Source organism: Bacillus pretiosus, assembly GCF_052947655.1.
Genome location: NZ_JBRFUV010000002.1, coordinates 57,672 through 173,014 on the forward strand (window position 1 = coordinate 57,672; position 115,343 = coordinate 173,014).

Annotated in this window: 86 protein-coding genes, 22 pseudogenes and 2 riboswitches (2 of these 110 cut by a window edge); of the genes and pseudogenes, 70 read left to right on the plus strand and 38 right to left on the minus strand. The window is 32.1% G+C overall.

The genetic code is table 11. The features are described from left to right. The 6 genes from ACU8YW_RS27520 to ACU8YW_RS27545 all read left to right on the plus strand — a co-directional run. Nucleotides 1-1,015, plus strand: the 3' portion of a protein-coding gene (locus tag ACU8YW_RS27520; RefSeq protein WP_426934555.1) for a lysine N(6)-hydroxylase/L-ornithine N(5)-oxygenase family protein. The gene continues 275 nt to the left of window position 1, outside the view; the window shows 1,015 of its 1,290 coding nt (coding positions 276-1,290); the start codon falls outside the window, past its left edge; it ends in the stop codon at nucleotides 1,013-1,015. A gap of 16 nt (nucleotides 1,016-1,031) precedes the next feature. After that, nucleotides 1,032-3,047: a class I tRNA ligase family protein gene (locus ACU8YW_RS27525; protein ID WP_097890061.1), complete on the plus strand. Its 2,016-nt coding sequence runs from the start codon at nucleotides 1,032-1,034 to the stop codon at nucleotides 3,045-3,047. A 67-nt stretch (nucleotides 3,048-3,114) separates the two neighbouring features. Beyond that, on the plus strand, nucleotides 3,115-4,023 hold the full coding sequence (locus ACU8YW_RS27530) for a branched-chain amino acid ABC transporter substrate-binding protein (protein ID WP_097890062.1): 909 nt from the start codon (nucleotides 3,115-3,117) through the stop codon (nucleotides 4,021-4,023). Between the two features lie 10 nt (nucleotides 4,024-4,033). Beyond that, nucleotides 4,034-5,062 carry an NAD(P)/FAD-dependent oxidoreductase gene (locus ACU8YW_RS27535; protein WP_446894145.1) on the plus strand — a complete coding sequence of 343 codons (1,029 nt, stop codon included), beginning with the start codon at nucleotides 4,034-4,036 and terminating at the stop codon, nucleotides 5,060-5,062. Nucleotides 5,063-5,076: 14 nt separating this feature from the next. Continuing rightward, nucleotides 5,077-5,532 carry a GNAT family N-acetyltransferase gene (locus tag ACU8YW_RS27540; RefSeq protein WP_426934554.1) on the plus strand — a complete coding sequence of 152 codons (456 nt, stop codon included), beginning with the start codon at nucleotides 5,077-5,079 and terminating at the stop codon, nucleotides 5,530-5,532. 144 nt (nucleotides 5,533-5,676) lie between these two features. Next, nucleotides 5,677-6,894 (plus strand): MFS transporter, encoded by a 1,218-nt coding sequence (locus ACU8YW_RS27545; RefSeq protein WP_097890065.1) that lies wholly within the window; start codon nucleotides 5,677-5,679, stop codon nucleotides 6,892-6,894. A gap of 418 nt (nucleotides 6,895-7,312) precedes the next feature. On the opposite strand, the gene ACU8YW_RS27550 is transcribed toward ACU8YW_RS27545, so the two are convergent. Together ACU8YW_RS27550 and ACU8YW_RS27555 are read right to left on the minus strand one after the other, a co-directional pair. Next, nucleotides 7,313-7,642: an Lrp/AsnC family transcriptional regulator gene (locus ACU8YW_RS27550; RefSeq protein WP_098230486.1), complete on the minus strand. Its 330-nt coding sequence runs from the start codon at nucleotides 7,640-7,642 to the stop codon at nucleotides 7,313-7,315. A gap of 2,449 nt (nucleotides 7,643-10,091) precedes the next feature. Beyond that, a pseudogene (locus ACU8YW_RS27555) lies at nucleotides 10,092-10,489 on the minus strand (hypothetical protein); the annotation flags it as partial. Here ACU8YW_RS27555 and ACU8YW_RS27560 point away from each other — a divergent pair. The 4 genes and pseudogenes from ACU8YW_RS27560 to ACU8YW_RS27575 form a co-directional block, all read left to right on the plus strand. Then, a pseudogene (locus ACU8YW_RS27560) lies at nucleotides 10,479-12,134 on the plus strand (pre-toxin TG domain-containing protein); the annotation flags it as partial. The pseudogenes ACU8YW_RS27555 and ACU8YW_RS27560 overlap by 11 nt on opposite strands. A 20-nt stretch (nucleotides 12,135-12,154) precedes the next feature. Continuing rightward, nucleotides 12,155-12,478: a hypothetical protein gene (locus ACU8YW_RS27565; RefSeq protein ID WP_088064965.1), complete on the plus strand. Its 324-nt coding sequence runs from the start codon at nucleotides 12,155-12,157 to the stop codon at nucleotides 12,476-12,478. A gap of 88 nt (nucleotides 12,479-12,566) precedes the next feature. Then, the gene (locus tag ACU8YW_RS27570; RefSeq protein ID WP_426934553.1) at nucleotides 12,567-12,788 is read left to right on the plus strand and encodes a ribonuclease domain-containing protein; all 222 of its coding nucleotides are present in this window, start codon (nucleotides 12,567-12,569) and stop codon (nucleotides 12,786-12,788) included. A gap of 20 nt (nucleotides 12,789-12,808) precedes the next feature. After that, nucleotides 12,809-13,084: a barstar family protein gene (locus tag ACU8YW_RS27575; RefSeq protein ID WP_426934552.1), complete on the plus strand. Its 276-nt coding sequence runs from the start codon at nucleotides 12,809-12,811 to the stop codon at nucleotides 13,082-13,084. Between the two features lie 197 nt (nucleotides 13,085-13,281). Here ACU8YW_RS27575 and ACU8YW_RS27580 read toward each other — a convergent pair. Continuing rightward, nucleotides 13,282-13,589: pseudogene (locus ACU8YW_RS27580) on the minus strand (hypothetical protein). Nucleotides 13,590-13,988: 399 nt separating this feature from the next. On the opposite strand from ACU8YW_RS27580, the pseudogene ACU8YW_RS27585 reads away from it, so the two are divergent. From ACU8YW_RS27585 to ACU8YW_RS27600, 4 genes and pseudogenes are all read left to right on the plus strand, one after another. Next, a pseudogene (locus ACU8YW_RS27585) lies at nucleotides 13,989-14,116 on the plus strand (Holliday junction resolvase RecU); the annotation flags it as partial. A gap of 355 nt (nucleotides 14,117-14,471) precedes the next feature. Next, nucleotides 14,472-14,906: a hypothetical protein gene (locus ACU8YW_RS27590; RefSeq protein WP_002004029.1), complete on the plus strand. Its 435-nt coding sequence runs from the start codon at nucleotides 14,472-14,474 to the stop codon at nucleotides 14,904-14,906. A 238-nt stretch (nucleotides 14,907-15,144) separates the two neighbouring features. Then, complete coding sequence (locus ACU8YW_RS27595) at nucleotides 15,145-15,924, plus strand: YrrS family protein (RefSeq protein ID WP_426934551.1); 780 nt, start codon at nucleotides 15,145-15,147, stop codon at nucleotides 15,922-15,924. A 144-nt stretch (nucleotides 15,925-16,068) separates the two neighbouring features. Continuing rightward, nucleotides 16,069-16,673: pseudogene (locus tag ACU8YW_RS27600) on the plus strand (transposase); the annotation flags it as partial. A gap of 457 nt (nucleotides 16,674-17,130) precedes the next feature. On the opposite strand, the gene ACU8YW_RS27605 reads toward ACU8YW_RS27600, so the two are convergent. Further along, nucleotides 17,131-17,988, minus strand: coding sequence for a glycine betaine ABC transporter substrate-binding protein (locus ACU8YW_RS27605; RefSeq protein ID WP_426934550.1), 858 nt, complete (start codon nucleotides 17,986-17,988; stop codon nucleotides 17,131-17,133). A 247-nt stretch (nucleotides 17,989-18,235) separates the two neighbouring features. On the opposite strand from ACU8YW_RS27605, the gene ACU8YW_RS27610 reads away from it, so the two are divergent. The 3 genes from ACU8YW_RS27610 to ACU8YW_RS27620 all read left to right on the plus strand — a co-directional run bounded on the left by ACU8YW_RS27610 (nucleotide 18,236) and on the right by ACU8YW_RS27620 (nucleotide 20,793). Next, the gene (locus ACU8YW_RS27610; protein ID WP_426934549.1) at nucleotides 18,236-19,441 is read left to right on the plus strand and encodes a quaternary amine ABC transporter ATP-binding protein; all 1,206 of its coding nucleotides are present in this window, start codon (nucleotides 18,236-18,238) and stop codon (nucleotides 19,439-19,441) included. Further along, nucleotides 19,434-20,264: an ABC transporter permease gene (locus tag ACU8YW_RS27615; RefSeq protein WP_103945648.1), complete on the plus strand. Its 831-nt coding sequence runs from the start codon at nucleotides 19,434-19,436 to the stop codon at nucleotides 20,262-20,264. The genes ACU8YW_RS27610 and ACU8YW_RS27615 overlap by 8 nt, the downstream gene beginning before the upstream one ends. Nucleotides 20,265-20,511: 247 nt before the next feature. Continuing rightward, complete coding sequence (locus ACU8YW_RS27620; RefSeq protein ID WP_426934548.1) at nucleotides 20,512-20,793, plus strand: ArsR/SmtB family transcription factor; 282 nt, start codon at nucleotides 20,512-20,514, stop codon at nucleotides 20,791-20,793. Nucleotides 20,794-21,184: 391 nt separating this feature from the next. Here ACU8YW_RS27620 and ACU8YW_RS27625 read toward each other — a convergent pair whose 3' ends face one another. Next, nucleotides 21,185-21,559, minus strand: coding sequence for a hypothetical protein (locus tag ACU8YW_RS27625; protein ID WP_426934547.1), 375 nt, complete (start codon nucleotides 21,557-21,559; stop codon nucleotides 21,185-21,187). Nucleotides 21,560-21,762: 203 nt separating this feature from the next. Here ACU8YW_RS27625 and ACU8YW_RS27630 point away from each other — a divergent pair. After that, nucleotides 21,763-22,320: pseudogene (locus ACU8YW_RS27630) on the plus strand (recombinase family protein); the annotation flags it as partial. 84 nt (nucleotides 22,321-22,404) lie between these two features. Next, nucleotides 22,405-23,285: pseudogene (locus ACU8YW_RS27635) on the plus strand (Rpn family recombination-promoting nuclease/putative transposase). Between the two features lie 487 nt (nucleotides 23,286-23,772). Here ACU8YW_RS27635 and ACU8YW_RS27640 read toward each other — a convergent pair. Then, nucleotides 23,773-23,976, minus strand: a complete 204-nt coding sequence (locus ACU8YW_RS27640) for a cold-shock protein (protein WP_044784723.1) — start codon at nucleotides 23,974-23,976, stop codon at nucleotides 23,773-23,775. A 352-nt stretch (nucleotides 23,977-24,328) separates the two neighbouring features. On the opposite strand from ACU8YW_RS27640, the pseudogene ACU8YW_RS27645 reads away from it, so the two are divergent. Next, nucleotides 24,329-24,688: pseudogene (locus ACU8YW_RS27645) on the plus strand (recombinase family protein); the annotation flags it as partial. A gap of 299 nt (nucleotides 24,689-24,987) precedes the next feature. Here the strand turns inward: ACU8YW_RS27645 and ACU8YW_RS27650 are convergent. Beyond that, nucleotides 24,988-25,287: a hypothetical protein gene (locus tag ACU8YW_RS27650; RefSeq protein ID WP_222655919.1), complete on the minus strand. Its 300-nt coding sequence runs from the start codon at nucleotides 25,285-25,287 to the stop codon at nucleotides 24,988-24,990. 476 nt (nucleotides 25,288-25,763) lie between these two features. Here ACU8YW_RS27650 and ACU8YW_RS27655 point away from each other — a divergent pair, with 476 nt between their 5' ends. The 5 genes from ACU8YW_RS27655 to ACU8YW_RS27675 all read left to right on the plus strand — a co-directional run bounded on the left by ACU8YW_RS27655 (nucleotide 25,764) and on the right by ACU8YW_RS27675 (nucleotide 29,005). Further along, complete coding sequence (locus tag ACU8YW_RS27655) at nucleotides 25,764-26,672, plus strand: acyl-ACP desaturase (protein ID WP_044784726.1); 909 nt, start codon at nucleotides 25,764-25,766, stop codon at nucleotides 26,670-26,672. A 217-nt stretch (nucleotides 26,673-26,889) separates the two neighbouring features. Further along, the gene (locus ACU8YW_RS27660) at nucleotides 26,890-27,351 is read left to right on the plus strand and encodes a CarD family transcriptional regulator (RefSeq protein ID WP_000486309.1); all 462 of its coding nucleotides are present in this window, start codon (nucleotides 26,890-26,892) and stop codon (nucleotides 27,349-27,351) included. A 555-nt stretch (nucleotides 27,352-27,906) separates the two neighbouring features. Beyond that, a complete protein-coding gene (locus ACU8YW_RS27665; RefSeq protein WP_000827566.1) occupies nucleotides 27,907-28,071 on the plus strand; it encodes a BC1881 family protein in 165 nt (54 codons plus the stop codon). A 272-nt stretch (nucleotides 28,072-28,343) separates the two neighbouring features. Further along, entirely contained in the window at nucleotides 28,344-28,577 is a 234-nt protein-coding gene (locus tag ACU8YW_RS27670) for a hypothetical protein (RefSeq protein ID WP_426934546.1), read from the plus strand. Nucleotides 28,578-28,771: 194 nt separating this feature from the next. Then, nucleotides 28,772-29,005 (plus strand): YuzF family protein, encoded by a 234-nt coding sequence (locus tag ACU8YW_RS27675; RefSeq protein WP_097816285.1) that lies wholly within the window; start codon nucleotides 28,772-28,774, stop codon nucleotides 29,003-29,005. 67 nt (nucleotides 29,006-29,072) lie between these two features. Here ACU8YW_RS27675 and ACU8YW_RS27680 read toward each other — a convergent pair whose 3' ends face one another. After that, nucleotides 29,073-29,348: a hypothetical protein gene (locus tag ACU8YW_RS27680; RefSeq protein WP_426934545.1), complete on the minus strand. Its 276-nt coding sequence runs from the start codon at nucleotides 29,346-29,348 to the stop codon at nucleotides 29,073-29,075. A 279-nt stretch (nucleotides 29,349-29,627) separates the two neighbouring features. Between ACU8YW_RS27680 and ACU8YW_RS27685 the strand changes: the two genes are divergently transcribed. From ACU8YW_RS27685 to ACU8YW_RS27700, 4 genes and pseudogenes are all read left to right on the plus strand, one after another. Next, nucleotides 29,628-29,744: a zinc-ribbon domain-containing protein gene (locus ACU8YW_RS27685; protein WP_239661424.1), complete on the plus strand. Its 117-nt coding sequence runs from the start codon at nucleotides 29,628-29,630 to the stop codon at nucleotides 29,742-29,744. 1,010 nt (nucleotides 29,745-30,754) lie between these two features. Beyond that, nucleotides 30,755-30,982, plus strand: a complete 228-nt coding sequence (locus ACU8YW_RS27690; RefSeq protein WP_223698861.1) for a methyltransferase — start codon at nucleotides 30,755-30,757, stop codon at nucleotides 30,980-30,982. A gap of 142 nt (nucleotides 30,983-31,124) precedes the next feature. Beyond that, nucleotides 31,125-31,261 (plus strand): annotated as a pseudogene (locus tag ACU8YW_RS27695) (IS4 family transposase); the annotation flags it as partial. Then, complete coding sequence (locus ACU8YW_RS27700; RefSeq protein ID WP_446894146.1) at nucleotides 31,261-31,998, plus strand: MFS transporter; 738 nt, start codon at nucleotides 31,261-31,263, stop codon at nucleotides 31,996-31,998. The pseudogene ACU8YW_RS27695 and the gene ACU8YW_RS27700, both read left to right, overlap by 1 nt. A gap of 451 nt (nucleotides 31,999-32,449) precedes the next feature. Here ACU8YW_RS27700 and ACU8YW_RS27705 read toward each other — a convergent pair whose 3' ends face one another. After that, entirely contained in the window at nucleotides 32,450-33,001 is a 552-nt protein-coding gene (locus ACU8YW_RS27705; RefSeq protein WP_426934544.1) for a dihydrofolate reductase family protein, read from the minus strand. Between the two features lie 214 nt (nucleotides 33,002-33,215). Further along, nucleotides 33,216-34,211: a helix-turn-helix domain-containing protein gene (locus ACU8YW_RS27710; protein WP_426934543.1), complete on the minus strand. Its 996-nt coding sequence runs from the start codon at nucleotides 34,209-34,211 to the stop codon at nucleotides 33,216-33,218. Nucleotides 34,212-34,614: 403 nt separating this feature from the next. Here ACU8YW_RS27710 and ACU8YW_RS27715 point away from each other — a divergent pair, with 403 nt between their 5' ends. From ACU8YW_RS27715 to ACU8YW_RS27730, 4 genes and pseudogenes are all read left to right on the plus strand, one after another. Then, nucleotides 34,615-35,787 carry a tyrosine-type recombinase/integrase gene (locus ACU8YW_RS27715; RefSeq protein ID WP_330939162.1) on the plus strand — a complete coding sequence of 391 codons (1,173 nt, stop codon included), beginning with the start codon at nucleotides 34,615-34,617 and terminating at the stop codon, nucleotides 35,785-35,787. Between the two features lie 177 nt (nucleotides 35,788-35,964). Further along, a complete protein-coding gene (locus tag ACU8YW_RS27720) occupies nucleotides 35,965-36,150 on the plus strand; it encodes a hypothetical protein (RefSeq protein WP_330939161.1) in 186 nt (61 codons plus the stop codon). Nucleotides 36,151-36,182: 32 nt separating this feature from the next. Then, a pseudogene (locus ACU8YW_RS27725) lies at nucleotides 36,183-36,363 on the plus strand (hypothetical protein); the annotation flags it as partial. Between the two features lie 341 nt (nucleotides 36,364-36,704). Further along, nucleotides 36,705-36,923, plus strand: a complete 219-nt coding sequence (locus ACU8YW_RS27730) for an alpha/beta-type small acid-soluble spore protein (RefSeq protein WP_098133712.1) — start codon at nucleotides 36,705-36,707, stop codon at nucleotides 36,921-36,923. Nucleotides 36,924-37,146: 223 nt separating this feature from the next. Here the strand turns inward: ACU8YW_RS27730 and ACU8YW_RS27735 are convergent, their stop codons facing one another. After that, nucleotides 37,147-37,464 carry a 2-acyl-glycerophospho-ethanolamine acyltransferase gene (locus ACU8YW_RS27735; RefSeq protein WP_088609976.1) on the minus strand — a complete coding sequence of 106 codons (318 nt, stop codon included), beginning with the start codon at nucleotides 37,462-37,464 and terminating at the stop codon, nucleotides 37,147-37,149. 119 nt (nucleotides 37,465-37,583) lie between these two features. Here ACU8YW_RS27735 and ACU8YW_RS27740 point away from each other — a divergent pair, with 119 nt between their 5' ends. Continuing rightward, nucleotides 37,584-37,763, plus strand: coding sequence for a hypothetical protein (locus ACU8YW_RS27740; RefSeq protein WP_088609977.1), 180 nt, complete (start codon nucleotides 37,584-37,586; stop codon nucleotides 37,761-37,763). A gap of 260 nt (nucleotides 37,764-38,023) precedes the next feature. After that, the gene (locus ACU8YW_RS27745; RefSeq protein WP_097890910.1) at nucleotides 38,024-38,785 is read left to right on the plus strand and encodes a hypothetical protein; all 762 of its coding nucleotides are present in this window, start codon (nucleotides 38,024-38,026) and stop codon (nucleotides 38,783-38,785) included. 182 nt (nucleotides 38,786-38,967) lie between these two features. On the opposite strand, the gene ACU8YW_RS27750 is transcribed toward ACU8YW_RS27745, so the two are convergent. Continuing rightward, on the minus strand, nucleotides 38,968-39,438 hold the full coding sequence (locus ACU8YW_RS27750; RefSeq protein ID WP_446894140.1) for a DUF5065 family protein: 471 nt from the start codon (nucleotides 39,436-39,438) through the stop codon (nucleotides 38,968-38,970). Between the two features lie 362 nt (nucleotides 39,439-39,800). Between ACU8YW_RS27750 and ACU8YW_RS27755 the strand changes: the two genes are divergently transcribed. The 4 genes and pseudogenes from ACU8YW_RS27755 to ACU8YW_RS27770 form a co-directional block, all read left to right on the plus strand. Then, nucleotides 39,801-40,499, plus strand: a complete 699-nt coding sequence (locus tag ACU8YW_RS27755) for a DUF1963 domain-containing protein (RefSeq protein WP_330939160.1) — start codon at nucleotides 39,801-39,803, stop codon at nucleotides 40,497-40,499. A gap of 558 nt (nucleotides 40,500-41,057) precedes the next feature. After that, the gene (locus tag ACU8YW_RS27760) at nucleotides 41,058-41,483 is read left to right on the plus strand and encodes a DUF4879 domain-containing protein (RefSeq protein WP_426934542.1); all 426 of its coding nucleotides are present in this window, start codon (nucleotides 41,058-41,060) and stop codon (nucleotides 41,481-41,483) included. 366 nt (nucleotides 41,484-41,849) lie between these two features. Continuing rightward, the gene (locus ACU8YW_RS27765; protein WP_446894141.1) at nucleotides 41,850-42,641 is read left to right on the plus strand and encodes an ADP-ribosyltransferase; all 792 of its coding nucleotides are present in this window, start codon (nucleotides 41,850-41,852) and stop codon (nucleotides 42,639-42,641) included. A 185-nt stretch (nucleotides 42,642-42,826) separates the two neighbouring features. Continuing rightward, nucleotides 42,827-42,994 (plus strand): annotated as a pseudogene (locus tag ACU8YW_RS27770) (zinc ribbon domain-containing protein); the annotation flags it as partial. A 204-nt stretch (nucleotides 42,995-43,198) separates the two neighbouring features. Here ACU8YW_RS27770 and ACU8YW_RS27775 read toward each other — a convergent pair. Further along, nucleotides 43,199-44,116 carry a CPBP family intramembrane glutamic endopeptidase gene (locus ACU8YW_RS27775; RefSeq protein WP_426934541.1) on the minus strand — a complete coding sequence of 306 codons (918 nt, stop codon included), beginning with the start codon at nucleotides 44,114-44,116 and terminating at the stop codon, nucleotides 43,199-43,201. A gap of 565 nt (nucleotides 44,117-44,681) precedes the next feature. On the opposite strand from ACU8YW_RS27775, the gene aimA reads away from it, so the two are divergent. Continuing rightward, nucleotides 44,682-46,268, plus strand: coding sequence for a glutamate/serine transporter AimA (aimA, locus tag ACU8YW_RS27780; protein WP_426934540.1), 1,587 nt, complete (start codon nucleotides 44,682-44,684; stop codon nucleotides 46,266-46,268). 281 nt (nucleotides 46,269-46,549) lie between these two features. Here aimA and ACU8YW_RS27785 read toward each other — a convergent pair whose 3' ends face one another. After that, nucleotides 46,550-47,623: a DUF5105 domain-containing protein gene (locus ACU8YW_RS27785; protein WP_330939158.1), complete on the minus strand. Its 1,074-nt coding sequence runs from the start codon at nucleotides 47,621-47,623 to the stop codon at nucleotides 46,550-46,552. 616 nt (nucleotides 47,624-48,239) lie between these two features. On the opposite strand from ACU8YW_RS27785, the gene ACU8YW_RS27790 reads away from it, so the two are divergent. Both ACU8YW_RS27790 and ACU8YW_RS27795 read left to right on the plus strand, forming a co-directional pair. Beyond that, nucleotides 48,240-48,641, plus strand: a complete 402-nt coding sequence (locus ACU8YW_RS27790; RefSeq protein ID WP_426934539.1) for a BlaI/MecI/CopY family transcriptional regulator — start codon at nucleotides 48,240-48,242, stop codon at nucleotides 48,639-48,641. Continuing rightward, nucleotides 48,641-50,563 (plus strand): M56 family metallopeptidase, encoded by a 1,923-nt coding sequence (locus tag ACU8YW_RS27795; RefSeq protein WP_426934538.1) that lies wholly within the window; start codon nucleotides 48,641-48,643, stop codon nucleotides 50,561-50,563. The genes ACU8YW_RS27790 and ACU8YW_RS27795 overlap by 1 nt, the downstream gene beginning before the upstream one ends. A 227-nt stretch (nucleotides 50,564-50,790) precedes the next feature. On the opposite strand, the gene ACU8YW_RS27800 is transcribed toward ACU8YW_RS27795, so the two are convergent. From ACU8YW_RS27800 to ACU8YW_RS27810, 3 genes are all read right to left on the minus strand, one after another. Further along, complete coding sequence (locus ACU8YW_RS27800; protein WP_098522022.1) at nucleotides 50,791-51,642, minus strand: DUF2935 domain-containing protein; 852 nt, start codon at nucleotides 51,640-51,642, stop codon at nucleotides 50,791-50,793. Between the two features lie 393 nt (nucleotides 51,643-52,035). Further along, nucleotides 52,036-53,613 (minus strand): FAD-dependent oxidoreductase, encoded by a 1,578-nt coding sequence (locus ACU8YW_RS27805; RefSeq protein ID WP_426934537.1) that lies wholly within the window; start codon nucleotides 53,611-53,613, stop codon nucleotides 52,036-52,038. 494 nt (nucleotides 53,614-54,107) lie between these two features. Beyond that, nucleotides 54,108-54,554: a GNAT family N-acetyltransferase gene (locus ACU8YW_RS27810; protein WP_426934536.1), complete on the minus strand. Its 447-nt coding sequence runs from the start codon at nucleotides 54,552-54,554 to the stop codon at nucleotides 54,108-54,110. Between the two features lie 208 nt (nucleotides 54,555-54,762). On the opposite strand from ACU8YW_RS27810, the pseudogene ACU8YW_RS27815 reads away from it, so the two are divergent. Further along, nucleotides 54,763-55,004, plus strand: a pseudogene (locus ACU8YW_RS27815) (ClbS/DfsB family four-helix bundle protein); the annotation flags it as partial. Between the two features lie 167 nt (nucleotides 55,005-55,171). On the opposite strand, the gene gad reads toward ACU8YW_RS27815, so the two are convergent. Beyond that, nucleotides 55,172-56,641: a glutamate decarboxylase gene (gene gad, locus ACU8YW_RS27820; protein ID WP_098647649.1), complete on the minus strand. Its 1,470-nt coding sequence runs from the start codon at nucleotides 56,639-56,641 to the stop codon at nucleotides 55,172-55,174. Nucleotides 56,642-58,163: 1,522 nt separating this feature from the next. On the opposite strand from gad, the gene ACU8YW_RS27825 reads away from it, so the two are divergent. Continuing rightward, a complete protein-coding gene (locus ACU8YW_RS27825; protein ID WP_088055876.1) occupies nucleotides 58,164-58,874 on the plus strand; it encodes a DUF421 domain-containing protein in 711 nt (236 codons plus the stop codon). A gap of 173 nt (nucleotides 58,875-59,047) precedes the next feature. Here the strand turns inward: ACU8YW_RS27825 and ACU8YW_RS27830 are convergent. Then, nucleotides 59,048-59,189 (minus strand): annotated as a pseudogene (locus tag ACU8YW_RS27830) (DUF1259 domain-containing protein); the annotation flags it as partial. Further along, nucleotides 59,177-59,587 (minus strand): annotated as a pseudogene (locus ACU8YW_RS27835) (polysaccharide deacetylase family protein); the annotation flags it as partial. The pseudogenes ACU8YW_RS27835 and ACU8YW_RS27830, both read right to left, overlap by 13 nt. A gap of 343 nt (nucleotides 59,588-59,930) precedes the next feature. On the opposite strand from ACU8YW_RS27835, the pseudogene ACU8YW_RS27840 reads away from it, so the two are divergent. Continuing rightward, nucleotides 59,931-60,396: pseudogene (locus ACU8YW_RS27840) on the plus strand (helix-turn-helix domain-containing protein); the annotation flags it as partial. A 186-nt stretch (nucleotides 60,397-60,582) separates the two neighbouring features. Here the strand turns inward: ACU8YW_RS27840 and ACU8YW_RS27845 are convergent. Further along, nucleotides 60,583-62,604, minus strand: coding sequence for a serine hydrolase domain-containing protein (locus tag ACU8YW_RS27845; RefSeq protein WP_426934535.1), 2,022 nt, complete (start codon nucleotides 62,602-62,604; stop codon nucleotides 60,583-60,585). A gap of 582 nt (nucleotides 62,605-63,186) precedes the next feature. On the opposite strand from ACU8YW_RS27845, the gene ACU8YW_RS27850 reads away from it, so the two are divergent. The 7 genes and pseudogenes from ACU8YW_RS27850 to ACU8YW_RS27880 all read left to right on the plus strand — a co-directional run bounded on the left by ACU8YW_RS27850 (nucleotide 63,187) and on the right by ACU8YW_RS27880 (nucleotide 71,736). Continuing rightward, nucleotides 63,187-64,347, plus strand: coding sequence for a serine hydrolase domain-containing protein (locus ACU8YW_RS27850; protein WP_426934534.1), 1,161 nt, complete (start codon nucleotides 63,187-63,189; stop codon nucleotides 64,345-64,347). A gap of 738 nt (nucleotides 64,348-65,085) precedes the next feature. Beyond that, a complete protein-coding gene (locus tag ACU8YW_RS27855; protein ID WP_426934533.1) occupies nucleotides 65,086-65,676 on the plus strand; it encodes a sensor domain-containing protein in 591 nt (196 codons plus the stop codon). A gap of 4 nt (nucleotides 65,677-65,680) precedes the next feature. After that, nucleotides 65,681-67,471 carry a helix-turn-helix transcriptional regulator gene (locus ACU8YW_RS27860; RefSeq protein ID WP_149212494.1) on the plus strand — a complete coding sequence of 597 codons (1,791 nt, stop codon included), beginning with the start codon at nucleotides 65,681-65,683 and terminating at the stop codon, nucleotides 67,469-67,471. Nucleotides 67,472-68,114: 643 nt separating this feature from the next. Beyond that, entirely contained in the window at nucleotides 68,115-69,152 is a 1,038-nt protein-coding gene (locus ACU8YW_RS27865) for a serine hydrolase domain-containing protein (RefSeq protein ID WP_098589006.1), read from the plus strand. 291 nt (nucleotides 69,153-69,443) lie between these two features. After that, nucleotides 69,444-69,578 (plus strand): annotated as a pseudogene (locus ACU8YW_RS27870) (RNA polymerase sigma factor SigX); the annotation flags it as partial. A 67-nt stretch (nucleotides 69,579-69,645) separates the two neighbouring features. Next, nucleotides 69,646-69,897 (plus strand): annotated as a pseudogene (locus ACU8YW_RS27875) (DUF1963 domain-containing protein); the annotation flags it as partial. 438 nt (nucleotides 69,898-70,335) lie between these two features. Further along, on the plus strand, nucleotides 70,336-71,736 hold the full coding sequence (locus ACU8YW_RS27880; RefSeq protein ID WP_426934532.1) for a zinc dependent phospholipase C family protein: 1,401 nt from the start codon (nucleotides 70,336-70,338) through the stop codon (nucleotides 71,734-71,736). Nucleotides 71,737-72,019: 283 nt separating this feature from the next. Here ACU8YW_RS27880 and ACU8YW_RS27885 read toward each other — a convergent pair whose 3' ends face one another. After that, nucleotides 72,020-72,340 carry a helix-turn-helix domain-containing protein gene (locus tag ACU8YW_RS27885; protein ID WP_088093278.1) on the minus strand — a complete coding sequence of 107 codons (321 nt, stop codon included), beginning with the start codon at nucleotides 72,338-72,340 and terminating at the stop codon, nucleotides 72,020-72,022. A 319-nt stretch (nucleotides 72,341-72,659) separates the two neighbouring features. On the opposite strand from ACU8YW_RS27885, the pseudogene ACU8YW_RS27890 reads away from it, so the two are divergent. Continuing rightward, nucleotides 72,660-72,884: pseudogene (locus tag ACU8YW_RS27890) on the plus strand (ISNCY family transposase); the annotation flags it as partial. Between the two features lie 316 nt (nucleotides 72,885-73,200). On the opposite strand, the gene ACU8YW_RS27895 reads toward ACU8YW_RS27890, so the two are convergent. Beyond that, the gene (locus tag ACU8YW_RS27895; RefSeq protein ID WP_426934531.1) at nucleotides 73,201-74,328 is read right to left on the minus strand and encodes an FtsW/RodA/SpoVE family cell cycle protein; all 1,128 of its coding nucleotides are present in this window, start codon (nucleotides 74,326-74,328) and stop codon (nucleotides 73,201-73,203) included. A gap of 188 nt (nucleotides 74,329-74,516) precedes the next feature. Continuing rightward, nucleotides 74,517-74,693: riboswitch (M-box (ykoK) riboswitch) on the minus strand. Between the two features lie 521 nt (nucleotides 74,694-75,214). Further along, nucleotides 75,215-75,382: riboswitch (M-box (ykoK) riboswitch) on the plus strand. Between the two features lie 276 nt (nucleotides 75,383-75,658). On the opposite strand from ACU8YW_RS27895, the gene mgtE reads away from it, so the two are divergent. The 4 genes and pseudogenes from mgtE to ACU8YW_RS27915 all read left to right on the plus strand — a co-directional run. Next, nucleotides 75,659-76,987 (plus strand): magnesium transporter, encoded by a 1,329-nt coding sequence (gene mgtE / locus ACU8YW_RS27900; protein WP_098149795.1) that lies wholly within the window; start codon nucleotides 75,659-75,661, stop codon nucleotides 76,985-76,987. Between the two features lie 160 nt (nucleotides 76,988-77,147). Continuing rightward, entirely contained in the window at nucleotides 77,148-78,245 is a 1,098-nt protein-coding gene (locus ACU8YW_RS27905) for a phosphodiester glycosidase family protein (RefSeq protein ID WP_426934530.1), read from the plus strand. A 599-nt stretch (nucleotides 78,246-78,844) separates the two neighbouring features. After that, the gene (locus ACU8YW_RS27910) at nucleotides 78,845-79,738 is read left to right on the plus strand and encodes a cation diffusion facilitator family transporter (RefSeq protein ID WP_426934529.1); all 894 of its coding nucleotides are present in this window, start codon (nucleotides 78,845-78,847) and stop codon (nucleotides 79,736-79,738) included. A gap of 471 nt (nucleotides 79,739-80,209) precedes the next feature. Next, nucleotides 80,210-80,440, plus strand: a pseudogene (locus ACU8YW_RS27915) (WD40/YVTN/BNR-like repeat-containing protein); the annotation flags it as partial. A 313-nt stretch (nucleotides 80,441-80,753) separates the two neighbouring features. On the opposite strand, the gene xerS reads toward ACU8YW_RS27915, so the two are convergent. The 6 genes from xerS to murQ all read right to left on the minus strand — a co-directional run bounded on the left by xerS (nucleotide 80,754) and on the right by murQ (nucleotide 88,839). Beyond that, nucleotides 80,754-81,827, minus strand: coding sequence for a tyrosine recombinase XerS (xerS, locus tag ACU8YW_RS27920; protein ID WP_097890956.1), 1,074 nt, complete (start codon nucleotides 81,825-81,827; stop codon nucleotides 80,754-80,756). A 1,286-nt stretch (nucleotides 81,828-83,113) separates the two neighbouring features. Continuing rightward, nucleotides 83,114-83,389 carry a DUF898 family protein gene (locus ACU8YW_RS27925; RefSeq protein WP_426934528.1) on the minus strand — a complete coding sequence of 92 codons (276 nt, stop codon included), beginning with the start codon at nucleotides 83,387-83,389 and terminating at the stop codon, nucleotides 83,114-83,116. An 877-nt stretch (nucleotides 83,390-84,266) separates the two neighbouring features. Beyond that, on the minus strand, nucleotides 84,267-85,292 hold the full coding sequence (locus tag ACU8YW_RS27930) for an alpha/beta hydrolase (RefSeq protein ID WP_426934527.1): 1,026 nt from the start codon (nucleotides 85,290-85,292) through the stop codon (nucleotides 84,267-84,269). A 58-nt stretch (nucleotides 85,293-85,350) separates the two neighbouring features. Beyond that, on the minus strand, nucleotides 85,351-86,202 hold the full coding sequence (locus ACU8YW_RS27935) for a MurR/RpiR family transcriptional regulator (RefSeq protein WP_426934526.1): 852 nt from the start codon (nucleotides 86,200-86,202) through the stop codon (nucleotides 85,351-85,353). A gap of 301 nt (nucleotides 86,203-86,503) precedes the next feature. Then, nucleotides 86,504-87,928, minus strand: coding sequence for a PTS transporter subunit EIIC (locus ACU8YW_RS27940; RefSeq protein WP_149212481.1), 1,425 nt, complete (start codon nucleotides 87,926-87,928; stop codon nucleotides 86,504-86,506). 23 nt (nucleotides 87,929-87,951) lie between these two features. Further along, on the minus strand, nucleotides 87,952-88,839 hold the full coding sequence (gene murQ / locus ACU8YW_RS27945; RefSeq protein WP_446894142.1) for an N-acetylmuramic acid 6-phosphate etherase: 888 nt from the start codon (nucleotides 88,837-88,839) through the stop codon (nucleotides 87,952-87,954). A 419-nt stretch (nucleotides 88,840-89,258) separates the two neighbouring features. On the opposite strand from murQ, the pseudogene ACU8YW_RS27950 reads away from it, so the two are divergent. Then, nucleotides 89,259-90,346: pseudogene (locus ACU8YW_RS27950) on the plus strand (spore germination protein); the annotation flags it as partial. Nucleotides 90,347-90,792: 446 nt separating this feature from the next. Here the strand turns inward: ACU8YW_RS27950 and ACU8YW_RS27955 are convergent. The 3 genes from ACU8YW_RS27955 to ACU8YW_RS27965 form a co-directional block, all read right to left on the minus strand. Then, complete coding sequence (locus ACU8YW_RS27955) at nucleotides 90,793-91,422, minus strand: Gly-Xaa-Xaa repeat protein (RefSeq protein ID WP_262720183.1); 630 nt, start codon at nucleotides 91,420-91,422, stop codon at nucleotides 90,793-90,795. 302 nt (nucleotides 91,423-91,724) lie between these two features. Next, nucleotides 91,725-92,066, minus strand: coding sequence for a GNAT family N-acetyltransferase (locus tag ACU8YW_RS27960; RefSeq protein WP_255450130.1), 342 nt, complete (start codon nucleotides 92,064-92,066; stop codon nucleotides 91,725-91,727). Between the two features lie 3 nt (nucleotides 92,067-92,069). After that, the gene (locus ACU8YW_RS27965) at nucleotides 92,070-92,225 is read right to left on the minus strand and encodes a hypothetical protein (RefSeq protein ID WP_257131296.1); all 156 of its coding nucleotides are present in this window, start codon (nucleotides 92,223-92,225) and stop codon (nucleotides 92,070-92,072) included. A gap of 238 nt (nucleotides 92,226-92,463) precedes the next feature. On the opposite strand from ACU8YW_RS27965, the pseudogene ACU8YW_RS27970 reads away from it, so the two are divergent. Continuing rightward, nucleotides 92,464-92,682 (plus strand): annotated as a pseudogene (locus ACU8YW_RS27970) (hypothetical protein); the annotation flags it as partial. A 521-nt stretch (nucleotides 92,683-93,203) separates the two neighbouring features. On the opposite strand, the gene ACU8YW_RS27975 reads toward ACU8YW_RS27970, so the two are convergent. Next, nucleotides 93,204-93,665 (minus strand): hypothetical protein, encoded by a 462-nt coding sequence (locus ACU8YW_RS27975; RefSeq protein WP_426934524.1) that lies wholly within the window; start codon nucleotides 93,663-93,665, stop codon nucleotides 93,204-93,206. Between the two features lie 630 nt (nucleotides 93,666-94,295). Between ACU8YW_RS27975 and ACU8YW_RS27980 the strand changes: the two genes are divergently transcribed. Continuing rightward, nucleotides 94,296-95,678, plus strand: a complete 1,383-nt coding sequence (locus tag ACU8YW_RS27980) for an alpha/beta hydrolase family protein (protein ID WP_262720181.1) — start codon at nucleotides 94,296-94,298, stop codon at nucleotides 95,676-95,678. A 322-nt stretch (nucleotides 95,679-96,000) separates the two neighbouring features. On the opposite strand, the gene ACU8YW_RS27985 is transcribed toward ACU8YW_RS27980, so the two are convergent. Then, nucleotides 96,001-97,431, minus strand: a complete 1,431-nt coding sequence (locus tag ACU8YW_RS27985) for an IS4 family transposase (protein WP_446894068.1) — start codon at nucleotides 97,429-97,431, stop codon at nucleotides 96,001-96,003. A 296-nt stretch (nucleotides 97,432-97,727) separates the two neighbouring features. On the opposite strand from ACU8YW_RS27985, the gene ACU8YW_RS27990 reads away from it, so the two are divergent. Further along, nucleotides 97,728-98,372, plus strand: coding sequence for a YczE/YyaS/YitT family protein (locus tag ACU8YW_RS27990; protein WP_098134616.1), 645 nt, complete (start codon nucleotides 97,728-97,730; stop codon nucleotides 98,370-98,372). Between the two features lie 163 nt (nucleotides 98,373-98,535). On the opposite strand, the gene ACU8YW_RS27995 is transcribed toward ACU8YW_RS27990, so the two are convergent. The 3 genes from ACU8YW_RS27995 to ACU8YW_RS28005 all read right to left on the minus strand — a co-directional run bounded on the left by ACU8YW_RS27995 (nucleotide 98,536) and on the right by ACU8YW_RS28005 (nucleotide 102,381). Beyond that, a complete protein-coding gene (locus tag ACU8YW_RS27995) occupies nucleotides 98,536-99,180 on the minus strand; it encodes an HXXEE domain-containing protein (RefSeq protein ID WP_426934523.1) in 645 nt (214 codons plus the stop codon). A gap of 8 nt (nucleotides 99,181-99,188) precedes the next feature. Further along, nucleotides 99,189-99,776, minus strand: a complete 588-nt coding sequence (locus ACU8YW_RS28000; RefSeq protein WP_426934522.1) for a TetR/AcrR family transcriptional regulator — start codon at nucleotides 99,774-99,776, stop codon at nucleotides 99,189-99,191. Nucleotides 99,777-100,398: 622 nt separating this feature from the next. After that, nucleotides 100,399-102,381, minus strand: coding sequence for a serine hydrolase domain-containing protein (locus ACU8YW_RS28005; protein ID WP_446894144.1), 1,983 nt, complete (start codon nucleotides 102,379-102,381; stop codon nucleotides 100,399-100,401). A gap of 274 nt (nucleotides 102,382-102,655) precedes the next feature. On the opposite strand from ACU8YW_RS28005, the pseudogene ACU8YW_RS28010 reads away from it, so the two are divergent. The 4 genes and pseudogenes from ACU8YW_RS28010 to ACU8YW_RS28025 form a co-directional block, all read left to right on the plus strand. Next, nucleotides 102,656-102,764 (plus strand): annotated as a pseudogene (locus tag ACU8YW_RS28010) (NTD biosynthesis operon regulator NtdR); the annotation flags it as partial. Nucleotides 102,765-102,868: 104 nt separating this feature from the next. Then, a complete protein-coding gene (locus ACU8YW_RS28015; RefSeq protein WP_426936111.1) occupies nucleotides 102,869-103,294 on the plus strand; it encodes a hypothetical protein in 426 nt (141 codons plus the stop codon). 689 nt (nucleotides 103,295-103,983) lie between these two features. Next, nucleotides 103,984-104,553, plus strand: coding sequence for a methyltransferase (locus tag ACU8YW_RS28020; protein ID WP_073515827.1), 570 nt, complete (start codon nucleotides 103,984-103,986; stop codon nucleotides 104,551-104,553). A gap of 409 nt (nucleotides 104,554-104,962) precedes the next feature. After that, nucleotides 104,963-106,372: a phosphatidylinositol-specific phospholipase C gene (locus tag ACU8YW_RS28025; protein WP_088063492.1), complete on the plus strand. Its 1,410-nt coding sequence runs from the start codon at nucleotides 104,963-104,965 to the stop codon at nucleotides 106,370-106,372. A 194-nt stretch (nucleotides 106,373-106,566) separates the two neighbouring features. Here the strand turns inward: ACU8YW_RS28025 and ACU8YW_RS28030 are convergent, their stop codons facing one another. Beyond that, nucleotides 106,567-107,943: a lytic polysaccharide monooxygenase gene (locus ACU8YW_RS28030; RefSeq protein ID WP_426934520.1), complete on the minus strand. Its 1,377-nt coding sequence runs from the start codon at nucleotides 107,941-107,943 to the stop codon at nucleotides 106,567-106,569. Between the two features lie 605 nt (nucleotides 107,944-108,548). Between ACU8YW_RS28030 and tnpA the strand changes: the two genes are divergently transcribed. The 5 genes from tnpA to ACU8YW_RS28055 all read left to right on the plus strand — a co-directional run. Then, entirely contained in the window at nucleotides 108,549-108,947 is a 399-nt protein-coding gene (tnpA, locus tag ACU8YW_RS28035; RefSeq protein ID WP_262720215.1) for an IS200/IS605 family transposase, read from the plus strand. Nucleotides 108,948-108,958: 11 nt separating this feature from the next. Next, a complete protein-coding gene (locus ACU8YW_RS28040) occupies nucleotides 108,959-110,071 on the plus strand; it encodes an RNA-guided endonuclease TnpB family protein (RefSeq protein ID WP_446894143.1) in 1,113 nt (370 codons plus the stop codon). A 1,159-nt stretch (nucleotides 110,072-111,230) separates the two neighbouring features. After that, nucleotides 111,231-112,274 (plus strand): Fic family protein, encoded by a 1,044-nt coding sequence (locus ACU8YW_RS28045; protein ID WP_426934649.1) that lies wholly within the window; start codon nucleotides 111,231-111,233, stop codon nucleotides 112,272-112,274. Nucleotides 112,275-113,123: 849 nt separating this feature from the next. Beyond that, nucleotides 113,124-114,632: a spore germination protein gene (locus tag ACU8YW_RS28050; protein ID WP_426934648.1), complete on the plus strand. Its 1,509-nt coding sequence runs from the start codon at nucleotides 113,124-113,126 to the stop codon at nucleotides 114,630-114,632. Continuing rightward, nucleotides 114,619-115,343, plus strand: partial view of a GerAB/ArcD/ProY family transporter gene (locus ACU8YW_RS28055; RefSeq protein WP_097891992.1) — the 5' portion only. It continues 379 nt past the right edge of the window; only the first 725 of its 1,104 coding nucleotides appear in the window; its start codon is at nucleotides 114,619-114,621; its stop codon lies off the right edge, out of view. The genes ACU8YW_RS28050 and ACU8YW_RS28055 overlap by 14 nt, the downstream gene beginning before the upstream one ends.

The window sequence follows — 115,343 nt, forward strand, 5'->3', positions numbered from 1 at the left end:
AGAGTTTTATCCGTCACGACTTGAATACAATGATTATATGTCTTGGGTTGCATCTCAATTAGAAGAACACGTTTATTATAGTCGAACAGTAATTTCAGTAGACCCTATTATATCTGAAAATTCTGTCGAATTATTAGAAGTTATTGTGCAAAATACAAAGACTAATCAATTAGAGAGCTATATTACTAAAAATATTGTTTTGGCTACAGGTGGAACACCAAGAACGCCAATAAACATTGAATTGAATAATAGTAGAGTATTTCATTCAAGTCAATTTAAAAACAAAATTAATAACTTTAAACAAAATGACGCTCATAAGTTTTTAGTTGTAGGTTCGGGACAAAGTTCAGCTGAATTATTTTTCCATCTAATCAATAATTATCCGAAATCAGATATTACGGCAACGATGAGACCTTTCTCATATAAAGCTGTAAATGAAAGTAAGCTTGTTAATCGTATATTTGACGCTAATATGATTGACTTTATTTATTCTTTACCAGAAAAAAATCGAGATGCTTTATTAAAACACCACAGTGATACTAATTATGCAGCTGCGGATGGAAGTTTAATAAGCCAAATTAATAAAGCTTTATATAACCAAAAATTTCATGGAGAAGATCGTTTTAGAATAAAGCCATTTTTAGAATTAACGGAGATAAAAACACTGTCTGATAAAGCGGTTGTTTATTACAAAGACATAGTTAAACATACAGAAGTTGTTATTGAAGCTGATGCTGTAATTCTTGCTACTGGGTACGAAAGTAAAAAGAACCATCCTTTATTAAAAAATCTTAACTCGTACATTTCAGATAATATTGAAGTTTCCCGAAATTATCGTTTAGAAACAACGGATAAATTTAAACCTGGTATTTATTTACAGGGTGTAAATGAAAGCACTCATGGACTGAGTGACACTTTATTATCTAATTTATCTATTCGATCAAATGAAATTTTAAAAACCGTACAAGAAAATAATTCATTAACAGAAGAAAAAACTAAAAACGTGGTTTCATAATATAGGGGGTCTAAAGATGCATATTGAAAAGATAAATCCACAGATTTTTACAAATGAATATGATATTATGTGTCAACGATTATTTCCGCATTCTAATAAATTATATGATTCACCATTTGGTGCAATGTGGGGAATCATAGAACCTGGAGAAATTTCTAAAATTCATGGACATCATGAAGTTGAAACTTTTATTATCTTTAAGGGTGAAGGAATAGTTAAAGTGGGTAAAAAAGAAGAACCTGTTACGCAAGGGGACGCCATCTTTATTCCACCATTTGAAGAACATAGTTTGAAAAATACATCAGATGAGAATTTGATATTCTTCACCATATGGTGGGAAAATGCTTTTAGTAAAAAAAATAGCAAGAAGTTAGATTCAGGTAAAAAGAAATATTTAATAACGGCCACACCACCAACACCTAATGGTGATTTACATGTAGGGCACCTATCTGGTCCATATACAGGAGCTGACATTTTAACTAGATATTTAAAACTTAAAGGAAATGAAGTCTTTTATATGAGTGGGGCGGATGATCATCAAAGCTATGTGCCGTTTAAGGCGGGACAATTAGAAAAATCTCCTAGAGAAACGGCAGATCATTTTGCTAATGAAATTGAAAAAACATTAAGACTAGCAGAAATTAATCCGGATATTTTTGTAAAACCTCATTTTTCAACATTCCACATTGAGTTTGTCAAAGAGTTTTTTGAAAAACTGTGGAATGAAGGTAAATTAGTAGAAAAAGAAGTCGACATTCTATTCTGTAAGCAATGCGATAAGCACCTTTATGAAGCTTATGTGAGAGGTAATTGTCCACATTGTGATGAATTATCAGATGGCAACGCTTGTGAAAAATGTGGTAGACCTAATTTGTGTATAGATTTATTAAACCCAACTTGTAAATGTTGTGGTAGCGAACCAGAGAAATCTAAAATTAAACAACTATTTTTCCCATTAAGTAATTATAAAACACAATTAAAACAGTACTACAAAGAATTAAAAATAGGGCCACATCTAACGGCATTATGTGAGAGAATGCTAGATGAAGATTTTCCTGATATTCCTATTTCACATGTATCTGATTGGGGAATTCCAGTTCCGGTAGAAGGATATGAAAATCAAACTATATATGTATGGTTTGAAATGGCACCTGGATATTTATCTGCGACAAACGAATTAATTCAGGATAAAAACCTTTCGTATACGTTAAGGGATTTTTGGAATAATCAAGATACGACTATCATTAATTTCTTTGGATATGATAATGGCTATTTCCATTCAGTGCTTTTCCCAGCTATTTGGCTAGCATATAGTGAAGATATAACTCTTCCTAAAACAATGATAACAAATGAATTTTATCAACTAGAGGGTCTTAAGTTTTCAACAAGTAGGGGACATGCTGTATGGGGCAAAGAATTATTAGAAAATGCTTCACATGATGTTGTAAGGTATTATTTATCTTATAGTAGACCGGAAACAGTTGAAACAAACTTCACTATGGAAGAATTTAATCATATTGTAGATACGAACTTAAACCAAGAATGGGAATCATGGTTACATGATTTAAAATGCAAGTTAGAAGCTGAGTCTCCAAATGGTGCTCCAGAATTAGAGACACTATCAGGTAACTATTTAATGTATTATCAACATGTAAATCGAATTATGAATGAAATTATGAATGCATATGAACCAAATACATTTTCACCGCAAAAGGTAGTTAGATTATTAAATGAATTAGTCAGAATTGCTAAAAAATTCTCGGCAGGAGAAGAATTTTTAACGGTATTAAAGAATAATCAACAAAGAAGAAATACTGCTATTGCACTAGAATTATATACTGCAAAAATTTTAGCATTATTTTCTAGCCCAATCATGCCTACATTTGGTAAAATGCTATGGGGGGATTTGGGATTTAATGTTGACATGCAGTTGGATGAGGAAGTAAGCTTTTTGCCTGCTGGACAGAAAGTGGATCTTCAAGAGAATTATTTTTCAAAAACAAACGACAGTTTTTATCTTCAGAATATTTGATAATATGAGGGGGGTAGTACTTACCTCCTCATATTTCCTAATAAAAAATATATAGGGAGCTCAAATTATGAAAGAGAAAATAAAAATTGGAGTAGTAGGCCCTTTTTCAGGTCCTAGGTCTGTATACGGACAAATGTTAATTGAGGGTGTAAATCGTGCGAAGCTAAATTATGCTGGTAACATCGAATGGGTTTATCAAGATGATAAAGGAGATCCAAATACCATCAAAGATATTTCTAAAAAAATGATTGAATCAGGGGTTGTTGCTGTAATTGGACACTTTAATAGTGCATGTGCTTTAAAAGCAATACCGTTTTATTCCAAGGCGAAAATTCCATTCTTAGTTCCTGCATCGACTAATTTAGACGTTACGCTTAATAACGAGGAATTAGTATTTAGGTTTTGTTCTAATGATTTGGTACAAGCTGAAACTGTTATTAATTTTTTGAAAACTAAAGATATTCAAACGATTAAGGCAGTTTCTGATGAAACATTTTACGGGAAAAGCCTAGCAGATTTACTGTATCAAAGTGCAAATTCTTCATTTAAAGAAGTTACTAGAATTGAAGATTTTAATAGTGAAAATAATAAGCATAGCGATGCAATATTCTTTGCTGGGACACACTTTAACTCCGCAACTTATCTAAGGGAACTGAGGATGAGAGGGTATAAAGGAATTTTTATAGCTTCAGATGATTCTTATGTAGATGAATTTATAGAATTAGCCCAAGATTATTCTAACGATGCTTTTACCATAAAAGCAAAAGAGGATTATGTAGAAACATCATTTCTTGCAGCTTCGTATCTATTAGAATGTATTGAATCTAATGTAGAAAATTTAATTAATGAATTAGCAACAGGTAATTCTACAATTAAATTTTCAAGCAATGGAGATCGTTTAGGAGCTTCATGGATAATTGCACAAGTTATTGATAAATCTTTTGTTGAGGTGAATTATCATAAAACATTCAGCTGATGTAGTTATTATTGGCGGCGGCATTATTGGTGCAGCTATACAGTATTATTTAACCAAGCAAAATATTACAAATACAATTTTATTAGAGAAAAATTCCTTTAGTAGTGGATCAACAGGCCAATCCGGAGGTTTTATAAGGGTCTATCATAATGATCCTTATCTAACTGAAATAGCAAAAGAAGGAATAAATGATTTTTTTAGTATTAGTGAAGAGGTTAAATTTAAGCAGACTGGAATGTTATATGTTGAAAATGAAACACAACATATAAAAATGGAAAAGCAAATTGGAGAACTTAAAAAATCTGGACATAAAATTAGTATCCTTTCATCTGAAGTATTAAAGAAAGAATTTGAATTTATAAATTTGCCTAAAAACAGCTGTGTGGCTTACGAGGAACAAGCAGGGTACATTAGCCCATCGTTAGCCACGAATACATGGATTGAAACATCTAAAACTAAAGGTGCATTAGCTTGTGAAGGAATAGAAGTGAAAGGAATTTTAATGGATAATAACTGTGTTGTAGGTGTTAAAACCTCCTATGGGACTATACATTGTAAACATGTTGTTGTGGCAGCTGGAGCCTGGAGTGGAAATATATTAGATACTATAGGTATTAAAATTCCAGTAAGAAGTAAAATTATTCAAATTCATTTCTTTGATGGAATAGGACAAAAAGACCATCCAATTTTTATAGATGATAGTACTGGATTATATGGCAGACCTGATAATCTAGGTACTTCTCTAGTAGGATATCCAGTAGATAAGTATGATATTGATCCAGACAAAAAAATGTCAATTGACCCAAATGACTTAGAAAAAATGCTTCAAAATTCAAAAAGTAGATTGCTATATCTAAATAAAAACTTATTTATAGGTGGAAGAAGAAGCTTTGATGCATATACATCAGATAATCGAGGAATTATAGAACAATTTCCACAAGTAGAAGGTTTAATCGTTGCAACTGGCTGGAGTGGTGGTGGAGTAAAGTTGGCTCCTGGTATTGGTAAGAGAATAGCGAAAATGATTACTGGAGTATAGGGGGAGAAAAGACTATGAACAATCTCGAGAATATTGAAATTTTTGAAGCGACCTATGAAGATAGAGAGACTGTTATCAATTTAATTAGAATGTATATGGAATTCTATGAAAAGCCTGTGCGTGAAAAAAGTTCTTTAGATAAATTAGTAAATACTATAATAGAAAATAAAGATTTGGGATTATTCTATGTTTGTACGATTAATAAAGAGCCAATAGGATTTGCTACTTTATATACCACTTTCAGTACGTTAAGTATGGGAAGAGCATTGATTTTAAATGATTTATTTGTTATCCCTGATTATAGAAAATTGGGTATTGGGGATATGTTATTTAATACTTGTAAAAAGTACGTCCAAGACAATAATTATGCATATATGGAATGGGTTACCGCAAAAGATAATATAGTTGCCCAAAATTTCTATAAAAAACAAAAAGCAAATAAGAGTGATTGGATTGTTTACAGTATTTAAATAACAATCTAATAGTATTTAGGGCGGGTATAACAGAACATTTTCAATGTGCAATTTTGTTATGTATTTTCCAAATCCCTTTCTTTAAACAAGTTAAAACAAATTTAAGGTCAAACAACCGATATAAGAAAGAAGGAATGTATAATGCCAATTCAATTTATATTTATAGTACTATTGGCGCTGACTCTTTGTGGGGAAGGTATGTTAACAGTAACTCTAACCTGGACAATTTTGGATAAAGGGGGATCAGTTACTCATTTAGGAATTATATTAACATTAATGAGTTTGTTACCATTCTTTATGCAAAAATATTCGAAAAGTCTTAAGATGTGGTTAACAAAAAGTCCATTGTTAATTTTCTCTGGTGTCCGTTGCATCGGTATTATTCTGATTATAATAAGTCTTTTGAATAGTGATCATATTAATGTTTTTACTTTATATATTTTTGCAGGTGTTTTTTCTATTATTTTATTTTTATCTACGCAAAGCTTGGAAACTTATATGTCTCAAATGGTATTATCAGGAGAAATTCCAGCAGGAAAGGCTTCAAATATGTTACAAACTGCAATACAAATTGGAGCATTTGGTGGGAACGCAATAGCAGGCTTTATGATGAATGTAGGTGGATTTAATAATGTACTTTATGGTTTAGCATTCTCTTTAGGTATTGGGGTATTTTTACCTCTTCTAATGCCGCTATTAAAAAGTAAAGATGTTCAGCAAAATAAAAAACCTGTATCAAATCATATTGAAAAAATAAATCCAATAGATAATTCAAAAATATTATGGATTACAATTACTGGTATTGCTGTTTTAACAATACAACTTGCATCATTTAATTTTTTAGTACCAATTTTATTTCACGATGTATATCGTTGGGATCCTATGCAGTATGGATTTGTTAGTGCTGCAGCAGGTTTAGGGGCTTTATTAGCTACACTTGTTGGGAAATTTGAAAAATTTATTCCAAGGTCAATTTTTCTATTAATTGCTGTTTTTGATATTACTTTAGGATTAGTGCATTCCTGGTATTTAGCAATTGCCGTTTCATTTATGCTTGGTTTTGTTTTTAATCGTTCACGTATCAATCAAAGAACTGTCATGTTTGACTTTATTAAAACAAAAGAAGAAACGGTTATTTGGTCTAGTCGATCTACACTAGCATTCCAGTTTACCAAAGCCGCTTTACCTTTATCGTTAGCATTACCTATTCAATGGATTGGGATTATGAATGCAGGTCATCTTTTTGGAGTGATAGGTACGGTTGTTGCTGCTACTATGATGGTAATTTATCTTAACGAACTAAATCATAGAAAAAAAATAGAAGTTTTACAACAAGAAGTTGCTCCAAAATCATTTTAATAGCAGCGTATTAAATGAAAAGAATAGCTAATGAAGTAAATTTTATAACGTCGAAACAACGTATAAATAACTATGTAGAAATGATTACTGTATTATACAGTAATCATTTCTTTTAGTTCGCCTTTAATTATAATTAAAATAGTCAATATCATTTCCTAATTCCAATTCAAATAAGCAATTAAATTTCAACTACTCTATTAGTAGATTTCTCAAATGAAACAATATCCACATTAATTCTTTATATAGATATGAGAGTATTAGTTCCATTTTACTATGCATTTTGTGTAGTAATGTATTTATATTATGTTTTAGAGTTGTGAATTAAACTTAATTTATATTGTCAAAAAACTACACCCAAATTGTTAGGAGTGTAGTTTTTTGTTATGGTGTTTATTATTAGGAAAAGTCGCTTATAACCTTAATTATCTGTCAAATCATAATTAGTATTTGTTTTGAATATTATAAGATTAGATATTATTTGAGCTACAGAAATATAATTATCAACAAATTCTTCTAATTCTCTCAAATCAGTTATTATAATTTTAGCAATAAAGTCAGTCTTTCCTGTAACTCTATAACAAAATTCAATATTTGTTTCAAGCTGTATACAATCCATAAATTCCTGGAACTGTCCTTCTTTTACTTTTATTTCTAATATTGCTTGTAAAGAATTTGTAGTTGTTTCCTTATTGCTATTTTCCGTTCCAATCATGTTAGTGGATTTAGTTTGAATAACGGTATTTTTCATTTGATAAAAAATCCTTTCAAATTAGTTTCGAATAGAAAAAATATAACCTTTTTCCATTACAGGTGAAATGGTAAGTCGACGTAGGGTTTAGTATTATAAAGTTATTCAGATATGGATATGAAATATTATAGGATAAAAAATTTTAAAAGGAGGAATTTATATTATGAAAAAAACATCGGATGATCAAAAGTTATTGAGTATCTATTTTCAACAAATTGTAAAAGCAATTATACTCATGAAATAGTATAACATTCTATCATTCATTAAGAAGTATATTTTTGAAAAAATTTAATAGATTTTGGTAATTATAATAGTTTTCCAAACGCTAAAGAGCAATTATATAAAACTGAAAATATTGAGAAATAAGAAAAGTTAGTCACTTGATATTGGATTTATTACGCGAAATGTTATAATACATATATAAGCATTATTTAAAAAAGCAACTCGAACCCCAATCCGAGTTGCTTTTTTATTATCTGTTTAATTATAAAATAACAACTAATTGAGTTGTTATTTTATAATATGTGATTGTTTGAAAATTGAATTTTTATATGCAATATTGCATATAAAATCTTTTGTATAACATGTTATAATTTTGTTAGTAAATTATTCATCCATTAATTTACTGCTATTCATATCAACAGATATGAAAACCCTAAATTTATAAATAAAAAGAGAAGAACTATGGTGGGTTCTTCTCTTTTTATTTATAATTATTTATTACTTTTAAAAAAAGTATATAGAATCTCAGTCATTTTAAGTTTGCTAATAACCATTTTCAAGTATTAGAATATTTAGCGAGTTTGTATTCTAATCAAGTTTTTTTGTACAAGTAGCAGATATAAAAATTCAATTAAAATATGACATGCATAGTGAGAAATTTTTAAGTTGAAGTATGTGAGAATAATGATTATACCTATAGAATAGGTTTAGATGGAACAAATACATGATTTTTATTTATTTGTTGCAAATTTAATAGATCTTTAAAAATGAAGTTTATTTTTAAGGTATTGATTATTGTGATTCTGTAAAATTAGAAAAACTAATATGCCACTTATACGTGCATTTGATTAGCAGTCTTATTTGTTTTCCTACTATTCTCCACTTGTTTATGAATATTTGATAAAAGAAATTAAAGAATTAACAAGGCAATCATCGTAGCAGTTTAATTTTTTGCAGAAAAACGGACAAACATCCTATAGAAATGAGAAGAAAACAATCTTATTATCCTAGGGCATTGTGTAAAATTTTAATTTGTCCCACATTTGTGTATCTTAATTTTAATAATATATTATTAATTGTTTATATTCATATCTGGTATTTAAGACTTAGGGATTTGCTAGCTTATTAAGGCTATATCTGATTAAAGATTAGAATGAATTTGAAATAAATGGGGTGCTTGTGAAAATTCAGGTGTACAAAAACGAAACCTTTATTTCATAGCAAGTAGGAAGAATAAGCGTATAAGCATGCTCTTAAAAAAGCTAGATTTTTATGAGTGAAGTGTCTGTATAAAATAACATATGTCTATCTAGTTAAAAAATATTATCTTATTAGTGAGAAAATTAAGAAGGACCTGATGTATTAAATCAGGTCCTTAAATTAAAGCACTTGAAAACAAACTGTCACCATTATAATAACAATAAAGGGAATTTAATTCAATATGTTAAATGTTGAGAAATAAACGATAATAATTCCATTTTATCGTAAATAAAAGAGTACTTACTTCTCATAAGTATTGCCACAATAGGTAAAGTGATCATACCAGCAATAATTAGACGCCTGTGAATCTGCATCACTATTTAAATTTTTACCAGAGAGCAATTTATTTAATTGGAAGAAAAAAAGAAGGGCCTATTTGACTCCTTCCTTTTTCTCATACATACATAACGCTTGTTGACAACTTATGAAATAATAGCATTCATCGCTATTAAAATATAACACTAAAAGTAATTAAATAGATATGTAATTATGCATTCATCGTGCTATTTCATGAATGGGAACAAAACTATTTATCTCTTTCGGGTTGGGAAATAAATAGACTCAGGTATACTTAAGGTAAAAACACCTGATTATTGATTGCTGGTTAAACCATATTTCTACATATCTGAAACAAATTATTTCACTGGATTGCATGTTAAAGAGGGGCAGGGCTTTATGAAATGTAGATTGTTCCTTAGTTTCTTGCTCGTGATTTTACTAGTAGGATGCATCGGAAAAGAATTCACGTTATATACGATTCCAAAAGGGGGATTAGTCAGTGCCCCCAAAGACACGCTCCGTTTACGGTTTCCTATCCTACTAAATTATCATTCTAAGTAGATTCCTTCTCTTTCAAACAATTCCATTTAATAAAGTTAATTCCGCCATACGTATCGCGTGGCATGGTAAAGGGGAGCATATATATGGATGCAATCATTGAAAAAATCAGGAAAAAATAATTGTGTTCTTAGTGAGATGTAACATAGTACCAATTTTTTTATTTTCATTATATCTCTAAAGATACTATTAAAATCGTCTTCATTTGGTTTTACATCATTGGGCGAGTAAATAAATCCAGAAAAGTTGTCTATTAGGCCACGATAAGTATAGAAGAAAACTGAAGCATTTTTCTTCCCATAGTGGACAATTACATCTCCTCCCCCCCTTTGATGTAGCTTTAAATTTTGGAGGCAAATGAATTTGGTTATTATCATAGGATACATTAGGGATTAAGTTTTTATGTTCTATAAGTTCTATAACTTGTTTTCGATCGTCTTTGTAAATTAAAAAATCTAATTATATATATATATTTGTAAAGGGGGTATATATCCAAATAATTATTATGATTAATTGAATAATTAAAGGGTGGGTTACATTAGAATCCCTTGTTAAAAAAGTATATCCAGAGCCAGACTTAAGAAAAGCATTACGTGCAAAAAGTGTCAATAAGGGTGAAGTAATAGAGGTAACTGGGAAAGTTGGCTCTTGGTATGAAGTGAATTATCAAGGAGAAAAAGGATATGTACGTATTCATGATGCCATTATTTTTGATCAGGAGGCCAAAAGTTCACTTACTTTGCTTGATGGAAAAGTAAAAATATTTGAAGGTGTATTAGATTATTTAAAAAGTGACGAACCAGTCATAAATAACACGATTAAAATTTTAGAAGAAGAAGAACAGCGTTGGTTAGATGATGCAGAGACCTGGGAAAGTATTTCTAGTAACATAAACAATGCAAAGCAAGATGCACAGTATAAAATGCAATTGATGAAAGAATCACATGATAAATTGCAAGAACTAGTAAATGCAATGAAAGGTGACATTAAAAATTTAACGGTCACTCAAAGAAAAGAGCTATTTAAACTGCTTGGAAATACGGGAAAAGATGCTCTGGCGTATGGAAAAGAGTGGATGGGGTTTAGTGCTGATGTATATGTATCTATCCTGCAATATTATACATCCCTATATCAAAGCTACGCTTGGTATTACCAAACATTAGATGTGGTTGCAATAAAAGCAATTGAAACACAAAATGAGATTAATAAAGGACTTCGTCAAATCGAGGAAAATCATCGTAAGTTAGCTGAAGGGCTTTCTGGTGTTGTTAAAGATTTAGGACCAGTTGTAGATAGTTCTATTCGCCTAAAACATTCTGTAGATATAGCGAAACCTGCTATGGAGGAACTTGTACAAGTAACACGAAAAAACGCCCCAATCATTGCGCAAGATTTACAAGCATTGGATGCCAAAGTCCCAGGATTCTACACAGATTTCAATATGGGAATAGATCTTGCAAATATCTTTATGGACTCGGCTAATAAAATAGCAAGTCATAAAATTGATATTCCTGCGGCTGCCATCAATGTTGGAAATATTGACTTGAGTAATGCACTACGCGATTTAGGTGGCGATCCATCTAGGTTATATGATCGGAAGAATGATGGAGATTTATCATTCGTGTTAGGTATGACGCCTATAATTGGTACAGGAAAAGAAATTGGACAACTCATCAAAGGTGAAGACTTAGTAACAGGTCAAAAATACGGTCCAGAAGATTATGCGTGGGGTACACTGGCTGCCGTATCTGGTGGTACAACACGAGTTGTTGGTAAAGTTGTTGGAAAGATTGGTGACCTAGAAAAGAAAGCGAAAAATCTTGAAAAAGCAACACAAGGTACTTCAGGTATCGGATGGAGTATGCCAAGAGGTGGAGGGGTCATCAATGGTCGTAAATATTCTGAGCATGCTTTAGAAAGAATGGCTCCCGATACAATCCAAGTACGCGCTGAATTAGAGGCGCGCGCGAAAAGTAGAGGGCTTGTACCTGGTACACAGAAATTTAAAGAATTTGTGGATCCTAGAGGTATTACACCTTCTGTAGTAGAGGATATAATCAAAAATGGGACAAAAAAAGCTGGAAATAAACCTGATTCATGGGAATATACTGGACGTGACGCTAGAGTCATTACTAATGGTAAAGGTGATGTAGTAACCGTTGTCCCTTATTAAGGATAAAAGGAGCCATCGCGATGGGAATTATTTATGATGAATTGGAATTATTAGAGATTTTCTGCAATGAACCTAAGGTTATAGATGCTGATGCAAGTATATATAGTTACAAATCGACAGATACGTTAGGATATACCTTGGAATTATTTATATCTGTTTATGAAAACTATGTAAGCCTTGAATTGACGCATGAGAACTTAAAATCACTTATTTACGATATTGTAGTGGTTAATGTAAATAAAATAAAAGCTTGGGAAAATACTTTGAAAGTTTACGATGAAAGTGAAAAACAACTATTACAAGTTGCTTTTAAACCAAATTTTTCATTACAGACTAAGTTTTAAAATAATAAAAAGGGTCATTTTCTTGATCCTTTTTATTTTATGTTTAAGACCTAGAACACCTTACATACCCTGAACATGATATAAAAAAGTGAGGCATAACCAAACTCCTTCTAACTCATTCGTCTGCATATTAAGTTATATTTACCGTAATAATGAAGTTTTATTACCAAGTGCTCCAAATAGGACTTGGTATGAAGCGAATATAAATTATATATCAGGCTATCGAGGAAATGATAGAATTATTTATTCCAGTGATGGATTATTGTATAAAACTTCTGATCATTATAAAACGTTTACAGAAGTAAAATAGGAAATAGAGGGATTAAATTTATGGAAATAGTAAAATTGGATGGAAGAAAATTCACTAGTAAAGAAGTATTGCACCAAACATTAAAAAAACAATTAGATTTCCCTAGTTTTTATGGGGAAAATGCAGATGCTTTGTGGGACTGTTTAACTGGATTTATAGGTCTTCCTATAACAATAGAATGGGAATTTTTCGAGAGTACTCAAGAAATGTTAGGACCTTATGCGGATTTAATTTTAAAAATATTTCAGGATGCACAAAATGAAATGCCAGGTAATTTCTATATTGTTGTAAAATAATTTAAAGAGCCTTAGGTAAACATAAAAACCGTGAAAATATTTAATTTCTACGGGTTTTATTTTATCAATTAGATTTTCTTTCATAGTGGCCCCTCATACCTCGAAGCTGCTCGGTTCTCCAAGGGGGAACAAGGAGAAAATCTAATGTCATATATAGTATTGACGGAATATTTAGTTTTATTAGTAAGGAATGACGTTTAACTCAATGCATAGCCAATGATCAAAGTTAGTGTTAAAAACACTGATAATAAAAGTGTTAGTAGAACTGTCGCTATGCTTCTAAGCATAGCAACCCAATTATCTATTTTAGAAAATCCTTTCATACCAGCAAAAAAAGTTCCTATTGTTAAAACTAGTAAAAAAATAAAGGATGAATAGGTTGCGAATTCATAATAAATAATTTCGTTTCAGATGAGGCTATCGAACCAATTTCAAGATATAAGAGGAATAAACCAATGCAAATAAAAGAAAAAATAAAGGACCATAGATTAATGTTATGTTTCATTGCTTTCTCCTATGTAATTAAAATATTTACATTTGATTTTACTGGAAAATTAAAGAAAAAGATAGCGATTATAAATTGAAATGAATTTTTTAACAAAATAATCCTTTTACGAAGAAAGGGCAAAGAGTAACTCTTACCTTACTCTTCCGCTATATAATACACAAAACAAGTATAGATGTACAGAACAAGAAATTCCAGTATGATTATTTTAATATATAAAATTAACTTGTTATAACAGAAATAAACATCAGGAATTAAATTACAAATGTTGGTTTATTAATGAATTTCAATGATAGGATCGAAAGTGATAAATAATAAAGTAATATTATAATAATAAAATATGAAATATTGCATATTATATTGAAGTAGAAATTTACAAGTAGGAAGCGAGGAATAACAATGGGACTAGGAAACCGTGGGATGGGATGGTATTTGAAATGCTTATCAATTTAGCAAACGAAATGTATCAAAGAGGGGGCGTGACGCTTCTCGACAAGTGTCCGACTCCTGTGAAGGTGTTATTTTCGAATTTCCCCAAAAAAGTACGCTATTCTATGCAAATGACGTCCTAGATGAAAACACCGCATATCATTTTAAGAAAAGGTATTTAGAAAACGAAAAATCAACTCATCCGGCTGACGCGCCATTTCCCCTGTACAAGGATTCTCCCACCACAGAACGATAAAATTATTGAAGAGAATTATGAGCCTTACTTGACGAAACCAATGATAGGAAATTCATGTTGAGATATACATATTCATTATTGAAATTAGTAATAATAAAATGTATTATTGAAAAGCACTATTTATAATTCAAGTAATCAAGGCTATGTATCCACAATAATTTGAACATTCAGAAATTATAATATTATCTAAAAATGAGGTGAGATTAATAGAAAAAGTACATATTAAATGGTATGGATTGTATAGTTTAAATGATTTTTATAGTAGAGAAGAAGCTTTTAAGAAGGGAATATTTGCAATCTCTAGAGTATATGCTAAAAATGAAACATTGATCTACATAGGAAAAACCAAAAGAAGCTTTATACAAAAGATAAGGGAACTTAATAAGGATTGGACTTTTGATGAAAGCGAATTAAAGATTACATTAGGAATAATAGAGTTTCCTAGTGGTGAAAGTTACTCTGAAAAAAAGGTAAAAGAGATAAAATCCCTTCTGATTTTACGACATACCCCAGTAGAAAACAACACATCTTTATTGTACCATAGAGGGCAGTTTAATTTAAAAATTATAAATAAGGGAAGAAGGGGCTTAATTGTTAAAAAGATTTCTACAGGAGATCTAATGTGGACGTAATTGGAATCATCTTTGAATAAAATTGAAGGTTTCTTACGAACAGGAGTTTATCAATTTTTAATGTATTAAAATATTTTTGAATAACATATGTCAGATGCTTGAATCAACACAAATTTTATTATGATATGAAATCTTGTATGGGAATTATGATTTATTTCCATCGTTTAATAAAAATATTAAGAATTATAAGAATAATGCATAAAGATTAGAAGAGAAAATAAACTCGGGGGTTTAAAAAATGGGACAAGTAAGCAGGTTTCAAGAAAAACAACAAAATCGTCGTAAAAAGGTGGTTTTTAATATTGCATTTACTTTGGTATTAGTGACAGTTGGTATAGTGACATACCAGTTGTTTTCCCCTTCTGATACATCAAAGAAAGCAATTGCTCAAGAAAAGAAAGCAACAAAGATAGAAGAGAAGAAACGTAAAGAGAAAGAAGCAGCGCAGTTAGAAGAGAAGAAACGTAAAGAGAAAGAAGCAGTACAGTTAGAAGAGAAGGAACGTGAGGAGAAGGAAGCAGCGCAGTTAGAAGAGAAGGAACGTGAGGAGAAAGAAGCAGCGCAGTTAGAAGAGAAGGAACGTGAGGAGAAAGAAGCAGCACTGTTAGAAGAGAAGAAAAATGAAGAGAAAGAAGCAGCACAGTTAGAAGGGAAACAAAAAGCAGAAAAATCAGTAAAAACGAGCGGAAATGAAAATAAAGAGGGAGAAAAAACGGCATCTCAAGAAAAGGGTTCTCAACCTAATCCTTCTTGGAAGCCAATTGGTACAGAGCAAGGAGCAAAACCTGAAATGAAATTTAAAGAAGGAACAGTAGATTGGAGTGAGATGAAAAAAGCAATTTCTTATGCTGTTGATGTTCCAGAGAGCCAATTGATTTTCGATTTTATTGGGAATAATGGTAATAATAAAGCCTACGGTAATGTACGAGATAAGCAAAGTAATAAAAAATATAAGGTTGATATTGATTGGATAGAGAATCAGGGGTGGAAACCAGCATCTGTTCAAGTGGTAAAATAAATAATAGAAATGTAATTATGTGTTTAAAAGTTTACTTTTGTAAAAACTCAAAAAAGAGTCCGTATCAATCAGGACTCTTTTTGTTATGTTGACAGCATTAATTACTTGGACTCATTTGTTAGATCCTGATGCGGACAAACTTTGATGACTGATAAAGTCCCAACTCGTGTGAGTGTTCATCGGCTAACCAAAGAACAAAAAAACGATTACAGGATCAAGTTGTACGAGAAAAAAAGAAAGGAATGAAATATTCTCTTCGTAGTAAACGACTTAGTGGTATCAATGTTTATATGACCAACACTCCTGTAGATATTGTTCCGATGGAACAAGTACATGATTGGTATTCTTTACGATGGCAAATTGAACTTATTTTTAAAACATGGAAATCATTTTTTCGTATTCATCACTGTAATTCTGTAAAATTAGAACGATTAGAATGTCATTTATATGGACAATTAATTAGCATCCTTCTTTGTTCCTCCACCATGTTTCAAATACGCCAATTACTCCTCATCAAGAAGAAACGAGAATTAAGTGAATATAAAGCGATTTATATCATCAAAGATTATTTTTCACTTATTTATCAACCTTTACAAAAAGACACCCAAGAATTAACAAAGGTTCTCCTTCGTCTGTTTAACCTCCTACAGCACAACGGACGAAAATCTCATCAATATGAAAAAAAGAAAGTCTTTGATATTTTGGGTGTTGTTTATGAGTATACCACTTCTACTCATCAGGTAGCATAGTAAAAAAATTGAAGTCCGCCAGGGTTTATTTGATATGCCCACTTTTATAAAATCTATAAAAGATAATAAAAAACTATATGGGAAGACCGTATTTTGTATAAAAATATACCTTAAGTTGATGGATGTGTGGTAATACCCCATATAGTTTAGATAAAACGAGTTCAAATGATATAAAGGTTTCTCACTTTGGAAATCAACGTGAGTCATTGCATCTTTATCTAGACGTAGTGGGATACAAAAGTTTGAACTGCAACAATTGCATGGGGATATTTATTGTATTATCTGAACTACGCGGGAAATAAATGGCATAGATACATTCGGGAATATCGCTTCCTCCAACTGAAAAGGCAGGCTAATCAAAAGAAAGAGAAATGATTATATGAAAACATCACTTCTCTTTCTTTGTATTTATGAGTGGTTCCAAAAAGATGGAATGGTTGCCGTACCCCATAAATGATTACTTTTTCATCCATGCATCTACTAATTTTTTATTCTTTTTTATCCATTTTTCAGCGGCCTGTTCAGGATCATTCGACTCATTAATCATGGTCATCAACGTTCCGAGTTGCTCATCGGTCATGTTCCAGTTAGCAAAATACTTTATAAGCTCTGGATAATCTTTTTCAAATCCTTTACGAACAGAGTAATAAATATCATCTTTTTCTCCATACACCTTTTTAGGATCTTTTAAATATTTAAGATCAAACTCTGAAAAAGCCCAATGTGGATTCCATAATGTTACTGCAATGGGTTTCTTTTGACTATATGCTTTTTTTAATTCACTCATCATAGCGGCTTCTGAAGATTGAACAAGATTTAGCCCTATCCCATATTTGTGTATCGCCTTATCTGTTAAGCCCATTAAACTGCTACCAGGTTCAATACCAATGATTTTGTTGTTAAATTTATCTTTATTTGCATTCAAATCCTCAATACTATTGATATCTGTCATGTATGAAGGAACAACTAAACCAAGACCAGTACCTTTATACCACGCTGACTTTATTACAACATCATCTTTATATTTTTCATATAATGGCTTATCAGTAATTGGTAGCCAGACCTCTAAGTTGGCGTCCACATCTCCTCGTGCTACCCCGGTCCAAACGGCTGCCTTTTCTAAATATAATAATTCAACTTTATAACCTTTTTGCTCAAGTAATACTTTCCACATATTTGCTGTAGCTATGTTTTCTTTCCAACTCGTTACACCAATTTTAATTTTTCCCTTTGCATTACTGTTCACGCCACTACAAGAAGTAGTAATTATGCTAATTAATAATAGTATGCACAGAAGCCATATTTTTTTCTTCATCAAGCTCCTCCTAGTCTCTATGATTAGATATTTCTTCTTTAATTAACGCAGAAAATTATTTCAGTAAAGCTAAATACTTTATAATTATAAATAAATATTTTATAATTATAACTATCAATAATATAAACTAACTATTAATAGCTTAACAAAAAAATAAAAAAAAGTCTTTGATGAACGATTGTAATGTACTATTTGGTTTAAAAATAGTTACAGTATTTGTATAGAGTCAAAGAAAAGGAGTGACAGAATGAAAGAAACGAAATTACGTGTTGAAAACGTTACAAAAGTATTTGGAAAGAATCCTTCTAAAGGAATCGCTTTACTAGAAGAGGGAAAAAGCAAAGCTGATATATTAAAAGAAACTGGTATGAATATTGGCGTGAACCAGGCAAAATTCGATGTTTATGCTGGTGAAATATTTGTCATTATGGGATTATCCGGTAGTGGGAAATCTACACTTGTTCGCATGTTAAATCAGTTAATCAAACCGACTTCTGGCCATATATATATTGATGGTGAAGATATCGCAACAATGGGAAAAGAATCTCTTCGAAAAGTAAGAAGAAACAAAATGAGTATGGTATTTCAAAAATTCGCCTTATTCCCTCATCGAACGGTTTTACAAAATGTTGCATATGGTTTAGAAATACAAAAAGTATCAAAAGAAGAACGAGAAACAAAAGCGTTAGAATCTCTAAAATTAGTAGGTCTAGAAAATAATAAAGACAGTTATCCGGAACAACTTAGCGGTGGTATGCAGCAGCGTGTTGGTATCGCAAGAGCACTAACAAATAATCCAGATGTCCTACTGATGGATGAATCATTTAGTGCGTTAGATCCGATTATTCGAAAAGAAATGCAAAATGAATTATTAGAACTGCAAGATAAAATGAAAAAAACGATTATTTTTATTACACACGATCTAGATGAAGCACTCCGAATTGGTGATCGTATTGCTTTAATGAAAGACGGAGAAATTGTTCAAATTGGAACACCAGAAGAAATTATGGTGAGCCCTGCAAATGAATTTGTAGAGCAATTTGTTGCTGATGTAAATTTAGGAAAAGTTTTAACCTCTGAATCCATTATGAAAAGACCGGAAACCTTATTAATTGATCGCGGTCCACGTGTTGCACTCCAAATCATGAAAAATGCTAGTGTTTCTAGCGTATATGTAGTGAATAAGAAACATGAGTTTTTAGGTGTCTTAACTGCTGATAATGCTAGTAAAGCTGTTAAAAGACAGGTTCCGATAGCGGATTTATTAGTAACAGACATTCCTCCAGTTTATTTAGATACTCTATTAGAAGAAATGTATATAAAAATGGTTAAGGCAAAGTTACCTCTTCCTGTTCTAGATGATAAACATAGATTACGAGGGATAATAAAGCGTGAAAGTATTATTCAAGCTTTAGCAGGAAATATAGAGGAAGAGGTGAATGATAATGAATAGTATTCCACGGATTCCTTTAGGAGAATGGGTTGATACACTTGTTACAAGTTTGTATCAGCATTTCGAAGGGTTTTTCAAAGGATTTTCTTTTATTATCGGAGGATTTGTTGATTTATTAACAAATCTATTAATATTTATCCCAGCCATTATTTTTATTGCAATCACATGCCTATTAGTTTGGTACACCTCCCGTAAAATTTCACTTATAGTATTTTCTTTAATTGGATTTCTGTTTATCCTTAACGTTAACTATTGGGAACAGACCATGCAAACACTAGCGCTTGTCTTGACGTCTGTTATTATCTCTATCATTATAGGTATACCAATTGGGATTTTGGCATCTCAGAACGAAAGGTTTTCTAAATTTTTAAAACCAACTCTTGATTTTATGCAAACAATGCCTGCATTTGTTTATCTTATTCCGGCAATTACATTCTTTGGTGTTGGAGTAGTACCAGGTATTATTGCATCTGTTATTTTTGCAATGCCACCTACTATTCGCTTTACTGAGTTAGGGATTAGGCAAGTACCAGAAGATTTAATTGAAGCAGCTAATGCCTTTGGTTCAACATCGTCACAGAAACTATTCAAAGTACAGCTTCCACTTGCAACTGGAACAATCATGGCTGGTGTAAATCAGAGTATTATGCTTTCTCTATCAATGGTTGTCACTGCATCTCTTGTCGGTGCACCAGGTCTTGGCGTAGACGTTTATCGGTCGGTTACACAAGTTAATATAGGTATGGGCTTTGAAGCAGGCCTTGCTATTGTAGTAATTGCAATTATATTAGATCGAATTACACAAGGTTTTCATAAAAAATAATTATAATGTACATACTAAAAGTTATCATTTGAAACCGTGAGAAATTTATTGCTTAAAGCTGGTGCAAGTAAGGTAATATTAGTTGGTATTATCCCTTTTAAGTAGACAGTGTAAAAAGACTACATTCTTAATGTGGAATGTTACACTATACTTGAAGGGATATTTTAATGGCAAAAAAAGAACAACATTTCAAAAATATGCAGAGACATTTAAAAGGAAAGAGAAAAAATATGGAGGATAAACCAAAATGAATGATTTTCATATATATGAAGAACAAGCGGATGTACTTAGAAATATTGCACACCCTGTCCGACTTCAATTACTTCAGGAACTGATACGAAGAGATGGTTGTACTGTGACCGAACTATATCATATGTTGAAAATTCCCCAAGCCACTACTTCTCAACACCTTGCAAAATTGAAAAGAGCTCGTATTGTGAGAAGTATTAATCAAGGAACAGTGAAAACATATCAGGTATGTCATGAACAGATACATCCAATTGTTAATATATTAATGAATACAAGATAGACGAAGAGTAATTTCAATTTCTATTAATGTTTCATGAAGTACTGGATATCTAACCAAATTAGTATGGCGGGGATTAAATTTATTTAAAATTAGGAATAATAAATCTTAATTCTATCAATTTACTATATATTACATTTATGTAAGTGTTGTTATAAGGACGTTTTTTAAAACTTTCCCCTAATAAAGTTTTGAAAGAGTTGTCTCAGTATTCTCCATGTTGTAAATATGCCAAGAAAAAGAGAATCCATTTGGGTTCTCTTTTTCTTTTAAATTTGAGTCCTTAACCTCAAATTTAAAATACGCAGTAATAATTGTGATAATTTAACAGAAAAATCATCTTAACATACAGCAAATACAAAAAAGACCGGATATAATATCCGGTCTTTACTTATTATTGATTAATTGGATTTTCACAATATTTCTTTGCAATTGCACTTGCCATATCAATTGCCCTTTGTAGAGTAGCGTGTTTAGAACTAAAATCATAAGGCTCAAATCCAAATTCTTCATAAATTTCAAAGGAGATGCTTGTTACAAGTCTATACTTTGAAGGGATAGCTTCATTATCAATTGTTAAATGGAAATCATAACGATCATCAAAACATAATAGTTCAACTTTGAATGTATTATGTGTGCTTGCTTGGCGAAATTGATAATACTCAACTGGATATAAATAATCACCTTCATTTTTGTAGTTAAAGTCTTTAAAAAAAATCTTAATCAACGCCCCTCGTGTGTTTTTTTGGATATTTCCTATTTTTATCATAAACTCTTACCTATTACAAAGTACATAATTATTAGATTTATTATTTATAATTGTTTCAAAAACGATGGTTTTTGATAATCATAAAACGAACAAAATTTAATCTTTACAAATCGCTTAACTACGTTATCAAAACTATTATCAAAATCATATTAACTTTACCCCCCCTTTATGATAAAATTATCTTGTAAAGGTTAGGTGATTTCATGAATTCATACATTTATGGCTACGCAAGGGTAAGTACTCAACAACAAGATTTGATTCGTCAACTAGACATGCTTCAAAATTATAACTGTACTGAAATTTTAACTGAAAAAATAACAGGTACGAAAAGTGATCGTCCAGAGCTTACTCGATTAAAAGATAAAATTAGACCAGGTGATACATTAGTTGTTGAAAGCTTTTCTAGATTAGGAAGAAGTACCAAAGATTTAATTGAACTTGTTGATTTTTTTGAGAATAAGGGAGTTAAGCTAATTAGTATCAAAGAGCAATTTGATACTAATACACCTCAAGGGAAATTGATGTTAACAGTATTTCAAGCATTCAGCCAGTTTGAAAGAGACTTAATTTCTCAACGTACTCAAGAGGGACTTGAAAGTGCAAGAGCGAGGGGGAGAGTCGGTGGACGTCCTCGTGTTAAGGATAGCTTCATTCAAAGGGCATTAAAGTTATATGATTCTAAAGAATATAGCATACAAGAAATTGTAAACATGACAGGTATTAGTCAGGCTACGCTTTACCGATACATACGAAAAAATAAATAAACTGAAAAAGATGAATTTGCTTATATAAAGAATTACATTATAAAATAGTAAGAAGAATAGAAAGACAGGGAGAGGAAACCCATGTCCACAAAATTAGTAAATTTACGTATTGATTTCGCTTTTAAACAGTTATTCGGAACGAAGAGATTTTAACTGGATTTCTAAACGCTATCCTAGAAGAATCTTTAGATGTACCTATTGTATCTCTACAACTAGAAGATCCACATCTTCATAAATCTTATGAAGATGATAAGTTATCCATATTAGACTTATTAGCAACATTAGACAATGGCACGCAAGTGAATATAGAGATACAGCTTCGAAATACACATGATATGGTCAAGCGATCTTTATATTACTGGAGTAAACTCTATACGTCCCAAATGCAAGAAGGGATGCCGTATCGTTCGCTACGCAAAACAATTACCATTAACTTATTAGATTTTATATTATTCTCGCAGGATGATTCATTTCATACCGTAGGACAATTATGGAATCCCAAAAAGAAACAGATACTAAGTGATGATATTGAAATTCATTTTGTAGAAATTCCAAAATTGGTCAAACAATGGCATGAAGAAAAAGTAAATCCATGGGAAAATGTATTTGTTCGCTGGATGTTACTATTATCAGCACATGAAGATGAACATTTAACTCAAACATTGGAGGAGATTGCAATGAATCAAGATCCAATTTTACAAAAAGCGATGAATAAGTGGGAAAATATGAGCCATGACTCTTCTTTCCGAACAGCTTATGAAGCTCGTGAAAAGTTACTTCTAGATGAGCAAGCTAAGTTAGCACATGCTCGAGAAGATGGCTTAGAGGAAGGCATTGAAAAAGGTATTGAGAAAGGGAAAATTCAATTAATTCGTGGTATGCATAAAAATGGTATGCCATTAGAAGACATTGCGAAATTCACAGGTCTAAGTACAGAAGAAATACGAAAATTACTATTGTAATATGTATTATTACAAAAACTTTGCGAAAAATATCGCAAAGTTTTTTATTTAGTCCTTTAAACATCAACTCCTTAAAATATTTTCCCTTTTTTAGACAGTTTACTTTTAATTTATATTAGTGTGATTTTAAAGTAAGTTGTACTGTTTGTAAAAAGTTTGATTAAAAATCCTGTATAAGGCCTCACCATACATGTCCATCAATTTAAGAAATGTATACACCCAAAAAACAAAAAAAATGAGCTGATTTCTCAAGATAACTAACTGTAGAGAAAGAGAATTTTCATTTAGGGGGTACTTTTATGCTAGAAAAAAGGCTTAGAAGTTGAGTAGCTCAAAAATTAAATTAGGATAATCCGTAATTATATGCTAGACTTGGTTAACCATTTGATTTACTGTTTTCATGTCCTTTACGAGTGGGGGGGGTTGTTTCACAGAAAAAAGAAAAGCAGACTCCCATAAAAGAGCCTGCCTTCCCCACTTTGTAAAATTAAGCAGCTTTACGTACGTTTGAAGCTTGAGGTCCACGTTGACCTTGCTCCAAATCAAAAGTCACTGCTTGACCTTCTTCTAAAGTTTTGTAACCTTCGCCTTGAATCGCTGAGAAATGAACGAATACATCGTCTCCACCTTCACGTTCGATGAATCCGAAGCCTTTTTCGCCATTAAACCATTTTACATTACCTTTTTCCATTTGTATTGCCTCCTAGTGTGTAAACACACACAATGTAATACTATCCTTGCTCTCAGTGATCATAAAGGTGAAAAGTTACAAATCCGTTACACCGAACAAAAATAATTAATTTTAATAATAACATTTTTTGTAATAAATGTCAAGGTAAAGAAAAGACATTAAGCTCACTATTTCTTTATGATAATCATTGCCGTATATGGGGTATGTGTAGCAATGGAACAAAATCACGCAGCAAACACTAGCGGACATTCATTTTAAGGGTTATTTCGTATATTAGTGGACATAAAATAGCTATTTTGAATGACTTGATGTCCGCTAATGCTTGTTGTTTTATCCTGTTCCATTGCTATACATACCCCTGTTAGAAAATGAAACTTTATTCGATAGCCGTAAGTTCCGTGAAATGGGTGACATGGGTCGGTTGATGGAAGATCAATTTTTATCTTTGCTATCTTATGTTGCAGATCAAGAACGTAAAAAAATTCATCAGAGACAAGCGGAGGGAATTGCTGTAGCTAAATCTCAAGGGAAACATTTAGGACGTCCTCAGGTAAACCTTTCAACCCTAAGCAAACAACAAATGCATATAATAGTAGAAACTTATTCTACATGGAAAAGTGGAGAAATAACAGCTATCATGTTTATGCAAATGTTGGAGCTAAAGAAAAACATGTTTTATAAAATAATGAAGGAATATGAGGAAATAAAGTAGCATCGCTACTATGAGAAATCCTACTTTTTCTCTGGTTGTAAGAATCTTGAAGTTTTTGCATCAGAATAGTATTATGTATATCGAAAAAAATAAAAGACAACTCCAATTAAGAGTTGTCTTTTTGTGTAATAAAATTCCCAAAATATGAAGATATACAAGCGAATATAATACGTTATGGTTGATATTATAACAAAAATCGATAATATTGTGAATAAAAAGAATATTACGATTATTTTTTTGGGGTTTTAGTTAAAAATCTTCGAAAATAAACCTTTTATAAAGGTTTATTTTAAATATGATTATTGTATTTCGAGGGGCTCCTTATAAATCTTAGCTATATATTTTACAAAATCAATGACGGGATAGTGTATGAGTGAACGGTGCTGCGTAAAACGAACCCCTGCTTTTTCCATTTTCGAAATGAGTTGTTCAACTTCCAACTCTTTTTTTTGTATTCTATTATAATTTTGATATACAATGTTTTTCCATTGATAGGAAGAGCCGTGAAAATAACTCTCTCCTTTTACCATGTGACTAAATATAATTTCTATTTTTTCTCTACGTTGTTTTTCCTTCATATGCGCTTCCGTTGACTGCATGTTTATCGCCTCTTCCCTTTGTGTTGTATACTGTTTCACAAAATTCGGTCTAAATTATCATAGTCAATGTACATTGTTCTTGTTGGGAATTGTCGTTTAAGGCTATCTCATCAACTGTACTTGTTTTTCAAGCGCTTAATCTAATAAATTTGATCTTACATCTAAATAAGTTGATAGTGTGTATAAAATACTATCAATCTTTATTATAAAACGATTCTATATAGGCATGCACCTTTTTACACTCACCAAGATTTACAACATGACGAGTATGTTCATCCATGAATGTTATCCTCAGTATCCCTTTTTATATGAAAAAATCATATAAAAACATAGCGCTCTTAAGGAGTTTTTTTACAAATTTATTATGTTGGACTTAAAAAAAGGAAAGTAATATTTATTTGTAGAAAATTTTTAAGGATAAAAATGAATGTAAAAATAGGATGACTATCTATGATAAGAAAAGGGGGCACTTATATATGCTAACAAATGATTTAGATTTCCGATTAGAACCACGTTTAAAAGAACTGTATGAACAACATAAAATAAGAGCGCAGAAGATAGACTGGGGTTATCATGAGTTTTTACCATGGGATAAGGGAATGGACTTTAAAAGAGTTCCTTGGGATGAAAGTCAAGTTACTCTTCCTTCTGGCGTAATTACGGCTATTGAAACAGCTTTATTAACAGAAGTGAATTTACCATGGTTTACAACGTATTTATCTGCAACTTTTAAAGGATCCCTTTCTGTTATTACAGACTTTATTCATACCTGGACCTCAGAAGAGGATCAACATTCGAATTTATTGGAGACATATTTACTACTCACTCGAAGTGTGAATCCTAAACGAATACATGAATTAAGAAAGTCAGTCGTTGAGGGTGGATTTGAACCTGATTTTCACACACCAATCGAAGCAATGACATATACGACCCTACAAGAACTTGCAACGATGGTGTTTTACAATAATGTAGCTAAGGTTGCAAGTAAGCACGATCCAGATCTTGCTACATTATTACGCCGTCTTGCCAAAGATGAGACTCTTCATTATGCGTTTTATCGAGACGTCATTCGAACACATTTGGAATTAGAACCTAATTATTGCTATCATATTGCCAATGTGATTAAGAATTTTAAAATGCCAGGTGCCGTCATGCCTGATTTTGAAAATAGAATGGCTGTAATTGCAAAAGAAGCGAACTATGGACCACTACAATATTTTGATCAAGTACTTGATGTAGTAGTTGATTATTGGGGGTTAAAAGACTTACGACCAATTGCACCTTTAGCTGAAAAAGCAAGAATTGAGATTTTGGAATACCACACAAGATTGAAAAAAATACGGGATCGATTTGGTCGTTTTCAAGGGAAAGCTGATCTACGTTAATGAGTAGAGATTTCAGAATATAAGCGAGGACATTCCCATGCCCTTTATGGGAAATCTGACACACTCCCTATTGTTTTGGGGGTGTTTTCTACTTAATTTAATTTTTGTTAAAAATGTTATTGACGACAAAAATGATTTTATGATATTATAAAATATTTGATAAAAAATCAAATATATGTTAAGGTTAAGAAGGTTACCATATATGGAGGTGGATTATATGTTTCAAATTGGCGATAACATTGTTTATCCAATGCACGGAGCAGGTATAATTGAAGCCATAGAAGAAAAAGAATTCTCAGGGAAAAAACAACAGTATTATGTGATAAAAATGTCAATCCGTAATATGCAAGTAATGATTCCTACGGGAAAAATATTGAGTTCGAGTATACGACCAGTTACTGATATACTTGCATTAAAACACATTATACATATTTTTCAGCATGGAGAATCAGATAGATTACTGCCGTGGAAACAAAGGCATAAAGTGAACACGGACAAAATAAAAACGGGTGAAATACAAGAAGGTGCTGAAGTTGTACGTGATTTAATGCGTATGAAGAAAGAAAAAGCACTGAATACAAGCGACAAAAAAATGTTGGATAACGCACATGAATTTTTGATTAGTGAACTAGGATTAATTAAAGGTATCACTGAAAATCAAATAAAAAGTTTCTGTTAAGGTTCATTATAGATAATGTATTACATCTCCCGGAAATATCCTGAATTTTTCGGGAATATGATGATTATTAAAAGTAAATCATTTCAAAGACATTCAACTTCTTCAACTCACTTTTAGAGTAGAAACCTCTTTTGTTATTACTTCAATCTAATCCATTTTTATTTTTAAATTTCTTTTACGAACGTTCGAAGTTTCATTAAATAACTCGATCAAATAGTCACTTGATTTTTGCAATCCTGATTCACACTGGCACGGACAAGGAGCCGTAAGGATGAAAGAGAGGTAGGGCTTTCATTGTTTTAGGTATATATATCTAAGTCATTATTTCTAGAAGAAAAAACAATCAATCTCATCTCTATCTTTAAGAATTTTTACATTTACTGAGACAGTGAATAGTAATTGTTTATCTTCTTTTCATAAGAGAGATACGCGAGTTGGTAACATCTAAATATATGGTCAACGATACAAATTGATGGGAGTTCTAGAACTAGAACCCATTTTTACAATTTATTTCACATAATAAGATTAAATGAAACAATAAGAAGGAGTGAAGATATGAAACGCATGCCAACGCAAGAATTAAGTAACGAGTTAAAGAAGCGGAAAGGGATTACTTCTATTAAGATTGAGCCTTATGAAAAAATTGAAGTTGGTGGAATTGTTGTAGATGGACCGGCTGTTATTTTAATTAATCAAGAATACCTAAAAATTGTTGAATGAAGAAAAGGATGATCCTTTACGAAAAGGGATGATCCTTTTTGTTTGCTGCAGCTAATATGGGATATACATAACTTTTATCTAATGTATTGGGGTTAAAAGGAAGGAGAGGGTCGGGATTATCATAGTGGTAAGCTTAATATTGGTAGGATTTCTTTTTATGTTATATAAATTAGTTACTTAAAAAAACTAATTATTTGAACCGATAGATTGTTTTCTTTTTAAGGGCGAGATTTATTTTATAGGAAAATTGATAATTTTAAGGAGGAATTTAGATGTATGCAAGGAAACAACGCATAAAATATGAGAAGATGTCAAAGAACTATGAACGTATTTCTTTAGTTTCGTTTCTCCTATTAATTGTACTTGTTTGTGGTAGTGTGATTATCATAGGAGCTACAGGGGGGAAATATGGAGTGTTTTTGTTGGTAGCGATTTTACTTAACGCACGTATTACGAAAGAATCTCAAAAAAAGTATGAGCAGTATGCTAATAAAGGGCATATTTAAAATAATACATATTTTGAAAAGTACAACCTGAATGTACATTCAAAATATCCCTATATCATCACCTATTAACTAGCAAAGGGAACCTTATTAAAATGTTAGTTTCGTTCCTATAATGAATTATCCTTCTAGTATATTTAAAAGATTTACATCATATATTAAGAGAAAGAATGTAAGTTAGAAAGGAGTCTTATAGAATGAGTTATTTAGAGGGAAATGACTTTAGTGAACAAAATATGGTAAGTGTACCTAATCCCTACGTATATCAGACATTACAATCGATAATTGGTAAACATGTGGTTATTGAAACTGTAAGAGGCAATGTAAGGGGAGAGTTAAAGGATGTGAAACCAGATCATTTGCTCATTGAAGATACGGTGCCATATATTGTACGCATTCAACAAATTGTATGGATTATGCCAAAACAATAATCAAATTACATGTAATTTGATTTATAACAGATTAGCGTCATAGAGCATCAAATAAAAACACAGGGTTTTATCTCTGTGTTTCTTCAAATTTTCGTTTTTGGATATATGCTTGAGCATGGATAATTTCTTTCTGAAGTTCTTTTAATTCTTTCGTAGATCCAGATTCAATCCTCATGTACGTAGTAACTAGACTAATCATCATATCCATCTTCTCTACTATATTTTGAATGACCTGTTCAGATTGCTCTTTTTTAGGGTGTTGTATTGCTATTAATACATTTTCTATATAATTGTTCTTTCTTTGCTGGATATCATAAATAAACTGTTTTGTGTTTGAGTTCATTTTTTGTTCCTCCATTTCGGATATAGCTCCATTCTATCATATCTGAATGGAAAATATTAGATTCCCCTATGTTTACACCTCTCTCCTACATCTCCTCAAATATACAAACTAATTCCTTAACGTACATAGAACCAATCGAAATGTGTCAATTTCATGTCTAAACGTAAAATTTTCTTTTCGGGGTAGGTGACCCCATATAGATATATCAAATAGCTATAAGGTGTAAATAAATTATATGATCTATACCCCTAGCATATAAAAAAGAGGAGGTAATACTTTATGGAAAACAGCTTAGCAATAAGAAAGCCTAAACTATCTAAACAATGGCATGAAACTAAAAATGGGAAATTAACTCCTTTTGATGTTACATATAGTTGCGATAAAAAGGAATTGTGAGAAAGAGCATGAATGAGAAACATCCCCAACCGACATAAAGGAAGTGGCTGTCCTTATTGCTCAAGGAAAAATAAGTTAAGAAAATAATATAGTTTTAAAATATGGTTTAGACACGAATTTATCCTTTTTCCGTACGCTGTATCACAATATATGTACCTGAAACAGATAATTACAGAACTCAATAATAAATCAACTAATTAATCAATTCCAAGTATATAAGCATTTCTTAAAAAGAAAATTTTTATTACGCACATAATCTATTTAGGTTATGTGCTTTTTTGTCGAAATTAACAGAAATAATTTTCAGAAATATTATTGATTAATCACGAAAACTTGATAGTATAGAAATACAGAAAATCACGTTTTCGTGATTGGAGAGGGGGAATATAATGACCGATAAGAAGAATTCTGTAGAAAAAGTTTTTTAAACTCCCCACTTTTCAATGTTTTTACAGCAAGTGAAGCCGAACAGAAGTGGGGATTGGAAAAAGGTACCGTGAGATCGTCTTGTGTACGCGGTAAATTAAAAAATTAAGTAGAATTAGGGTTAGTCAAGAAGTCAGGGAATACATGGCTTCTGACTAAAGGGGTTATGACTGAAGTATACGGATTTCAAAAGAATTAGGGATCTATAAACCACAAGAAATACCCATTAAAAATAGACATAAAAAAGCCCCCACCACCGCCAAGTAAGTAAGGGCTTTTCCAGATACATTATAAAAGAAAGGCTGATTCTAGATTACAATTAGCTACCTAAAAACTCATCACAGCAAGAATATTTTATCATATTTAACTAAAAAAGAAAATTATTATAAAAACCAATTTAAATAAACGATATAATGTCACTTGTAAATGGTTTATAGATAATTGTATTACCTCACAAATTTGCTTCTTCGGTACATTTGAAATATCTATTTTTATGGTTGTAGCTACATATATAATCTCTGGAATATATTTTGGGTTTTAATTCTAATATCTTTCAACCTATATAATTGAGGAGGAACTATTTGATGAATAAAAAATCTGTAAATGTAAAAATTGGTGATTCTGTACAATTCAGTTATCGTCATGATTCGTCAGTAACACTAATTGGTTCGGTAGTTAATGTATTAACTAATACCATTATTGTGGATGTCTCAGATTCTTCAAATAAGATCCCTGGACTAGAAAATCGGCAACTAGTAAAGTTGGGTCAGTTTAAAAAAATTTGTAAACAAGATTTGTTCTTAGCGCAATAATTTCCCCTTATAACTAATTCCTTTCAAAAATACAATTTATCTACATCTAACATATGTCAATACGATTGTAGAAGATTTAAAATGCATATTTTAAATTTGGATTTCTTTGCCCATCCCTTCGAGGGGATGGGCAAAAACAACTTCTTCGACAATGTTTAAGATGAGAGAACTCCTCTTACGTAAGAAACAGAAAGAGCTAAGTGAATATAAAACGATGTACATAATTAAAGATTATTTTTCAATTTTCACTAAGCATTACAAAAAAACACCCAAGAGCTATATATAATTACCCAGGTGTTTTCTGGCTACTTGTAGCAGTATCTATAATTCTATTTATTACTAATTGGTTATATTTCCCTGAAGATCGTATGGGGAGTAAAAAAGAATTTAGTGGAAAAACACTTATATCTCACTATGTTTCTATATTTAAAAGCAAAGTGGGAAGCTCCATATTAATATTAAGTTTCTTTGCATTTTTTCTTTATTTCTCCTTCATTGTTTACTTACCAATTTTATTAACAGGTCATTATCAATTAAGTTTACAGGTAGTGGGTTTACTTTACTTACCAATGGCTATAAGTTTAATAATTGGCAGTATGACTTTTAAAAAAATTCAATCAAAAATTTCACAAAAAAATCTTTTTATAACTGGAAATATAGTCTTAGCTTTAAGCGTAATATTATTTGCTGTGACACACTCGAATACTTTAATTGGCGTAACAGTTGCTTTAATTCTCCACGGAATATCAATTGGTATCCTCACTCCTTTATTTGCTACTATGATTGCAAATGAATTTGAACATAATAGAGGAAGTGCAATGGGAATGTTTAACTTTATTAGATATATGGGAATGGCTGTCGGACCAATTGTTTCGGGATTATTATTAGCACATTTCAAGCCTACAGTTGTATTTTCTCTATTTGGCGGATTTTTTATTTTTCTTTCTTTTGGCATGCTTATGCGGATTAGTAAGAGATCTATTAAAATCGTACCAAAACAAGAAAATCTAAAATAAGAAAATGATTTATTATAAAGAATTAATAGTATATAGACTGTATAGTTAAAACATTATTCATAATAATATTATGGTAAACTAAATGGTAATCTTGTTCATAATAAAATGTGTAATATATTGTTTCTTTTTAATTTTGAATAAGGTAATTAGAAATTTCAATAAGAGAAATTAGATTTAGTTAAGTAATAAAAAAGTGTAGAAAGGTTTTATTGTAAAAAGACAATAAAGTTATTTAATTTTAAAACCTAAAACAAGCATAACCCCGTTCTAAATTTAGAGCGGGGTTATGCTTGTTTAATTTTCGATATAAGATACTTCACTGTTCTTAAAGATATAACAATAGAGTCGTTTATAAATCTATGTTTTATTCAACAATAGCGCCCTTTTATTGAATAATTGGTTGAAATTTTATGTGAAAATTAATTAAAGCCAGTAGTTCTCTAGGATAATCCTAAGTATAAATAATATTGTAAGTCGGTTTGACAACTCCACTAGGGTACTGTTTCATGTCCACTAACTTTAACTTAAGACGCGGCTTTACACTTCCGAATAAAGAAATACCTTCACCGACTATAATTGGATTAACCTTCAGCACCAATTGATCAATGAGTTTATGTTTAATCAACGACCCAGCTAATTCTCCGCCTCCACATAGCCATATTTTACCGTTCCCTTGCTGTTTCAGATTCTTAATAAATTCTATAGCATCACCTTTGATAAGTTCAACCTCTTCGTTTGACTCAAACTGCATGGAGTTGGAAAATATGTAATGTTTTATACCCTTATAGCCAGGTTCACCTGGTTTAGCACCGAATTGAAATCCAAACTCATATGTTTTTCCACCCATCAATACGGCCTCGTATTGATGAATATCTGATAAAAAGTCTGGGACATGATCTCCATCAAATAAAAAGCTAGAATTATTAATATTTCCATCTATCATACCTTGATCTGCAATAAAGTTATCTAGTGAAACTGCAACATGATAAATCAATTCAGCCATTCAGTTATCTCTCCAGTAAAATGAATTACCTAATTAATTCCATAAAATTGATTTCATTTCCTTTTCTTATTAATCAACCTGTCCTGGTTAAATCAATAAGCGTTATTCCATTAAATGGCCAAATTATGGAATAACATGATTGGAGTTTTTAAACAACTTTATTATCTCTGTACATTTATTTCTACGCTTTTTTATTTTAATAACAAATTTATTGCTATTCTAAATTTACCATATAAGATTTTACAGCTTGCAATAGGAATTCTTCCTGTCCCATACCAGTATCCGCTGCCATTTGCACTACTTTTTGCTTGAATTCATGATCTGCATGAAAAGTTAATGGCTCTACATTACTTTTAAAGTAAACTCCTTCTACATGTGGAAGGATCGTACCTGATTTCATATGAGAATGTAAGTATTTAATCTCTTCTTGAAACTGTAATGGATCAACATGTAATACGAAAGGTTTAATTTCTAATTTAATAGTATCAGATGAAATACTCAATCGCATATTTGTGACACCTAGCTCTTTGTAAAATAAATTTATTAGATTATAAGTAATGGAATTAAATAGCTGAGGTTTTTTAAATGAAAAAGATAAATATCCTCGTTTGGTAATTACAACTTGTTTATGGAAAGGTTCAAAGGAGTAATCATGTTCTTTATACGTGGATAGAGGGAAAATTTCTTCGTCTTCTGTAAGAATCTTGCCGTCTGCTCCATTGATTTCTATTACTCTAGCTGTTTTTCCGGTATGTTGATGTGTTAATAATTGATATAAATATATCTCGTCTTCTTGAATTTTAGTAATGAATGTTTTTCGCTCTTTTGATGTAGTTTTTTCATAAGTAAGTTGAAAAGTTTCAAGGTCATCTTTATCAATGATATATACTTCTTTTCCGCGCTTTTCAATCTTTGAAGCAGGTAGTTTTCCAGATTTGATATATGTAAAGACAGTAGATGGTGCTACATTAAGAATTTCAGCTGCTTCTTTTGTACTATAACCTTCAATCTCTTCGATATTTTTTAAGCGTTCAATATCCTCTAAATAGAAAATCTTACTACCGAATTGTTTCCAGTTATCTTTATATACACATTCTATTAATCCGCTTTTTTCTTTCTTTAAAATTGTTTGTACTGTTACTCCTAATAAGTCGGCTGCCTCTTTTGTCGTTACAGTAGGTTTTGTAATGAACAATAAATCTTGTGTCATGCAAGGACACCTCCATAACTATTGTTTGCTAGTATTTTAGATATGTATATATCATATCAGAATATGAGATATATTTAAAATGTGAAATAGAATTTATTAAAGTTCTTATAAATTTTTATAGTTTAAAAGCATTTGTAATTTGATTTGTATTTTAATTTGTTTTTAAATTTAATTTTATTATAAAAGGTATTTAAAACCTAAGATATTAGCTATTAAACGATATCTATTTACTAATAAATTATAAAAAAATATAAGTATAAGATAATAGAGAAGAATGTAGGATTCTTACAGAAAGAAAATGATTTATCATTTGTATAATTAATAGAAGTAAAATAAAATGATAAGTAAGGATAATAAAGAGAATTATATTCATAATCTTCAATAGGAGAGGTGAATTCGAAATATGGATAAACAAAATGAAAAAGAGAACTTACCTATAACAATGAATCAAAGTGAAGATATAGATACATATGTAGAAAATATAAGATATATGGTTCCATTCCTGCATGATAGTCGTTATGTAGATAAGGTGGAAGAAAAGATGGAGGTTGCAGAAAAAGAGGGAAAGAGTAAATATACGTACTTACGTGATCTGGAAGTTATTTATCATTTCGTACATTTACAAAAAGATATGGATGAGAAGAAGAATAGAAAAGAGGATACGAAAAAGAGTTATGTTTCTGAAATCTTATCATTTTGTCAATGCATGGTGCAGCATGCAGAAGAATTCGATTTGAATGGGGAAGAGGTACAGCAAAATGACTCTTTATTAAAAACATTGCAGCCTTGGCATATTCGTAAATATAATGCTTGGTTGAAGCAGGTAGAGAACGGTAGGGATGGGGATACGTACGCGGTCGCAACACTTGCCAAAAAATCAGTACTTATACGTTCTTTTCTAAAACACCTTTATGTATTTGCTTATATTAAAAGACCTCTTCATGAAGAACTGCAGCGTGCAAATGTAAATGAACAGGATCGGCCAAATCGGGACCTATCCTATGATGAAGTAATGAAAATTTTAGGGTTTTATAAAGAACAAGGTCATTTAGTAAACTATACAATTTTACTATCTCTAGCAAGTACCGGTGCAAGAATTCAGGAATTGTGCACCGCGAGAGTGAAAGACTTACATTATGACGGAAAGTATTGGTTAAAAGTCACAGGAAAAGGGGATAAAGTACGTGAACTTTTCATTCCTGAGCATTTATTCCAATGTATTAGCGAAATGAGACGGAGAAGAGGATTTCAAACGATATTGGATCGGGGAGATGAATGTCCTTTATTCGTAAATCAAAGAGGGAATTTTTATAATCCGAAAACGTTATCAAATCAGGTAACAGACATGATAAAAAAGACAAATTTAGATTTCTTAAAGTATCGTGAAAATCCTGTAACGGCACATACATTCCGTCATGCATTTGCAATCATGGCAGTTGAACAAGGAAACGCGGATCTATATCACTTAATGCAAACACTAGGTCACGAAAATATCCAAACAACAAAAATCTATTTAGAGAAGCATATGAAAAGAAAGAATAATGTGGGTACTTCATTTGCGGATATGTTGGTATGAAATTTAAATATAAAATTCTTGTTTAATTATGTATTTTTTATATGATTAACATGGGATATCACCAATAATTCGCGGGTTTTGTACGGCAATACCTAACCATTGAATAGGAATATTTAGTAGGCTATTATAAATGTAGAAATTCACGAGGAATATTCTTTAAAGGAGAGTGATTACTTTATGTTAAGAAAATGGATAAATAAAGCAAAAGAACCTAAATGTATTCATAAATATAACTTTATTAAAACTCAAGATAGTGAAAATTTTAAAACAGGACAGATGGGTACAGCTAGTTTTTATAAATGTGAAAAGTGTGGAAAAGAAAAGATCGAATATAAATATAATAGTGACTATTGGAATATTTAAAGTAAATTGTTTAATAAAACAGAGATTTACTAATATGGGTCACTAACTGGCTTACGGAAAATGCATTTCAAGGAACCTTTTATGTACATGAGTTGGTTAGCAGTCTACGTCATTTTAATGATTTACCTTATATTCGCTTCGATTCGTTTAGGCATACGTAACATAAAATATATTAAAGAGAAAATAAGAAAGCGTAGAGCTATAAAAAAATAACGTAAAGAGAGACCGTCCTAACGGGCGGTTTTATTGTTATACTGAAGTGCAATGTAGATTATTTAACATTTGAGGAGGGTTAATTATAGAATACTCAAGAATCTACACATTAAGAAACGACCAAGAAAAATCAATAAAGGTAGAGTCCTGGCGTTCATTTCGAGAAGAAATGAATGTATTAGGAATTCAGGATTTAGATATTTTTCAAGGTCAGTTAGTTGAATATGGGAAAGAGAGAACGAAAAAGAATTCTCCTAAAAATCCTAGAAGAAAATAGTCTACTTACGTATAAATATCATAATTAAGCACATGTTATATACAAATATAGTGGAGGTGCAATTATGAATATTCAAAGACACCAAAGTAATACAAATGAAATTCTTATTTCTGCTGCAGCAAGCGCTATTGAGCAAATGAAGTATGAAATTGCCCGTGAATTAGGAGTTACACTTGGACCTGATACATCATCACGTGCAAATGGCTCTGTCGGTGGAGAAATTACAAAGCGCTTAGTTCGAATGGCTGAAGAGCAATTAACAGGACAATACAGATTACACTAAGATTAAAAAATAAAAGGAAAAGGGTCCCTAAGACGAATTCTTTTCCTTTTATTTGCAAAAGTCCAAAAAACATTTTTAAGAACTTAAAAACGACCACTCAGATTAGTTTGTAAGAGTTTTTATTTGGTTCAACAATACAATAAGTACAAAAACTCATTAAACCCTTTAAAAGTAATCTTAAGACTGTTAAACGTTATTAAACCTAAATTCGCTATTTTTTGTTTTAAGGTGTAGTCTGCAAGAATTCCTCTACAAATTCTAAAATTATAGCATAAGTTAAAAGACCGATTGGTAATAAATTTCCCAATAAAACAAAAATTCTTTTGGTTAAATTCTCTTTACTGAACATTGAAATGACGCTTAAAGGAACAGCAAATAAGGAAGCAAAAAATATAACTGATATAAAAACCTGTAAAATAGATACTATATTTTCATTTGAAGTCATTGCTAACATATATAAGGATATTGGTAGAATTGTAATTGAAGTTAATGCTGTTAAGAATGAAATTTTAGTAAACACCCTCAAATTTTCCCTTTTCAAAAAAATCCCCTCCATTTACTAAAAATAATAATAGATCGATTGGAACTTTGTTACAATGGACATTATACAAAACCATATATTAAGTAACATTAAACTAAACAAAAAAGGAAGTAAAAAGTATGGCTGCATATACTGAAGAGCAATTTATATATTTTACAACTAAATTGAACCAATTGGAGTTTGTAAAAGAGAATCAGGAAACATATTGGGATGAATATAGAAAACTACAAGACTGGCTGCAAGAACAGCAACTAAGTACCAGTTTTATTAGTTGGGTTGAAAAGAGGATGAAGAAATAGTTCTTTATTTATCCTTTAGAAGTATCCATTATATCATGTATTTAATTAATAAATAGGGTAAGTGAGGCATCCAGAGGGATGCTTTTTCTTTTGGCATAGAAATCCTCTTGGTGACTATATTTTAAATATAATTTATAAGCAAGGTACGTGAAATTTAATAATGCGTGTAGAGAGGAGATTACATTTAATACAATTAGGGAAGAATGGCATATAAGATGATGGATTAAATACATTTACTTTTATAAAAATGGAGGAGTGTTATGAACGCAGTTTCTAAAGAGTTTAAGCAGACCATAAACGCATTAAGTGCTGCCAACACATATTTAGATTGCTTAGTACAAACTAAAACGTATCTGCAGTTTCTAATACTTATCATATTTTGTATTATTACAGTCTACCTACCTTTTCCTTCATTTACGCTTAATTATATAATTGAATTAGATATACTAATGCAATACATAATTAAATCCATTTATTTTTCTTTTCCTATTTCATTAGTCTTCCTATTCATAATGCGAGATCAAAGACTTTTGTTTTCTAAAAAAATCACTTTCCAGCAGCTAAAAATTTCTTTTTTCTGTGCTTTCATTATTTATGCTATTATGTTGTTATTTTTAGCCGTACTAATATCTTTTACAACATTCAAAGGAACATCTAATCCTATTGAGAATGAAGGGATTACTAATATGCTTCACAAAACGCCTGGGATTGCAATTCAATTAATCGGAGAGAACATTATGTTTGTATCTATATTGTTCTTTTGGCATAAAATCATACGATCCTTCAAAATAAGCCCCATCGCTTCAATTACAGCCTCTTTAATATTGTCTGGAAGCTCATTTGGGTTACTCCATCTCTCTACGTATAACTATAATTGGGTACAATGTTTAACTATCATTGGGATACCAGCTATCGCTCAAATGATTTTCTTTCTAATATTTAAAAATATTCATATGGGATACATACTTCACTTCAATTACAATTTAATCATTATACTTTTTAGCTATATAGCTTCTATTTAAAATAATTTACCACTGAAAATAAAAGAAAAGGTACCCCTGCTGCAAGGTACCTTTTCTAAGGGGTATAACTCATTAGCTAAGCGGCCGTTGGTCAAGTATACCGCCTAGACTATTACATGAGTTATATTTTTATTATACATTGATCATATCAAAAATATTATCATTAGTGAAATTAACTTTCATTATTTTTTAATTTTAAAGCTGCCACCATAATAATAATTTTCTCCAAGTTTCATAACAACTACATATGATCCTGGCTCATAAACTGATGTAATAGGTGTTACAAATCTACCATAATTATGCTCAGTACCAGTATCATATATTGTTTTATATCTTTGCATATTTACTACTTCATTCTCATCTTCACTTAATCGATATATCTTTACAATACCTTTATCTTTACCGCCTGTATAAATTTTAATGTCCAAAGTATCTCCATGCTTCAATTCACCAACAGCTAATTCTTGTGAAAAATCTGCATTATGATGAAGTAAAAAATAGTTTTGCCATTGCCAGTCATCGAAAACCGGTGATGCTTTCTGTATAAATTGAGATTCAGCAGAAGCAGGTGTAATGCTTCCTGCAGTATAGGAAAATACATTTCCTCCAATAGTTAATGCTCCAATAATAGCTACTTTTCCTAAAAGTTTCATTTTTAAGCCTCCTAGTTTATTAAGAACTATAAAATCTTACTCATGAAAAACAGCTGTCCAATCATTAGATGGTAATATTTTCTATCTAAATTTTAACATATACAGATTTTTCTGCCAATCAACTGATAAAAATATGGGGTAAAATAAAGTTGGATTATAAATACTCTGAAAATCCTTAGTAACTTAGCACTAAAAAGAATCCATTAAAAAAGATTAAGCAAATTTGATTCTGACTCGTAAAATTGCTGCTAGCCGCACCTTTCAAAAGAATCGTTATAACAAAAAACACACATTATTGATACAATATACTTATTAATTGAAATACAGAGAAAACAAAATATAAATTTAGGAGGAGAAATACTTTGGAAATAGTTCAAATTAAGAATATCCTAAGAAAACAAGCAACTCTCTTTCAAACAGGAGGAAAAAGACCTGATTTATCTATAAATGAAAGTTGGATTGGAAGGATTACCTATTCATTACCAAATGAAACTTACCCAATTGACCGCTATCAAGAAAAGATGTATGCGATCATGATGCTTAATTTAACTCAAATACCTTTTGTTCCTGAAGCAGTAAAAGACACGAAAGCCATCGCAGTGTTTCTTTCTCCAAACTTTGCAAAAGACTTATCCAACTTATCAGGAAATTTTTGTATTAGAGAATATGATTCTATAGAGGAACTAGTGCCGAATGAGATGTCACTTACTTTTCCAACTCTAAAGCCTTTCCCCTTAATACCAAAGTTAGTAGTTGATGAATTTCCACAATGGGATACTGAAGATTTTCCTAACAACATACAGGATAGAATTTTAGAACTTGAGAACACAATTGAGATTGACTATTACGAGGATATTTTTGAAGAAAATCATTATATACATAAATTAGGGGGCTATGCTTGCTTTGCCCAATCCGGTATCCAATGGCCCGCGGATTATGAATTTATTTTTCAAATAACAGATGATCCAAAAGCACATTTAAAGATTATTCATGGTGGCGGAATTTATTTTGCTAAAAATAGTAAAACAAATGATTGGGTTGCACACTGTGATTTCTTATAGGAATAAGATATAAAGTAACGTTTTCTTATGTGAAATTTTGCTTAGCTTATATTCTCGTTAAAATGTTGGCGGTATGCCTATAAATACACACTGTAATGGATTAAAAGGAAAAAGAGAATTTACAATAAAGAAATATGTCAGATTAGAGGTGTGAGCTAGACCACCTAGTCTCATTGGTTAAAAGAACTTGAATAAAGTTCTTTTTTTATTTTTAATTAATGCCAATAGTGACACCTCATACCTAGAATTGTTTCCGTATCCCTATAATGGTTCTTTCATTGATAATACTCTAGTTAATAAATATCTTGAAAATAAATTGTTAAATTTATTAATTTGATAACCTAATCCCACAGAGTAGTAAAGGATGAACAATTAGACATGCCTATAATACAATCTACGTAAAAAGGTGAAAATCCTATCTCCTGTGTTGATAAAGCTGTAGAAATATAAAACAGAATATTCTATTTTATATTTCTACAACCTCAAGAGATTTACATATTTAGGAAATAAAGTTATGTTTGTGATGATATACAATAAATGGAGGGAAGGGATCTTATTATGTTTAAAAAAGTAGCATTAGGGATTTCATCGTTAGCAATTACTACATTTTTAGGTTTAGGAATGGCAACAGAGGCATCTGCTGGTCCTGCAGCACCATTATCTTCATTAAACGTTGTACAAGTAGAGTCTGAGCAAGGTGGGGTAGAGACAATCAATACTAATAGCTTTAGTACAACAAGAAACCATGGGGGAAGTTACCTATATATTTACACCAAAGAAATTGGATATGGACAAAATCCAATTGCAAAAATGAATGGTTCAGCAGTAAAGAGTATTGGATCAACTGTAATTGGGGGCAAACCAATTGTTGGTTGGTTTTATAAATGGGATGCATCTGGGCATCAACAGGGGACATTTGAATATCAAAAAACCTCTATTAATTTCCCATTCAATACAATGCGTACTTCACTTTATATACAATAAATAACCAGGGATAAATTGTAGGAATAACTATTAAGATACGAGTTCTTATGAGTTTGTTTATTCTTTGAAATGAATCCTATTTTTATAATTATATTTTTCTTTTGTTTTATAACTGTGTTATCCATTTGTAAAAGTTCATAGTTATGATGGCTTTACGTATCTATATAAACATAATTGTGGAGAATGGATACATCTTACTATAGGGTTCTTTATAGTTTGGCAGAATCAAAGAAATTAAACAGGAAATAATCAAGGACTCTGAGATTTGATACAAACAAATTAAGAAGTGATGTTCAATAAATAAGTTTGTTTCTTTGGTATGGAAACCTTTAATTTTTAAAAATACAGAATAAGAGGAGTATTAATATGAAAAAACAAAGTCTAGCTATAGCTACTATTCTATCATTAGGTTTAACTGTATTTGGTGGTACTACATCTACATTTGCGATGACTGAGCCAAACGATAATGTGACGTTTCAATCTACATCAAAATATATAGGAAATATACCGTCAAAGCCCAAGGACTGTAATAATGTAGATAAATATAAGCTGTGTACAAACAAAGAAGAAGCTGATGCTTGGGGAAAAAAACAATTTAGTAAGTGGAGCAAAGAAGAGAAATCTGCCATAAGAGATTATACAAAAAATGCAAGGCCGTATAATGAATTCTTAAGAACGTATGTGGGTAAATTAGATTCTGATCCTACAATGAAGAAAAAAATTGAATCCTTAGATAAAGCATTAAACAGAAAAGAGGCAAAAGTGAATGACAATATAAAAGCGTATCGGGGGGATGATGCATGGATTTTTGGAAAGGGGTATGATAACTCCATAATAAAAAATGGCAAGGTTGATAGGGAGAAATTCAAGGAAATACAAAAAAAATTCCAAGGAAAAACAATAACAGAATTTGGATATATAAGCACTTCTATACTTATTGATGCCGGATATGCCAAAACAAGACCAGTTATGACAGAATTTAAGGTAGGTTCTGGGACTCATGGTGCGTATATGAATTCAGATGACTTGACTGCGTATCCAGGGCAATACGAATTATTATTGCCAAGAAATACCGTCTATAAAATTGAAAAAATATATATAGCTATAGATAACAATACTCAAAAAGAACAAATAAAAGTGGAGGCTACAATTAAATAAATCTAATGAAGTTAAATTTTTAAAAATATAGTGATTCAGAATAACTATATAAATCCGAATACGCATGTAAATAATCCAAATAAAAACCGTAAGGATTTCTAATCTTTACGGTTTCTATCATTTTAGCCAAGAAGATTCCTTCCTCAAGGAGCGTGAAGGGTCACAGTTTCGAACTATGTTGGAATATATGTTCTTGTTGTGGATATCAGAACAAAGACGTTAAAAATCTAAACTTACGTAAATGGGACTGTCCTTCTTGTCGTACACACCATGATAGGGATATTAACGCAAGTATCAATATAAAGAATGAAGCAATAAGACTTCTAACCGCAGGGGCTGCGGGGTTAGCCTAATCAATTAGAGTTCGATAGAACTCTTTACTTAGGAATCCCTCACTTCTAAACGAAGTGAAAGTGGGGGGAGTTCAACTATTATATGTTTTAGGATGTTACTAGGTAAAATGAAGCATATTGAATGATGTTTTTTCGTTTTGGGGAAGAATATGATTCTTAACTTGATAGTATTGCTATCAACCTATTATTCTAGGGATTTCTTTTCTATTTACTTATATTTTCATTGTTACTGAACTTTACTCCATTAGAAGTTTGTTTATATCCCAGGTTGCCTCGTGTGAAAATAAGAATAAGCAAAACAATAAACCCCAATCCTATCACTACAAATGTATCTGTATTCTTTAAAACAGCGTTGGTGGAATGAGTTTGTGCCAAGCTAAACGTATTTACACTTGCATGAACTAGCATGACAATAAATAAGTTACCGTGATTACAGTTATAGACCCAAGTGAGAATGATTGAGATTGGCAAACACAGTAAAATAAAAATTGGCAAGTGAATATATAGGAGAGAAAGGTCAGAACCCGGTCCACCCCTTTGTGCAGCCGTTAAGAAATGTGGAAGATGCCAAAAAGTCCACAAAACACTAAGGAGTAATGTAGCTTTTAGCGGTCCAAATTTTGATTGTAATCGAGGCAGAGCGAAACCACGCCATCCAATTTCCTCCGGTAAAGGTCCACCGAGAAAGAAAATTGCTACAAAAGAGATGAGATAGGTTATAAAAAATTCAAAATTAAGGTCACGGAAAGTAGGTATCTCTCCATTTAATATCACCATACCTAGAAACATTGCAGCGGGGATAACGATGATGGTAAACAAGTACCACTTCAAACCGACTTTAGTAGATAGGATGCTTTTTCTAACTTTTTTCCATGACTCTTTGCCTTCAAGGGTTCGAAACATGATATACGCTGCTAACATAGGGCCTACAAATGCATTGGCAAAAAAGAAAATATCAAATACCTTTGTTTTAGGAAAAATCCCCCATTGCGATAAGATAAATGGAATTAATACAACCCACGAGAATAAATATGCCATTACAAAAAATGAAGTTAACGGATAGGATTCCAAATACCCTCTCAGACCTGTGGATGAGTTTTTTGATTTCGTTAAATGCTTCAACACAATCACCTCTCCATTTATAAAATACCTTATATGTGCTAATTCTACATATTTTCATAAAGAACCTTTTTGACGTAATAGATTTGAGTTTTTTGTAAGAAAGGAGCGATACATTACCAAAGAAATGTAGAAATTTGTATAACAGTTTCCTTCATTTTCGTGTCTATCTTGAATGCATCTGGGGGAGCATCTCATGCCTATCAAATTAAGAACATAGACAAGATGAACTTCGTCTTTTAGAACTAAAATATTCTTAATGCAGAGGTACACTCTAACAAATGTGGTTATTAGTGCTTCACTAACATGATTCGTTGAACCCTCAATATAGAGGCATACTAGATTATGATGTTTTTCCGTAACAAATATCGTTAAAAGTTTTTAGGTTTAGAGAGACTTATAGAGGGTATACATACATTATAAAGAGTTGGTTAGAGATAAACTTTATAGTGAATTGGTCTATAAAACTTACATTCTTACTTTAAATAAAAAGGGGGGAGTATATATGAGTAAAAGGTTAATGAATAAGAGGATTCTATTTATTTTGTGAACGAGGAGCGTGTGAAAAATGAAAAATATGAAACGTAAGCTAGGAACCTTTGCACTTACAATGACTGGGATTGGTTCGATTTTAGGGTCTGGCTGGTTATTTGGTGCATGGAAGGCCGCCAAAATATCAGGAGCGGCCGCTATCTTTTCTTGGGTCTTGGGAATGATTGTAATATTATTTATTGCCTTACCATATAGCGAGTTAGGAGCCATGATTCCAGAGGCTGGCGGAATGGTAAAATATACACAATACTCACATGGAGATTTCGTAGGATTTATTGCTGCATGGGCTAATTGGATAGCCATCGTCTCAGTTATCCCGGTTGAAGCAATAGCGTCAATACAATATATGAGTTCATGGCCTTGGGAGTGGGCAAGTTGGGCCAAGGATTTAGTAGACAATGGGATGTTGACTTCCAAAGGTCTTGCAGCTGCTTCTTTACTTATTTTAATCTATTTCTTTTTAAATTATTGGACTGTTAGTCTATTTGCGAAAGTAAACTCGTTAATTACTATATTTAAAATTGTAATTCCTGGTCTTACAATTGGTGCATTGCTATTTGTTGGATTTCATGGAGAAAACTTTACCAGTCATCAGGACTTTAATGTATCTAATTGGTCAAATGTATTAACTGCTATGGCAACATCCGGTGTTATTTTTGCATTCAATGGTTTTCAAAGTCCAATTAATATGGCTGGTGAAGCAAAGAACCCAGGGAAATCCATTCCTCGGGCAGTTGTAGGATCCATTTTAATTTCAACTATAATATATGTATTATTACAAATTGCTTTTATCGGCGCTGTAAATCCCAATATGATAATTAATGGATGGTCGAATTTAAATTTTAATTCACCATTTGCTGATTTAGCGATAGCACTAAATATTAATTGGTTAGTTATTGTATTATATTTAGATGCTTTTGTATCTCCTTCTGGTACAGGTACTACTTATATGGCAACCACATCACGCATGCTATATGGAATGGAGAAGAATGGATATTTCCCTAAAGTTTTTGGGAAATTACATCCTATATATGGTGTGCCTAGATTTGCCATGATGTTTAATTTAATGATTTGTTTTGTTTTTTTATTTTTATTTAAAGGATGGGGTGTTTTAGCTGAAGTTATTTCAGTAGCTACATTAATTTCATATGTTACTGGACCTATAACAGTAATGACTCTAAGAAAAACTGCACCTAATTTTCATCGTCCTTTCTATATAAAAAGATTAAACATTATCGCGCCTTTAGGTTTCATTTTTGCATCATTAACATTATATTGGGCAAGATGGCCATTAACAGGAGAAGTAATGTTTATTATACTTATGGGCTTACCTATATATTTTTATTATCAATTAAAAAGAAAATGGGTTGGATTTAAGAAGAATTTTTTAGCTGGATTATGGATTGTGGGGTATTTATTATTTATGATTTGTATATCGTACATTGGAAGTGAAAGATTTGGTGGATTAAATATTATAACTTATGGATGGGATATGGTACTTATTTCAATTGTTTCATTTCTATTTTATAGATGGGCTATAAATAGCGGATTTAAAACAAAAGATCTAAAAGTAGCTCAGAAAATTAATGGGGGAATTAGTTAAATAATATACATAAATTAGAAAAATGGATTTGTTACAGAATGCAATAATCAAAAAACGAGTGGCACATGCCTATTTATTTGAGGGGAGTAAAGGAATCAGAAGATATGCATGTGCTTTATTACCTGTAAAAACATAATTAAATATGCAAAAATGGGAAGCTTTGGTTTTTATCGACCTGAAATTTGTTTTTAGCGTTTTGGAGATAACAGTTGTTGTAAGTCATTATAAAATTGAAAAAACGAAGTTTGGTTGTTACAAACTTCGTTTTCGTTCATATCTTTCTATTGTTTTAAAAATTCTCCCATTATTTCCATTACGTCCTCTGAATCGTTTACTTTATCTTTCGAAAAACGCCATTGTTCTTTTCCGTAGCGTTCCATCTCAACCTTTATTACTTTTTCTTTATCTGAAACTTTTGCTTCTGGCAAAATAGATATAAAGTAACTAAACGATTGGCTAAATAATTTAGACTGTTCGATTCCTGGAGTTTCTTTTAGCAATCTTTCGTTTTCCTTATTTAATTTTGGCTGCAATTCACTTAATAATAATGGTTTCACTTTTAATTCTACTTCAACTTTATCTTCCTCAGGAGAAGAACCTACTGATTTTACTTTAAATGTAACTTTTTCCTGAAGTACAGATTTCAACTTTTTGTAATAACTTTCAAATTCCTGATCACTAATTCCATTATGCGTACTGGACATTGCGTCTTTTTTAAATTCTTGTTGTATATTTTGAGTAAATTGTTTTCCGTCTTCACCGGATAATTTATTAATTTTGTCTATATCTTTATCATAATAAACAGCATTTATATAGGCTTTTAGAACTTCAGCTGGTTTGTTTAAGTCTTTTGTGTTCTTTTCTATTTCTTGCGTATCAATTTTGAAAGAAACTTTTTCTGTTTCCTCGTCTCTTTTTTTTGTTTCTTCATTGGAATAAACGAGCTCATATGATGAGGCTTTATTCACTTCATAGTAGAGAATCCCCGATGTTTTTTTACCAGGTTCTAATTCTATTAAACGTAATTTATCTGAATCAGCCTTATCATATTTCTTCATTTTTTCATCACCTTGATATAGTGTAAAGAGATAAGGTGATATCTCTAACATTTTATCCCCTTTATTTTTCAAACTCACTTTGAATTTCAATACTTTATCTTTATTTATCCCTCCCATTGACCCATTTAATGGTAATACGTATTCAGCATTTTCAACTTCAATTTCCACATTCTTTGAAGACGAAGATGCCTTTCCATTTTTTACAGTTGTGGAACTTTGTGAAGAACTACAACCAGTCACAATAGTTAATGTGAATATAAACAAAAAACAAAACATAAAAATCTTTCTAAGTTTCACTTAAAAACCCTCCATCCGATTATTTAAAAATATTTACTATTTTACCATGAAATTCTATGTATATGTCTATTGAGCGACAAGGTAGCCAAACTTAGGGATAGAAGAACTAGAGATCCTCCAAGCCATGCTGGTGACATTGTACACTTGTTACCTTCGACTGCAGAACAGAGTGAAATTGTTAAAACTTTACTTTATGTCTGATGTGTTCGAATATGAATTAAAACATAAATATAACGGCTTCTTATTTTATTATTTGGTCAATAATAGTCAAATTATTTTTTTGTTAGAGATAACTAATTCCTGATATATAAATATTAATGATATGTATTTTTCCATATATGTTGCAAGAACATTTGTTCGTTATTAAAATTACATTAGGAATACGGCCACATCGCTATCAAGCTAACAAAACAAAATACCCCCTAAAATGAAAAACAAGTATCTTTTCCTATAATTCTATAGAAAGAATAGCGTATTTTCATTGTTTTTGGGATTAATTTCTTAATTTTCGTGGAAATGTATTTTAAAATCCAAAATATGTTTGACATTCCAGGATTACGTTTGTAATATTTAATTACAGATTACAAATGTAATACGGAGGGTGGAATTTTAGACAATGAAAGAATTACCTAAAATATCGGAAGCTGAATTGGAAATCATGAAAGTTCTTTGGTCAAAATCTCCTCAAACGGCAAATGAAGTGATTGAAGCGCTAGAGGTAACGATGGACTGGAAACCGAAAACGATTCGAACGCTGATTAATCGATTAGTTCACAAAGAAGCAGTGGCTTATCATCAAGATAAAGGGCGTTTGTACTCTTATTATCCTTTGGTATCGCAAGATAGTTATTTACAAGTAGAAACGAAATCTTTACTTAAACGTTTCTATGGTGCAGCATTTAAACCTTTACTTGTAAATTTCTTAAAAGAAGAAAAGCTGTCTTCAGAAGATATTAACGAACTTAAACGTATTCTGGATGAGAAAACTGAGGAAAATCAGAGGAAGGATAGATTATAGTGATAGAAAAATTTATAAATATCTATCTACCTGCTTTTTTTGATTGGATGATTGAGACTTCCATTATGGCTAGTATATTAGTGGGCCTAATCTTGTGTATCAAGGTCTTGTTTAGAAATAAGTTAACTCCACGTTGGCAATATATGCTATGGATCATATTAATTATAAGACTTGTATTACCTTGGTCGCCAGATAGTTCCTATAGTATCTATTCTGTTCTTACTTACAAGAATGATGATGCATTCATTTCTAGGGGAAATCCTGTAGCTAAGTTTCTTACAAAAGAGAGTACGCAAGAATTAAAAGGTATAGACGATACAAAGGTTCACACAAATGAAGATACTTATACCTCAAGTTCAACAAAAACTGTTCAGGCAAACAAGACACAAGCAGGTATTAATGAAAAGCAGGAAGATGAGACATTTTCATTCTATACAATCTGTATGTATATTTGGCTTACTGGCGTTATTCTTCTAAGTGTTGCTACTTTTATAATGAACAGGCGTTTATTACTTTACATAAAAAAACAACCTGTTATTACAGATGAGAAGATTGTCCAGATTTTTGAAAAGTGTAAGCAATCTATGTCTATTCAACGGAATATCCCTCTATTTGTATCTGGAAAGGTTTCCAGTCCAACGGTGTTCGGATTTATTCGCCCCAAGTTGTTGTTATCCAGTGTACATATGAAGATTTTAGATGAACAACAATTACGATATATTTTTTATCATGAATTAGCTCATATCAAGCGAAGAGATGTTGGTGTGAATTGGCTTATGCATGGGTTACTCATTTTAAATTGGTTTAATCCCATTCTATGGTATGCCTACTCATGTATGCGGGAAGATCAAGAACTAGCATGCGATGCATTAGCTCTTACATGTATAGATGCAGAGGAACAAATTGCGTATGGACATACTATTATTAGTCTATTGGAACACTACTCAAGTTATTATCAAGTACCAAGTATAGCAAATTTTAGTAAAAATAAGAGAGCGTTAAAAAGGAGAATTCTAATGATTAAAAAATTCCAAAAAAAATCATATCGTTGGTCTGTAATAGGGGCTGTGGCAATTATTGCCGTTTCATCTGTATCCTTATTAAACGCCCGTGCTGATAAGCCGACTACCCTTGAGAAACAACAAATAGAAGTGAAAAATAATATGAAAGAATTAAAAACGCAAACAGATGTTCCTATACAGCAAATTGTAGAAAAAATGATTGGTACAAAAGAACAAGCAGAAGCAGAATTTTTTGTTTCAGAAGGAGACTATAATACTTTACTTACAGAGCTTGGAGTGGCGAGGAATCTGTTTACGAAAGAAGAATTTGATCGATTCATTACTTTGGAAACAGAAGCACATATTTTAGATAAAAAAGTAAGGCAAGTAGGAAGTCCTGAAAAGTTAGACCCAGAAGAGGAAAAAAAATATGAGAAAAACAGTGAAGAAATTGGACCATTTAGAGAGAAAATTCATTCGCATTTTAGATTAACTAAAAAGGAAGCACAGAAATATGTTGATTTTCCAATTAAGACCCCAAGTTATGTGGTAAAAGGGTTTAAATTAACTGGAGAAGGTGTTACAACACCGATGACTACTGGAAAAATGAATCCCGATTTTATTTATGAATATCAAAATGAAAGTAAAGATAATGTATATATTGTACACCAATCTGCAGTTACTGATGATGCAAAAGAATTCTCGAATAAAAGAGCGGAGTATAATGAAAAGGTAACAAATTATGAATTAGAAGGTACAAAAATAACCTTAGTTGAAAGTCTTGATACAGAGGAAACCTATAAAGCAATGCAAATGATTGTTCCTGCAAAAGGAAAGAATAGCGCTTATCAAGTCTTTATTATTGCAGGTGATTTAAGTAAAGAAGAAACAGAGAAAATTATGCTGTCCTTTCTAAAATAATAATAGAGTCTCAGAATTCCGTTTAAATAGACTAAACTAAGAACAGGGGGCAAGAGCTGGAAGACCTATTACGCATTATAGATTTGTTTGTAAAAGAAAAAAATATACAACTTGGTTTAATTTAGAAGATGATGAGTTTTATGTCATAACAAATCATTATAAAAAAGAAGTTAACAATTTATTGTTAACTTCTCAGCTTAAGGAAAAATAGTATCTTTCCTTATTTTTTAATATCTAGGTTGTGATTTAATATTGGTAAGATGAGCATCAAACATATCAATTATTTCAAGAAATCTATCAGCTTCACGAAATACATGGTCTGCTAATAATGGATGAATGATACTCTTTATTTTACATTGCTCAATTAAATCACGTGCCGTTTTCTTAAAATCCCGAAGAGATGTGACTGACACACGATTTTGATCTAAAAATTGATCTAAAAGAGGAACTGTTTGAGATTGTGGTTTCATAGATTCTAAGTCAACTGCTTGATACATCAATTCATCAAAATCATTACTAAAATTTCGTGCTGTATCTACAAGCTTTCTTTCCGATGGATCAAGAAGATGACCAATAAATTTAGCATGGTCTGCCATAATTCTTAAAAAGAAAACATTTTCTTTAATAATTGCATCTGGAAGGGCATCTAATTTACCTTCATTTAATTCAATTAAACGGTTTCTAAAATAATTAGCTTCCCTACTCGTGTGGTCAACTAACAGTGGGAAATTATTTTGTCCTGGCAATTTACACGTGAGAATTAACCCTAGAATTTTTCGTTTAAACCCCCAAATATTAGTTGCCGCTTGTTGTACTTCTGAATTAAATCTTTTTATTTGCTCAGGGTCTGTTTCATTTGTATAGGAATGCGCTATTTGTTCGATATGTTCAAACAATCGATAAAATTGATTAGCCTCTTCTATTAGTTGGGTATCCTCACATCTAAATCCCAATCGAAGAAAAAAAGAATGCTCCTTCATGATTCTAGACCAAAAACGAATTTCATTTAATGATCTTTCAACAAACATTACAGACGTAACACCCGTATCAGGGTGTAATGAGGTTTCATCCCTATTCATTCTTAATCCCCCCACTAAATACTAAGCTAGTTCTATTCTTATGAGTAAATATATATATAAATACCATCAATAAAAATTCATGAAGATAATGATAAATCTCATATACATGTAAAATTAACCTACCTTATCATTATCAATAACCAAAGTAAGTCTACTCCTTATACACAAATAGATAAGGAGCGCGCTTACTTTTCTTCTGAAGTTTTCCTTAATATATCCCTAGTTGATAGTGATGTGGTGGGTCCCTATATGACGAAGAACGAATGTAAATAATATAAATCCCCCAACATAAATAATATATTGGGGGGATTTATACTAAAACATTTTATAAATTTAAGTTTTGATAAATATTTTTTCGAAACACGCTCTTTCTTTTTGGTTAAGTGTTTTTTATTAATAACCAGAATCTTCTGAAGTAAGATTATCAAGCATTTTATAGTCATACTTTTGTAATGGTTTTTCAGCAGGCCCTTCAAGTACTTCTCCTGTATACGAGAATCGCGAACCATGGCATGGGCAATCCCAAGAGCGTTCTCCATTGTTCCATTCAACTTCACATCCAATGTGGGTACAAGTTGTATCTACAATATGAAGTTTGCCTTCTGCATCTTTATAAGCTCCTTTTCTATGTCCATCAATATCAACGACAGCTCCTTCATCGTTAGATAAATCACGAATACATTTTTGAGGAATCTCTAACTTTCCTTTAATTAAGTGTCCAACAACATTGGCATTTTCGACTAAGAAATTCTTTAAACTAGGATTCATGTGGAAACGAGAGGGAGTATATAATTCCCGATATTTGTTTTTTTCTTTTAATATGATGTCTCGAAATAAAAGCGCCGCTGCGGTTCCGTTTGTCATACCCCATTTTCTATATCCAGTAGCAATTAATATATTTTTCTGATCGGATGTAATTTCACCGATATAAGGAATTTTGTCTAGTGTAATTAAATCTTGAGCTGACCAGCGATAGGGGATACTTTCAAGGCCAAAAACTTGTTGCCCGAATATTTCTAGTGCTTCATAATGTTTTAGTGTTTCTCCGCCTTGTCCCGTTTTATGGCTTTCTCCAGAGATAAGAATAAATTTTTCACCATTAATTGTTGTAGAACGGAGGGAGCGGGTTGGTTCATCTACACTAATATACATACCACCTGGATAATCTGTTTTTGTCTTAGCGGCAATTATATACGATCGGTCTGCATGCATTCTTGTAGAGTAAAGTCCTGCGCCTTCATAAAAAGGGAAATGAGAACAAGAGAGAATATACTTTCCTGTAATTTGAGCTCCTCCACGGGTAAGAACTACAGGTTGTTCACCTGTTTTTATATTTACTGCTGTGGTATTTTCAAAGATGTACCCACCTTTTTCTGTAATTATATTTGAAAGATGAGCTAAATACTTAAGGGGATGGAATTGTGCTTGATTTCTCATAACAAGTGCATTATGTATTTTTAAATCAATAGGAAGTTTGTTTACAAGTTCGCCATCAATACGAAGTTCATTATAAGCTTCTGCTTCTTTTTCTAACTTAAATGCATATTCTTCTGTTGTGGCATACAAATAAGCATCTTGTTGAGTAAAATCGCAATCAATGTGATGTTTATTAATTGTGGTTTGAATGAATTTTAAAGCATCTATGTTTGCTTCATAATACAATCTTGCGGTAGTTTTTCCAGTATATCTGATAAGCTCGTCATAAATCATGTCATGTTGAGCCGTAATTTTAGCTGTCGTATGTCCAGTCGTTCCATTTAATAACTTGTCTGCCTCTATAACAGCGACTTTTAGGCCTTCATTTACTAAAAGATAGGCAGAAGTAATGCCAGTAATTCCTCCTCCTACAATAATAACATCTACTTGCATGTCATTTTCTAAGGAAGGGTATTCTGGTAAATGAATACTGCTCGTCCAATAAGATTCGGTATTATGAGGTAATATTCCACCGTAATTATTGTTATTTTTCACTATAAATCCTCCATCCAATGGTTTATAGATCTATTATTTCCATTTATTAGAGAGGTAAACTTTTAGTTTAGAAAGCAGCAAATTGTGGCTGGATGGCATGTTCAATTTAGATGTAATTTTGTGTAAATAAAAGTAATTTGTCTATAGCAAACATCTTTAATTAACTTCCATGTTCAGAAGGATAAAAAGTAGAAGATCCACATGGTGAAACAAGATACTTCTTAGTTTGCGTTAATGACTCGGAGGATATTTTTTCTCTATTCTAGACATTGTGTTGTCTTTAAATAAAGTTTAATCAAATTAATACTAAATAATCTTGATAAACAATCATAGAAAAGAGCGTGTTTTGAAAAAGGTAAATCAAAACACGCTCTTAATATTTTCAGTTGTTTTATTCTTTTATAAAAAAGTTTAATCATTTCCTATCTGCATGACTATACTATTAGACTCTTTCCTTTAATAAGTTTAAAAGTTAATGTGGAGAATTCAAGTGCTTATAAGGAATACTTAGCTAACTGTTCACCCCAAGATGATAATTCAGTTTCAATAAATCCTGCTTTTTTATATACAAATTTAGCTGTAAGGTTTTCAGGAGCATATCCAATCATTATTATAGAAATGTTTGCATTATTATTTCTTCTTATCTCTTCAATAACTAGAGGTATAGCTTGTTTACCTATACCTCTCCCTTGAAATTTTTTATCAATCATAAGTCTATAAATCCAATAATTATTATCATCAGAATCTATCCCAAACATAGTAAATCCTATCATTTTTTCATCAAGATAAATACCTTTTGCATAGAAATTATCTAGAAATTGAACTTCTGCGATAGAATAAAGGTTGGATGCAATAAATGTTTGTTGTTCTTTTTTAACAGAAAGTTTAATTGCTTCTTCCCAATTACTTTTGTCAATAGACTTTAAATAAATTTTCTTCAATCTGATACTCTCCTTCCAATATTGAGGAGGAACCACGTAGTTTATGGGCTAGTGATACGTTATCCTCTTGTTTTTTTGCCCAATCAAATAGAAATATTTTCTCATCGACAACGCCTCCTTAAAGGTACAATTCAAAGCATATTATTATAATCAATATAAATATATTCTTTCCACTATAAATTCTTTTCCTGTTGAAAAGATCTTATTTTTCTATCTAATTTATGAGCGGTTAACCTTAAAACAGCAGGAGGAAGAATTAACAAAGTTAGTTAAATATTAGTCGATTGGATAAATGATCTTTCTGAAGTAGAATTATTCCAACCAGAAAAAAGAAAATGGGCCACAACAAAAGCAAAGTGACCTATTTGGAAATGGGTGCATATCAATACAGTTGCTCCATTCACGAATTTCAGAACTAAAATACGAAAATGGAAAAAAACAGTCGTATAAGTGATTTAAGAAAAGTAGATATCCAGACATTTAGACGAAAGATAATAAAGTCTATTTCTTATATATGGGTTAGCTTCAGAAAAATGTGGATTTACAACGTTAAGGAAATTCCAATATAAAAAAGCCTAACTTCTCAATTTAATGTGAAGAAATTAGGCTTTTTTTATTTAGTGATGAAACCCATTATCACATTTCGTATCATGTGGCATAGGCCCATCCAGGGAATCCAGAAAGGCAACAGTCTGTTTGAGGTTTCTCAAAAATAAATGCGCAAGATCCATGGAAAATCCATTTCGAACCACAACTCGCATAATTGTCACCGCTTCCATATCTGGAGGCAATGGATAGGCGGGTACTTGCCAACCGAACACACGCAATTGTCGAGATAAATCATAAAGGTTCCAGTTTGATGTGTAGCCATCTTTCAGTCGCCAAGCGAAAACCGGAATATCCGATCCATCGGACAAAAGTTCGAACGGTTCCATCTTCTGAATGGCCTTGCTAAGAAAAAGAGCGACTTTCTGAGAAGCCTTTTGGACATCATAGTACCCACTTTTCCCTAAACGCAAGTAATTGTAATATTGCAGGAGCACTTGTGCGCCAGGACGAGAGAAATTCAGGGCAAAGGTCGGCATATTCCCGCCCAAATAGGAAACGCGAAAGATTAGATCCTCAGGGAGATCTTCAGCTTCCCGCCAAATTATCCAACCCAACCCAGGATAAACTAATCCATATTTATGTCCGGATACATTGATGGACTTTACCCTTGGTAATTGAAAATCCCAGACTAAATCTGGTTGAAGAAACGGTGCTATAAATCCTCCTGAAGCTGCATCCACATGCATGGGAATGTCAAGACCAGTCTTCGCCTGTAAATCATCCAACGCTTTCGCAATTGCGGCAACCGGTTCGTAAAGACCGGTATAAGTCTCACCGAGAATCGGTACCACACCAATCGTATTTTCATCCACGGCTGCGAGGACCCCCTGAGAATCCAATTGGGGATGTTCAGGGTTAACCTTCACATAGCGTGGTTCAACCTCCCAATAATTCGCGAATTTTTCCCAAACGACCTGAACAGCAGAACTAAACACAATATTGGGACGATCCACGGGCTTCCCTTCGCTTTTACGTGCATTTTGCCAGCGTCGCTTTAAAGCAAGCCCACCGAGCATACATGCTTCTGACGATCCAGTTGTTGAAACGCCCATAGTCGTAAGGGGGCTTGGCGAATGCCAGAGGTTGGCTAAGATACGGACACACCGCTCCTCAATTTCAGCTGTCTGTGGATATTCGTCCTTATCAATCATGTTCTTGTCGAATGATTTTGCATATAATTGCTCTGCGGCAGGCTCCATCCATGTGCTAACGAATGTTGCAAGATTCAGGCGGGCGTTGCCATCAAGAGTAATTTCATCATGGACAATCTGATACGCTGTTTCTGATAACATGCCTTCATCAGACATATGAAAGCGTGGAACGACGGATTCTCCTTCGCGGGCAAACAGAGGATTTACAGAAAATTCGTGAGGCAGCTCTTTTTGCATGTGATGAGGTAGAGACTGTGGATTATCTGGCATGATCTCTTTTCCTTCATATGCATCGTTTTTAACCTCTGCTTTTCGATCCTGTGGCATATAAGCACCCCTTAATTAATTGTTTAATAAACATATTATTTACAAAAAATCATTTGTTAAACAAAGGGGACAATTCTATTGAACGACTCAACACAATACCTACTTTAGCTTGGTTTTCGCAACTTCGGCAAATGAGGGGGGATAGAACGTTAAAGATTTTACGGTTGCAACGTTTTTCTGCAACCAACCTCATATCTTAAGTTTTTGAATAGCAATCTGTACAAGTAAATGATAGTAAACATGTTGGCCTATGCCAATTGACACTCATCTCCCCCCTACTCACTAGGCTTTGACCCTTCACGCTCCTTGAGGAAGGAGTCTTCTTGACTAAAATGATAAAAATGCACCATTTAATACAATGCGTACATCAATTTAGATCCAATAATTTCGAAAGCGTTCGCACATATAAATAGTCAAAGAAAAGGCACTCCTAGGAGTGCCTTTTCTTTGACTTGAACCACGTTCCTATAAATATTCCCCATCCCATAAAAACACTTCCTATAAAACAGAATCTTAGACATCAATAGACTTTATTTAAAAAATAGTTTACATATGTATGGGTGGTAACAGTAACGCCACATCATACATTTCTTTCCATTCCATTCACTGGGGGTTTGTGTTAATACGTTGCTAACACGGACTTGCAAACAAATAATGTATGTTTTCATACAGGCGCAGCAGGCAACTCTGATAGCAGTAATTAACGTATCCTCTGCAGCAATCTCTGCCAGCACTAATTCATAATATATAAAAAAGGATAGTGAAGATTATAAATCTGTATTTTATTTAACCTTAAGGTCATTACAGAAAATAATATCCGAAGAAATGTCTCAATTAATATAGCTACAAATGGAAAATCTAAAAATACGCGTAATACCATTAAGCGTTAGAGTGATTGCAGATGAAAGAGAAGGATAAATATCGACCATAAATAAATGATTCGAAATGAAATAGATACTTTAAATGTTTGTCACTCCTTTAGGTGGAGGAGCTATTATACAAACTCCAGGAGAACAATGACGTATATTGAATGTTATAACCATAACGCAAACTACAAGAGGTGTTTTTAACCTATTACTGTCCGCAAGCAAATGTCAGTATACGTATTATAGAGTTATCACAAATGTAAATTGGGGCTTGATAAAATAGTTATTGTATGATGAATAAATAAAAGAACCAGTTTGCTATAAATGGTTTTTTTCCACACAGTGTGCAAGAAATTCAAGGAAATTGGACCATAGAAATCTGTGGGATTCCTTGTGATAATAATGTACTGAATAGAATCAAAAAGAGCGCTAATCGAGAGCGTTCCTTATAGCTAATCATAACGAAGTGAAGAACTGAAATTATATAGAAAGTTAGTATTATTTTTTGAGAAACTTGACAACAGGATTGAGATCAATTCATCTACATGAAATATCTAATTGTTATTGAACATAATAAATTCTTTTGCAAAGATACATATTATCCTTATATAAAATGTTATTATTCGAACACCCAACCGTAAAAGGAGGAGCTATTTGTGTCTCAACATATAGAGATTATTTTGAGAACTTTGTTATCTTTCTCAATTTTATTTATCGGAGCTAAAATATTAGGAAAACAAATTATCGCTGAAATGAATACCTTTGATTTTATTGGTGCTATCTCTATTGGAAGTATTATTGCAAATTTGGCATTTAATTTAAATGTAAAAACTCATCATGCAGTTATTGCTTTTCTTATTTTAGTATTTATCATTTTAATGGTTAGTTACATATCCATGAAAAGTCGAATAGGCAGAAAAATATTTGCAGGAAATCCAACAGTCATTATTGAAAACGGAAAAATTTTAGAGAATAATATGCGGAAGATGCGCTATTCTCTAGATTATTTAAACCAACAATTAAGAGAGAATGGTATTTTTAACATTGAAGAAGTTCTTTATGTCGTAGTTGAAACAAATGGTAAAATATCTGTTTTGAAAAAACCGGAATATCGTACTGTTACAAAACAAGATTTAAATATACCAACAAAAAAAGAGTATAAACTTCCCATCGAGCTAATTATGGATGGGGAAATTATGACAGAAAACTTAAGGCAAAACAATCATACGGAGCTAGAATTACAGTGTGAACTAAAAAAACGTAACCTCCACTACACAGATGTTACGTATGCTGTACGTGCTGCAAATGGAAATATCTATATTGATACCTATAAAGATAATATTACCTCTCCAATGGACCAAGAATAGGCTATTTCTACTAAAAATACAAGTGAACATATCGTTGTGATGCTTCCGCAAATAACTGTAATTCATCTTAAATGGTCCATAAGAAAACATCATTCTTTCTAATCTAGCTTGTTTAGGGGGTAACTTGAGATCCTATTACCCATAATAAAAAATGAATAAACCCAATTCATTTTTTATTGCTCTTCGTTATTAGCGACAGGATAGCTGTTTAAGGATAAAAAGGAATTCGCCATTTTTTTTTGCAAAATGCAACGGGGGTTCTACCGATTGGATATGAATTTACATAATTAGGGGATTCATGTATAACCAGTAATTTGTTTGATAACTTCATCCGTTCGATTTAATTCTGATGTTAATTTAGCTGCAGTAATGGTTTTATCATAAATGTGATTATAAGTATGATTAGCAATTTCATGTCCTTCTTTTACTTCCCTTATTAAAATAGCAGGAAACCTTTTAACTTTATTACCTGCTACGAAAAAGGTTGCTTTTGCATTGTATTTAGCTAATATATCAAGTATTTGAGGGGTGAAAACAGGATGAGGACCGTCATCAAATGTTAGTGCAACGATTTTTTCCTTTGTATTTACCTCCCAAATTACCTTCCCTGTTTTTTCATATTCCTTACGACTATCTGTAAAAGCATATATGGATATTGGTTTTGAACAAAGAGAAATTATAAAAAAAATGAGGAATATCGAATTTTTTTTCACAACTAATACACTCCTATAAGATACAAGTAAGTTTAGTTTATGGAGTTATTATTAAATTATTTAATTAAAAAATTAAAAAGAGGAAAGTGGCAAGTGGGGAAGGTTAGAACTATCATGTTGTCCTCAGTTCAGGGTTCAATTTTATCATTTTAGCCAATAAGAATCCTTCCTCAAGGAGCGTGAAAGAGCAAAGCCCAGTGAGTAGGTCGGAGATGAATTAGCTTCGAACAAGGGATAGCAGGAAGCCATCTTAATTGTTCGACATACAGAAAGTGTTACTTTACTACCTATCGAATGTACGTTTGGTATATGATAGTTATATACCGAAATGGAGGTGAATGAAATGATGATCAATAAAGCCTATAATTTTCGTATCTATCCAAATCAAGCACAAGCAATTCTAATCAATAATACGATTGGTTGTTCTCGTTTTGTATTCGATCATTTCCTATCTCTATGAGATAACGCATACCAAGAGACGGGGAAAGGTTTAACATATGGTACATGCTCTGCCAAACTTCCTGCCATGAAGAAAGTGTTTGTTTGGCTCAAAGAAGTGGATAGTATTGCGATTCAGTCGTCTGTTCGCAACCTCACGGATGCTTATACACGCTTTTTCAAAAAACAAACTAGTGCCCCGCGTTTCAAATCTAAGAAAAACAACGTACAATCTTACACCACAAAACAAACAAATGAAAACATTGCCATTGAAGAAAAAAAAGATAAAGCTGCCGAAACTAGGTCTTGTTCGATTTGCCAAGAGTCGCGAAGTAAAGGGACGTATTGTAAATGCTACGGTTAGAAGGAACCTATTAAATGTCCTAATAGGCTCCTTTTTTTAAGGAAAAAATTTCAAATATAGAGTCATATTTCAAATCGTTTGCGTTTTCATACAAATCTTATAAAGTTAAAAATTTCTTGCTTTATTTTAGCTTGTTATTGATAAGATACTAGCATTCAATTTTTTTATGATTCAATCTAGGATAAAATATCTACTACCGTTTGATAGGCAGTGCATAATAGCCAAAAGCTATATCCAGCAAGGCACTTGCCTCTTGACGCAGTAATAGGTCTTTCGGACGGAACATAAAGGAACCATCAGCATTGATGGAAGTATCAGGGTCTAGAATTCCTTGGGAGGCAAGTGCTTGAATCGATTGGACTGCCCAGTCATCTGCGGCATCGAGTAATTTAACTTTAATAGCTTTATCAGGTTGAATCGGTTTCAAGTCTAGAATTTGCTTAACGTTTTGAATCATGGTTGCTGCGACCTGTCGGGTAATCGGAGTAGCACGGTTATACTCTGGAATTCCATTCATAATTTTTGCCCTTGCCTCCTTGGATTCGTCTGGAAAACCGTTAAATCCATGAGCAAGTAACAACGTATCCGCAAACTCTCCTTGTGTCATAGCACCCATTGGATCGAATAAATTACCTTCTTTAGCATCCATAATGTTTAAAGCATAAAGATTATCGATATGACTTCTATAGTTACTCATTTGCGGGACATCTGCTAAGGACGGTTTGTTGTTAATTTTTTGTGCATCAGCCATGAAATCTAGGCTTTTAGGAGAGCTGTAGTGAAAATATGTGATTTCTCCAACTGCATTTTTTTTGAAAGCAACCTTGTAGCCTTCTGAATCTTCAAATAACAACGGATGAATCATTTTGAGAACTTGTCTTCCGGATAATCCCCCTTCCATGACCAAATTCCCATTTTCATAGGTAAAGTGGGTTCGAATTGAAGCAAAACGTGTGTTTTGGTACAAACCCAAATATTTCTGGGATTCTTTCTCCTCTAACGAAAGATATTTAGTTTTTTCCACCTTCTTAGCAGGGAAATAGTGATCCATGAGAGCTTCATACACGTCTATACTCATCGTTGAATCATTATTGTAAGACATGAAGAATGCTGTTTTTTGTTCAGGCACTAAAATCATCAGTGATTGATGTCCAGGCATACTCCCCCCTTTCATTACAACGTGTTGACCGTTAGCAAATTCATTGAAAGGCGTTTCAAATCCAATTGTCGCAACAGGAATCGTCTTATCATCAAAAACTTGATAGGCATGCATCATATCCATGCTTTTTTTACTTACAATTTCTTTGTCTTTAAACTTTCCTTTCTGTAGTTGCATAATCATGTATTTTGACATGTCTTCCGCAGTAGATAAAACGCCTCCTTCTGGTGCATCCGTTATGTTCCTACTTGTTGGAATCGGATCGCCAGTGGGACCATAATGTGTAGCCATTCTTTCGAGAAGATCAGGCGTTAAGCTCATACTTGTAGATTTCATGTCTAATGGTTTGAAAATATTCTTTTCCATATATTTAGAGAAGGGGGTACTAGTAACATTCTCTACTGCAAACCCTGCGAGCGCAAATGCGACGTTGTCATACGTATAAACTTCACCTGGTGGCCGTACTACAGTTGGCATATGTTTAGAGAAGAATTCTTTCATCGGTATACTATTATTAACGTATTCAGGTCCAGTTATCGTTGTGAGATTGGGAGAATCTACCCCGCTGGTATAAGTGAGCATATCAAACAAGGTAAGGGGTTTTCCTGTTTGATTAGGTATTTGTAATCCACCAAGATATTTTTGTACGTCTTGATCTAGTTTAAGCTTTCCTTTATCGGCTTGCTGCATCACAGCCAAAGCAGTAAAAGTTTTCGAGACTGAAGCTATTTGAAAGACCGTGTCCTTATTAACGGGGATTTTCTTTTCTTTATCAGCATATCCATATCCTTTATTGACAACGACCTTTCCATCATGAACGACGACAAAACTAGAACCATTCACATTATATTTCTTCATTTTTTCCTCAAATAACGGATCAGCAAAAGATTCTATTTCTTTTTTATTAGTAGGTCCTTTCGGCATTTGGATATTAGTTCCGGATGCCAATGGCTTTGATTTTTCAGCCTCTAATGATTGTTGGGAACACGCAGAAATCATGGTTGAAGAAGAAAGAAGAACTGCAACAATCCCCAGTTTGTTAATTGCTTGTTTCATTTTTGTACGCTCCTTTATTTAGTTGGTATTTTTTGTTAGCACAACGAGTTAGCGGCTCGTTAGTGTATGAACAGAGTGTAGCAAGAGGCAAGTCATAGTAGGTAGTGAGTTTTTGTAATATTTATAAAGAAGAACAAAAATTGAGTGGGATACAGCGGTATTAATAGTTATGTCATATAAACAATGACATTTTGACACTACCGTATGTGACATAAAAAAACTTAGAATCAAAAAGCAGTTTTTAAAGCATTAACAATAAATGAGGAGGGGAGATTTTCATTGTGCATGACAAAAATATAAAGGGGCGTGAAAGGGGAAACAAGTATGACTTATTTATGAAAAACAAACCAGTAACAAGAGTATTTTAAGGAAAAGAAGTAGTTGCTAGAGTTAACATACAAGTGGAAAAAGAGAAATTTACCGTTTGTTAGGACACAATAGCATTTGTGAAAATAATGCTGAGTAAGATAATTGCCAATCCATTTTTGCCCATTTATCTTTGGTTAAGATGAAAGCTGTGTAACTAGTAGAAAACAACAAATAACTACCGATAAAATATGAATAGAGGAGAGGAATATCTTTATGAAAAAACATTGTCAGATTACATCTACAGGTTTAGTCCTTTTAATGACTGGAAGTTCTTTGTTATACACAACACCAAGCTCAATTGTAAAAGCAGAGTCTGATCAAAATGTATCTAGTTCGTTACAAACAAATACTCAAAGAGATCGTACTTCCGTCAAGAAAGCAATGCGGGATACACTACAACTTGGATACCCAGGGATACTCGCCAAAATTTCAAAGGATAGAAAAACGTGGAGTTATGCTGCCGGGGTAGCGGATCTGAGAACCAAGAAACCAATGAAAGCTGATTATCTCTTTCGTATTGGCAGTGTTACGAAGACATTCATTGCAACAGTTCTACTTCAATTATCTGGAGAGAACCGCTTGAATCTAGATGACTCCATCGAAAAATGGTTACCTGGCGTCATTCAAGGAAACGGCTATGATGGTAACCAGATTACGATTCGGCAGTTATTGAATCATACAAGTGGGATTGCTGAATACTTAAAGTCAAAAGACTATGATATTATGGATACAAAAAAATTGTATACGGCTGAAGAATTAGTAAAGATGGGAATTTCTCTTCCACCAGACTTTGCTCCAGGTAAAGGCTGGTCTTATTCAAATACAGGATACGTAATACTAGGTATGCTTATTGAAAAAGTAACTGGAAACAGCTATGCGGAAGAGGTTGAAAATCGGATTGTTGAACCGCTCGAATTGTCGAATACATTTCTACCTGGTAATTCAACTGTTATTCCAGGTACCAATCATGCCCGTGGATATTTCCAACTAGACGAAGCAAGTGAGCCAAAAGACGTTACTTATTCTTACCCAGGTAATTCGGATGGAGATATGATTTCTACTGCTGACGATTTGAACAAATTTTTCTCTTACTTACTTAGTGGCAAATTACTCAAGGAACAGCAACTAAAACAAATGCTTACTACAGTTTCTACAGGAACAAAAGTAATCGATGGATATGGTCTTGGAATCTATGAAAAAAAACTTTCAAATGGTGTCTCGATTTGGGGACACACAGGTGGCTCTCCAGGTTTTTCTACTTTTGCTGGAGGCACAATTGGAGGTAAGCATACATTAGCCGTCAATTTGAACAGCAATAAAGCTAATAGTCCTAATCCTTTTAAAAATATTTTACTTGCTGAATTTAGCAAGTAGGCAAAAGGAAAAATGGATAAACTTTGTCATAGTTTATTTTTTAACAGCTGACTATATCATTTTCAACAAAAACTGACGATTTAGCATTTCGATATAATGATGAAAATAGGACAAATATAAACTAAATACAATAAGTGTTCAAGAATCATTCACTGTAAAGAAACAAGAAGTTAATCAAGGTTTTTTATCCCTACAATTAGGTAACCATGATTATTCTATTGAAGTAGGGAGGCGACATCCAAAAGCATAATAATTTTATATGCAGCAAGCATCTAAGAAATGTTAATGGAATAACAAGTGTAGGTATATATTTATTTGAAAATACAAAAAATTAATCTCTTAGAATATAATACTATGTATTATTTAGTAGATAAAATGAGGGACCGAGGAATTTATACGTATGATGCACGAAATCAAGGAATTGATTATGACATGTCGTTTCTTTCAGGAATCCTCATTATAAGGATTCCTTTTTTGTACCAAAAAATTTGTAAAGAAATAAGATAAGATCGGGAACACAATCCTATCTTTAGCATAAAGAGTTAGCGTATGAACAGAGTATAGCAAGGGGTTTATCATATTTATAAAGGATAATAAAAGTTGAGTGGGATAAGGTTGTATTAATAGTTATGTCATACAAACCATGACATTTTGACACTACCGTTTGTGACAGAAAAATACTTAGAATAAAAAAGTAGCTTTTAACGCATTAGCAATGAATGAGGAGGAGAGATTTTAATGATAAAAGCATCAGCTCAAAAAACTTTGCAAGATTTTTATTTCTTGTTATTTACCTTTGTATCCGGTTTTTTTTACTTTTGTTTCTATCTGATCAGCATTACATTTGCATTAGTAATGACGATTATTTTTTGGGGTATTCCCTTATTAGCGTGGGTACTACAAACAACTCAAACGTTTGTTCAGTATGAACGTATTCAGACGAAAGTTTATACAGATATATCGATAGAGCTATTCAAACCAAGAAAAAAAGAGGAGAGAGATAAATGGATTAAAGTGAGGGATATAATCCTTAATAATAGCAACTGGAGGGCTATTTTTTGGCTCATGCAGAAAATTTTTGTCGGAATAATGAGTCTTATATGTGCTGTTTTACTGTATGTAATGCCAATAGTATGTATCGTTACCCCCTTACTTTTTCAACATTTTAATATATACTTATTGGGCATTGCTGTGAATTCATGGGAGACAGCAATTTTTGTCATGATTGTTGGTTTCATTCTCATCTGGATACATAATCTTATTGGAAACGACTTAGTTCGAATTATTGGAATGTACACGCGTTTTATGTTTAAAGCTATAAAGGAGTGATAATTTGTTTAAGACTTTAAAACTATGGTTTTGGTATGATTGGGCCTTACTTTGTATACGCTTTATTGTTTGGCTATCATTGATATCAACGACTATACAACAACAAGATCATTTGACAGTACCACTTTGGATCATAATCCTTTGGGAAGTCGTTTCATTTTCAGTACCTTGGATTTGTTTAATGTTCAGTTATCGCTATTATTTATTTACTGAAATAATATTATTTGGCGGAGTTTGTTTCTATTTAACTTTATTATTTCCGTTAGCATATCTTGCTTTTTTAATGCCAACTTTTATGATTGCGGCAAATAGCGTTCATAAATCTTACCGCTGGTCGGGTCCTATCACAATTATTTTGTTCCCGTTGCTCATTGCGATATTTTCCGAAGTGACAGATTTATGGGTAATCATCCTACAACTCAGTTTAGCTTTTGCTATGGGCTCTTTCTTTCGTTTACTGGCTATTAATTACCGTCAAAGTGAAATTATTCGGAATCAGAAACATGTATTGGAACAATACGTATCCCAAGTTGAGCGGATTACATTACTGGAGGAACGTGATAGGCTCTCAAAAGACTTACACGATACGATGGGGCATTCCTATACTTCAATTATTATGGGGATGGAAACATTGCGTGTGGAATTAAAGTCTAAAGAAGGAGAGCAACAGCTAGATTCATTATTACAATTGGCCCGTAACAGTATGGAAGAAGTAAGACTGTATTTACACCAATTAGATTTATCACAAGAGTCGCTTCCCTTAGCTACCACACTACAACAATTGACAGAGGAATTTAAGAAACATGCAAAAGTAAATGTACGTACTCGAATAATAGGGGAAGAGTATATGGTCTCCAAACAATCAAAAATGACACTATATCGGAGCTTGCAAGAATCACTAACAAATGCTGTTCGCCATGGGCATTCCACAGAAATCATTGTGTCACTTCATTTTGAACCACAACAGATAAGATTGGATGTAGAGGATAATGGCTGTGGGGTAGAAGAGTGGAAGGATGGCTTTGGATTAACTGCAATGAAAGAGCGTGTAAGTCAGTCACAAGGAAGAGTCATTGTTTATTCCAAAAAAGGGGAAGGGACATTAATTTCATGTGTTTTACCGAAACAAGTACAACTGGCTAACGAACAAATTCGCCTGTGTATTGTCGATGATCATTCTTTTATCAGAGAAAGTCTTCATACAATTTTGGGTGGACTGGATGATTTACAAGTAGTGGGAATGGCTGAAGATGGAGAACGGGCTTTGGAATTGTGCGAGAGACTAAAACCAGATGTAGTATTAATGGATTTAGAGATGCCAAATCTGGATGGGATTCATGCAACTAAAATGATTAAGAAAAAATGGCCAGACATTCGTGTACTTATTCTGTCAACCTTCCAGAATACAGAAAGGGCAAAAGAAATCATACGAAATGGTGCGGATGGATATGTATTGAAATCCATAGATTCGCGTGAACTAGCTGAATCTATTCGTCTAGTCTATCGAGGAGGCACGATGATTACTCATGACTTGTTCCATAGGATGTGGGAAGAAAATGAAGAAACAGGATTATTTGAATCACGATCAGCTGGAATAGAGTATGGATTGACGAAACGAGAATTAGAGATTTTGAAACTATTATCACAAGGAAGCCGTTATAAAACAATAGCTTCGACACTTTATTTGTCAAACGGAACAGTAAGAAATTACGCCTCCAATCTCTATGAGAAGCTAGGAGTTAAAAATCGAGAAGAAGCAGTACAAAAGGCAAAAGATATAGGACTACTTTCATGACTCTCCCACTTGAACTAGTTAGCTGAAGTTAATGGGGAACTTACAGATGATGCAGAACATCACTACCCAATCCCACATTTGAAACTACAATGAAAAATAAAGATTTGGAACGCTTCTGCTTTTTTGTGAACAAAGTTGTTTAAAAAGGTTATTTGGATTCTCATATCGAAAAAGTAAAACACTATAGACGAAGACTATAAAATGTGTAGACTATAACTAAATTTGAAACAAGGTTTAAGGTAGATAAATGTTTTATTGAAACCTATCTTTATAGAGGACTGGTAAATAGTTTTCATATTCGTTAGTACATCGGTCCTAAATCTAAAAGTAAAATAGGTATTTTTGGGTCAATAACATCTTTGATTTAGATGTTATTGACCCAATTTAGAAAATATCTATTAAGTTGCCACGAGTAATTTTAGAATTGAAAGAGGGAATTTCGTAAATTCGGGGATAATAATACTCACTAAATTAAAGCTCTCTATAAAGAGAAGAATTTAGAAACTAAAGAAATCAGTGTGACGGTGCTTGATTGTAGTCAAATATAAAATATGTTGTTTTGAGTTGAAGTAAGATGCGTAATTGAAAAAGATAACAGGATAATATATTTCTAATCATTTAAAGGGAAGGGGATGTGATTGAGGTGAATAATACATATAATGAAAAGACGCATACATTGATTAAACAATTATTAAAAAAGTTTTCACCAAAAGTTCCAGGCTTTTCATATATTGCTAGTTTTGATAGCGGAGTAACTTATAAAGGTGCAGTTGGCTTAGCTTCTATAGAGAAAAATCTACCCATAACTACCAAAACCGTTTTTAATATAGCCTCAGTTTCTAAACAATTCACAGCATTTTCTATATTACTCTTAGAACAAGAGAGGAAATTGAGTTTAGATGATTCAATTGTAAAATTTGTCCCTTCTATAGGTGCATATGCTGAACCTGTAACATTGAGACATCTAATTCATCACACTGGTGGACTAGTTGATTATATGGAATTGGCTCAAGCAGAAAATATTAAATTTACTGATATATTAACTGTGGAAGAATCGCTAAAGCACCTTAAAAATCATCAAATTGCAAGATTCCCAGTTGGCACAAAATTTGAGTATAGCAATACAGGATATTTTTTATTGTCACTAGTGGTAGAGAAGGTAAGTGGCAAATCCCTACGTCAGTTTGCAAAGGAACGTATTTTTGATCCTTTACACATGAAAGACACAACAATTGTGGATTGCTACCCAACTACTATATCAGTTGCTAATGGATATTCGAGGAATGAGCAAGGAACATATAAAATCTATGAAAGCCCTTGGGAACATACAGGGGATGGGGCAGTTCATACAACAGTTGAAGACCTGGTAAAATGGGGAGAAAATTTAGCCACAGGTACCGTTGGTGGAAAAAATCTTGTTAAAAGAATGAGCGAAATAGGTCCGGAAATTTCTCCAACTGGGGATACAATTATTGACAATGAATATTATGCTTTTGGGCTAAGGCTTGCTGAAGGTTTTAACTATCGGTACTTGGAACATTCAGGAAGTTGGGCAGGTTATCGTTCCCACTTTATGCGGTTTCCAAAAGAATATTTGTCCGTTGTAATTCTAAGTAATTATGATGGATTTGACTCTAAAAAATATGCTAATAAAATAGCAGAAATTGTTTTAGAAAAGTAAAAAATAGAGGGTAGAATACAGTATTGGGATTTAGTTTATCTCACGTTGTTTTATATTGTTTTAACGGTATTTGCCTTACACTTCCTCCAAATCTAATCAAACAAATGGAAATAACCTCAGAATCAGAGTTGGATTTTTTATGTTTTTATTTCTCTTTTTACATTTATCTTTTAATGAGATGAATGCTTTTTTAGTTCATAATAAAAAATAACCAGAAAAACTGTCACAAAATCCGTTTTTCTGGTTTCTCTATAATACAGGTATCAAATAGAGAGTAAGATTTAAACTAACATGTTAACCATAGAAAATGAAGAAAGTCATGCGTCTGCTATGACCTTTGAAGATTTATTTAAGCAGTAATGTGCTTTTGCTGTGAAACAAATCATATGGATTGTTATAGATAAATCTATCGCTGAAGAGTTAGCATAAGAAGTATTTTTACAATTATATCGTAGCGATTGGGTAAGTTTCATTACCAAATGAAACTTACCCAATCGACCGCTATCAAGACAAAATGTATGCAACCATGATACTTAATTTAACTCAAATACCTTTTGTTCCAGAAGCAGTAAAAAATATGAAAGCCATCGCAGTATTTCTTTCTCCAAACTTTGCTAAAGACTTGTCCAACTTATCAGGAAATTTTTGTATTAGAGAATATGGTTCTTTAGAGGAACTAGTACCAAATGAGATGTCACTTACGTTTCCAAATCTAAAACCTTTTCCCTTAATACCTAGATTACTTTTTGGGAATATAGAAAAGCAAACAAAACAACACTTCAAAAAGTTCATTTTTTCATTTTGGGGTAATTCTAAATTCTTAAGTTGATGGATATAGATTATTACCTTAAAACATCATAATTTCAATTATCTAGAGAGAACGGTCTTTCATTAATATAATAAATGGAAGGTTAATAAATCCCCTATTTTTGGATATGTAAAATTACATAAAAAAACATGTTTAAATAAGACGCGCTTTTATATATAACTAGAGGTAGAGAAGAAAAATTATTGTTTAGGGTTAATTTAAAATTTTTAATTTAATCGATGTGTGTTGGTATTCCATTTAGAGAGAAATTAAGCAATTAGCCTTTGCTAATCGCTCTTTTATTAGAGCTATTTAACTTTCGTTAATAAGATGAATATCCGCATAAGAATTTTTATATTTAGAAAGGGATAAAAAATGAAAAAAATCGTATCAACACTATGTATAGCTGGAGTGACCTTAACTATTTTAGGAGTATGTCCTCAAAGTAGTTATGCTCATCTCGATCAAATTGATTTAAATGAGAATGATCCTATTACTGCAAGATGGTCTGCAGAAGCTCCGTATCATTCTGATAAAAGTACACATTTATGGATTGCAAAACAAGCTATTGAAATTATGAAAACAGAATCTAATATTGAAGCAAATAAGCAGGCTGTGGACTTTTTAAATTATCCACAATATAAAGATTTATTTTCTAAAGGATTATATGATGCAGATTATAATGCAGAGTTTAACGATGGTGGTACAGGAATAGGTGGCGTTTTTAAAGGCGGATGGAAATCTCATTTTTATGATCCTGATACTAAAGAAAATTATAGAGGAGAAACAAATCCAACCGCTCTTACACAAGGTAAGAAATACTTTTATGAATCTGGAGAACATTTACGAAATAAAGACTATGAAAAAGCTTTCTATTACTTAGGGGTGGCCACGCATTACTTTACAGATGCTACTCAACCTATGCATGCAGCAAATTTTACTGCAATTGATACGAGAGCTATAAAATATCATAGCTACTTTGAAAATTATGTTACAACCATTCAAAAGCAATTTGCAGTCAATACTGGAGGGAACTATAATAATTCTCTATTCACACCTGAAGAATGGATTGATTATGCAGCTCGAGTAGCTAAACCTGAAATCCAAAATATTACTAATGATAAAACATTTAAGTATTATAATAGTGGTAAGGCACAATTGTGGCAAGAAATGGTTACCCCAGCTGTGCAGCGAAGCTTAGGAGAAGCTCAGCGCAATACAGCAGGTTTCTTAAATCTGTGGTTTAAAACTTTTACTGAAAATGTGAAAGCTCCAAGTATAGAGACTGCATTAATCTATGATATTGAAGGAAACGTCATAGAAGCAGGGAAAAACTATTATATCGTACCAAGTGAATCTCCTTATCAAGGTCTAACATTTGAATGGTATATAGCAAATCGTTACGATTATGTCACACTTGCAAATAAAGAAAACAATGGTTTATCTGGTACACCTATGGAATTTGAATTCTACAAAGAAAATGATGCAAAGCTACACCACGGGGAGAGTATATATCTTCGTATGAAGCACTCAAATTACGACCAATTCCAATATTTAAATTGGTCTAATTATTCTAGTTGGATTCACCTTGCTCAAAAATCTGATAGTTTAGCTGATTTTAAAATTAAAATTAACCTGGATAATCCTACAGAATATAATATTTTTACAGATGACTATCCATTAAATTATGAGAATATAAATGCAAAGAAAAATTGGATTGTACTAGGTGAAAAAAAACAAAAACCTAGCTCATGGAAGTTTATCCCTGTTAGATAATCTAAAAAGAAAAACACTCGTCCTTAATCAGAACGGGTGTTTTTCTTTTTAGGAATTATAACCCAGAAATTTAATGTTAAAATTTTATCGTTTTTCGACAGAAGACTCCTTCCTCAAAAATGAGAAGGTGTGAAATAACAATTTTAGGTGAACAAAAATTAGAACATAAAAATGAATTAGTTTATTTTGTAATTGCTGAAAATAAACAAGTATACAATTCATATCAAATGTAAAGCATGTTCCAATCGTATAACTTGTTTGTTTGAAAATTTATTTCATGATTTTACATTTGTAACCATCCACGTTTTTTGAGCTCTTTATACAAATTACTCACGTGGCACCCCATTTCCTTTGCAATATCTGGATAATTTACTCCTTGATTATATAAAATTATTGCTTGTTTGCACTTTTCATCCCATTTTTCTTCTATAGTTTTTACTTTTGTCAATCTCTTTCTAAATTCTTTTTTACCCAGCGTAATAAGTTTTTTTCCTATTTCGCATTGTTCAATACAATACTGTTCTACATCCGTTTGATATTTACAATTTTTACAATATTCATCCTGCAAACGTATTATTCTTACTTTTTTCGCGACCGCTCTCATATCGTATTCACTCCGATTTGATTTATATATATCATAATTTTACGAGCGTACTCTTGCTATTTACGTTAATCTTATAATTAATTCCAGTAAAAGCTTTACCGGTGGTCTTATTCTCTGTCCTTTCTTAGCAAAATTTACTGTTGACAAATATCATTCCACTTTAATTTCCTAAAGGGTAATTTTATTTAGAATTGTTAACTTGGAACTGATAAATATCCAAAAATGAATGCATTAATAATTCTGTATTCCTAGAAGAATGATAGTGGCCATCACTATCTCCAAAATAGAAGAAATTACTAGTACTATAACTAAATAAAAGGAAAATAAATCCACAAAACATGTTTTATTTGCTTTTGTAGACAGTCTAACAATAGGAGGTGTTTCGTCTGTTACAGGTTACCCACCAATCTGTAGTAAAGCTTTACTTAAATTTTTTTTCTTGAAAATTGTATTTAAAATGTACTCTATACGTAAATTGATCCATTTTTTGCATCCGTATTCTTTGTTTCGTGTATCTTTTGACCTGTCTTTAATGCTTTATATTTTCAATGATTGCTTTTTCTTTTGATTTAATAATTTCTATCTGATATATATTACTATTAACTTCCTAATATTTTTATGCTTATCTATATAATAAAAAGAATTTTAAGAATTGAGACCAGCCAATTATATATATATTTTCTCAGCCATTGTGAATCCTTCATCCCTTGCCACGAATTTTTACAATGTTATTTTTTTACTGTGTTTATTTCATTTTTTAGCGATAATTCTAATGAAAAAACAACAGATTGATTTACGGAATCAGTCTGTCCAAAATCAGAAAGAATTCATCCATTAAAAATAGAACAACATATAGAAAATCATATATTATAATTAATAAACTTAATTTTATTGAAAATTGAAATATTAAGTAATATTCCTATTGCTATTAAATTAACCATTAAAGAACTTCCACCAAAACTTACAAATGGAAATGGGGTACCCGTAAGAGGAAGTATTCCCGTAATACCGCCTAAATTAACAACAGATTGCAAACCAATCATACACCCTATACCAATTGCTATAAAACTTCCGAATGGATCTTCACATAGCTGTGCAATTTTTAGTGAGCGAAGAACTATAGCTAATACTCCGGCCATTATAATGAATACACCAATGAATCCTAATTCTTCAGAAACGATTGCCATTATAAAATCAGTATGTGGTTCGGGGAGATAACCTGTTTTTTGAATGCTATTTCCAAATCCACGTCCAATAATTCCTCCTGAGCCAATGGCAATAAAAGAATTTACAAGTTGATATCCATTTCCTTGTGCATCAACAAAGGGATTGATAATTGTAGTAATACGTGTCTTTTGAACATCTGACAAACTAAATTGAATCAAAAAATATAAAATAGGTAACCAAAAAATAGCACCTATTATAGTTCTTTTAATTAATAGATTTATATTTATTCCCGAGCAAAGAAATATGCTAAAAACTATACCTAATATTAAAAGTGCAGATCCTAAGTTTGGCTGTTTATAGATTAGGAAAAAAATTATAGCTAAAAAAAATAAAAGTTTTCCGCCCCCAATCCAAATTTGTTTAGCTAATCCTTGTCGCAATGCAAAAAAACGGGCTGTTACAAGTATTGTTCCTAATTTAAGAAATTCAGCTGGCTGTATTCCAAAGATCCATGATTGAGCATTATTTACCACCTTTCCTTTCCATAAAACCATAATTAACAAAAAAATCCCTCCAATCATAATACAGATTGAGACTATTCGTTTTTTCCATATTTCATATGGGAGAATAGCACAAACTATTAGCCCAATTGTTCCTAAAAATAGTTTTGTTAATTGAGAATCAACAAAATGCCTACTGTTATAACCGTAATGTTGAACAGCAACAATGGAGCTAGCGCTATACATCATGATAATACCTAAAGTACATGTTATGAATAGAGGGAGGAGCAATAGATAATCGAGTTTTATTATTTTTTTCATTTTAAAATCCTCCTGATTTACATTAACACTTAATATTACATTTGCTAATGAATAGAATCTTGTTCTCAACAAGTATTAAATAGTACTTTTGTTTTGAGAGATTCTATCGCTTACACCCTGTTTTCTTACGCAAAAATCCCCCTTAGTTACATACTAGGGAGGATTCAAAATGGCATGACTAAATAAAGCTTTTCTCCCCCTAGTAGAGCTTTGGCACTATACAACGTAAAGTAATGGAAATTCATTACTTAGCTATCTTAAGAAGAGCCTTAATCCGACAATTCCTGTTCTACCCATTGGCGTCTTTCGACATTTTTGGGCAATAGCCTGTGTTTGTATAGGAGCCTCACCTAACAGGTTTAGCAATATAAATTTTATGTGTTTGTTCGTGTAGCCAGCATAAATACTTTTTTTTTGCTTGTCAAGTAAACGTATTGCTAACTTTATATTCTTTATTGCTTTATAAATCTTTGAGAAATGATGTGAGAAATTATATTTAATTGTCTCATATAGATACATATTTGCGACTTGGAATGTATAATTTGATTAAGTAGTTTAACCATATAAATTTGATAAACAGTAAAGAAGATATTAATCATAAAATAAGATTTTTTGAAGAATGTTCTTTTGAAGTACGGTATGACTAATGATGTAACTGCTGCTATAAAGTCACGAATTAATCATAAACAATAAGTTTCTTATACGAAATTTCATATGTTTTATAACGTTTTTTTGAACTAATTGTATTTAAATTTTAAATCTTTTAAGCTGAATTTCAAATTTGTAATAGAATCTAATTACATTTCTCTAAAAAAGAATTTTTTATGAATCAAATCGAAAGTTAGTTGACAAATATTAAATTCTGGTTTAAATTTTGAAGTAATTCAATAATCTTTGTTAGGTGAGGCTCCTGTATAGAGAAACGCTGCTGCCCAAAAATGTCGAGAGACGCCAATGGGTCAACAGGAACGGTCGGATTAAGGCCCTTTTTAATGTAGCTGGTTATAAAAACCTATGCTATACAGTGCTAAAACTCAACGAGGGAGTGGTATACGATTTGATAGAAAGGCACCTCTGGGATTATTGCAGAGCTGTCTTAATAATCATTTATTTGTATTGTAAAAAAACCTTTACTCCTTTTTGAGTAAGGTTTTTTTTTGTTTAATGTTATTTATTTTTATCTTGTCTATATTCAAAAAGGAGGTAGTTCTTAATAAATTGATTGCAATGTAACTATTAATGCTCTAATCAAAATTTTAGACAGATAAAATAATACAAAACCACTCATGAAACTCTAGAGTCTCCCTTAGCAATATGAGGAGGAGTTAACATGAAGAAATTATTAAATGAATTACTTGTAACCCAAAATGATTTGGATGCAGATAAAGTTTTACGTCATCCGTCGTATGATGTTGCGCAAGAAATAAAACGGTTTTCAATAGAAGATCAAGTCATATTACTAGATAAGATTCCTGTATTAAAAAGCTCAAAAATTCTACAACATTTGAGTACAGAAGAAAAATATAATATCTTAATTCACTTATCTGAAAACAAAGCTAAAAAGTTACTAAATTTACAACCGATTGATGAAACAGTAGATTTACTTCTAGCGGTTCATCCGGAAAAACAAGCTAAATTAATGGCGTATCTAAATAAAATTACAAAGCATAATGTGAAAAAATTAATGGCTTTCAAACCTGAAACAGCAGGTAGTCTTGTCACAAGTGATTTTGTTGCAGTTAGAGGGAATTGGTCAGTAAAAATGACATTGAAGTACATTAGGGAACATTCTAAAAATGTAGAATCAATTTCTTATATTTATGTTCTTGATAGTCATGGTTATCTTAAGGGAATCGTTTCCATTCATGAGTTATTACTAGCAGCAGATGAAGAGATATTATCCAATATCATGATTCGAGAGGTGATTTCAGTACCTGCTGAGGTTGATCAGCAAGAAGTTGTAAAAAAGCTACTGAATTATAATTTAGCAGCAATACCTGTAACAACAGCAAATAATGAAATGATTGGTATTATAACATTTGATGACGTAATGAATGTTATGGAAGCAGAGGCTACAGAAGATATCCAAAAGTTAGGTGGAAGTGAACCATTAAATCAATCTTACTTTGAATCTAGTATTTGGAGCATTTTCTTTAAACGTCTACCATGGTTATTGCTTCTTTTTGTTGCTGAGGCATATACAGGTACAGTACTAAAGTATTTTGAAGACGAAATTGAAACAGTAGTTGCCCTTGCTTTCTTTGTTCCATTATTAGTGGGTACTGGAGGGAATACAGGAACACAGGTTGTAGCAACAATTACTCGTGCAATCGGTATTGGAGAGGTGAAATTTAAAGACATTTTCCGTGTAATGAAAAAGGAATTTGCAATTGGCATGCTTCTCGGACTTGCACTTGGGGTAGCTGGGCTCATTCGTGCTTATATGTTAGGGGTTGGAACAGAAGTTGCACAAGTTGTAGCAATCACTTTATTATTTATTGTTATTTGGGCTTCGCTTGTCGCAGCTGTTTTACCTTTGATTTTGAGAAAATTTAAATTAGATCCTGCAGTCGTTTCTGGTCCATTTATTACAACATTTGTTGACGGAACAGGATTAGTAATATATTTCTTGGTTGCAAAAACGTTATTAAATCTGTAAATATACACTGAAATAAATAAGAAATGTAGAACAAGTATTTTGCCTTGCTTGCTAAGACATAGTGAGGAACTCGGGAATAAGGGAAACAAACACTTGTGTCTTTAGGTAAATAATATTTTAAAGGATTCATTGAATGTAATTAATGACGGAGGATATAACTATGAAACATCTAAGAAAAATCTTCAAACGAATTTTGCTTCTTCTTTCTATTTTCATGCTTATTGGCATAGGAATATTATTTGGTACTAACTATGGTCGAGATCTTCGTGTAACAATTGCTGGGAGTATACTAACTTCTCAGCATCCACAATATGCGAAATATACATTCCTATCCCAAAAGGAACTAGATAAATTACAAGATAGAATTAATCATCCCAAATGGTCAAATAGTGATGAGAATATTTATAAAAAAATAGCAGGAAAAAGATTAGAAGAATTAAAAAATCAGCCATTAAAAATTGACGTAGAAACGATTAAAAGTAACAAAGATAGTCGCTTTCTTTTCGAAGGAAAATTAGTCACTATTAGTAACCCTTTCAATGTTAAACTTGTTAGCCATCAAGGAACACAGGGCGATAAAAGAGGAGAAAAAATTAGCGTAATGGCAAAACGTAATCATGCACTTGTTGCTGTGAATGCAAGTGGATTTACTGATGAAACAGGAAGGGGTGGAGGAAATATTGCAACTGGAATAGCAATAGAAAATGGGAAAGCAATTGATACAAATATAGATAAAAATACCCCTACAATTATTACGGGCTTAACAAAGTTTGGACAAATGATAACAGGGAATTATTCTACCCAACAACTTTTGGATAAACAAGTCGTTTCAGCAGCAGGATTTATGCCACAGTTAATTGTAAATGGAGAAAAAATGATTACAGAAGGAGACGGTGGTTGGGGCTCTGCTCCGCGAAGTATTATGGCACAAAAAGAAGATGGCACAATAATTTTTCTAGTGATTGACGGTAGGCAGACACATAGCATAGGAGCTACGTTAAAAGAGTGTCAAGATATTCTATATGAAAAAGGAGCAATAAATGCGATGGCTATGGATGGAGGTTCTTCTGCTACGCTATATTTAGGAGGAAAGGTTATAAATTCACCTTCTACATTATCCCATGAAGATCGTTATTTACCGAATGCTTGGATGGTAACAGCAAACCAAAAACAAGAAATAAGGGTGACAATGGATGGGGAAAAAATAGATACTAAAAAATCAGATGAATTTGATGCAAATATTGCAACTGATTTATGAATGCTTAAATAAATGAAGGTTTAATTAAAGTTTAAAAACTAACATACAAATAGTGTAATAAAATTGAAAGTTTTATCATTTAAAATTCATTAAAGAAAAGCGTATAGAGATACTCAATCATATGGAAAATCTCCAAGGATTTAAAAGAAGGATAATTAATGTATACAGCTTACACTCATATTCAATTATATGCTTTTAATCTTATAGTATTTGCTACAGCTATGTGAAATGGACAACCTGTAAAAATAATTGTTGTGATCAGATGAGTAAAGATTAATGCGCAGAATGAATTAGTAATCATACCTGAAGACATTTCATCAAACATCAAAGCAACACATTAGTCGCTTTGATGTTTGTAATGAGAAAAGCATGGCATATTGTGTCACTCTTTTTTACACTTCATAACAAATAAGGATAAAAGAACAAAGTAAGTTATGCTTTAAACCTTTACTGATGAGAAAATGTTTGTATAGACCCACACACTTATTATTGGGTAATGTATGAAAGAAATTAAAATGGCAAGACACAGACTTATAACTACACAATTGAATTAAACAATAATATTTTGAAACAAGAGTAAAGTTAAGGTGGGGATAAATATGAATGCTAACCAAAAAACGTCCTTATTGGCAGCATGGATTAGTGTAATTAGCAATATATTTCTGACTCTCATCAAAATTATAGTCGGTTTACTTTTCAAAAGTCAGGTATTATTAGCCGACGGGATTCATAATGCTGCCGATGTTGTAGCATCCGTAGCCTCATTGGGATCAATGAAAATTTCAAACCAGCCAGCTGATGAAGATCATCCTTATGGACATGGTAAAGCAGAAGTTATATCATCAGGAATTGTAGCTGTGATTTTAATTTTAGCGGCTTTATTTATGGTTTATGAATCAATAAAGTCATTATTTGAACCAGCGACAAAACCCCATATAATTGCTTTTATAGCAGCGATTATTTCATTAATATGGAAGCAAATTTTATATGTATACACAATACGAATTGGTCGAAAAACAAGCAGCAAAGGGCTTATAGCAACTGCTTATGATCATCTTGCTGATGTTTATGCCTCAATTGCAGCTGTAATTGGAATTGGTATTGCTTTGATAAACAATATCTATTCCATTCCATATGCAGCTTATGGGGATCCTTTAGCCGGTATTATTGTTTCTTTTTTCGTATTAAAGTTAGCGATTAGTATGGGGAAAGAAGCAATATATATATTAATGGAAGGTGGTATTCCTACCGAGAAATGTAGTGAATATAAGAGAGTAATTCAGGCCCATCCTTTTGTAAAAAGAATTGATAGAATGCGCGCACGTGATCATGGTCACTATGTATTAATTGATATTAGAATTAGTGTTCCGGCACATTTAAGCATCCAGCAAGGACATGATATTTGTAGGGATATAAAAACTACTATTATAAATCAGAACCCAGAAATATATGAAGTACTAATTCATTTAAACCCATGGTATGAGGAGAAGTAGGTTTATTGAATTATAGATAGATATAAGTAAGTAGTTAAACCGTCCTTTTTAGATATTGGAGAATACATTATTTATAGAAGAAAAAACGTCCTATTAAAATATAGGACGTTTTTATCTATGATTTACTAATTTCCCAACCTTCGCGTGTTTTTCTAATTCAATTACAATTACCTTTTTAGAATCTTTTTTTTACAAAGCATCAACAAAATCTGAAAGATAAATATCATTGAGGGGGAATGAATTAATATATGAGGGTTCATTTTCATTATTTGGCTCTCAAATGAAGCAACTTTAGTATTCACTCAAAAATCCATTGTCTATGAAACAACTAGATTTTTAAACGGTTTTAATAGACATCTGCCAAAAATACAATAGACAGATATCTATTGTATTTTTGACGGCAAGATTAAATAGCTTTTTTGTTACTTTACAGTAAAATATACTTAATATCAGTAATTCATGTAATTAGGAGTGATTTCTATATTTAAGGAAAATGTAAAAAGGATACTTCTGTCATTAGTAACAAATCCAATACTAATAATTGTATACGGGATTTTTTGTTATGAGTTAGCCTTATACTGTAAGTACGGAAGGATGAATTATAATATTTATATTTTATTATTATGTATAGTACTTTTTATATCCATCACTACATTTACTACAATACGGGTGATAAAAAATAGAGAATATGAAACTAACAAATTTTAAATCGAACCATAAGCTTACCGGCAAATTTATGGTTCGATTTTTTTAGTGCAAAGATAGCGTTCTAAACGGGTATCACCACATCGCTATCAACTTAAAAGAGTAAACACCAATTGTAGGAATCTAAAATTTTCATTTATCTAATTCTAACAAGAGACAGTTTTTATATACCAATTAAAGTAGAATTTTAACTATGTATTTTTTATATAATAAAATTAAATATGTAATGAATAATGCATGACATTTAAAACCACTAACTCTAGCAGAGAAAATAATAAAAGTTCAGCAATTTTGCATTGCTGAACTTTTATTATTTATTTTTTCCTATTCTGCCTAAACTATCTTTAATAGTTGTTTCCCCAAGTTGTGTATATAGCAAAGCTGTATCTTGGCTCGTATGCCCGAGTTGCTGCATTACTTGTAACGAGTCTTTTTCTTCCATATATAATTTATTTGCCAATGTGTGTCTTAATTTATGAGGAGACATTTTTTTGCCATAGGCCTTAGTATATTTTTCTACTATATCTTGGATAGCCCTAACGGAAAGTGGCTGTGCAGTATGTTTATACTTTGATAAAAACACATTTTTTAATTCTTTTCCTGGAGCATATTTGTTATCTCTGATTTCCATATACTTTTCAAGGTCATTCAATGCAATTGGGGTAATCCATACAGAATCTTCTTTGTTTCCTTTTCGGATTACATCAATTAGTCTTTCTTTTAAGTTTATATCTTCCATACGAAGATCGGCCAATTCGCTTACTCGAATACCACTACCAAGAAAGAGGGAGAGGATAGCTACATCACGATCTTTATCTCTTAGAAAATAGAACAACTGATGTTTTGTTAACGATTTCTCATGCTCGTACTTCACGTAATTCAAAAAGTCTTGATCGTCATCATTATGGAATATTTTAGATCTCATACGTTTTGCACGAGCATTTAATGTTTCTTTATCTTTATGTATTTCTATTTTAGCCATTACATTTCTATAAAAATAACATTCTCCATCTTCATTTTCTGATAGGGAGGTAAGGTACTTAAATAAAGACTTTAAGGCTGAAATTTTTCTGTTAACAGAGGAATTCTGCATGTTTTGTTGTAGTTTTAGAAACCTCATAAAGTTCTCAACATCTTTTTTCTTTAAATTTTCCAAATCAGAGAAGGATATGTCTTTAATCGGCTTAAATTCAATAATTTGTTCAGATAATAGCCAATTAAAGAAGACTCTAAAATCATATACATAATTCAGTAGGGTGGAGGGAGAGGCATCATGCAATTCTTTGTACTCCACAAATTCTTCTATGTAAAAGGGCATTTCATTTAAATTCTCGTATAATTTCCTACGATGTACGGATTTTTGACGTTGCTTGCTGTATTCCATAAAAATCACCTCATATACACTATAACAGAAAAGAAACACGAACACAAGTTCGCGTTAAATTCAATTTTTACACAAACTTATTTACATAATTAAATTATGAAATACTAAAACATGCTCAAAACTGAATGGTATAGTGTAGTTAGTCAAATGAAAATTATAGCTAACTAAGTGATAAATTTGTATAAGACCATAAAAATTTGTGCAAAAACTACATATAAATGTATATAAAATAAAACAATTTATATATATAAATTCATACAAAAAATCAATATATGAAAACAGTTTAAAATTCGTTATCTAACATGAATTGGTTAATTTAATCATAATTATGAGGAGTTAATTAGATCAACATAAGAAAAAATCTTATATAGTAAAAGGTAATTTACTATATAGGATTTTTTCAATGAATAGTTCAGTATTTAATGATTCCTATATAAAATATGAATTATATAGACACATACCAATATACTGAGATTTATGCAATTGAGCTCGAAATCCCTAAATACTGTATTAGATTTTTATTTATACATCTTATTGTTCGTAAAATTGGTATTTCGTGCGAAGTTTTGAGTTATTTTTAAATCCACCGTCCTTTTTCTACTCACCCAAACAGAATTTACTGTTTTCTTTTCATCAGCAAGTAAATATTTAATAATAAATGCGTTTACCTATCGATCAATGTAAATTGTTCAGTCACTAACAAAAGCACAACTAGCATAAAAACTCATTTTAAAATCTGAAGAGCTTTCCGAATATCACCGAAACTGAATTTTAAAATAAGTAAAATAGCATATGTCGTAGTAATCTATAGCATAGGCTATTTTATATTGTGAATATATTTAAAGCGAAAATTGACTAGAGCACTCTCCCGATTTAAACGTGAATTTTATTAACTGTTCTTTCATATAGATAAATCTATTTTGAGGATTACTCTAATGATTATCATTAATTTATTGTACTGTTTGATATTTTCCTAATTTGGAATGTTGGCGGTTTTTGCATACTTAATAAATAACAAAAAAGCAAGTCTGCTGGAGCAAGCTTGCTTTTTAATAGAGCTTTGACAACTCAAAAACCATTTGCCTACATTAATCATAAATAGAAATTTATATCCATTATTACAAACACTTAATATGCAAATTAAAATCAAAAACCCTTACATATAGCTTTTAATGATTACTATAATCAATCGTAAGAATTAAAAGCTATATGCCATTAACTGAGTTATTTATAGTGTACGTAATTTCACAATCGCATCTCTTCAGGTACTGAATCAAAATTCCCTCTTAATTAACGAAGATTGTATTTTTGACTTTCCAGCCTTCAAGTTTAATGCTAACCCAAAAACCATAGATACCCAGTGTAATAACTGTCAGAATTAGCCATTTAATCCAGTTACCAAACAAGCAAACTGCTGAACCCTTAAATTTCATTCTATGCCCATCAACCACCGTATGGTTAATTTTCCAACCATAAACCATACATACCGCCCACGGATAGCAAATACCAAGCGTGAACACTGTAATAAGAGCTCCCAAGATACTCCAACCAATGAAGCTCAAAAGTCCACCATCAAAGAAAGACTGTCATCCCCATTTTGATTCTGGTACATAGTTCCCTCCTGCCTTAACATTTATGTTAATATTTTCTGTCATAAAACACACTCCTTTACCAATTTATCTTGATTAGCGCACGAATTTTATTCAATATAACCTTAATAAACTTACACATTTTACCACAAATTTTTAACTTCCTTAAACTTTTTAAACGTTTATTCATTTCATTCATACCAATAAGTTTAAAAACTTCTCTCAAAGCCACTAAGGTCTAAGAAAACAGCTAGAATACTAGCTTTGATTCTGTTTCTCTCTTTGCCAGATATATTAAATAATTCATCTATTTCTTCCTACTTAAATTGGTATCATGGAAATAAAAAAACTTAGAAACACCTATAAAATAGACTTTTCAAGTTCTTTTATTTCTACAGAAAGGTCTTTCCTTATATGCAATATTAAATATAATCTACCTTACGTAGTTTGTTACACTATGCTTGTGGATTTTTCATCCAAAATTCCACCCTAATTCCTGAAAATGAGAAGAATATTATTCATTCTTCTCATTTTTTTATTTAGGTTCTGTTAAAATTGATTATTGATAAAAAGTATTAAATATGGGAAGACACCTTAGAGTTGGTGCTTCCCTTAGTTGTTGATTATTCACATTCAAATCTAAAATAGGCATTTTTCACACAGCTGATGAGGCTAAGTTTGTTGTGCGCAAATATATATTTTTATAATCATTAAAGATTTCAAAAGAAACTAAATCACCTGAGTCCATATTAATATAGAACTCGGGTGATTTAGTTTCACTTTTTAAATACTGTCTACTTGGCAGAGGTGTATTTCAAAGGAATAGAGCAAACTTTTTATCAAATGCATATTATTTAGTTTTACTTAAAAATCCAAGAACTTCGTTGAAAGTATCTTGACCAGCTGAAGTATTCATTTTAAATTGAAATTCATGTCCTAACTCCCCAAAAACATTTTTATCAAAGAAAAGACTATCTACTAATACACCTTCTCTTTGTAAAGCAGAAACTAATGCTTTTCCTTGATTTTCAAATGACGCTGTATTACCATCTGTTATAAAAGTTGGTGGATAATTTTTTGTAACATGATCTAAAACCGAGGCTATTTTCGTTTCGTTTAAACCTTCCCAATTTTTCTCACCTAAATACGCCCAACCAGCAGTACGCATAAATTCTTGTATTTCTTTAGTAGATTCTATTTTAGCTAATTCAGACATACTATATGGACCGCAAAATAACAATACACCCTTTATTGTTGTAGGATCAACAATAGAATCAATCTTAGTTAACTTCGCGTACTCTGCAGATGTTTGAATATTAACAAATTGGCTAGATATCTGTGCCCCAGCAGAATCTCCTGCAAAATATACACGATCTAGTTTCAAGTCATACTTGTTTACATTTTCTTTTATGTATTCGTAAGCTTCACCTAATTGTAGTACCGGTGTTGGATATGTACTTTTAGGAGCAAGAGCATAGTTGATATTTACCACTGTATAACCATGAGCAGCCAGCTCTACCGCATAACCCGTAATATCTGATTTATCCCCTCCGACAAATCCACCTCCATGTACCCAAAAAATAACAGACGTTGTTTCTTTATGATTTTTTGGATAAACAAGATCTAATGTACCATCTGGAAATTTAGAATTATAATTAATATCCTTAACGCTTATTGTTTCTTTTAGGGCATTTCCATAATTAGTGGATGGTTCAAACACCCCACCTTCAAATGCTTTTTTAATTAAAAATGCTTTTGGAGCTGGTGAAAAATTCCAATAACTGACTCCCATGATACCAAAGGCCAACACTATTATAAGAAATATAAACATTCTTTTTTTCCATAGACCCTTAGGCTTTTGTTGTTTTATTTTCATTTTAAAACTCTCTCCGTTCCTTAAGTGTCTAACCTCAGCCTTTCCTACGAAAATACTTTTATTCATTTAGTTGCTGTATTGTTTGTTTTGTCTTTTCTAATTGTTTTACTGTTAATTCATATTGAGATGATGAGTATGCAAAGAAGACAACATCAATTACTAATAGTTGGGCAAATCGAGAACTAGTTGCCGCACTACGAATTTTTGCCTCAGGGGCACGTGCCGTAAATAAAGATACATTTGCTAACTCGGAAATTTTGCTGCTTCCTGAACGAGAAAGGCTAATTGTTTTCAGTCCTAGATTTCGGGCTGCTTTCATTAGCTCTATTACATCGCTTGTTTCTCCACTATAAGAAATCCCCCAAAATAATGCATTTTCTGATTGAGTAGCCAATGCGACTGCTAACAAATGTCGATCTGAAATTGCATAAGCTTTTTTTCCTAAACGAATCCATTTCTGTGCTACATCCTCTGCAATAAGAAAAGATGCCCCTACTCCATAAATGTAAATAACTTCTGCTTCTTTTAGAAATTCGACTGCTTTTTCAATAGATTTCGTTTCTAATTGCCCCACAGTATCATGAAGTGTTTGTACTGTATTAGATAACGTTTTATCAATTACGGATTGTACTTTTTCATCAGGTTCAATATCAAAATACCCGACATGATGTATATGCTTTATTTCAGCATATAGGCGTGCTTTCAAGTCTGGAAAACCTGTTACCCCTAGTGACCGACAAAAGCGAACAACAGCTGCACTACTTGCTTCTGCTTCTTTTGCTAATTGATGTATTGTCATTTGAGTCACCTCTTTTGTGTAAGAAAGAACATATTGTGCTATCTTTTTCTCAGAGACAGGTAGCTCATCTAAAACTAATTCTATTTGTGTTCGAATACTATTTACCGTCAATTATTCCAACTTCTTTCCTTTTTTTATTTCTTCTATAAAAATTTCACCTATTACTCTCCTTGATTTACCTACCACTTTACGACTTTTGGCGAATATAACGAGAACAAGTTTTTGTAATTGGATCTTATCAGATATCTTTAGTATACAAAAAACGTAGATTTACGCCTACTGACATTCGTCTCCCATCTAAAATTGGTACTTCACAACTTCTCGTTTATAAGGAAGGAGTCTACTGTTGTAGAAAGACAAAAAAGTACGACCATCCAAAGGATTAATCGTACTTTCACAAAATTCCTCACTATTATTCTTGTTCCACCATTGCTTCTTTTGGTACACCAAAGAAATATGTGAGAATAAATCCAGCGGCATATCCTGCAAATAATCCAATGACATAGTTTAGCCATACTCCATTTGCAATTAATGGAACTAGTGCCATACCAGAAGGCCCAATTGCAATTGCACCAACTTGCCCTAATAGACCTATAACTGCTCCACCAATACCTCCGCCGATACAAGCGGTAATAAACGGACGTCCTAACGGTAATGTTACACCATAAATAAGTGGTTCACCAATCCCAAGGACACCAACTGGAAGTGCACCTTTGATCATATTTGTTAATGATTTATTCTTTTTACAGCGGACCCATAATGCAACTGCTGCCCCAACTTGTCCAGCACCTGCCATTGAAAGAATAGGAAGTAATTGTGTTGCACCTGTTGAATTAATCATTTCAATATGAATTGGTATTAATACTTGATGTAGACCTAACATAACAAGCGGTAAAAATGCCGCTCCAAGCACGAATCCTGAGAATACACTACCATGTACCAATACCCAATTAATTGCACCAATTAAATTATTTGATATAAAACCAGCAAATGGCATGATCAAGAAAATTGTAATCAATCCCACGACTAACAATACAATTGTTGGTGTAACAATAATGTCTACTGCATCTGGAACAAATTTACGTAATTGTTTTTCCATAATTGATAATATCCAAACAGCTAATAGAACACCCAGTACCCCACCTTGCCCTGGTGATAATGGTTCACCGTTGAATATATTATTTATTGGAAGATCAGATGTCACTCCTGTTAAAAGAGTCACCCCACCAATGACTCCACCTAGGGATGGAGTTGCTCCAAATTCTTTTGCAGCATTAATCCCTACATAAATAACCAAGTAACTAAATATTGCATTTTTAATAACATTAAAAATGGTTACATACTGCTGCCATGTAGCACTATCTAAATTCCCCGCCGTAATATTATTTGATAAAATCGATGCAATACCAGCAATTAAACCCGCTCCAACAAAAGCTGGAATTAAAGGAATGAAGATATTTCCGATTTTTCTTAGAAAAGATTTGAAAGGTGTATTATTCTTTTTCTTTTGTTCGGCCTTTATTTTGGCACCTTTTGTTTGTAAATCTTCAGCAGAAGATGTTGTCGAACTAACAGATTCTTCCTTCCCTTGCGCTACAACAATGTTGAATTGCTCTGATACTTTTGTAACAACACCTGGCCCAAGAATAATTTGATAGGTTTCATCATCAACAACTCCAAGAACTCCGTTAACTTTTTTTACAGCTTCTTCATTTATTTGATCCCGATTTACCGGTGTGATTCGAAGACGTGTCATACAATTTGTATAAGATAATACATTATTACTTCCACCAATAGCTTCTAATATTTCTAATGCCATATTATGATATTTACTCATGATAAACACCTCGCTCGTTTTGACTATTTAACTGCTTGACGAATAAAACCCTGAGTCTCTCCTAATCGCTGTATAGCTTCTTCTTTTGAAAAACCTGCTAAGATCATTACAATTGCAACCTTGGGCTTATTATCAGCCTTTGCTAAATATAATTCCGCTGTTTCATAGTCACAAGATGTAGCCTCCATTACAATACGTTTTGCACGCTCTATAAGCTTTTCGTTTGTTAATTGTACGTCTACCATTAAATTCCCATATACTTTCCCTAACCCAACCATAGATGCGGTTGAAAGCATATTACAAATTAATTTTTGAGAAGTACCAGATTTCAATCGAGTAGACCCAGTTAATACCTCTGGTCCATTATTAACCTCAATCTTAATTTTTGCCTCTTTTCCAATTGCGGAACCCTTATTACAACTTACAGCCACTGTTTGCGCCCCAATAGAGTTCGCGTATTCTAAACCGCCAATCACATAAGGTGTACGTCCGCTAGCAGCAATTCCAACTACCACATCTGTATTTTTTAGATGCATGTCCTTTAAATCTTGAATTCCTAATTCTTTACTGTCTTCTGCACCTTCTACTGCTTTGATAAAAGCTTTCTTACCACCAGCAATTAATCCAACTACTTCTTCAGGGGCTGTCCCAAAAGTGGGCGGACATTCAACTGCATCTAACAACCCAATGCGACCACTTGTTCCAGCACCAAGATAGATTAAGCGTCCTCCTTTTCTCTTCGCCTCTATAATTGCTTCTACTGCTGTTGCAATTTGTTGAATTTCTAACTTCACTCTGTCCGCTACTTTTGCATCCTCTTCATTCATGACTGTAAGAAATTCTATTATCGACATCTCGTCTAAGTTCATAGTTTTATCATTACGAGCTTCTGTTGTTAATTTTTCTAACATGTATATCACCCTTTTTTATTAAATTAATTGTCTGAGAACGTTTTCTTTATTGCAAATATAGAATAGCATTTTTGAAATTAAATTTCAATATTTTTATATTTTTTTAGAAATTAAATTTCAAAACTTATTAAATCCTCAGTAAAATAAAGGCTATTTTTTATTACATATACACTCTAATTAAGATCTTTCACTAACTTAATAACCATTAATGTATAGATGATGAAATGAAATTTTCTTACGTCAATTTGACTGCTAAAATTACTGATTTAGGTTTAAGTTTTTTTACGATTTGTTATCTTAATGAACATAGGACACTTTCTCTAATAATAATGAAAAAATATACCAAACTAATGAATAAATTTGAATCATTTAAAAATAATAAATATATCGTACTGATATACATAAAGGAGGTGTACATCATGACCTTAAATAAAATGAGCATAGACACTAAAAATAATAAAAATGTTGAAATCATTCAAACAAACAACTTACAGGAACTCAAGTGCAAAATAGAAGAAATTTTTAATGTTTGTGCAGATTTAATTGAACATCCTCTACATTTAAAAACAAAAACCAATGTTTCGCTTTATTATTTTGAAGGTCTTACGGATACTGTTACATTAAAAGAAAATGTTATCAAACCATTATTAGAAAAAATATATGATAATATACAAATGTTTAATTTCAATATTATTGCTGCTTATACAAAAATAGTATATACATGGAATGAGATTACAGAAGGATTACTCGAGGGGCAATGTGTATTATTTATGGAAGGAGAAGAAAGAGCACTTCTCATAAATACAAAAGGATGGGCAGAAAGATCAATACAGGAACCTGTTTCAGAAGTGGCAATCAAAGGTTCTCATGATGGGTTTATTGAAAACGCCTCTAAGAATATAGGGCTTATTCGAAGATATATTCCTTCTACACAATTAAAAATCAAAAAGCTAACAATAGGGGAACGTGCTACTACTTCTATATATGTACTTTACTTAGGGGATGTAGCTAATAAGATGTAGTGCAGGAAGTACAAAAAAGGATTTGTAAAATTAAAACAGATACGATTTTAAGCATTGGAGAATTATCTAACTTTACAAAAGATCAAAATTGGACTCCCTTCCCTCAAACTTATTTAAGTGAACGTCCAGATGCCATTTCTCACCATATTCTTGATGGGAAAGTGGCAGTGTTAATTGATAGATCTCCAAGTGTGATGATTGTTCCGATGAATTTAATAGGTTTTTTTCAGACCCCCGAAGATTATAATCTACACTGGCTAATCGCATCTTTTTTTCGCTTATTACGATTTCTAGGGTTTCTTATATCTATATTTATACCTGCATTATATATTTCAATGGTCACATTTCACTTTGAAATTATACCTTTAGATTTATATATTTCTATTGCATCATCAAGGATTAAAGTTCCGTTCTCCCCTTTAATAGAAGCATTCATTATGGAAATCACCTTAGAAATGCTCCGTGAAGCGGGAGTTCGCGTTCCTTGAGGAGGGAGTCTTCTTATAAAAAGTTAATGAAAGAATTGAAAAAGTAGGCTTACCAACTATTTAAGAATTAAAAAAGCAGGATTATCTCCTCAAACAAAATAAATATATACCATAAAAAAGCCTTTAATCTAAAGGCTTTTTTATTCTAAATTAAACTTTTGAATAATGATTTACTTTGAAGAATAGTAAAAAAATACAGGTTAACAAAAAGCCTAGCAATTACTAGGCTTTTGATGAGTAAAAGAATTACCATATTTATTTAATTCTATTTTCGAAATTCACAAGATTTTATATACATTTTAAAAAGAAAAGATATATCCATACTAAATTTTTCACATAATTTAATCAAACATAAAATAACTCGTGCTTTTTATTTTAATAATAGTTTACATATTTAAGTTGATGGATATAAGGGACTAACACATTGAAAATGAATTTATACTTTAAAAAATCCTATACACTACAAATCTAGCATTTACTTTCTGTGTACCATTGGTTGATAAATTAGGTAAACTTATAGTATCGCCACTTGCATTGATAATTTGAAGAGTTGCTCCTGTATCTAAAGTTAAAATTCTTGAAACAGATATTTCTCCACCAGTTGGATTTGGAAGTAATATTATATTACCTGCCGTGTTACTTGAACCAACTCCACCTATAATGAAACAAATTGGACTTGAAGAAGGCGAAAAAGAGATATAATATTCAACTTTATAGACTCCTGGATCGATTATTGTTATTGTATTAAATGTTGAAAAAGTTAAATTTTGAACAGTATTAACGCTACCAGAAAATCTAACAGGCGATAAATTCAAAACATCCTGTGAACCTGCATTAGATAAGTCTGCAAAAGTTATAGGAATGTTTGGCCCTGTCGGGCCAGTAGGACCAGGTTCCCCTTGAATCCCTTGAACCCCTTGGGGACCTGTTGGTCCCTCTGGCCCTTGATTCCCTTGGATTCCTTGAGGTCCAGTTGGTCCTGTTACCCCTGTAGCCCCTGTTAATCCCAAAAATTCAGGGAATGCGCATGGAAATGGAAACTCAATATTATGTTTCTTTTTAAAATTACTCACTATATCCCCCCTCTTCTCCCAACTTACACTCTATAAAATATGAAAAAACAAGTTCATATGTTTAGGAAAACATCTTATAAATATTAATGTTTTTTAATTTTGAAGTCACAAATACACATTACACCGTCCACATCCATGGACGGTGTAATAATAAAATTGTTGATTTTTGGTGCAATTGCTGAATTACTCTTCGTAGATGTAACAATAAAATCGTTTAAAAATCTAATTTTTTTTCAACAATCACGTCTGGTACTTGAAGAACGTCATAGAAACGTGGAATTAAACTGAATTAGAAAAGAAGGTTAATCTAGGTATTCTCGTTTTAAGATAGACATTATATGAAGTGACTCATATCCATTATTACTTTTTAAACATTCTCTTAATGTGCCTTCAACTGTAAAACCTTGTTTTTTATAAATGTGCAGAGCACGTTTATTATTTACTTTCACATCTAACCATAACCGGTTTGCTTTAAATTTGTTAAAGGCCCAATCTTTAATTATTTTAAGCGCTTTATTTCCATAACCTTTACCTTTTGAGTTAATTGTGATTCTCATTAACTCCATACTTTGATTAGGATTTCTTAAACCAGTCAAAATAATATATCCAACCGGTTTGTTATTATTTTTATTCTCGATTATCAAATGTTATATGTTATCGTCATTTAAAGAATTTAAATGTTTTACTTTAGACCAAGGGATTATGAATCGTGAATTTTCTATATCAGATTCTAAATTGTAAATAAAATCCACATCATCCTTCATGGTATTTCTTAGATTAATTAAATCAGAACCTTCGAACATTATTATACCTCCTTTTTAAACTATCCTTGTATAAGTTTTTCCTAATTTTAGTATAACCCTCCCTTCAGTATTCAACAATATGGCTCGATTGTTGTGACATTTTTGAAACAACTCTATTATATCTGCACAAAATCAAAAGACTAAAACAGTAACCCTCTCTAAACAAGAGGGTTTTTCAATAACTTCCAATAACGAGAATTATGTAAATAAGCCGTCCATATAATGGGTGGCTTATTGTGTATTCGTTAAAACTTATATCTTAATGAGACATGATGTAGGAATTATGAGAGAGAAACGGCCTAAAAATAAGATTTATATTAGACCCCGTTTACGCATTCATGGATCTACAGACATATTGGAATACTTAAAATATACTGTAGCATCAGAAACGTTGTATTCGTTTGATTTAGGTTTTCATGACGCTGAAGAATTTGAAGAGACCCACCAACGGGAATAGGTGGGTCATTAGGGTACTACTATCTCATTGCACAAAAGGGAATTTGTATTAACATAATAGCATATTCTTAAACTTCTTATATTGAGAAAAAAGAAAAGACACCCTAAGGTGCCTTCCTCCGACTTGAACCACTTTAATTTTAATAATATGTATTGGATTCCCATCCAAATATTATTTTACCACGTTAAGTAATGTTGTGCATTGAGAAATACGGTACATCTCTTTATTTAAACGCAAAAAGCCCTAGGGGGACTAGGACTTTTTGACAGAATGAAAATGATACAAAAAAGGACTTTTATAACGTAACATACGAATGTTTCATAAATGTATCATAAAAGTGAACATATTCTATATTTTATCAGACACAGAAACAGACATAAAAAACGCCATCCTTTCCCATAATTCTACAGAAAGAATAGCGTACTTTTACACTTTAAAGAATAGTAAGAGAAACAACCAAAAGAAAAGTAGGTATTTAAAAAGGATTTTGAATACTTGATACGATAAAAATCTAAAAATTGTTATTCTTTCTGAATGTTACTTAACCCTTGTTCTAATTCGTTCTCTATTCTTTTTTCTAACCCTTTTACTAATTCTTTCTCTGTTCCCTTTTCTAATCCTTTTACCAATTCTTTCTCTGTTCCTTTTTCTTTCTCTTTCTCCGCTTCTTCATTCTTCTTACTATGCCCCTCTAACATCCCAACCAATATTTCTGTAATTATTGACATAGGTACACCCATATCCAATAACATTTTAAGAAATTCAAATATACTGAGACCCTGTGAGTTAATTGCATTATATTTGTTATTGATATGTTGTTCTATACTTTTTTCGGAAAGTTGATTATCCCTAGTCTTACTTTCAGGAATATATTTTTGATTATTGTTCACTATACGTGAAGTTGTAGTACTTAAAGATTTATTATTTAAAACTGTAGTATTTAAAGGATAAAACCTGTTATTTATGTTTGAACTGATTTTCATCTCTCATTTTCCTCTTTCTTTTTTGATAAATTTAATATGAAAGTTCATCCCATATTGTTATATCCATATCCATTTATTATGAGTATAATATAAATTTCTTTTAAACTAAATAGAACATTATACAAATATATACATGTGTTCTATTTTACAATGCTTAAAAATCACTATAAATAGATAAAATTCCATTCTTCTTTGAAGGAAACCTATAGGACTGAAATAGATTTGAATATGAAATATAAATTTAGACATAAAAATACAATCTATTCTTATGTTTCGATAGAAAGAATAGATCTTATTTTTTCATTTAGGGGGTATACCAAAGCCTTAGCTTGCTAGCGATGTGTCGCTAGCAAGCTAAGATTTTAAAATATCCCCTACTTAAGGAATTTGTAAGTATCAAGTAAGAAAAACGAGAGCTTTGTTTCCTATAATCATAAATATAAAGTGAAGGAAGAAAAATTATTTCTGGGATTAATATGCATGTGGAAAAAAGAGAAATCTACAGTTTTTTAGAGTAATAATATCAGTAGGTCCATGTTTGGGAGATTACTTGCAAATATTTTAAAATTTTTTCACCTGAACCCTAATTACCATACCTGTTTTTTACCATCACATATTGGAGGTTAGAACATGAATAAAAAAAAGAAAATACAAAGATCAGTACTTACCTTTACTCTACTCTTTTCTTTAGGCGTTTCATCTTTCCCGCTTACAACAGCTATTCAAGCAGATACACGTGAGGAACAATCTGCAGAAAAGAAATTAATCTCTTTAACGGAGCGTACATCATTATTTTTTGAATATCTCCAGCAAGGTAAGTATGCAGAGGCACTCCAGTTGACGTCTGCTGCTTTTCAATCCAAATTTACAGCAACCACATTACAAAACTGGTGGATACAAAGTGGCTGGAGCGGGAGAAAAAGCATGGGAGCCCCCGTGATAAAAGAACGAAACTTGGTCCATCAGACGGTGGAAATTCCAGTAGTTACCGAAGGAATTACCATACCGCTACTCCTGAAATTCACACCTGGCGGGAAAATAGATGAAATTGTGGAAAGGCCACCCGAGGAATCTTATACCATCCCACATCCTAGCTATGATCACCCTGACTCCTATCAAGAACGTGAAATCGTCATTGGAAATTCTACTTATCCGTTACCAGCCACATTAACAGTTCCGAAACATAAGCCTGGTGAAAAGCTGCCCGTAGTTGTTCTTGTTCATGGTGCTGGCATCCATGATCGCGATAGCACATATATGGGAACAAAAATCTTACGCGATCTTGCAGTGGGCCTTTCATCCAACGGAATTGCAGTGTTACGCTATGAAAAACGCACCTTAGAACACGCATTAAAAATGAGTACAGAACCTGTTACGTTAGAACGTGATACTACAGATGATGCCATATATGCAGCAAAATCAGCAGCTCAGCAGGAAGGCATTGATCCAAATAATATTTTCATTCTTGGACATAGCCTAGGAGCCGGCACAATGCCGCGTATACTGCGCAAAGCGCCTTCCTCACTTGTCCGAGGAAGTATCTTACTCGCACCACCTGCACGCCCTTTGACTGACATTGCCATTGATCAGTATCAATACCTTCGGGCGCCAAAGGAAGAAATCGATGAACTAAAAAGGCAGGTCGCTTTTATCCAGGATCCTACTTTTAATCCTGACCATCCTCCAGCTGGCTACAATTTTGGGTCGCCTCATTTTATGTATGATGTTTCTAGGTGGCGTCCAGTTGAAGAGGCAAAATCACGAAAAGAGCCTTTACTCATTTTGCAAGGAGCACGTGATTATCAAGTAACAGTAAAAGATGAATATACAAAATGGCAAGAGGGACTTTCAAACCGCGGAAATGTTCAGTTCAAAAAATACCCGAAATTGAATCATTTCTTCACGGAGGGTGACGGAGAATTAAGTCGTCCTAGTGAATATGAAATCCCTGCTAATGTTCCCGGGTACGTCATCCAGGACATTATTACATGGGTCAACAAGACAAAAAAATAAGAAAACATCAATAGCCTTCATGCAATCATCATTGCGTGAAGGCTTTTTTGAAACTAGTGATTCAGACATGTCTATTATTTTATATAATATTTGCCCCAAAACGAAAAATTAGAGTCTTTATAGCAATGAAGTTCATTTTTAGTATTTGGGGAGCAACGTGTTCTGTTAGCTTGATAGGAATGGGGTAGCGCCACATCGCTATCAAGCTAAGCTTATGCAAAGTCAATTTTAGACGAGATTGTTTCTTTTTCCTAAAGGGCAAGTATAGGTGATTTAAAGATTTGCATACGAAATAAACCCTATCGGGTTTCACTTTTTTGAATTAAGCGGCTTGATTATCAGACAGGGTACAATTGTAAACGACACTTAATATATCAAAGACTGTTTTTTTCTCATATCGATGAGATTTCCGCCCGTTTTGCTGTAGGAGATTGAACAGGCGAAGTAACACCTTTGATAGCTCTTGGGTGTTTTTTTGTATAGTTTGGAATAGAAGAAGAAAATGGTCTTTAATCATATACATGGCTTTATACTCACTAAGCTCTCGTTTTTTCTTCATGAGGAGCAATTGTCGCATTTGAAACATGATAGAAGAACAGAGTAGAATGGCAATCAATTGACCATATAAATGGCACTCCAATCGTTCTGGTTTTATCCTTTTACAATGATGAATTTGAAAGAATGACTTCCACGTTTTAAATAAAATTTCGATTTGCCAACGCAAAGAATACCAGTCATGTACCTGTCCCATCGGGACAATATCTGTAGGGGTGTTTGTCATATATACATTGATACCACTGAGTCGTTTACTACGAGGAGAATACTTCATTCCTTTCTTTTTTTCTCTTACAGCTTGATCTTGTAATCGTTTTTGTTGCTGTTGTTTTGTTAATCGATGAACAATTACACGAGCTGGCACTTTATCAATCATTCCTACATAAGCATCAGCTATTTCACATGTTTGTCCTGGTTGAAGGGAGTTCATTAACGTCTCCATATCTATCTGTATATACTCTGTACCTTTCTTAATTCTTCCATCTTGAAAATAATCAGGGCTAGGATTTTTTTGATACATACGTGTATTCGACTTGATACGAGAGATATAGTAGGCCTCTTTATCTTGTATATATTGAAGGTCTTTTAAATGAAAATAACCTAAATCTCGGATACATAAATCATTCGCTGTCACAGTTGGGGCACACAGAGAGCCGTAAGTGCGATCATGTTGTTTACCTGGACCTGTATGAATATGTAGGAACTGTCCACTTAACAAATCATACTCAAGTTGAATTTTTATCCCAGCTGTATGGCTGCATCCTCCTGCACCTGGATAAACCGATGAAAATACATCCGGGAGTTGAAATGCAGTTGAATCTAAAATACGAATACGCTTGAAAACAGAAGTGTATGGAGAAGAAATCGGCATAGATGCGGCCAATTTTTTGCTTAGTAGTTCGGCTAGTAGGTGTTGTAAAAGTTGGACGGCCGCCTTATTAAACCGTTGATTCAGTCCTTCAGGACTGATGAGTACTTCCGTTGATGCTTCTAAACAGCTAGATAACTGAGTTAAAGAAGTCATAGCTACATTTTGGCTCACCCATACACATAAAGCGACTAAATCTTTTGCTTGGTACTTACTAGTTCGTTGTACAAAACCAACATCTCTAGCAAGATCCCGTAAGGTATTTGGAGATAAAAAACTTTGAATCTCTTGAGCAAATAGTTGTAATTCATCAGACACAGAAACAGACATAAAAAACGCCACCCTTTCCTATGATTCTACAGAAAGAATAGCGTATTTTTTCATTTTAGGGGGGATTTTGTTTTATTAGCTTGATAGTGATGGGGTAGCGCCACATTGCCATCAAGCTAAGAAAAACAAATATTTCAAGGAGAAAATGAGCCTTTCTTTGTTTTAGGTGTTATAAAATTCTTAAGTTGATACGCATGAGAGCGAGCCCTATTACGTTTAGCAAATGCAAGATATTGGTATAAACAGATTTCTATATGTAATATATGTAATGATACATAATATTAGGGGGATTACAAATGTGGAAATCACTTTTTCGGTATTTTCTTTTTTTCTTAGGATTAACTTTCTTTGGGTTGGGCAATGCAATTGCAGTAAATGTTAAATTTCTAGGACTCCATCCATGGGAAGTCCTGAATATGGCACTCTATCAGCGATTTGGATGGACCATTGGTACATGGAGTGTTATATGCGGCCTATTTCTTGTTCTCGTGTCATTAGTAGTAGATCGGAAATATATAAACATAGGTACATTCTTAAATGCATTGCTAATCGGTCCTATTATGGATCTTTTCTTAAAATTGGATATTCTTCCTCATGCCACACATATATTGTGGGTAAATCTTCTTATATTACTTTCTGGAATTATAATTACGGGTATTGGCGGTGGTATGTATGTTGCTGCCGGAATTGGTGCAGGACCAAGGGATGGATTCATGCTTGCTATTTCTGATAAAACAGGATTATCTGTAAGCCGAGCTAGAATTATTGTGGAAAGCATTGTATTAGTAATTGGTTATATTCTAGGCGGTCCCATTTTTATTGTGACATTTCTGTATACTTTTATCCAAAGCCCTATATTCCAGCAATCATTCAGGATGTTTCAAATATTTTTATATAATTTAGAGAGAAAAAAGAAAGACAACGTTAGTGCAAGTTTATAAAAAAGAAACAACCTCTACTTTAATTGACGATTTATGGCTTAGCTTGATAGCAATGTCGCGCTAGCCAATATACAAAAATCTCCTTCAAAAAAAGAAAGGCGCCTACGCACCTTTCTTTTTTAATTCACTTGTACTCTCTTCAGCACCCAAAATTCCTTCTGAATCACTTAAATGCATCATTGTACGGACCTAGTTGCTTTTTAGAAAAGTAATGAATTGTCTCCTTACTTTTCAGTAACATATTTCCTTTTATAATTAAAAAATAGGTGGCTACTAGAAAATAGATTAGCCCTAATATCCAATCCAAATTTGTAGCTAGATTGTGTAAAAAAACATATCTTATATATGCATAACCAATCGGAACATGTAGTAATACTACCGCACCTAATCCTGGGTTGTATATTGTTTTAGCTTTTATATTCGCAAAAATACCATGCCATATGAATTGAAAAAATCCCATTAAAATAGGTGCCAACCCAAGCCATATAATATTTGGAAAGAAAACCGGAAGTAAATAAAAAACATACGCAATCAAAATATTTATTACCATAGCAGATTGCGTATTTAATGGATAGCGATCTGGTATATCACTTTTAAATATAACTACATTAAACAGACCTGCGAAATAACCTGGCCAACGATACTCTTCAAATTGATGCACTAAAATGGCTACAAAGCTTAACGCTAACAGTACCTTTATTTCACTCATTTCTCCAAAATTTGCGACTAAACAACCTACGACAACAATTGCCATCACTAACCCTACATCACACCAATGCTTTCTAAAGAAACTAATCATCTCTATCACCCACTATCTCAATTTTTATAAAAATAGCGTTCAAATAGGAAATCAATTTGTTTTTCTACAGGCAGTATTCTTATATCTGCCCCAGATTCAAGAATTGGCATCATTAATGCTGGAAGAAAAATAGATCCGAATATTTGCACTGTCATCATCATTAAAATTTCCTGATCCGTTTCATTTGTTATTTCACTCAAAATATTCTTCACTTTACTAAAACCGAGACTCTTCAAAAAATCTCCATATTCGTATTGAGATGTAAATACCGTAGTTCCCATTGCAATAATTTTCCTAACTAACTCAGGGTATTGCCGAATTACCAGTACATAATCAAGTAAAAATATTTTTAATCTTTCTTTTGCTGGCACTTTAATATCATCTAAAATAGAAAAAGTGTCTTGAAAGCTAATTAATAAGACTTTAATTGTTTCACTAATCAATTTTTCTTTTGAGCCAAAATGGTAATTTATAAGCGCAATATTAGTATCTGACAATGCCGCAATTTTTCTTATTGTTACACTTTCGAAGCCGTTGTCTTTAATTAACTCCAATGTTGTATTTAAAATCTTTTCTTTCGTAGATATGTTTTCATTTCCCCTCAACTTATCTCCTCCTCTAAAATCTATCAATTAAACAACGTTTTAAACATTGTTTAAATTTATAGTATCACCTTCAATTTTTAATATCAATTTAATCCTTTCGACATTTCCGATTACCTATTCTTTTTTTATCTTTGTTATTAAAGTTTATATATACATTTGAGAACGTCTTTGTTGTTTTCCAGCCCCTCCATAATGTGAGCAGTCGGTAATTTTAATAATTGAACTGTTGTGTAAACAATCAAATAAATCAACATTATTTTCCTTAACCAAAAAAAGATGAACACAATTTTTTATACATCATATTTGTTAGTATCTAGTGTATTACTAAGACCTAGCTTGGACTGAATCCCCTTGTTGTAGATTTTTATTTTATTATTAATAATTACGGTATATGAAATTATTAATAATAAAATAAAAAAAGCTCCCCTGAAAGGAGCTCCTTACCTTACAAAACATTTAAGAAATCATTCTATTACCAGCTCTACTTAAGATTTGGAGCATGGTTATAACTCATTCACCCCTGTTTGTTACGATAAATCATTGGTCAAAGACTATTCTTTTTCTGTGTATTATTTCAAGCTCTTTAGATGTTTTCTTTTTGTGAAATTTACCTCAAAACAAATTAACTAGATAACAAAACGTAAAATAACAATGCAGCAGCTTCTTGCCGTTTCATACTTTGTTTTGATAGATAATCTGCTGATCCATCTTCATTATATATAACCTCAGGCCCTACTAAACGATGACCTACAATGTTTTTCACGGATTCTATTGCCCAATTATCAGTGTCTCCCTTTAATGTTGCATCTGCAGATGGCGCTCCTAACATTTTTAAATACTGCCAAGCAATCCATGCTGCTTCTTGTCTGGTAATTGCACGGTCTGGATGGAATTGTTCTCCTTCTTTTTCATATAAAATACCAATTTCATATAACTTTTGAATATGTGGTGCATACGGATGATTTTTCACATCAGTAAACACTGGTTCTTTTTTTGAAGGTGGTGCAAAGTAAGCAATTTGAGATAACCAATAAACAAATTCTGCTCGTGTAAGAGAAGATTCTGGAGTAAAATTCCCCTCCTTATTGGCTTGTAATACCTCGTATTGATGCAAGGAATCTATAAACTTAGCATATGGATGATTTTCATCTACGTCTTTAAATCTCTCAGGCTCACTTAACTTTAACGCTGAGCTGCCAGAGTTCCAATGTATCATTTCTTTCACAGTACCATCTTTGTGAAGTTTAAATGCCATATAATTCCCTTTTTCATCCTCAAATAGTAAAGGGTCTATTTGTTTTAGCTCCTGTTTACCATAAACCTTATCAGTTACATATAACTTTCCTTCACTTATGTTCACATGTGACACTAGGTTTTTTAATCTCAAATCACGGTAAACCCCTTCAAATTTCTTTAATTCTTCTTCATTAGGGTTTAAATATTCAGGCTTTATCTTATCTGGGAAATATTCATTCATAAAATCATCAAATACTTCAACAGGTAGTGCTGAACTATCTTTATTTGTAACTACAAAAACTCCAATTTTATGCTCAGGAATTAACCACATTAAAGATGAAAAACCTGGTATATTTCCACCTTTCCCAAACACATATTGCCCATTATGACTTTGCGGTGAAAAGAACTCAAATCCGTATGTCATATTAGGGTATTTGGGATGTAAAGCAAATTTTGTTTTTTGCATATCTTCTACGGTTTCTTTTTGTAGTATTTGGTTATTTTTATATTTACCATCATTCAATTGAGCAATCATAAAATTGGCTACATCACTTCCTGTAGAAAACATACTCCCTTGTGGCATATCTGTTGGTCTTGTTTGATAAAATGGAATGACATTACCTTTAGCATCATATCCTGTTGCAAGCTTTTCTTTAATAAAATTAGTCATAACAAAACTGCTATTATGCATTTCTAAAGGGTAAAAAATATTCTTGGCCATATATTTGTAAAAAGGTGTGTTTGTCAGACTTTGAACAATATACCCTTGAAGCATAGAAGCAAAATTATCATATGTATATGTATCTCCTGGCTTTCTCACTACTGTGGGCATATTATCTTCTACATAATCTTTAAGCATAGTATAATCATTCTCTTGATAATGGATATCCTCTGGTCTAGGATCTACGTAATCAAACCCTGTTGTATGGGTAAGTAAATGTCCCATTGTAACTGGTTCACCCATTTTATTTTGATACTTTAATCCCCCCATATAATTTACTATATCTCTATTTATATCAATTTTACCTTGTTCAACTAACTGCATGACAGCACTAGCAGTAAAAACTTTTGATATTGACGCTAATCGAAAAACTGTTTTTTTAGGATCGATGGGAGTATTCTTTTCTTTATCGGAAAATCCAAATCCCTTTTGAAATAAAATTTGATTATCCTTTACAACGACAAGAGCTACACCAGCTGCGTTTTCTTTTTTCATTTTCTCTGGAATTACTTTATTGGTAAATGCTTCTACATCTTTAGGATTTAATGTTATAGGTGCAACAGTTTCGGCTTTTGAATAATTGCTCCCCAGAAAAAAAAACAAAAAACATACACTTACAGCTACTAACCTTTGAAAATAAATTTTCATTCCTTTATTCCTATTACCCAAATTAATTCCCCCTTTAATACTAGATTTATTGATTATACATCTATAGGTTAACCAACCATATTCTACCACTGCATTGATATTTTTTCTAATTTTATTTCAATTCTGTCATTTATTAATTTTTCACCTTTAGAAGTAGTCTATATATTATTAGGTCTTAGTTATAGAAAATGCTAGACACTCTTTAATATAGGACTTCCCAGAAGTTTTTTCATAACATCCTACTTAGAGAAGACAACCATCGTTTATAATCAATAAAAATTGGCTATTTGGTGATGCGAGTACTATTAATGATCGATCTAATTTTTTTGAGAAGTTAGATAAAATTAAAAGATAGACCTACTGCATTATTTAATGGAAAAGATTACGGATATGGAGTGAAGATGACCTAATTGGCATCTTCACTCCATATCCAGCAATCAATCTCATAATATTCTAATATCTAGATATCGATATTAGGAGGATTTAGATGATGAAGAAATCAGTATTAGCAGTTGGTTTATCGGTTGTAATGCTAGCAGCTTGCGGCGAAAAAGAAATAGTTCAAAAGGAGCAACCAAAAACACAACAAACAACGGCGAAAACAGAACAACCAAAAGATGAGCAGACACGAATGGTGAAAAGTGTTGAACGTAGAACCAAGGAGATTATAGAATATTTCGGTGGTATTGTAACAGCGGTTGAATTAAATAAAGAAAGTAACTTGTATGTCTTATATGTTTTCGTTGATAAAACAGCATTGTCAAATGCTGACGAAGGCCTACGGAAAAATTTTAACTATAGAACAAGAACAAAGTTAAAAGACGCCGTTGCGCAGAGTGGCTTGCAAGAATACGACAAAACAACCATAAGATACTTCACATCAGATAGTAAAACAGAAATCGAATTTGAATAAGCACTCACGGGAGTGCTTTTTATTTTCACTTGTTATTTCAAGGAACGGAAGATTGTTCCGAACTTTTGACAATTAACCAAGGTACGTAAAATTATTACGCTCTTTTCTTTCAATGCATCTTAACTTTGATTCTTTCTCATTATTATAAAAGCTACCATTCTAGCAAGAATAGAACTAGTTAATGGATCAATTATTACAGTTAAAAAATCGTTCAAAAGCGTACTCCCTTTGAATTCCCCCCACTTTCACTTCATTTAAAAATGAGGGATTCTTAAGTAAAGATTCTTTCAAACTCTAATTTATTTGACTATCCCCGCATCCCTTACGGTTTGAAGCCTTATCGCTTCATTCTTTAAAATAAAAAATTGTGAAATTTTATAGCATTATATAAGACATTTGATATCAAATATACTACATTCACTATGAAATTAGTTTATTTATAGGATTTCTATTCATAAACAAGGTACTAAATTGACTCTTAAGAAGTCATTACCATTGCATTTGTCGAAAAATTGAAAAAATATGTGTAGATAGATATCATTTTAAATACATATATAATTAATTTTAATTCTCTGACATAATTCCACATAATTCTTAAACCAGTTTTTTGTGCATTATTAAATAGAATATTACACAATGTCAGTCTTTAAAAGATTATATATCAAAACTTTAAGAGAGGAAGATAAACTATGAAGATGAAAAGAAAAATCATGATGACAACAGCACTTGCAGCTACGTTAGCTACAGGTGCACTACCTTCTACATCAGTGTTTGCTGCAGAAAAAGAGGCTCCTATCCAACAAAAAGAGGCACAAATGAGTATTCAACCATTAGCACAAAATAATTTAGAAACAGCTGTTAATGCTGCCTTAAATGGTCCAGAAGTCAAAAAAATAAAAGTATTTGAGCATGAATTTAATGTAAAAGAAATAGAAGTAGTAAATCTAGGTGGAGGAAAAAAATATGTTAAAGGACAAATTTCTCATCATTTAAGTTTCCGTCCAGATGATCAATTTTATTATGAGTTTACTGTGCAAGATGGAAAAGTAGTAGATAAGCCTGTATTTAATATTGATAGAGGTGGTTGGACACCATTTGCTGCTCCACTTTTATCAATTCTTGCTGCGTATAATGGAATTCCAGTTAATCCAAATGATTTAAATGCACTTGGTCAGCAGCTTGGGAAAGTTATAGATGGAAGCTGGGAACATGCAGCTCAATCTATCGCAACTGTAGTTAGTCTAAGTTTTAATGAATAGAATCTTTTAATTTTTATTAGCATTGTAGGGACCACTTTTCCTGAATAGCCTTGTTTTAAGAAATTCCTGAAACAGCTATAAATAAATTTTTACCGCTCACTCACATTATCTTAATTTGTTAACCACCTTATTATTCATAATATGTAACAAAATAGAAGTCTTTTTAAGGCTTCTGTTTTGTTTGTATACAATACAGCAAAAAGCTTATTTTTTACCTATCTATGCTTCCATTCTTTAAAAATCCGTTTGGCTATTAGATATAAATTATTACAATAAACTAATACTATCTCAAGTTAGCTCACTACCCCTTTTTCAATTACAAAAATTCATTACATTAGGAATAGAAAACAATAAATATAGTAAAAAACCATCTTATTATAGCTATTGTTTAAAGGTTAGGAGAGATAAAATGAACAAAATAAAAAATTTCTTTAAAGTTAGCATCCTCACTTGTTTTACACTGGCAAGTTTAAGTACACCATCTACAATTTTAGCTGATAGTCATCCAGGTTATTCCTATGAATCCAATATAGGTTATCAAAATCCATCGTGGATGTCAGAAGTAGCAGATTCAACAAAATTAAGTGAAATATCTATTCCAGGCACTCATGGTACAATGGCTTTACATGGAGCAAGTTTTCTTGATGAAAATTTGACAAGAAATCAAACTATGAGTCTACCCCAACAATTAAATTCTGGAATTCGATATGTAGATATGCGCGTTAAACGTGTAAAAGATTCTTTTGCAATGTACCATGGTATTGTCAATCAAAAAGCAGTATTTGAAGATGTATTAAAAGAAGCAATCCAATTTTTGAAGGATTATCCGACAGAAACAATTTTAATGCGCTTAAAAGAAGAAACTACTCTCGAAAGTGGATCCCTATCATTTGAGGAGATATTTTTAAAATATAAAAACGATAATGCTTCATATTTTTGGGATCCTAATTCCGTACCAACTATAGACAGAAACAACCCTACTTTAGGAGATATCCGAGGAAAAATTGTAATCTTACAAAACTTTACATCCTCTCAATTGTACGGTATTGATTACGATAGATTGAACATTCAAGATAAATTTGAAATTGGAAGCGGACCAGACGAAATATATGAAAAATGGAATGCGATAAAAAATCATTTGCAAAGTGCAAATACTAACTATAATAATGGAAAAATATATCTTAATCATTTTAGTGGTACGGGTGGTGCAGCCGCATTTTTAAATAATGTATATCCTTGGTTTGTTGCAAGCGGAAAAGAGAATAGAAATACTGATAGTAACCCTAAGTTGATTCAAACGAATTCGACTCATGCTTGGAGTGATTTCCCTCGCGATAGAAATGGGCAAGTATATTATGGTGGGATGAATACACTTGGGACTGAACTCTTACAACAAGGTGGAATTAGACATTCTGGTATTATCGCAGCTGATTTTCCTGGGCCAGGTTTAATTGATAGTATCATTAAATTAAATGGTGTACATTCAAATGAAAAAGAGATATTAATTTCGCAAATTTCATCCGAATCTAGTCCTTTATCCGGACAAAAAAATCGATCCAGTCAAAACTTTAAAATTGATAGTTTACCTGCAGGTACCAAAGAATTAAAATGGGTTATTGAGCCTTCAGAAATAGATCATCCTTCTACTATCTCTTTCAATGTAATGATTGATGTTTCCCTAGGTACCGATTCTATTCGTTGGAAAAATATTTCACATGGATCTAGGACTGAAGCTTACACAAATACAAAATATTATATCGCAAGTCCAATTGGTGCCACTAACAAATTCACTGTGAAAATATACGCGATTACAAATTAGAAAATAAAAGAATCCCATTGGAGTTCCTTTTTGAAGGAATACCGCTGGGATTCTTTTCTGATTTCATTTCGTCAACATTAGAATAGTAATTAAATTTGTTAGCATATCATTTAAACCATTAACGGATTTCTATTTGGAACGACCCTTTACTTTCAAAGAAAAACCTAAAAATGTTAACTACATTTTCCCACTTATCATTTATTCAAAACTGGCTTCCAAAGCGATAGGGCAAAAATCCAATTTGTGTCACCATTGCCTTGATAATCTTGAACTGCTTCATACACTTTTCCCTCATGTACTACTCTATCACCTTTTGTATATGCTTTTCTTGCATCCCATTTTTCATATGTGGAATCCTCTGACTTTGTTACTACATTTAATACATCACTTCTACTAGATTCATTTCCAGCTAAATCAACCGCCGTCACTACATATTTATACGATGTATTAGCCTTTAATTCTTTATCCATAAAGGATGTATTAGCCGTTGTCCCAATTTTATTCATAACTCCAAAGCTTTCTCTATATACAATATAATGGTCTACACCTACATTATCTTCAGACGGACTCCACATCAAATCAACAGTGGTCGCTGTTGTACTCATACTATGTAATCCTTTCGGTTGGGTCGGAGCTTCTATATCTGGGATTTCATTTGTTGTCTTAACCTTTAGTTCTTCACTTTCTTTTGATATGTTTCCAGCAGAGTCTAACGCCTTTATTGTATAGGTATATTCCGTATTTGCTTTTAGTTTTTTATCTATAAATGTTGTACCTGGTACCGTATCAATTACTTCCCCATTGCGTAACACTTGATATTCCTTTACACCTATATTATCCGTAGAAGCCTTCCATGTTAGTGCAACACTATTGGCAGTAACTTTAGACGCATTTAATTCAGTTGGTTGACTTGGAGCTACTGTATCGGGAGTTTCATTATTTACTAGATTTACATCAATTACATTATAAAACGCATTTGACGTATCTGCTACATCCCATACAGCTAAAATAACATGATAACCATTGCGATCAGTTGGTACATTAATTGTATGTGTTAAATTATTTGATGCGGCAGAACCATCATGTTTCACAGTTCCAATTGGTTCTAATTCAGCACGTGTTAATGGTTTATTAGGATCCCATCCCTTTTTTGTAATGTAATAATGCCATTTACTTGTAGGATGTGCAGCTGTATATTTCCATGTAAAGGTATTTGCTCCACCTTTAATCGTGTTTTTGAACCAGCGATTTGATGTTTGTTGGTCAAGAATTCCTCCAAACAGTCCTCCTGCCGAAGCGATTTTTCCATCAATCGGTCCCCCATCTGGGAATCCTTTAGGTGCTTCTAGGCTTTGAGGTTCGTACATTATATTTCCACAATTTAAATTCAACGCTCCATAATTCTGACTACATAAAGCAGCACGACTGCTTGGCTTTTCAACAAATCCATGTGCATAAGCACTTTGAGGAATCATAGTAATAGCCGTCACCCCTGCGGCTAAAACATAAGCACCAATTCCTTTTTTACTTTTTCTTAATCTTTCAAATTTAGATGTAAATTTCAAATTCATTCTTGTCCCCCCAATATATTATTGCTATCGCTAATATAATAGCAATATAGAGATAAACGAACAAATTACTAATAAATATACTAATATCTCTCATACATTGGTACGTTTATTATTATTTTTAATCTCATATAAAAATAAAATAAATACAATAAGTCTATTTTGTAACATTATGTATTAATAGAGCAATGAAAACCCCTCTTATTTTCACAAAAAATTCAAATGTTAATTTAAAGAATTATATTTAACCTTATGTAAAAAAATACAGTTTTAAAGTAAAAAAGTCTGGAAGGAACTGATAATATCAGTTTCTTCCAGACTTCACATTCCCATTATATAACTTGCAAATAAGTCATTTCTAAAGCTAAATTCACGCATATTTTCTAAATCTTAAAAAATACAATAAATAACCTACTTATATTCACATGGTGAATGCACACAAATCCTTTAACGAATTTCCCGAAAGAATTCTCCTTCCTCAAGCGTGTGAAGGGCGTAGCCCAACGGTAGGTGGGAGATGAATTTCGGTTTGGCGTAGCCAAAAGGTTTTCCTTTTTATTTTGCCTCTGATATAATCAGTCTTATAAATTATAAAGGCTGGTATATAAATGAAATTAGATAGTAATAACCATTCAGTATTCTTGTTGTATTATCACCTTGTGTTGGTCGTGAAATACAGAAGAAATTTGTTTGATGATGATATGTCAGACTATGCAAAAGATATGTTTGTTCGACTATCTGAAAACTATAACATCACATTAGTTGAATGGAATCATGATGTAGACCACGTTCATATTTTGTTCAAGGCACACCCTAATACAGAAATGACAAAATTCATCAATGCTTATAAAAGTGCAAGTTCTCGACTTATTAAAAGAGATTTTCCACAAGTGAAAAAGAAACTTTGGAAAGAGATGTTTTGGTCAAGAAGTTTTTGCTTGCTAACTACTGGTGGTTCGCCAATAGACGTAGTAAAAACATATATTGAAAATCAAAGTGAAAAGTGAGGTGAAATGATATGACAAAGCAGAATAAAGCATATAAATTCCGTTTGTATCCAACAGGAGACCAAGCACATCTTATACGTAAAACCTTCGGTTGTGTACGTTTCGTGTATAACAGAATGTTAGCTGAACGGAAAGAAGCGTATGAAAAACATAAAGATGATAAGGATCAACTAAAGAAACAAAAGCTTCCCACGCCTGCAAAATACAAAGCAGAATTTGAGTGGTTAAAAGAAGTTGATTCATTAGCTTTGGCAAATGCTCAACTAAACTTGCAAACTGCCTATAAAAATTTCTTTCGTGGTCAAAATGACTTCCCAACATTCAAAAGCAAAAAAGACAGAAAGTCTTATACAACGAATGTAGTGAACGGAAATATTATGTTGCTTAACGGTCATATCAAATTGCCAAAACTGAAAATGGTACGTATCAAACAGCATAGAGAAATACCACAAGACCATATAATCAAGTCATGTACGATTTCTATGACACCTACTGGTAAATACTATGTGTCCATTTTGACTGAATACGAAAAAGAGATCGTACAAAAAGAAGTAGAAACAGTTGTTGGATTAGACTTTGCGATGGATGGATTATACGTCAGTTCTAAGGATGAGAGAGCCAATTATCCTAAGTTCTATCGTGAAATGTTAGACCGATTAGCAAATGCTCAACGAGTATTATCAAGACGTACAAAAGGTTCAGGGCGTTGGAATAAACAACGTATCCGTGTAGCTAAGCTGCATGAAAAAGTAGCAAACCAACGTAAGAACTTCCTTCATCATAAGTCTAAAGAGTTAGCTATTCATTTTGATGTTGTAGCTATTGAAAATCTAAATATGAAGGGAATATCGCAAGCACTTCATTTTGGAAAAAGCGTCGCTGATAATGCTTGGGGTATGTTCACTTCTTTCTTAGCTTATAAACTAAATGAACAAGGCAAACAGCTTGTGAAAATAGAAAAATGGTTTCCTTCCACAAAAACATGTAGCAGTTGTGGAAATGTGAAAAATATGTCATTGTCTGAGCGAGTCTATTCTTGTATATGCGGTGTAAATCTCGATAGAGATTATAACGCAGCTATCAATATCAAAAATGAAGCAATACGCCTATTGGCGTTAGCATAGATAGCAATAAAATAACCCTTGGAACAAGGGAGTTAGCTCGGCTGTCTTAGGACGAATTCGTTAGCTACCAAAAGTAACGACTAACCGAGAAGCCCCCACTTCAAACAGTCCGTTAGGACGTTAAGTGGCGGGTAGTTCACTCTTAGACATTTACTCCTATAACCACATAACTACTGTAATTTATATATTGATTTACTTCAGAATGTTCAAACTCATATAATAAAATTACCAGGCAAAATGAACTACTCACCACTTAGCAAAACATAAAGTGGGGGCTTCTCAGTTACACGACGAAATTAACCTTTCGTTTCCCTGATCGTTTTGTCCAACTTAACTTTATAGTCCTTTTTAATAGTCATCTCCTACCCTATTAATCCTTATTTTAAACAAATCATCAAGAGATTGATTATGTAAGATAAGAAAAGAGAATTATAAATCCAATTTTAACCATAAATTTCTACCAATTTATTATATTATTTTTACCTAATAAGGTACAGAAACAAAGGGAAAAACTTCAGTATGTTTGAGGTTTTGGTTTTCACTAACGTTTTTAGGGTGAAACGTTTAAAGGGTACATTACTGAATTTTTATTACATGTTCCTGTACCTAGTATTTAAATTAACTTATGTCAAAATATTTTACAATACCAGTATGAAACGTTACATATTTCTATATTTAATGATACATTTCATCAACTTACTCCCCTAATATTTATGCTAAATATAGAAAATTAAGCTCGTTTAGATTTAATTTTAGAATTCTCATAATAGCAAATGAATAGATTAGGCACATAACTGTCACAAATTAATGACTTATCTATTTTTTCATCCATGAAACCACTTCAATATTTACACTTAAACTAAAACACATCTATACTCACACTTAATTAATAATCTTTCAAATGAGTCGATTCTTTTATATTTTTTATTTTTTTATTGTACATTTGTACATTTGATGTTAGGATTATGCCTATTAAAATTGAATCCTAACGATTCTTCTTTATAATTCCTATATTTTTATTTTCAAATGAAAATACAGATTCTAAAACACGATCAAAATCAAAACAAAAATGTCGTTATTTCACAATGATGTCATGAAATACCTTTAGAATGGAAAGATGTATGCAACAACGTGTTAAGGGGTTACAGGGGGAACAAAAATGAGAGACTTTTTTGATGATAAGTATAAAAATATTGAATTAAAAAGGAGGTTAATCAATTTAATAAGTGAAATTAGCGAGTTCAAAGGAAAATTAGCTGCTTATCAGGAACAAAACCCTGAAATATTTAATAGTTTAGAAAAAACTATACCGTTACATTACATAAAAAATTTCACTACTATTTATGAGGATATAAAAGTTCCTCATAAAAGATTAAAAGAACTTATTTTAGATGATATAGTACCTCAAAACATTTCGGAAGATGCTATTTTTTGTTATTATCAAACACTTTCTTTTGTACATAAAAACTCCTGTACTTTATCAATTAATCCAGCAACTATACAGGAATTACATTTTCAACTAATACATTACATTACCTCTGACAGTGCCAATTGGCGTGAAAAACCTTTTATTATTCCAGGTATTCCCGATCATGGAATGCACTTGAATAGTTACCGCATTCTTCCACATGAACTTATCCCACAGTTTATGGAGCAATTATGTGATCAATACAACTCATTAAATACTAGTAAGGGGCTACATTCGCTTTTATTAATAGCTCGTTTTATATTAAATTTTTATTGCATAGTCCCTTTCAATCAAGGTAATGGCAGGCTAGCATTTATGTTAATGCAGTTGTTGCTAATTAAGAGTGGACATACATTTGTAAAATATGTATGTTTGGATAAGTATATTAAGAAAAATGAATCTGAATATTACAATTCGATTTATAAATCTTCGGTAAATTGGTACTGCGAGGAACATAATAGTAGCTTTTGGTTAAAAACGTTTTTAACCATTATATTAGAGGCTTACAAAGATCTGCATAACACCGTTCTAGATTCTATATGTAAACATACTAAAGTTGAGAGAATTCAGGATTTTATACTTAAACAAAAACAACCCTTTACTAAGGAAAGTATTCGTAACAGATATCCAGACATTGCAGAGAGTACAATTAGTAAGGCTTTAAATTCCTTGCAATTATTTGGCCATATTAAGCTAGTTACAAAAGGAAGAAACGCAAAGTGGACTAAAGTTTGACCATATTTTTAAAACTCTTACAGCTCAAAAATTCAATTATAACGTTAGCAATCGTTTCAATGATTTTGGGCTCAAATTCATTGAATTATATTTTAAGCTATTATTACTACTTTAATTATTTCTAATTCTTACACAACTTTTTATAGGAAAAGGTACGTTTCCCTCCACCTTTTCCTATAAAAATATTAGATATTAATACAGAAAAAATGTCGAAAAAAGTCGTAATTTAATATTCTTTCTTTATTTTCTGGTTGTAAACGTTTCATTTTCATGTTACCATCTTAATCAAACAATAGATGGTAATAAAACTGAAAGTATTTCTTTCCCTTAGAAACATATAAACGTACGGTAATATCAAGAAAATAAGGCCAAAGAAATATTTGATACCTACCATAATAACCAATAAGAATTTTGCGCACCAATATTTCTGTTAATTCAGAAAAACATTTTGTCCCTAAACAAAATTTATTAGCGCGCAAAATTCAATTACACTAGAACACCCAAATAAATGTAATTTCCTTTTTTATCGAGCATTAAGATATGAAAAAAGTTCTTCCTAAAAAATTCAACTGATTAACTTAAAGAGATCTAAATTACTGCCTTAAATGCCATCTATTGTTGATAACATATTTACCAACTATGAAAAAGAGCCCAACAAGGGTTCTTTTTTATTATAATCATTCAAATTTCAATGCTAACTTGATACTTAGATTTGCGCACAAATCACTTCTACTTTTATGCTCTCAATTTTTAATTTTTATTCCCAATTTGTTTAAATTTGTGAATAAAATCCCACCAAATAAAAATAATAAATACAACTAATCGTTACATATTAAAGAGGTGTCAATATTGTCCTTAAATGAAGAAACCTTAGAAACTAAAACCAATAATACCATTGAAAAAATCCAAACAAGTAACTTAAAAGAACTTAAAAATACTTTAGATAATATCTTTGATATTAGTGCCGATTTAATTGAACACCCTTTGCAATTAAAAACAAACACGAATATTTTACTATATTATTTTGAAGGCCTTACAGATGGTGTCGCTTTAAAAGGAAATGTTGTTACACCATTATTACAAAAAGTAAATGAAGACAGTCAAATATTTAATTCTAATATTATTGCTACTCATACCAAAATAGTATATACATGGAATGAAATTAAAGAAGGATTACTTGAGGGTCAATGTGTACTATTTATGGAAGGAGAAAAGCGGTCACTTTTAATAAATACAAAAGGCTGGGCAGAGAGAGCAATTCAAGAACCAATTTCAGAAGTTACTATTAAAGGATCGCATGATGGATTTATTGAGAATGCCACAAAAAATATAGGCTTAATTCGTCGATATCTTCCTTCTGCAGAGTTGAAAATCAAAAAGCTGACGATTGGAGAACGAGCCACTTCTTTCGTCTATTTAATTTACTTAGGTGATGTCGCGAGCGTAGATGTAGTCCAAGAAATAGAAAACAGAATCTGTAGAATTAAAACGGATGCGGTATTAAGCATTGGTGAACTATCTAATTTTACAAAGGATCAAAATTGGTCTCCTTTTCCACAGGCTTATTTAAGCGAACGTCCAGATGCTATTTCAAATCATATACTTGATGGAAAAGTAGCAGTGTTAATGGATAGATCCCCTGGCGCAATGATTGTTCCAATGAATTTAATTGGATTCTTTCAAACTCCAGATGATTATAATATTCATTGGCTCATTGCTTCATTTTTTCGCGTATTACGATTTGCGGGATTTATTATAGCTATTTTTTTACCCGCATTTTATATTGCTATAGTCTCTTTTCACTTTGAAATCATTCCTATAGATTTATACACTTCTATTGCAACGTCAAGAGTCAAAGTCCCGTTCTCTCCCTTATTGGAAGCTTTTATAATGGAAATCACACTAGAAATGCTACGTGAAGCTGGTATTCGCTTACCACAACCAATTGGACAAACCATTGGAATTGTTGGAGGGATTGTAATTGGACAGGCGGCTGTTCAAGCTGGGCTTGTTAGTAACGTTATGGTTATTATCGTATCTATTACAGCCATTGCCTCATTTATTGTTTCTAATTATGATTTATCGAGTTCTATACGCCTTATTCGTTTTCCAATGATGTTATTGGCTTACTTTTATGGGATTGTAGGTATCGTTAGTGGATTAATGCTCTTATTTGCTCATTTTGTTTCACTAACTTCTTATGGTTCACCATACGGATTGCCAATAGCACCATTTCGTCTCCAAGAGTTAAAAGATTCTTTTGTAAGATTTCCTATTTCTATGCTTACCAGCCGCTCGAGTATAGGTCAGCCGAAACAAAGAAAGAAAAAAGAAGGTGGTTCACATGGGGAATCTTAAGTTTCAAAAATTAACTTTATTCGAATTCATTATTTTCATTCATTCACTGCAACTTGCATCTGGTATGTTAATTATGCCAAGCCCACTTGCTACCACGGCAGGGACAGATGGCTGGATTTCGATTATTCTTGGATGGATAGCTACTTCTATAATTGGCGTGTTTATTATATTAATGTTACAAAAAAATCCTAACAAAAACTTCTCACAAATCTTAAAAACATACTTTGGTAAATGGATAGGGACAATTCTTTTTCTTTTATATGCCTTTTATCTATTTTTTGCTGGCTTCAATACTTTATTAAAGGCAACTAATATTGTAAAAGTGTGGATATTCCCTTCCACTCCTGCTTATCAAATCACCATATTATTACTATTACCTTTTATTATTTTAGCTCTGAGTGGGTTAAGGGCTCTTACTAGTTATTCTATGCTTGTTTTCTTCTTCACTACTTGGATGCCACTATTTCTTCTTTTTTCACTAAAGAGTAACTACAACCCTTTACACCTACTACCTATTTTTAAAGAGGGATTATACCCTATTTTAAAGGCAACAAAAGAAACTATTACTCCTTATGCTGGCTTAGAAATTGCATATTATATATATCCGTTCTTGCAAAAAAAACAAAAGGCCATAAAAGGACTACTAATAGCTAATACTGGAACTATGATTTTCTATCTATATGTGACTATTCTTTCTTATATATACTTTAG

Coding starts and splice junctions, on each gene's coding strand:
- ACU8YW_RS27525 (WP_097890061.1), top strand. CDS start 1,032: ATGCATATTGAAAAGATAAATCCACAGATTTTTACAAATGAATATGAT.
- ACU8YW_RS27530 (WP_097890062.1), top strand. CDS start 3,115: ATGAAAGAGAAAATAAAAATTGGAGTAGTAGGCCCTTTTTCAGGTCCT.
- ACU8YW_RS27540 (WP_426934554.1), top strand. CDS start 5,077: ATGAACAATCTCGAGAATATTGAAATTTTTGAAGCGACCTATGAAGAT.
- ACU8YW_RS27545 (WP_097890065.1), top strand. CDS start 5,677: ATGCCAATTCAATTTATATTTATAGTACTATTGGCGCTGACTCTTTGT.
- ACU8YW_RS27550 (WP_098230486.1), bottom strand. CDS start 7,642: ATGAAAAATACCGTTATTCAAACTAAATCCACTAACATGATTGGAACG.
- ACU8YW_RS27565 (WP_088064965.1), top strand. CDS start 12,155: ATGGGAATTATTTATGATGAATTGGAATTATTAGAGATTTTCTGCAAT.
- ACU8YW_RS27575 (WP_426934552.1), top strand. CDS start 12,809: ATGGAAATAGTAAAATTGGATGGAAGAAAATTCACTAGTAAAGAAGTA.
- ACU8YW_RS27595 (WP_426934551.1), top strand. CDS start 15,145: ATGGGACAAGTAAGCAGGTTTCAAGAAAAACAACAAAATCGTCGTAAA.
- ACU8YW_RS27605 (WP_426934550.1), bottom strand. CDS start 17,988: ATGAAGAAAAAAATATGGCTTCTGTGCATACTATTATTAATTAGCATA.
- ACU8YW_RS27610 (WP_426934549.1), top strand. CDS start 18,236: ATGAAAGAAACGAAATTACGTGTTGAAAACGTTACAAAAGTATTTGGA.
- ACU8YW_RS27615 (WP_103945648.1), top strand. CDS start 19,434: ATGAATAGTATTCCACGGATTCCTTTAGGAGAATGGGTTGATACACTT.
- ACU8YW_RS27620 (WP_426934548.1), top strand. CDS start 20,512: ATGAATGATTTTCATATATATGAAGAACAAGCGGATGTACTTAGAAAT.
- ACU8YW_RS27625 (WP_426934547.1), bottom strand. CDS start 21,559: ATGATAAAAATAGGAAATATCCAAAAAAACACACGAGGGGCGTTGATT.
- ACU8YW_RS27640 (WP_044784723.1), bottom strand. CDS start 23,976: ATGGAAAAAGGTAATGTAAAATGGTTTAATGGCGAAAAAGGCTTCGGA.
- ACU8YW_RS27650 (WP_222655919.1), bottom strand. CDS start 25,287: ATGCAGTCAACGGAAGCGCATATGAAGGAAAAACAACGTAGAGAAAAA.
- ACU8YW_RS27655 (WP_044784726.1), top strand. CDS start 25,764: ATGCTAACAAATGATTTAGATTTCCGATTAGAACCACGTTTAAAAGAA.
- ACU8YW_RS27660 (WP_000486309.1), top strand. CDS start 26,890: ATGTTTCAAATTGGCGATAACATTGTTTATCCAATGCACGGAGCAGGT.
- ACU8YW_RS27665 (WP_000827566.1), top strand. CDS start 27,907: ATGAAACGCATGCCAACGCAAGAATTAAGTAACGAGTTAAAGAAGCGG.
- ACU8YW_RS27670 (WP_426934546.1), top strand. CDS start 28,344: ATGTATGCAAGGAAACAACGCATAAAATATGAGAAGATGTCAAAGAAC.
- ACU8YW_RS27675 (WP_097816285.1), top strand. CDS start 28,772: ATGAGTTATTTAGAGGGAAATGACTTTAGTGAACAAAATATGGTAAGT.
- ACU8YW_RS27680 (WP_426934545.1), bottom strand. CDS start 29,348: ATGAACTCAAACACAAAACAGTTTATTTATGATATCCAGCAAAGAAAG.
- ACU8YW_RS27685 (WP_239661424.1), top strand. CDS start 29,628: ATGGAAAACAGCTTAGCAATAAGAAAGCCTAAACTATCTAAACAATGG.
- ACU8YW_RS27690 (WP_223698861.1), top strand. CDS start 30,755: ATGAATAAAAAATCTGTAAATGTAAAAATTGGTGATTCTGTACAATTC.
- ACU8YW_RS27705 (WP_426934544.1), bottom strand. CDS start 33,001: ATGGCTGAATTGATTTATCATGTTGCAGTTTCACTAGATAACTTTATT.
- ACU8YW_RS27710 (WP_426934543.1), bottom strand. CDS start 34,211: ATGACACAAGATTTATTGTTCATTACAAAACCTACTGTAACGACAAAA.
- ACU8YW_RS27715 (WP_330939162.1), top strand. CDS start 34,615: ATGGATAAACAAAATGAAAAAGAGAACTTACCTATAACAATGAATCAA.
- ACU8YW_RS27720 (WP_330939161.1), top strand. CDS start 35,965: ATGTTAAGAAAATGGATAAATAAAGCAAAAGAACCTAAATGTATTCAT.
- ACU8YW_RS27730 (WP_098133712.1), top strand. CDS start 36,705: ATGAATATTCAAAGACACCAAAGTAATACAAATGAAATTCTTATTTCT.
- ACU8YW_RS27740 (WP_088609977.1), top strand. CDS start 37,584: ATGGCTGCATATACTGAAGAGCAATTTATATATTTTACAACTAAATTG.
- ACU8YW_RS27745 (WP_097890910.1), top strand. CDS start 38,024: ATGAACGCAGTTTCTAAAGAGTTTAAGCAGACCATAAACGCATTAAGT.
- ACU8YW_RS27750 (WP_446894140.1), bottom strand. CDS start 39,438: ATGAAACTTTTAGGAAAAGTAGCTATTATTGGAGCATTAACTATTGGA.
- ACU8YW_RS27760 (WP_426934542.1), top strand. CDS start 41,058: ATGTTTAAAAAAGTAGCATTAGGGATTTCATCGTTAGCAATTACTACA.
- ACU8YW_RS27765 (WP_446894141.1), top strand. CDS start 41,850: ATGAAAAAACAAAGTCTAGCTATAGCTACTATTCTATCATTAGGTTTA.
- aimA (WP_426934540.1), top strand. CDS start 44,682: ATGAAAAATATGAAACGTAAGCTAGGAACCTTTGCACTTACAATGACT.
- ACU8YW_RS27790 (WP_426934539.1), top strand. CDS start 48,240: ATGAAAGAATTACCTAAAATATCGGAAGCTGAATTGGAAATCATGAAA.
- ACU8YW_RS27800 (WP_098522022.1), bottom strand. CDS start 51,642: ATGAATAGGGATGAAACCTCATTACACCCTGATACGGGTGTTACGTCT.
- gad (WP_098647649.1), bottom strand. CDS start 56,641: ATGCCACAGGATCGAAAAGCAGAGGTTAAAAACGATGCATATGAAGGA.
- ACU8YW_RS27845 (WP_426934535.1), bottom strand. CDS start 62,604: ATGAAACAAGCAATTAACAAACTGGGGATTGTTGCAGTTCTTCTTTCT.
- ACU8YW_RS27850 (WP_426934534.1), top strand. CDS start 63,187: ATGAAAAAACATTGTCAGATTACATCTACAGGTTTAGTCCTTTTAATG.
- ACU8YW_RS27855 (WP_426934533.1), top strand. CDS start 65,086: ATGATAAAAGCATCAGCTCAAAAAACTTTGCAAGATTTTTATTTCTTG.
- ACU8YW_RS27880 (WP_426934532.1), top strand. CDS start 70,336: ATGAAAAAAATCGTATCAACACTATGTATAGCTGGAGTGACCTTAACT.
- ACU8YW_RS27885 (WP_088093278.1), bottom strand. CDS start 72,340: ATGAGAGCGGTCGCGAAAAAAGTAAGAATAATACGTTTGCAGGATGAA.
- ACU8YW_RS27895 (WP_426934531.1), bottom strand. CDS start 74,328: ATGAAAAAAATAATAAAACTCGATTATCTATTGCTCCTCCCTCTATTC.
- mgtE (WP_098149795.1), top strand. CDS start 75,659: ATGAAGAAATTATTAAATGAATTACTTGTAACCCAAAATGATTTGGAT.
- ACU8YW_RS27905 (WP_426934530.1), top strand. CDS start 77,148: ATGAAACATCTAAGAAAAATCTTCAAACGAATTTTGCTTCTTCTTTCT.
- ACU8YW_RS27910 (WP_426934529.1), top strand. CDS start 78,845: ATGAATGCTAACCAAAAAACGTCCTTATTGGCAGCATGGATTAGTGTA.
- xerS (WP_097890956.1), bottom strand. CDS start 81,827: ATGGAATACAGCAAGCAACGTCAAAAATCCGTACATCGTAGGAAATTA.
- ACU8YW_RS27930 (WP_426934527.1), bottom strand. CDS start 85,292: ATGAAAATAAAACAACAAAAGCCTAAGGGTCTATGGAAAAAAAGAATG.
- ACU8YW_RS27940 (WP_149212481.1), bottom strand. CDS start 87,928: ATGAGTAAATATCATAATATGGCATTAGAAATATTAGAAGCTATTGGT.
- murQ (WP_446894142.1), bottom strand. CDS start 88,839: ATGTTAGAAAAATTAACAACAGAAGCTCGTAATGATAAAACTATGAAC.
- ACU8YW_RS27965 (WP_257131296.1), bottom strand. CDS start 92,225: ATGTTCGAAGGTTCTGATTTAATTAATCTAAGAAATACCATGAAGGAT.
- ACU8YW_RS27975 (WP_426934524.1), bottom strand. CDS start 93,665: ATGAAAATCAGTTCAAACATAAATAACAGGTTTTATCCTTTAAATACT.
- ACU8YW_RS27980 (WP_262720181.1), top strand. CDS start 94,296: ATGAATAAAAAAAAGAAAATACAAAGATCAGTACTTACCTTTACTCTA.
- ACU8YW_RS27985 (WP_446894068.1), bottom strand. CDS start 97,431: ATGTCTGTTTCTGTGTCTGATGAATTACAACTATTTGCTCAAGAGATT.
- ACU8YW_RS27990 (WP_098134616.1), top strand. CDS start 97,728: ATGTGGAAATCACTTTTTCGGTATTTTCTTTTTTTCTTAGGATTAACT.
- ACU8YW_RS28005 (WP_446894144.1), bottom strand. CDS start 102,381: ATGAAAATTTATTTTCAAAGGTTAGTAGCTGTAAGTGTATGTTTTTTG.
- ACU8YW_RS28015 (WP_426936111.1), top strand. CDS start 102,869: ATGATGAAGAAATCAGTATTAGCAGTTGGTTTATCGGTTGTAATGCTA.
- ACU8YW_RS28020 (WP_073515827.1), top strand. CDS start 103,984: ATGAAGATGAAAAGAAAAATCATGATGACAACAGCACTTGCAGCTACG.
- ACU8YW_RS28025 (WP_088063492.1), top strand. CDS start 104,963: ATGAACAAAATAAAAAATTTCTTTAAAGTTAGCATCCTCACTTGTTTT.
- ACU8YW_RS28030 (WP_426934520.1), bottom strand. CDS start 107,943: ATGAATTTGAAATTTACATCTAAATTTGAAAGATTAAGAAAAAGTAAA.
- tnpA (WP_262720215.1), top strand. CDS start 108,549: ATGAAATTAGATAGTAATAACCATTCAGTATTCTTGTTGTATTATCAC.
- ACU8YW_RS28040 (WP_446894143.1), top strand. CDS start 108,959: ATGACAAAGCAGAATAAAGCATATAAATTCCGTTTGTATCCAACAGGA.
- ACU8YW_RS28045 (WP_426934649.1), top strand. CDS start 111,231: ATGAGAGACTTTTTTGATGATAAGTATAAAAATATTGAATTAAAAAGG.